Origin of the sequence: Bacillus sp. T17B1 (assembly GCF_026796395.1) — a bacterium.
Classification (GTDB): Bacteria; Bacillota; Bacilli; order Bacillales; family Bacillaceae; genus Bacillus; species Bacillus spizizenii_A.
In genome coordinates this window covers 1-94,292 of the sequence record NZ_JALAYA010000047.1, presented here as the reverse complement: position 1 = coordinate 94,292, position 94,292 = coordinate 1, and the positions used below count along the sequence as shown (strand labels likewise).

88 protein-coding genes, 4 tRNA genes and 7 pseudogenes are annotated in these 94,292 nt (G+C 42.9%); 41 read left to right on the top strand and 58 right to left on the bottom strand.

Features of this window, described 5'->3' with window-relative positions; genetic code table 11:
• Positions 1-414: 414 nt before the first annotated feature.
• The 5 genes from MOF34_RS18885 (at position 415) to MOF34_RS18865 (ending at position 4,282) form a co-directional block, all read left to right on the top strand.
• Positions 415-1,065: a hypothetical protein gene (locus MOF34_RS18885; protein ID WP_268401324.1), complete on the top strand. Its 651-nt coding sequence runs from the start codon at positions 415-417 to the stop codon at positions 1,063-1,065.
• Positions 1,066-1,068: 3 nt separating this feature from the next.
• Positions 1,069-1,374, top strand: a complete 306-nt coding sequence (locus MOF34_RS18880; RefSeq protein ID WP_268401322.1) for a DUF2653 family protein — start codon at positions 1,069-1,071, stop codon at positions 1,372-1,374.
• Positions 1,375-1,588: 214 nt separating this feature from the next.
• On the top strand, positions 1,589-2,155 hold the full coding sequence (locus MOF34_RS18875; RefSeq protein ID WP_268401321.1) for a CGNR zinc finger domain-containing protein: 567 nt from the start codon (positions 1,589-1,591) through the stop codon (positions 2,153-2,155).
• Between the two features lie 112 nt (positions 2,156-2,267).
• Positions 2,268-2,780, top strand: a complete 513-nt coding sequence (locus tag MOF34_RS18870) for an HPP family protein (protein WP_268401320.1) — start codon at positions 2,268-2,270, stop codon at positions 2,778-2,780.
• 116 nt (positions 2,781-2,896) lie between these two features.
• The gene (locus tag MOF34_RS18865; protein WP_268401318.1) at positions 2,897-4,282 is read left to right on the top strand and encodes a sugar porter family MFS transporter; all 1,386 of its coding nucleotides are present in this window, start codon (positions 2,897-2,899) and stop codon (positions 4,280-4,282) included.
• A 40-nt stretch (positions 4,283-4,322) separates the two neighbouring features.
• On the opposite strand, the gene htpG is transcribed toward MOF34_RS18865, so the two are convergent.
• Together htpG and MOF34_RS18855 are read right to left on the bottom strand one after the other, a co-directional pair.
• Positions 4,323-6,203 carry a molecular chaperone HtpG gene (gene htpG / locus MOF34_RS18860; protein WP_268401317.1) on the bottom strand — a complete coding sequence of 627 codons (1,881 nt, stop codon included), beginning with the start codon at positions 6,201-6,203 and terminating at the stop codon, positions 4,323-4,325.
• A 181-nt stretch (positions 6,204-6,384) separates the two neighbouring features.
• The gene (locus MOF34_RS18855; RefSeq protein WP_268401316.1) at positions 6,385-6,636 is read right to left on the bottom strand and encodes a hypothetical protein; all 252 of its coding nucleotides are present in this window, start codon (positions 6,634-6,636) and stop codon (positions 6,385-6,387) included.
• A 117-nt stretch (positions 6,637-6,753) separates the two neighbouring features.
• Here MOF34_RS18855 and MOF34_RS18850 point away from each other — a divergent pair, with 117 nt between their 5' ends.
• Positions 6,754-7,572 (top strand): SDR family oxidoreductase, encoded by an 819-nt coding sequence (locus tag MOF34_RS18850; RefSeq protein WP_268401315.1) that lies wholly within the window; start codon positions 6,754-6,756, stop codon positions 7,570-7,572.
• Between the two features lie 703 nt (positions 7,573-8,275).
• On the opposite strand, the pseudogene MOF34_RS18845 reads toward MOF34_RS18850, so the two are convergent.
• Positions 8,276-9,419 (bottom strand): annotated as a pseudogene (locus MOF34_RS18845) (TetR/AcrR family transcriptional regulator).
• Between the two features lie 142 nt (positions 9,420-9,561).
• Here MOF34_RS18845 and MOF34_RS18840 point away from each other — a divergent pair.
• Positions 9,562-10,899 carry an aldehyde dehydrogenase family protein gene (locus tag MOF34_RS18840; protein WP_268401314.1) on the top strand — a complete coding sequence of 446 codons (1,338 nt, stop codon included), beginning with the start codon at positions 9,562-9,564 and terminating at the stop codon, positions 10,897-10,899.
• Between the two features lie 50 nt (positions 10,900-10,949).
• Here the strand turns inward: MOF34_RS18840 and MOF34_RS18835 are convergent, their stop codons facing one another.
• Positions 10,950-11,378 (bottom strand): DUF5391 family protein, encoded by a 429-nt coding sequence (locus MOF34_RS18835; protein ID WP_268401312.1) that lies wholly within the window; start codon positions 11,376-11,378, stop codon positions 10,950-10,952.
• 277 nt (positions 11,379-11,655) lie between these two features.
• Between MOF34_RS18835 and MOF34_RS18830 the strand changes: the two genes are divergently transcribed.
• Positions 11,656-12,087 carry an RDD family protein gene (locus tag MOF34_RS18830; protein ID WP_029317153.1) on the top strand — a complete coding sequence of 144 codons (432 nt, stop codon included), beginning with the start codon at positions 11,656-11,658 and terminating at the stop codon, positions 12,085-12,087.
• A 27-nt stretch (positions 12,088-12,114) separates the two neighbouring features.
• Here the strand turns inward: MOF34_RS18830 and MOF34_RS18825 are convergent, their stop codons facing one another.
• The 3 genes from MOF34_RS18825 to yxaF all read right to left on the bottom strand — a co-directional run bounded on the left by MOF34_RS18825 (position 12,115) and on the right by yxaF (position 15,110).
• The gene (locus tag MOF34_RS18825) at positions 12,115-13,323 is read right to left on the bottom strand and encodes a DUF418 domain-containing protein (RefSeq protein WP_268401311.1); all 1,209 of its coding nucleotides are present in this window, start codon (positions 13,321-13,323) and stop codon (positions 12,115-12,117) included.
• 106 nt (positions 13,324-13,429) lie between these two features.
• Positions 13,430-14,443 carry a quercetin 2,3-dioxygenase gene (locus tag MOF34_RS18820; protein ID WP_268401309.1) on the bottom strand — a complete coding sequence of 338 codons (1,014 nt, stop codon included), beginning with the start codon at positions 14,441-14,443 and terminating at the stop codon, positions 13,430-13,432.
• A 91-nt stretch (positions 14,444-14,534) separates the two neighbouring features.
• Complete coding sequence (yxaF, locus tag MOF34_RS18815) at positions 14,535-15,110, bottom strand: transcriptional regulator YxaF (protein ID WP_019716295.1); 576 nt, start codon at positions 15,108-15,110, stop codon at positions 14,535-14,537.
• Positions 15,111-15,239: 129 nt separating this feature from the next.
• On the opposite strand from yxaF, the gene MOF34_RS18810 reads away from it, so the two are divergent.
• Positions 15,240-16,310: an SDR family oxidoreductase gene (locus MOF34_RS18810; protein WP_268401308.1), complete on the top strand. Its 1,071-nt coding sequence runs from the start codon at positions 15,240-15,242 to the stop codon at positions 16,308-16,310.
• 56 nt (positions 16,311-16,366) lie between these two features.
• Here the strand turns inward: MOF34_RS18810 and MOF34_RS18805 are convergent, their stop codons facing one another.
• Entirely contained in the window at positions 16,367-16,798 is a 432-nt protein-coding gene (locus MOF34_RS18805) for a MarR family winged helix-turn-helix transcriptional regulator (protein WP_019716297.1), read from the bottom strand.
• 226 nt (positions 16,799-17,024) lie between these two features.
• On the opposite strand from MOF34_RS18805, the gene MOF34_RS18800 reads away from it, so the two are divergent.
• A complete protein-coding gene (locus MOF34_RS18800; protein WP_019716298.1) occupies positions 17,025-17,429 on the top strand; it encodes a CidA/LrgA family holin-like protein in 405 nt (134 codons plus the stop codon).
• Positions 17,399-18,091: an LrgB family protein gene (locus MOF34_RS18795; protein WP_268401306.1), complete on the top strand. Its 693-nt coding sequence runs from the start codon at positions 17,399-17,401 to the stop codon at positions 18,089-18,091. The genes MOF34_RS18800 and MOF34_RS18795 overlap by 31 nt, the downstream gene beginning before the upstream one ends.
• 71 nt (positions 18,092-18,162) lie before the next feature.
• On the opposite strand, the gene MOF34_RS18790 is transcribed toward MOF34_RS18795, so the two are convergent.
• A complete protein-coding gene (locus tag MOF34_RS18790; RefSeq protein ID WP_019716300.1) occupies positions 18,163-18,681 on the bottom strand; it encodes a DUF1433 domain-containing protein in 519 nt (172 codons plus the stop codon).
• A gap of 60 nt (positions 18,682-18,741) precedes the next feature.
• Here MOF34_RS18790 and MOF34_RS18785 point away from each other — a divergent pair, with 60 nt between their 5' ends.
• From MOF34_RS18785 to MOF34_RS18775, 3 genes are all read left to right on the top strand, one after another.
• On the top strand, positions 18,742-20,205 hold the full coding sequence (locus tag MOF34_RS18785) for a lipase (RefSeq protein WP_268401303.1): 1,464 nt from the start codon (positions 18,742-18,744) through the stop codon (positions 20,203-20,205).
• A gap of 15 nt (positions 20,206-20,220) precedes the next feature.
• Positions 20,221-20,631, top strand: coding sequence for a hypothetical protein (locus MOF34_RS18780; RefSeq protein ID WP_019716302.1), 411 nt, complete (start codon positions 20,221-20,223; stop codon positions 20,629-20,631).
• 141 nt (positions 20,632-20,772) lie between these two features.
• Complete coding sequence (locus MOF34_RS18775; RefSeq protein WP_268401301.1) at positions 20,773-22,350, top strand: Na+/H+ antiporter; 1,578 nt, start codon at positions 20,773-20,775, stop codon at positions 22,348-22,350.
• 40 nt (positions 22,351-22,390) lie between these two features.
• Here the strand turns inward: MOF34_RS18775 and MOF34_RS18770 are convergent, their stop codons facing one another.
• Positions 22,391-23,422, bottom strand: a complete 1,032-nt coding sequence (locus MOF34_RS18770; RefSeq protein WP_268401299.1) for a polysaccharide pyruvyl transferase family protein — start codon at positions 23,420-23,422, stop codon at positions 22,391-22,393.
• A gap of 91 nt (positions 23,423-23,513) precedes the next feature.
• A complete protein-coding gene (locus tag MOF34_RS18765) occupies positions 23,514-24,662 on the bottom strand; it encodes a glycerate kinase (protein WP_268401298.1) in 1,149 nt (382 codons plus the stop codon).
• Between the two features lie 194 nt (positions 24,663-24,856).
• Here MOF34_RS18765 and gntR point away from each other — a divergent pair, with 194 nt between their 5' ends.
• From gntR to ahpF, 6 genes are all read left to right on the top strand, one after another.
• A complete protein-coding gene (gene gntR, locus MOF34_RS18760) occupies positions 24,857-25,588 on the top strand; it encodes a gluconate operon transcriptional repressor GntR (RefSeq protein WP_019716307.1) in 732 nt (243 codons plus the stop codon).
• The gene (gene gntK / locus MOF34_RS18755) at positions 25,581-27,116 is read left to right on the top strand and encodes a gluconokinase (protein WP_268401297.1); all 1,536 of its coding nucleotides are present in this window, start codon (positions 25,581-25,583) and stop codon (positions 27,114-27,116) included. The genes gntR and gntK overlap by 8 nt, the downstream gene beginning before the upstream one ends.
• A 28-nt stretch (positions 27,117-27,144) precedes the next feature.
• Complete coding sequence (gene gntP, locus MOF34_RS18750; protein WP_268401295.1) at positions 27,145-28,491, top strand: gluconate permease GntP; 1,347 nt, start codon at positions 27,145-27,147, stop codon at positions 28,489-28,491.
• 23 nt (positions 28,492-28,514) lie between these two features.
• Positions 28,515-29,921 (top strand): decarboxylating NADP(+)-dependent phosphogluconate dehydrogenase, encoded by a 1,407-nt coding sequence (gene gnd / locus MOF34_RS18745; RefSeq protein ID WP_268401294.1) that lies wholly within the window; start codon positions 28,515-28,517, stop codon positions 29,919-29,921.
• A gap of 537 nt (positions 29,922-30,458) precedes the next feature.
• On the top strand, positions 30,459-31,022 hold the full coding sequence (gene ahpC / locus MOF34_RS18740; RefSeq protein ID WP_019716311.1) for an alkyl hydroperoxide reductase subunit C: 564 nt from the start codon (positions 30,459-30,461) through the stop codon (positions 31,020-31,022).
• Between the two features lie 13 nt (positions 31,023-31,035).
• Positions 31,036-32,565: an alkyl hydroperoxide reductase subunit F gene (gene ahpF, locus MOF34_RS18735; protein WP_268401292.1), complete on the top strand. Its 1,530-nt coding sequence runs from the start codon at positions 31,036-31,038 to the stop codon at positions 32,563-32,565.
• Positions 32,566-32,668: 103 nt separating this feature from the next.
• On the opposite strand, the gene bglA is transcribed toward ahpF, so the two are convergent.
• Together bglA and MOF34_RS18725 are read right to left on the bottom strand one after the other, a co-directional pair.
• The gene (gene bglA / locus MOF34_RS18730; RefSeq protein WP_268401291.1) at positions 32,669-34,108 is read right to left on the bottom strand and encodes a 6-phospho-beta-glucosidase BglA; all 1,440 of its coding nucleotides are present in this window, start codon (positions 34,106-34,108) and stop codon (positions 32,669-32,671) included.
• A 13-nt stretch (positions 34,109-34,121) separates the two neighbouring features.
• Positions 34,122-35,990, bottom strand: coding sequence for a beta-glucoside-specific PTS transporter subunit IIABC (locus tag MOF34_RS18725; RefSeq protein ID WP_268401289.1), 1,869 nt, complete (start codon positions 35,988-35,990; stop codon positions 34,122-34,124).
• 157 nt (positions 35,991-36,147) lie between these two features.
• On the opposite strand from MOF34_RS18725, the gene MOF34_RS18720 reads away from it, so the two are divergent.
• The 3 genes from MOF34_RS18720 (at position 36,148) to MOF34_RS18710 (ending at position 37,886) form a co-directional block, all read left to right on the top strand.
• Entirely contained in the window at positions 36,148-36,858 is a 711-nt protein-coding gene (locus tag MOF34_RS18720) for a GntR family transcriptional regulator (protein ID WP_268401287.1), read from the top strand.
• Between the two features lie 268 nt (positions 36,859-37,126).
• Complete coding sequence (locus MOF34_RS18715; protein WP_268401286.1) at positions 37,127-37,678, top strand: Pathogenicity island protein; 552 nt, start codon at positions 37,127-37,129, stop codon at positions 37,676-37,678.
• Between the two features lie 46 nt (positions 37,679-37,724).
• Positions 37,725-37,886, top strand: a complete 162-nt coding sequence (locus tag MOF34_RS18710; RefSeq protein ID WP_268401285.1) for a hypothetical protein — start codon at positions 37,725-37,727, stop codon at positions 37,884-37,886.
• Between the two features lie 117 nt (positions 37,887-38,003).
• On the opposite strand, the gene MOF34_RS18705 is transcribed toward MOF34_RS18710, so the two are convergent.
• Positions 38,004-38,726, bottom strand: a complete 723-nt coding sequence (locus tag MOF34_RS18705) for a peptide ABC transporter permease (protein WP_268401284.1) — start codon at positions 38,724-38,726, stop codon at positions 38,004-38,006.
• A gap of 20 nt (positions 38,727-38,746) precedes the next feature.
• Positions 38,747-39,376: an ATP-binding cassette domain-containing protein gene (locus MOF34_RS18700; RefSeq protein WP_268401282.1), complete on the bottom strand. Its 630-nt coding sequence runs from the start codon at positions 39,374-39,376 to the stop codon at positions 38,747-38,749.
• 416 nt (positions 39,377-39,792) lie between these two features.
• On the opposite strand from MOF34_RS18700, the gene fbp reads away from it, so the two are divergent.
• Complete coding sequence (gene fbp, locus MOF34_RS18695; protein ID WP_268401280.1) at positions 39,793-41,718, top strand: fructose-1,6-bisphosphatase; 1,926 nt, start codon at positions 39,793-39,795, stop codon at positions 41,716-41,718.
• Positions 41,719-42,732: 1,014 nt separating this feature from the next.
• Here fbp and MOF34_RS18690 read toward each other — a convergent pair.
• From MOF34_RS18690 to MOF34_RS18675, 4 genes are all read right to left on the bottom strand, one after another.
• Positions 42,733-43,593: a DNA adenine methylase gene (locus MOF34_RS18690; protein WP_268401278.1), complete on the bottom strand. Its 861-nt coding sequence runs from the start codon at positions 43,591-43,593 to the stop codon at positions 42,733-42,735.
• A 29-nt stretch (positions 43,594-43,622) separates the two neighbouring features.
• A complete protein-coding gene (locus tag MOF34_RS18685; RefSeq protein WP_268401276.1) occupies positions 43,623-45,416 on the bottom strand; it encodes a hypothetical protein in 1,794 nt (597 codons plus the stop codon).
• A gap of 119 nt (positions 45,417-45,535) precedes the next feature.
• A complete protein-coding gene (gene rlmH / locus MOF34_RS18680; RefSeq protein ID WP_268401273.1) occupies positions 45,536-46,015 on the bottom strand; it encodes a 23S rRNA (pseudouridine(1915)-N(3))-methyltransferase RlmH in 480 nt (159 codons plus the stop codon).
• An 80-nt stretch (positions 46,016-46,095) separates the two neighbouring features.
• Positions 46,096-46,266, bottom strand: a complete 171-nt coding sequence (locus tag MOF34_RS18675) for a CxxH/CxxC protein (RefSeq protein ID WP_003236479.1) — start codon at positions 46,264-46,266, stop codon at positions 46,096-46,098.
• Between the two features lie 184 nt (positions 46,267-46,450).
• Here MOF34_RS18675 and MOF34_RS18670 point away from each other — a divergent pair.
• Positions 46,451-46,863 (top strand): annotated as a pseudogene (locus tag MOF34_RS18670) (hypothetical protein).
• 32 nt (positions 46,864-46,895) lie between these two features.
• On the opposite strand, the gene fdhA reads toward MOF34_RS18670, so the two are convergent.
• The 6 genes and pseudogenes from fdhA to MOF34_RS18640 form a co-directional block, all read right to left on the bottom strand.
• Positions 46,896-48,122 (bottom strand): formaldehyde dehydrogenase, glutathione-independent, encoded by a 1,227-nt coding sequence (fdhA, locus tag MOF34_RS18665; protein WP_268401271.1) that lies wholly within the window; start codon positions 48,120-48,122, stop codon positions 46,896-46,898.
• Positions 48,123-48,184: 62 nt separating this feature from the next.
• Positions 48,185-48,355 (bottom strand): hypothetical protein, encoded by a 171-nt coding sequence (locus tag MOF34_RS18660; protein WP_019716326.1) that lies wholly within the window; start codon positions 48,353-48,355, stop codon positions 48,185-48,187.
• Positions 48,356-48,480: 125 nt separating this feature from the next.
• Positions 48,481-48,698, bottom strand: a pseudogene (locus MOF34_RS18655) (DUF2651 family protein).
• 36 nt (positions 48,699-48,734) lie between these two features.
• Entirely contained in the window at positions 48,735-49,898 is a 1,164-nt protein-coding gene (locus MOF34_RS18650) for a hypothetical protein (protein WP_268401269.1), read from the bottom strand.
• Positions 49,899-49,908: 10 nt separating this feature from the next.
• Positions 49,909-50,646 carry a YiiX/YebB-like N1pC/P60 family cysteine hydrolase gene (locus MOF34_RS18645; RefSeq protein WP_268401268.1) on the bottom strand — a complete coding sequence of 246 codons (738 nt, stop codon included), beginning with the start codon at positions 50,644-50,646 and terminating at the stop codon, positions 49,909-49,911.
• A gap of 152 nt (positions 50,647-50,798) precedes the next feature.
• Entirely contained in the window at positions 50,799-51,269 is a 471-nt protein-coding gene (locus MOF34_RS18640; protein WP_268401267.1) for a GNAT family N-acetyltransferase, read from the bottom strand.
• 110 nt (positions 51,270-51,379) lie between these two features.
• Here MOF34_RS18640 and rapG point away from each other — a divergent pair, with 110 nt between their 5' ends.
• A complete protein-coding gene (gene rapG / locus MOF34_RS18635; RefSeq protein ID WP_268401266.1) occupies positions 51,380-52,477 on the top strand; it encodes a response regulator aspartate phosphatase RapG in 1,098 nt (365 codons plus the stop codon).
• Positions 52,478-52,594 (top strand): Phr family secreted Rap phosphatase inhibitor, encoded by a 117-nt coding sequence (locus MOF34_RS18630; protein WP_268401265.1) that lies wholly within the window; start codon positions 52,478-52,480, stop codon positions 52,592-52,594. It abuts the gene before it with no gap.
• Between the two features lie 35 nt (positions 52,595-52,629).
• On the opposite strand, the gene rocF is transcribed toward MOF34_RS18630, so the two are convergent.
• From rocF to rocD, 3 genes are all read right to left on the bottom strand, one after another.
• Positions 52,630-53,520, bottom strand: a complete 891-nt coding sequence (gene rocF, locus MOF34_RS18625) for an arginase (protein ID WP_268401264.1) — start codon at positions 53,518-53,520, stop codon at positions 52,630-52,632.
• A gap of 73 nt (positions 53,521-53,593) precedes the next feature.
• A complete protein-coding gene (locus MOF34_RS18620) occupies positions 53,594-54,997 on the bottom strand; it encodes an amino acid permease (protein WP_019716333.1) in 1,404 nt (467 codons plus the stop codon).
• Between the two features lie 224 nt (positions 54,998-55,221).
• A complete protein-coding gene (rocD, locus tag MOF34_RS18615; protein ID WP_268401263.1) occupies positions 55,222-56,427 on the bottom strand; it encodes an ornithine aminotransferase in 1,206 nt (401 codons plus the stop codon).
• Positions 56,428-56,667: 240 nt separating this feature from the next.
• On the opposite strand from rocD, the gene rocR reads away from it, so the two are divergent.
• Positions 56,668-58,053 (top strand): arginine utilization regulatory protein RocR, encoded by a 1,386-nt coding sequence (gene rocR / locus MOF34_RS18610; protein WP_268401262.1) that lies wholly within the window; start codon positions 56,668-56,670, stop codon positions 58,051-58,053.
• A 5-nt stretch (positions 58,054-58,058) separates the two neighbouring features.
• Here the strand turns inward: rocR and MOF34_RS18605 are convergent, their stop codons facing one another.
• Together MOF34_RS18605 and MOF34_RS18600 are read right to left on the bottom strand one after the other, a co-directional pair.
• The gene (locus MOF34_RS18605) at positions 58,059-59,510 is read right to left on the bottom strand and encodes a HAMP domain-containing sensor histidine kinase (RefSeq protein WP_268401261.1); all 1,452 of its coding nucleotides are present in this window, start codon (positions 59,508-59,510) and stop codon (positions 58,059-58,061) included.
• Positions 59,507-60,190, bottom strand: a complete 684-nt coding sequence (locus MOF34_RS18600; RefSeq protein WP_019716337.1) for a response regulator transcription factor — start codon at positions 60,188-60,190, stop codon at positions 59,507-59,509. The genes MOF34_RS18605 and MOF34_RS18600 overlap by 4 nt, the downstream gene beginning before the upstream one ends.
• 216 nt (positions 60,191-60,406) lie before the next feature.
• Here MOF34_RS18600 and MOF34_RS18595 point away from each other — a divergent pair, with 216 nt between their 5' ends.
• Together MOF34_RS18595 and MOF34_RS18590 are read left to right on the top strand one after the other, a co-directional pair.
• Positions 60,407-61,306: a PepSY domain-containing protein gene (locus tag MOF34_RS18595; RefSeq protein WP_268401260.1), complete on the top strand. Its 900-nt coding sequence runs from the start codon at positions 60,407-60,409 to the stop codon at positions 61,304-61,306.
• 173 nt (positions 61,307-61,479) lie between these two features.
• Positions 61,480-61,980 (top strand): PepSY domain-containing protein, encoded by a 501-nt coding sequence (locus MOF34_RS18590; protein ID WP_019716339.1) that lies wholly within the window; start codon positions 61,480-61,482, stop codon positions 61,978-61,980.
• On the opposite strand, the pseudogene MOF34_RS18585 reads toward MOF34_RS18590, so the two are convergent.
• From MOF34_RS18585 to dnaB, 14 genes and pseudogenes are all read right to left on the bottom strand, one after another.
• Positions 61,977-62,106, bottom strand: a pseudogene (locus MOF34_RS18585) (hypothetical protein). The gene MOF34_RS18590 and the pseudogene MOF34_RS18585 overlap by 4 nt on opposite strands.
• Before the next feature lie 19 nt (positions 62,107-62,125).
• Positions 62,126-63,337, bottom strand: a complete 1,212-nt coding sequence (gene htrC / locus MOF34_RS18580) for a serine protease HtrC (protein ID WP_268401259.1) — start codon at positions 63,335-63,337, stop codon at positions 62,126-62,128.
• 81 nt (positions 63,338-63,418) lie between these two features.
• Complete coding sequence (locus tag MOF34_RS18575; protein WP_268388252.1) at positions 63,419-64,213, bottom strand: MBL fold metallo-hydrolase; 795 nt, start codon at positions 64,211-64,213, stop codon at positions 63,419-63,421.
• 22 nt (positions 64,214-64,235) lie between these two features.
• Positions 64,236-65,078: a two-component system regulatory protein YycI gene (locus MOF34_RS18570; protein WP_268401258.1), complete on the bottom strand. Its 843-nt coding sequence runs from the start codon at positions 65,076-65,078 to the stop codon at positions 64,236-64,238.
• Positions 65,065-66,432, bottom strand: a complete 1,368-nt coding sequence (walH, locus tag MOF34_RS18565; protein ID WP_268401257.1) for a WalRK two-component regulatory system regulator WalH — start codon at positions 66,430-66,432, stop codon at positions 65,065-65,067. The genes MOF34_RS18570 and walH overlap by 14 nt, the downstream gene beginning before the upstream one ends.
• Complete coding sequence (gene walK / locus MOF34_RS18560; RefSeq protein WP_268401256.1) at positions 66,422-68,257, bottom strand: cell wall metabolism sensor histidine kinase WalK; 1,836 nt, start codon at positions 68,255-68,257, stop codon at positions 66,422-66,424. The genes walH and walK overlap by 11 nt, the downstream gene beginning before the upstream one ends.
• Before the next feature lie 7 nt (positions 68,258-68,264).
• Positions 68,265-68,972 carry a cell wall metabolism DNA-binding response regulator WalR gene (walR, locus tag MOF34_RS18555; protein ID WP_003244363.1) on the bottom strand — a complete coding sequence of 236 codons (708 nt, stop codon included), beginning with the start codon at positions 68,970-68,972 and terminating at the stop codon, positions 68,265-68,267.
• A 385-nt stretch (positions 68,973-69,357) separates the two neighbouring features.
• Positions 69,358-69,430, bottom strand: a tRNA-Phe gene (locus MOF34_RS18550).
• A gap of 35 nt (positions 69,431-69,465) precedes the next feature.
• Positions 69,466-69,542 (bottom strand) — tRNA-Asp (locus MOF34_RS18545).
• A gap of 81 nt (positions 69,543-69,623) precedes the next feature.
• Positions 69,624-69,695: transfer RNA gene (locus MOF34_RS18540), tRNA-Glu, on the bottom strand.
• 9 nt (positions 69,696-69,704) lie between these two features.
• A tRNA-Lys gene (locus MOF34_RS18535) sits at positions 69,705-69,780 on the bottom strand.
• Between the two features lie 221 nt (positions 69,781-70,001).
• Positions 70,002-71,294, bottom strand: a complete 1,293-nt coding sequence (gene purA / locus MOF34_RS18530; protein WP_019716345.1) for an adenylosuccinate synthase — start codon at positions 71,292-71,294, stop codon at positions 70,002-70,004.
• Positions 71,295-71,499: 205 nt separating this feature from the next.
• Positions 71,500-71,919, bottom strand: a complete 420-nt coding sequence (locus MOF34_RS18525; RefSeq protein WP_268401255.1) for a VOC family protein — start codon at positions 71,917-71,919, stop codon at positions 71,500-71,502.
• A 120-nt stretch (positions 71,920-72,039) separates the two neighbouring features.
• On the bottom strand, positions 72,040-73,404 hold the full coding sequence (gene dnaB / locus MOF34_RS18520; RefSeq protein ID WP_003219149.1) for a replicative DNA helicase: 1,365 nt from the start codon (positions 73,402-73,404) through the stop codon (positions 72,040-72,042).
• A 169-nt stretch (positions 73,405-73,573) separates the two neighbouring features.
• Here dnaB and MOF34_RS18515 point away from each other — a divergent pair, with 169 nt between their 5' ends.
• A complete protein-coding gene (locus tag MOF34_RS18515; protein ID WP_019716347.1) occupies positions 73,574-73,774 on the top strand; it encodes a DUF2188 domain-containing protein in 201 nt (66 codons plus the stop codon).
• A gap of 46 nt (positions 73,775-73,820) precedes the next feature.
• Here the strand turns inward: MOF34_RS18515 and MOF34_RS18510 are convergent, their stop codons facing one another.
• A complete protein-coding gene (locus MOF34_RS18510) occupies positions 73,821-74,024 on the bottom strand; it encodes a hypothetical protein (protein ID WP_268401254.1) in 204 nt (67 codons plus the stop codon).
• A 120-nt stretch (positions 74,025-74,144) separates the two neighbouring features.
• On the opposite strand from MOF34_RS18510, the gene MOF34_RS18505 reads away from it, so the two are divergent.
• The 3 genes from MOF34_RS18505 to MOF34_RS18495 all read left to right on the top strand — a co-directional run bounded on the left by MOF34_RS18505 (position 74,145) and on the right by MOF34_RS18495 (position 77,757).
• Complete coding sequence (locus tag MOF34_RS18505; RefSeq protein ID WP_019716349.1) at positions 74,145-74,288, top strand: YycC family protein; 144 nt, start codon at positions 74,145-74,147, stop codon at positions 74,286-74,288.
• 72 nt (positions 74,289-74,360) lie between these two features.
• Complete coding sequence (locus MOF34_RS18500; RefSeq protein WP_268401252.1) at positions 74,361-75,569, top strand: CynX/NimT family MFS transporter; 1,209 nt, start codon at positions 74,361-74,363, stop codon at positions 75,567-75,569.
• A gap of 115 nt (positions 75,570-75,684) precedes the next feature.
• Entirely contained in the window at positions 75,685-77,757 is a 2,073-nt protein-coding gene (locus tag MOF34_RS18495; protein WP_268401251.1) for an ArnT family glycosyltransferase, read from the top strand.
• A 36-nt stretch (positions 77,758-77,793) separates the two neighbouring features.
• Here the strand turns inward: MOF34_RS18495 and rplI are convergent, their stop codons facing one another.
• From rplI to MOF34_RS18475, 4 genes are all read right to left on the bottom strand, one after another.
• A complete protein-coding gene (rplI, locus tag MOF34_RS18490; RefSeq protein WP_003219165.1) occupies positions 77,794-78,243 on the bottom strand; it encodes a 50S ribosomal protein L9 in 450 nt (149 codons plus the stop codon).
• The gene (gene gdpP / locus MOF34_RS18485) at positions 78,240-80,219 is read right to left on the bottom strand and encodes a cyclic-di-AMP phosphodiesterase GdpP (RefSeq protein ID WP_268401250.1); all 1,980 of its coding nucleotides are present in this window, start codon (positions 80,217-80,219) and stop codon (positions 78,240-78,242) included. Before gdpP ends, rplI begins: the two co-directional genes overlap by 4 nt.
• A 36-nt stretch (positions 80,220-80,255) precedes the next feature.
• Positions 80,256-81,185, bottom strand: coding sequence for a YybS family protein (locus MOF34_RS18480; protein WP_268401249.1), 930 nt, complete (start codon positions 81,183-81,185; stop codon positions 80,256-80,258).
• Positions 81,186-81,412: 227 nt separating this feature from the next.
• Positions 81,413-81,562 (bottom strand): hypothetical protein, encoded by a 150-nt coding sequence (locus tag MOF34_RS18475; protein ID WP_014115856.1) that lies wholly within the window; start codon positions 81,560-81,562, stop codon positions 81,413-81,415.
• Between the two features lie 145 nt (positions 81,563-81,707).
• On the opposite strand from MOF34_RS18475, the gene cotF reads away from it, so the two are divergent.
• Positions 81,708-82,190, top strand: coding sequence for a spore coat protein CotF (cotF, locus tag MOF34_RS18470; protein WP_268401248.1), 483 nt, complete (start codon positions 81,708-81,710; stop codon positions 82,188-82,190).
• A 29-nt stretch (positions 82,191-82,219) separates the two neighbouring features.
• On the opposite strand, the gene hypR is transcribed toward cotF, so the two are convergent.
• On the bottom strand, positions 82,220-82,597 hold the full coding sequence (gene hypR / locus MOF34_RS18465; RefSeq protein WP_268401247.1) for a transcriptional regulator HypR: 378 nt from the start codon (positions 82,595-82,597) through the stop codon (positions 82,220-82,222).
• A gap of 205 nt (positions 82,598-82,802) precedes the next feature.
• Between hypR and MOF34_RS18460 the strand changes: the two genes are divergently transcribed.
• On the top strand, positions 82,803-83,732 hold the full coding sequence (locus MOF34_RS18460) for a manganese-dependent inorganic pyrophosphatase (RefSeq protein ID WP_268401246.1): 930 nt from the start codon (positions 82,803-82,805) through the stop codon (positions 83,730-83,732).
• 234 nt (positions 83,733-83,966) lie between these two features.
• Here the strand turns inward: MOF34_RS18460 and MOF34_RS18455 are convergent, their stop codons facing one another.
• Positions 83,967-84,413, bottom strand: a complete 447-nt coding sequence (locus MOF34_RS18455) for a DUF6376 family protein (protein ID WP_019716356.1) — start codon at positions 84,411-84,413, stop codon at positions 83,967-83,969.
• Between the two features lie 437 nt (positions 84,414-84,850).
• Between MOF34_RS18455 and MOF34_RS18450 the strand changes: the two genes are divergently transcribed.
• The gene (locus MOF34_RS18450) at positions 84,851-86,161 is read left to right on the top strand and encodes an MFS transporter (protein ID WP_268401245.1); all 1,311 of its coding nucleotides are present in this window, start codon (positions 84,851-84,853) and stop codon (positions 86,159-86,161) included.
• A 401-nt stretch (positions 86,162-86,562) separates the two neighbouring features.
• Here MOF34_RS18450 and MOF34_RS18445 read toward each other — a convergent pair whose 3' ends face one another.
• Positions 86,563-86,952, bottom strand: coding sequence for a YybH family protein (locus MOF34_RS18445; RefSeq protein ID WP_268401244.1), 390 nt, complete (start codon positions 86,950-86,952; stop codon positions 86,563-86,565).
• A gap of 143 nt (positions 86,953-87,095) precedes the next feature.
• Here MOF34_RS18445 and MOF34_RS18440 point away from each other — a divergent pair.
• Positions 87,096-87,173, top strand: a pseudogene (locus tag MOF34_RS18440) (hypothetical protein); the annotation flags it as partial.
• A 1-nt stretch (position 87,174) separates the two neighbouring features.
• Here the strand turns inward: MOF34_RS18440 and MOF34_RS18435 are convergent.
• Both MOF34_RS18435 and MOF34_RS18430 read right to left on the bottom strand, forming a co-directional pair.
• A pseudogene (locus tag MOF34_RS18435) lies at positions 87,175-87,306 on the bottom strand (pentapeptide repeat-containing protein); the annotation flags it as partial.
• Between the two features lie 354 nt (positions 87,307-87,660).
• Positions 87,661-88,323 (bottom strand): MBL fold metallo-hydrolase, encoded by a 663-nt coding sequence (locus MOF34_RS18430; protein WP_268401243.1) that lies wholly within the window; start codon positions 88,321-88,323, stop codon positions 87,661-87,663.
• A gap of 104 nt (positions 88,324-88,427) precedes the next feature.
• Here MOF34_RS18430 and MOF34_RS18425 point away from each other — a divergent pair.
• Positions 88,428-88,747, top strand: a pseudogene (locus MOF34_RS18425) (winged helix-turn-helix transcriptional regulator).
• A 176-nt stretch (positions 88,748-88,923) separates the two neighbouring features.
• Here the strand turns inward: MOF34_RS18425 and MOF34_RS18420 are convergent.
• Positions 88,924-89,376 (bottom strand): MarR family transcriptional regulator, encoded by a 453-nt coding sequence (locus MOF34_RS18420; RefSeq protein ID WP_268401242.1) that lies wholly within the window; start codon positions 89,374-89,376, stop codon positions 88,924-88,926.
• A gap of 118 nt (positions 89,377-89,494) precedes the next feature.
• Here MOF34_RS18420 and MOF34_RS18415 point away from each other — a divergent pair, with 118 nt between their 5' ends.
• Both MOF34_RS18415 and MOF34_RS18410 read left to right on the top strand, forming a co-directional pair.
• Positions 89,495-89,920, top strand: coding sequence for a GNAT family N-acetyltransferase (locus MOF34_RS18415; RefSeq protein ID WP_268401241.1), 426 nt, complete (start codon positions 89,495-89,497; stop codon positions 89,918-89,920).
• On the top strand, positions 89,917-90,507 hold the full coding sequence (locus tag MOF34_RS18410; RefSeq protein WP_268401240.1) for a YczE/YyaS/YitT family protein: 591 nt from the start codon (positions 89,917-89,919) through the stop codon (positions 90,505-90,507). The genes MOF34_RS18415 and MOF34_RS18410 overlap by 4 nt, the downstream gene beginning before the upstream one ends.
• A gap of 180 nt (positions 90,508-90,687) precedes the next feature.
• Here MOF34_RS18410 and MOF34_RS18405 read toward each other — a convergent pair whose 3' ends face one another.
• From MOF34_RS18405 to MOF34_RS18395, 3 genes are all read right to left on the bottom strand, one after another.
• A complete protein-coding gene (locus MOF34_RS18405) occupies positions 90,688-91,113 on the bottom strand; it encodes a MaoC family dehydratase (protein ID WP_268401239.1) in 426 nt (141 codons plus the stop codon).
• A gap of 1,397 nt (positions 91,114-92,510) precedes the next feature.
• Entirely contained in the window at positions 92,511-92,711 is a 201-nt protein-coding gene (locus MOF34_RS18400; protein WP_268401237.1) for a hypothetical protein, read from the bottom strand.
• Between the two features lie 156 nt (positions 92,712-92,867).
• The gene (locus MOF34_RS18395) at positions 92,868-93,425 is read right to left on the bottom strand and encodes an adenylate kinase (protein WP_268401236.1); all 558 of its coding nucleotides are present in this window, start codon (positions 93,423-93,425) and stop codon (positions 92,868-92,870) included.
• Positions 93,426-94,292: the final 867 nt, after the last annotated feature.

Here is a 94,292-nt window from a genome sequence, read left to right as displayed (position 1 = left end):
CGGGAGCTCTTTTTCTGTTTTTAAAATCAGCTGAATATCCAAAAAATCAGCGTATAACAAAAAAAGCTTGTAGAAAAACATCGTTTTCTCTACAAGCTGACAGCCTTCTCCAATGAGAAGGCTGTTTTTATTTGTGCAACATTCATCTATCATCCTATGATTGCATGATGAGAAAACATCGTAAGAGCTTCACTGAATTACTGATTTTGGAGCAAAAACTTACAAAAAGAGCCATAAATTCGATAAAATAAAGGTAAGTTACTTCAGAAAGAAAGTGATTGAAAAAGCAAAACAAGATATGAAACGTTAGTATCATCTAGAAATAATAGACTCATGTGTATAAAAAAATCTGGACAGCTACTTTTATTTGCTGTTCAGATTAATGGACCGTTTCGGGTCTATGGAGGAAAAAGAATGAAACTCACATATGTAAAAGCTTTTGTTGCAGTAACTGTTGCTTTAGGTGTACTGCTGCCATCAACCATTTCTCATGCAAAAAGTTTTAGTGGCCGCTCATCATCTAGTTACAGCAGCCGAAGTTCAAGCTCATCATACAGCGGAAGCTATAGATCCAGCCCAAAATCAAGCTACAGTTCAGGATCAAGCTCTTCAAGCAAAAATTACAAGACGTCTGACGATTCATCCTCATCAATTTCGCTGAAAAAGAAATCCTCGGAAACGTCCAGCTCATCAAGCGCTAAAAAATCATCAGGCACATTTTCCGGTGCCACTTCAAAAGTAAGCGGTAAGACATACAGCGGAAAAACGTCTAAAGCTTATGTTGACGGACGTTATGTTTCGGTCAACCATTACTACAATGCAGGATTCTCGCCATCGGGATGGTTTGGATATTATAGCGGATTTACAACGGGCATGTTCATGATCAGCATGATGCACCCTTGGGGTTACACCTATCATCCAGTTGGGGGTCCAGGCTATGTTTCTTACGGCGCTTCGCCCATTGCCTGGATCGTTGATATCATCGCTTTGATCATTATTTTACTCATTGTCATCGCACTGATTCGCGCATTCAAAACACCGAAGACGTACAGAAGGAGTTTTTAGGTAATGAAATTAGTCTTAAATGAGCAAGAAATTGTAGACGGGATTTGTGTGTTCATTTCTCATGAAGAAGATGTGTACCCTGAGGACGTTGAAGTAAAAGAGCTGTCTTACAACAAGCGGACAGGATTCTTCGCTGAAGCCTCATATGGCCTGCACCACAAGCAGCTAGTGTCAGATGACATTTCAGAAGGCATTATTCAGTTCTTAGAGGAATACCACAACTTCAATCCAGACGTTACAGCAGTAGAATTGCAATTTGATAAGAGAAAAGGATTTTCCGCCTTGGTTTTCGTCAACGAGGGAGAATAAAAATCAAAACCTTGCTCCTCCTTGTGAGTAAGGTTTTATTGACGTTTCCCCTCCGGCATATGAAATGCAGGTACAGAAACGGTCTGTTTTCCGGCAAACAGGAAGAGCACCGCCCTTCACATCAGCAGCCCGCCTGACAGATAAACCTCCATTACTCACATCCTTGCTGATAACGGCTTTCGTGCTTACAATGATATTGAAAGGAATGATTACAATGGCAAATGCTCAATTCCCTCTTATTACACAAAACCTTTCTCTCGATCTCGTGAATACTGAAATTATAAGCTATGATAAACGGCACGATCTCATCCAGTCAGACAAAGATCTGATGGCATGGTTAGAAATAATGGGAGAAACTGCTCCTTTTCTCAGTTCTTTTACGCTACAGCAAGTCCAAGAACAATTGCAACGGATTCATCAATTCCGAGCTGAGCTGAGAAAACACTTTGAGCGTATCGCCGAAGGCAGTGAACCCTCTCCAGCTTTTATTACATTCCTGCAAGATCAAATCGCCGCCGCTCCCTTTTCTTATCAAATCACAGATGACAAACTTGCACGCATTCCGAATGGAAAACTAGATGATTCCATTTTATCGCTTATCGCTTATGATGCGTTATGGCTGATTCATTCAAAAGAAATCCAACAGCTGAAACGGTGCGCAAATGAAAAGTGCATTTTGCTTTTCCTTGATAAAACAGGAAGGCGAAAATGGTGCTCCATGAAGATATGCGGCAACAGACATAAGGTCTCACGCCATCAGAAAAAAATGAATAAGGAATAAGAATCCGTTCCCCAGCGAACGGTTTTTTTATTGAATTAAAAAATTAACCTTTAAAAATATTCTTGACAGGTTAGTTTGCAGCTATTATTCTATACATACTGGAGGGATAAATATGGAAAAAAACTTCTTTTTGAAAATGAAAGGAACAGGAAAAACGCCTTTACAGGTAAACGGCAAAGACGCTGTTACAGGACTTATTGGAGGATTTATCACCATACTGACACTCGCTTCTTTAACCGCGTATACATCAACCTTATGGTTAATGGCACCTTTTGGGGCCAGCTGTGTTCTGGTTTTCAGCGCTTGGAATGCGCCATTATCACAGCCGAGAAATGTGATTGGCGGCCATTTTATCTCTGCACTTACAGGGATTGTTGTCCTTCACATATTCGGCGCCCACCCATGGACCTTTGCACTGGGGACAGGGCTTGCCATTTGCTTGATGATGCTCACCAAAACCATTCATCCTCCTGCCGGCGCAGACCCGATTGTCGTTATTCAAGGGGCATATGCTTGGAGTTATTTAGTATTTCCCGTACTCATTGGGTCTGTCATCATCGTACTCTTCGCTCTTATTATCAATAACTTGCGCAAAAATCGCCAATATCCTTCGTTTTGGCTTTAATGTTTTCTTCTTTTAAAAAACAAATGTTTCAAATCAGATAGGAAATGGGTACTACTCTATTAACTTTGTTAAACATAAGAAATACTCATTGGCCTAACAACTGAGGGGGAACATTTGTGAAGACAAACACAAGGAAATATATGATCTACTTTTTCGGCGCTTTAGGGGGACTGCTTTACGGTTATGATACGGGCGTCATCTCTGGAGCACTGCTTTTTATCAACAATGATATTCCTTTAACGACATTGACAGAAGGATTGGTTGTCAGCATGCTTCTCCTTGGTGCAATTTTCGGTTCTGCCTTAAGCGGCACATGCTCCGATCGCTGGGGCAGGAGAAAAGTTGTATTTGTCCTTTCCATCATTTTCATTGTCGGCGCGCTCGCTTGCGCGTTTTCTCAAACAGTCGGCATGCTGATTGCATCTCGGGTGATACTCGGCTTGGCCGTCGGTGGTTCAACGGCGCTTGTGCCCGTGTACCTGTCAGAAATGGCACCGACGAAAATCCGCGGGACACTCGGTACAATGAACAACTTAATGGTTGTTACCGGTATTTTATTAGCATATATCGTAAACTATCTGTTCACGCCGTTTGAAGCGTGGCGCTGGATGGTGGGACTGGCTGCGGTGCCTGCGGTGCTTTTATTAATCGGGATCGCATTTATGCCTGAATCACCAAGATGGCTCGTGAAGCGCGGGCGTGAAGATGAAGCGAAAAACATCATGAAAATCACTCATGGCCAAGAAAATATTGAACAAGAACTTGCGGATATGAAAGAAGCGGAAGCAGGAAAAAAAGAAACAACACTCGGTTTACTAAAAGCAAAATGGATTCGTCCCATGCTTCTGATTGGCATCGGCCTTGCCGTTTTCCAGCAGGCTGTCGGCATTAACACGGTCATCTACTACGCGCCGACCATTTTTACGAAGGCCGGTCTTGGCACATCGGCATCCGTACTCGGCACAATGGGTATCGGTGTCCTCAACGTCATCATGTGTATCACTGCTATGATCTTAATTGACCGCATCGGCCGCAAAAAACTGCTGATATGGGGAAGCGTCGGCATTACACTGAGCTTGGCCGCACTAGCAGCTGTGCTCCTGACACTGGGGCTCTCTACATCAACAGCATGGCTGACCGTCGTTTTTCTCGGAGTCTATATCGTATTTTACCAGGCAACATGGGGTCCGGTTGTATGGGTTCTGATGCCTGAGCTCTTCCCATCCAAAGTACGCGGAGCCGCAACAGGCTTTACTACTTTGGTATTATCAGCAACCAACCTGATTGTGTCGCTCGTCTTCCCGCTGATGCTCAGCACCCTGGGCATCGCATGGGTCTTTACCATTTTTTCAGTAATCTGCCTGCTTTCATTTTTCTTCGCCCTCTACATGGTTCCGGAAACCAAAGGGAAAAGCTTGGAGGAAATTGAAGCAAGCCTGAAAAAACAGTTTAAAAAGAAGAAAAGCAGCCAAAACCAAGTGCTGAATGAGCGTACATTATAAAAAAAGGAATCGTCTCCTCAAGGGACGATTCCTTTTTCTATTACACCATAACCTTGCAAATATTGTTGGTAAATTCAACAGGGTCCTGAATCGGCAAGCCTTCGATGAGAAGCGCCTGATTGTACAGAAGATTTGTGTACAGGCTCAGCTTCTCTTTATCTTGTTCAAATGCGTTCTGCAGTGTTTGGAATACCTCATGATTCGGGTTGATTTCCAGCACTTTTTCCGCTTTTACATGTTGGCTGTCCGGCATCGCGTTTAAGATTTTTTCCATCTCGATTGTCACTTCGCCGTCAGCGGCAAGGCAGACCGGATGTGATTTGAGTCGTTTTGAGATTCTGACGTTTTTCACTTTATCTGACAGAATGTTTTTCATTTCTTCAAACAGATCCTTGTACTTGCTTTCCTCTTCCTCGGACTGCTTTTGATCCTCATCCGTGTCTATGCCAAGGTCTCCGCTTGATACGGATTTAAACTCTTTTTCCTGATAAGATGCCAGCATCTTAATCGCAAACTCATCGATGTCCTCTGTAAAGTAGAGAATTTCATAGCCTTTGTCCGCTACCATTTCCGTTTGCGGCAGTTTCTCAATGCGATCGTATGAATCACCGGTCGCATAATAAATATATTTCTGATCTTCAGGCATCCTTGATACGTACTCATCTAAGCTGACCAGTTTTTTCTCTTTGGAAGAGTAGAATAATAAGAGGTCCTTCAATTGATCCTTATTCGCGCCAAAATCATTGTACACGCCGAATTTCAGCTGTCTGCCGAATGACTTGTAGAACGTCTCGTATTTCTCTCGGTCTTTTTTGAGCAGGCTTTCCAGCTCGCTTTTGATTTTTTTGCTGATATTTTTCGCGATCAGCTTCAGCTGGCGGTCATGCTGGAGCATTTCTCTGGAAATGTTCAATGACAGATCCTCAGAATCGACCATACCCTTCACGAAGCTGAAGTGGTCCGGAAGCAGATCCGCGCATTTGTTCATGATCAGAACGCCATTAGAATACAGCTCCAAGCCTTTCTCGTATTCCTTGGAATAATAGTCAAACGGCATGTTTTCAGGGACAAATAGAATCGCATTGTAGCGAACCGCTCCATCCACACTAATATGAACATGTGTCAGCGGTTTATCAAACCCGTAATGCTTTTCAGCATAGAATTTTTCATAATCCTCATCTGTCAGCTCGTTTTTGTTTTTTCTCCAGATCGGCACCATGCTGTTGACTGTCTGCTCTTCCTGTACCTCTTCAAATTCATTTTCGCTGCCTTCCTTCGGCTTATTAATGGTTGTATCCATTTTGATTGGGTAGCGAATGAAGTCGGAGTATTTTTTAATGATCGCTTTTAAACGATATTCCTCTAAGAACTCGTCATAGCTGTCGTCTTCAGTGTTCTCTTTGATTTTCAGGATAATGTCTGTACCGACAGAATCCTTTTCACACGGCTCAATCGTGTAGCCGTCAGCACCCGCAGACTCCCATTTATACGCCTCTTCGCTGCCGAGTGCCTTACTGATGACTGTCACGACATCGGCAACCATAAACGCCGCGTAAAAACCGACACCGAACTGCCCGATGATGTCATGTCCGTCTTTCAGCTCGTTTTCCTTTTTAAACGCAAGTGAACCGCTTTTTGCAATTGTGCCGAGATGCTGCTCAAGTTCATCCTTTGTCATCCCAATCCCCGTATCAGAGATCATTAATGTTCTCGCATCTTTGTCAGCTGCGACCTTTATATAGTAATTGTCTTTATTAAACGTAAGCGTATCGTCCGTCAGTGCTTTGTAATAGATCTTGTCAATCGCGTCACTCGAATTGGAGATTAACTCACGAAGGAAAATTTCTTTTTGGGTATAAATCGAGTTAATCATCATATCCAGCAAGCGTTTGGATTCTGCTTTAAACTCTTTTTTAGCCACTCTAGATCGCTCCTTTTTGATATATTGTTACGCTATGTAAACTCTTTTCAGCATCTATTTATCACATGTGGTGACAATTGTCAATTAGATTGATAGATGCATATATATGTAAATTTAACATTAGCTGGGTGAATTTTCACTCTTTTTTCTCAGTCGCTCCTGATAAAAAAGAGAGGCTTTATCATCCTCTCTTTTTTTCTGCGTCATTCCAGCGGCCAAACTCCCGCTTCATCCATATATGCACCGGGTAGAAAAACAAACCGAACGGGATCAGAAACAATAGATTATGCCATGAAGCATTTAAAACTGCGTTCACTGTAACCGGAAACGGAATCTCTTGAAATACGAAAGAAATGACTGTCAGCACAACAAACGCCGACGGAATCGTGACAAAGCAATAAAACGTGAGCTCCTTCTTATGCTGTACTTTCAAAACAAATAAACCTCCCAACAATTTCTAATCCATTTTAACATATACTGGCAGTTCTTTTCTCACATGTTTATCACTGCACATAGCGGGAAGACAAATAGAAAAAGGAGGACTCATGTCATGGGAAGACTTGAAAACAAAACCGCCGTCATCACAGGCGCCGCGACAGGCATTGGACAAGCGACGGCAGAGGTTTTTGCCAATGAAGGCGCGCGTGTGATGATCGGAGACATCAATGAAGACCAAATGAAAGAAACCGTTGAAGCGATCAGAAAAAATGGAGGACAGGCGGACGCCTTTCACCTCGATGTGTCAGATGAAAACAGTGTGAAAGCATTTGCTGATCAAATCAAGGATGCTTGCGGAACGATAGATATTTTGTTTAATAACGCCGGGGTTGATCATGAAGGCGGAAAAGTGCACGAATATCCGGTTGACCTGTTTGACCGCATTATCGCCGTCGATCTGCGCGGCACGTTCCTTTGCAGCAAATATCTGATTCCGCTCATGCTCGAAAAAGGAGGCTCCATCATCAACACCTCCTCCATGTCTGGCCGGGCCGCGGACCTCGACCGCTCCGGCTACAATGCCGCAAAAGGAGGAATCACGAATCTGACAAGAGCGATGGCGATCGACTACGCAAGAAACGGCATCCGCGTCAATTCTATTTCTCCGGGAACGATCGAAACCCCGCTGATTGACAAATTAGCAGGCACCAAGGAGCAGGAAATGGGCGATAAATTCCGCGAAGCCAACAAGATCACACCGCTCGGACGCCTCGGTAAGCCGAAGGAAATGGCAACAGTAGCGCTGTTCCTCGCGTCAGACGACAGCTCATACGTTACAGGCGAAGACATCACCGCAGACGGCGGCATCATGGCGTACACATGGCCTGGGAAGATGCTGATTGATGAGAAGTGGAAGGAAGAAACGAAATAAACATAGTCTGCGCATTATCAATGATCAAATATCAATCATAAAAGGGAGCTTTTCCTTAATCACTAGGATAAGCTCCCTCTTCATCATTCCTCAATTTTTTTCGCTCTCCTGCAGAAAAAAACAGACTGCATGACTCTATATATTTTACATATTGTCGATCCTATCCTACAATGGATTTAGAATTTATTGGGAGTTGTTAGAATGAAATTGCTATTTATCTATATCATTTTAGGAGGCTTCACTAGCATTTCTCTTTCTTGCCTTTTTGATTTAGGTATTTTTAATCTTGCTTTATATCTTATCTATTTTAACTTTGCACTTTTTTTATATAGACGAGCTAAAAGCCCCGAAACTTCAAATTAATACTAAAATAAAATCTTGCAGGATAAAATGTGAAGGCAGCTATTGAATGTTTAAAACCTCACATTCTCCATATAGAAAGGTACGTCATTTATGTCTGAGAACAAACTATTATTTTTCATTTTATCATTCTCTTCTATCCTTCACTCGCTCAATTCAATTTTAGACCCTACTGCAAGCTGGACATCTTGGTTGGTAAACATTGCTCTATTTCTTTTGGCCCTTCTCTTTTTAAAGTACACCTTAAAAGAAAAGAGAGAAACTCAAAAGACCAAGCCGAGTCACACAACGACACAGAGCCCGGACTGAGTATCCGGGCAAATGTATATCCAGTTCGGTTCGTTTACAGCAAGACCACCTTATACTTCTTCACATCCAAAAACTGCAAAAACTCCCTCGCCAGCACTTCCGGCGCATGCGTCTTCCCTTCATCCAGCCGATATAAAATCAGACCGATAATCATCGCGGATACATAATAAGCATAAAGCTTTTTTCCCGCTTGAATCTCAGTCTGCTGATGCAGATAAAATGTTTCCAGCGCTTTGATCATCTCGGGTATCACATGAGGAACACCCCAGTCCCGATTGAGAAAATGAACAATGGGCATGCGGTCCGATAAAGCAGAAAGCAGACTGGTGAGCGCTGTCTCTGCTTCTTCTAAGGAAAGCCCACTCGGACTGGAGGCAATCGTCAGGTGGTCTATGATCTCCGCGCATGATTGCTGAATCATAGTTTGCAGCAATTCCTCTTTACTGGCATAGTGATCATAAAAGGTTGCGCGGCGGAGGTTACTTTTACGGGCAATATCTGAAATCGTGATGGCTGCGTAATCTTTTTTCTCCGCCAATACGTCCAGCAAAGCCTTCTGCAGCGCCTCTCTCGTTCGAACCACCCGCCTGTCGATTTGTTTCTCCTTCTCTCGTTCTCCTGGCACAGCTTTTCCAAACAGCCAATAAAATCGCTTTTGAGAAACAAGCTCCCATACCTTCTGGCTGATGGCTTCAGGAGACGCGGCCGCATCTTCATTCAGCCAATACAGGATAATCGCGTACGTGTACAAGGCCCGATAATGTCCATAAATGTCCCGTTTTCGGCGTCAAATTCACATGGATCGGAGCCAGCAGGACATCCTGCTGAAACACATCCTTAAAAAAACGATGAAAATGTCCTCTGTTCATCATTACATAAAAAAACGATCGATGTTCGTGAACAAAGGATAGCGTCGGATGCACGGTTTGCCGTTTTTTGTTCAAATGGAGGGTATCCATATGCCTGAAGGCGTCAAAAAGCGCTTTGCCCAGTCCTTCCTTCATGTCTTCGATCACATCCTCAATGATTGAAAACTTGTCTTCATAATAAAGGTAGAGCGTCCCGCGGCTCACTTTGGCCTTCTCAGCAATTTCTTTCATTGTGATATGTTGAATATCCCTTTCTTCCAATAAGGCCAGCAGCGCCTGTTTTACTTGGGCTTCAGCAGATTCCGGCACAAAAGACACCTCCAATCATTAGACAGATGTTCGATATATGTACGGTAACGTATAGATGGTTCACCGTTGTCTTTCTTATAGAAAAGGTACCACTTTATAATAGGTCTGAGAAAAGAAGAAAGCAAATGAGGGGGATTTTACAATGGAACAGCAAGTAAAAGACGACATTCAGCGTGTCTTTCAGCTTCAGAAAAAACAGCAAAAAGCACTGCGCGCTTCAACAGCGGAACAGCGCATAGAGAAGCTTCAGCGCTTTTTAGATTCTGTCATTGCCCATGAAGAGGAAATCATCGCAGCGATCCGCAAAGACGTCCGCAAACCCTATCACGAGGTTAAAAAAGCGGAAATCGAAGGGACGAAAAAAGCGATTAGAGATACTATGAACAACTTGGAACAATGGATGACGCCTAAAGAAGTCGGTTCATCTTTAAGTCCTGACGCAAACGGCATTCTCATGTACGAGCCTAAAGGCGTAACGCTCATCCTCGGTCCGTGGAACTATCCGTTTATGCTGACGATGGCGCCGCTTGCCGCTTCTCTCGCAGCCGGAAACAGCGCGATTGTGAAGCTGTCTGATTTTACGATGAACACAAGCAACATTGCTGCAAAAGTGATTCGAGACGCTTTTGATGAAAAAGAAGTCGCGATTTTTGAAGGAGAGGTTGAGGTGGCAACCGAGCTTCTAGATCAGCCGTTTGACCACATTTTCTTCACTGGAAGCACAAATGTCGGAAAAATCGTCATGACAGCAGCGACCAAACATTTGGCATCTGTCACACTTGAGCTTGGCGGCAAGAGCCCAACGATCATTGACAGTGAATATGATCTCATGGACGCAGCGAAAAAGATCGCAGTCGGGAAATTTGTAAATGCCGGCCAAACCTGCATCGCACCTGATTATCTGTTCATTAAAGAAGACGTTCAGGACAAGTTCGCGGGCATTTTACAAACGATCGTCAACGCAGGATTTATGGAGGATGATCATAACCCAGACCGCAGCAAATTTACGCAGATCGTCAATGACCGCAACTTCAACCGCGTCAAAGACCTGTTCGACGACGCCATCGAAAAAGGGGCGGAAGTCGTATTCGGAGGCGTGTTTGATGCCAGCGACCGCACGATTTCGCCAACCGTTTTGAAAAACGTCACACCTGACATGAAAATCATGCAGGAGGAAATTTTCGCACCGATCCTGCCGATGATGAACTATGAAACCATCGACGAGGTCATTGATTACGTAAATGATCGCGATAAACCGCTTGCGCTTTATATATTCAGCCACAACCAAGACCTGATTGACAACGTCCTTCAGCATACGACATCAGGCAACGCCGCCATCAATGATGTTGTCGTCCATTTCAGTGATGTCAACCTGCCATTTGGAGGCGTCAACACAAGCGGAATCGGCTCCTATCACGGGGTATATGGCTTTAAAGAGTTTTCTCATGAGAAGGGTGTATTTATTCAAGCCGCTAAATAATCATAATGGAGAGGATCTGCATCATTCTGCAGGTTCTCTTTTATTTTTCACTACACTCTGAAACTTCTTGTAACAGGTTTTTTTGATGCTGAACGAAAGGCTGCAAAAAACCAAATGATGTTTACAGCAGCCGCAGCGAGACAAACCCCTATCACAAGGATTACCTCAGAAAGCAGATGGTCACTGAACAAACTAAACATCAAGATAAAACCGGCCGAAGACAAATGAATCAAAAGCCCAAAGCCGCAAAGCACCGCCATGACATACCTCATTGCATCAACTCCAAGCATGTAAATGAGAAAAGGAATGAGATACAACACAAAGATCATTCCGATAGCTGCCCACATGCCGACTGAGTTAAACTGATTGGCCGCCCCTCCCGTTTCGGCCAGCGGTGAAAGTGAAGCAGCGGCAATCATGACGCAAAAAAGGAACGCAGAAATGATTGTTACGACCGCCACGCTTTTTTTTCTAGACATCAAATCCCTCCTTTAAATAGAAATATTAACCTTTTTATTATAATTAAGACAAATGGAAAATTCATCAATATCTAGAAAATCCCAGAACACATACGCAAACGATATGGTTCTTACTAGTATATTTATATAGTAAATAAAAAGGATAAAAGACTCATTTTTAAGGCTTATCAGGGTTTTATCACCATATTATATTGCACATGCTTTTTTTCAAAGTATACTATTCCAGATTCATTCAAAGGAGAGAGAAAAATACATGGAAAAACCAGCAGGATTTTGAATTCGCTTTTTAGCTTATTTTATTGATGGCATTATTGTATCTGTTCCTAGTTATATGATTTTATTTATTATCAATACGGTTTTTGTGGCTGGATCTGTGGCAGCAGACCCTTACATGACCCAAGAGGAGTATATGGTGACATACATGACGATTGCATTTTTGCCTACTATGCTGATCATGATCGTCATCAGTGTGTTATATTACGGACTGCTCACAGCTTCTAAAATGCAAGGCACACTCGGCAAAAAAATTCTGGGCTTAAAAGTGGTCAATGAACAAGGCGGACGGGTTTCTGTCGGACAGGCAATTGGCCGTTACTTTGCCTATATCTTATCTGGCATCATCTTTTATATCGGGTTTATCATGATCGCCTTTGGAGAGAAAAAAGGCCTGCATGACATCATTTGCAAAACACGTGTCGTGTATAAATAATAGAAAAAGTCTAGAGCCAATAGGCATCTAGACTTTTGTTTTCTTTACAATAGGCTGCCATGCCATATACGTAGCGCTTCTCCACAGCCACTCAAACGGCCCCATCCGAAAAACACGAAGCCAAAGGTGGCTGAAGACCATTTGAATAGCACAAACGGCAATCGTAATAAGCACGCCGGCGGCAGGGTGCACTTTCCCATACAGTCCCAAGCCGTAATGATAGAAAATCCACGTACACACGATAGACTGCATCAGATAATTGGTAAATGCCATCCGCCCAACAGCAGAGAAGGATTCCAGCACTGTTCTCACTCTTGTTTTATGATAAAGATAGACAATCGTTGTGACATAGAAAAACATCAGGAAAGGCGCGCCAATCAGCAAGAATATTTGCTTATCTGTTACAGTGTACAGCACCTGGGCGGAGATGCCGATGATAAGCCCGGCCATCCACACTCGTTTCAATCCTTTGCGATGCTTTCCCGGTTCATGCAAGTACCGAGATTTCGCCGCAGCAGCTCCCAGCAAAAACATGCTGAAATAAGGAATGGATGCAAAGAAGAAGTTGAGCGGGTTATACGTAAGCATGCCATTCGAGGACATGTAAACAAGACGATCATGGATCCGCTGTTCCGCAATATCCTTCAAGCTGCCGCTTCCGTACACATGGAGCGCTTGCTTTGCTTGTTGTGTTACCGCTTGTGCCCATTCCTGCCCGTTTGATTGATCAAAGCTTGTAAACATGAACGGAATGGAAAACAGAAGATACAAAGAGACCGCCCATATCAGCAGTGTTTTCGGCTTTGTTTTTCGAAACAAGAGCAGGACGAATCCGAGCAGGGCATATTCCGTTAAAATATCCCCGTCCCAAATCAAAAAAGCATGAACCGTTCCAAACAAGAGAAGCGCCGTTAGCCTTCTCACGTATAGCGGAACAAACCGTTTTCCTCTGCTTGCTGCTCTCTCCATCATGACAACCATGCCAAATCCAAATAAAAAAGAAAACAATAAAATACATTTTGTTTGGATGAAGAATGTCATGATGGCTGTTGCTGCAAAATCTGCATCAGACCACTTTTCTGTAAAAAAGTTCTCTTTTCCAAGCATAGACAAATACATATCCGGATAACTGAAATGTGCCAGGTTGACAAATAAAATTCCAAAAATCGCTATTCCTCTTAGCACATCAAGCACGCCGAACCGCTCATCTGTCAAAGTCGGCTGCAATGAAGACATAGCCATCACGCTCCTTTTTTCTGTACCTTAAGGATATGAAAAAAAGGAGCGCAGAAACATCGATTTAGGTGTCAGGCAGGCATGGCAACCTTACAATCTTGTCACCTTATGGTTTCATCACCTTTAAATCTAAGGATTCAATATTCTGCAAAACCCGATCAAAGCGCAGAGCCTGAGGCTCACTTGGGAAGATGTGGCCTTCATACGGCTCACCTAACGTCCGGAAAAACGGTTCAAATAAGCCTGGAACCAATACGCCCACCATCTTTGTATAATGGGAATCCAGACGATAGGAGTGAACAGTATTCGCAGGAACATGCAGAAAATCTCCCGGATTCAGCTGAATTTCTTGGCCATTGGCCCACATCGTCATCTGCCCCTCAAGGCAAAAAAATGTTTCTGTATGATGTTCATGGTAGTGATCAACGATTCGGTCGCCTTTAGGGCCGTCTGATACGACGACGATAAACTGGCCGTCTGTATTTTTTTGTGCAGCCACAATGCGGTGAAGCTGGTCTCCAGTTATTAGACGGTCGCCTTCTCCAGACTCAAGCACGTATGGAGCCGGTCCATCCGGAAGCTCTGCCAGTTCCGCTAATGTTGGCACACCGGCAGCCTTTTCTTCATCCAGAAATGTAATGTCAGCTACTGTAGCTGCTTCTGCAAATTGCTCGTTTGACACCTCTTCGCTTGCGTGCGGAGGGTGTTCAGCGTGATCATATGGATTCCCAATAACGGAATACATGTGGGCAACATTTCCTTTCATCGTGTAAGACACCAGTCTTGTTCTGTGGCTCTGCATCCGGTAGCTGTGCGGTGTTCCGGCCGGAATGTTCGCATAGTCCCCTGATATTAATAAATAGCGTTTCCCGTCAAGCGTCAGCTCAAGCTTCCCGTCCAAAACGAGAATCCCTTCATGTGTGTCCTTGTGGACGTGAAGCGGAAAGGCATCTCCTTTTCCCCCGGCAAGCAGCACGATCTCAAACAGATCGCCGGTGCTCTTTCCATTCGCCATCACCGTGGCAACCTGTCTGCCGAACAAATAGCGCTCACCTTCTCCGCTGCGGAGCAAATAAGGCATTTTTTCTTTAGGTAATGCATTTTCACATAATTTTTTCATATATCGTTCCTCCAATGTAGACCAGTCAGTATACTTTCATCTATCTGACTAGACCGTTCTATATAATTGTAGGAGAAAGGATAACAAATTGCTACCCTTTTTTTCTCACCAGCACTGGAATTTGTTCGGCAATGAGAAGAAGAGGCGTTTTGTCTTTATTCGTTAACGAAAGCATGATCCCGCCCTCAATCATCGAATTGATCAGTATTCCCAGCTGATTTGCTTCTTCTTCTGCAAAACCATTTTCCACTAATTTTTTGGCAAACACCGCTTCCCAGCTTTTAAACACCTTCATACAAACCGTCCGCAGCGGTTCACTGATTAATGCTGTCTCACTCGCCAGCAAACCGACTGGAATCCCTTTAATGCTTTCTGTGTTGTCAAATTGGCTGGCTGTTTTTTTGATAAATTGCTGAATCGCTTCTATTGGATCAGAGAATTCATCCATGCTTTGCTGTATCAGATGTTCAATCAATTTCCCTGTGTATGTAACCGCTTCAATTGCTAATTCTTCTTTGCCCTTCGGAAAAAAGTGATAAAGCGATCCCTTCGGAGCACCGCTTTCTTTCACAATCTGGTTCAAACCCGTCGCGTGATATCCTTGCAGCTGGAACAGACGTGACGCCGTGTGAAGGATTTTTTCACGTGAATCTCCTCTGCTAGTCATTAAAACATTCCCTCCTAGGTATGGTAGAGCGACTTATATAATATAAAAAAGAACCCTGTGATTGTCAAAATGGGTAAGACCCTCCCGGATGGGGTAAATGTAGAAAAACAGCATCTAGGAGGGATCTCAATGACAAACGATTATTCAGTCACGAATACAGAAAAGCTTGAACAACAGAAGTCGGGCATGAAAACGAAGATCAAACTGAAACAACTTAAGGATCAAGTGATCGTCATTACCGGCGCTACAAGCGGGATCGGACTTGTCACGGCACGAATGGCAGCTGAACAAGGCGCAAAGGTCGTCGCAGCAGCTCGAAATGAAGATGCGTTGAAGGAACTTGCTGATGAACTAAAGGAAAAAGGGCACGACGCCATATGGGTCAGAGCGGATGTCGGAAAAGAAGAAGACGTCAACCGCATTGCAGAAACCGCAATCAGCACATTTGGCCGCTTTGACACATGGGTCAACAATGCCGCCGTCTCGATCTTCGGACACGCTATGGACGTCACCGTTGAAGACATGAAGCGCATGTTTGACGCAAACTTCTGGGGGCCTGTTTACGGAACAAGAGCGGCCGTCAAACACTACACCAGCAGAGGCGTGCCGGGCGCACTAATCAATGTAGGCAGCCTGTTTGGCGACAGGGGAACTGTCATTCAATCCACATATGCGTCAGCCAAATTTGCGCTTCACGGCTGGACGGAAACCATCCGGATGGAGCTTGAGAAAGAACAAGCCCCCGTCTCGGTTACGCTCATTCACCCAGGCAGAATTGACACACCTTACAACGAACACGCGCACAGCTACCTAGACAAACAGCCGGCTCATTATCGCTCCATCATCTACCCTCCGGAAGCGGTCGCCGAAGCCATCCTGTTTGCCGCCGAACACCCGAAGCGTGACATGTACATCGGCTCACAGGCAAAAGCCATCGCCATGCTGGGCGCTCTTTTCCCCCGGCTGACCGACAGACTGATGGAGAAAATCATGTACCACAGCCAGCATGCTGAAAAACCGTCCAAACCGCGGGAAGAAAGCGCGCTTTATGAAGCCGGCTATGGCATGCATGACAGGGGCACAAACAAAGGATGGCTGCGCTCAAAAAGCTACTACACGAAAGCCACGAAACGCCCGATTGTATCAGCGGCTGTTGTTGCCGGACTGGTCGCTTTGGCTGCCGTCAAACGATACAAATAATCTCTGGCCATAGGAAAAACCCATGCTGTTCCATCGAACACATGGGTTTTTTAATGTTAGTCGATAAAGGCCTTGTTCATACGCTGCAGGAGCTCGCCGAACATCTCTTTTTCCTTTGTTGACCATTCTTTCAGCATCTGTTCATAACGTTCAAGACGCTTATGCTGATCGGCTTTTAATATTTGTTTGCCGAGTTTTGTAATGGTAAACAGGCTGACTCTCCCATCGGAAGGGTCTGAGAAGCGATAGATGAGCTCCTTCGCCTCTAATGCAGCTGCTTGTCTTGAAAGAGTAGAAATATCAAGCTTAAACGATTCAGCCAATTCCTTTACACGAGCAGGCCCAAACTCATCCAATTGTCTCAGCAATAAGTACGAAGATCTCTCCAAATTCCCTGTTCTTTTCTCAGATTGATCCAGATAAACGGCTCTCCTGATAAAAGTCGTCAGCTCATATTCAATTAATTCAACTGGGTGTTGTTTTTGCAATCGTTCTCGCTCCCCATTCCAATCTCCGACATTGACAACACCATATATACTTGTATAATACAAATGTATATTTCATGAATACATACAAGTCGTTATATGATCAATTAATTATTTTACTTGTATAGTACAATTATATAAAAAGAAAGTAAAGCGATTCCTCAGAACCATCCTAGAAGCCAGTCACCAGAAAGGAGGAAGCAGTTCTCATTGGAGAGCGGCACTTGATGTGAAAGTCATTCGAATTATGTTGCAAGTGTTGATATTATATGTATTTTTTATGATCGGGGAAGCCATTCAGCATCTGTTTCATTTACCGGTATCAGGCAGCATAGTCGGATTGGTATTACTGCTGATCAGTTTAGGTCTCCGTATTGTTCCCGTCTCCTTAATTCAAGACGGAGCAGGGTTTTTATTGTCCTTTCTTCCATTGTTGTTCATCCCGGCAATGACAGGAGTGATGAATTACCCGTCCCTCATTTCATTCAACGGCCTGATCCTGCTGATTACAATCGTTCTGAGCACCATCGTTACGATCATTGCGGCTGGATTCGCCAGCCAGCTATTAGAGAAAAAAACAAAAAAACGTGAGGAGAAAGAGAAATGCAGCAAGCAAGTATCGCAATCATTATAATTCTTTTAACAGTTGCCGCTTACTTAGCGATGGTCAAGCTTTATAAGCGATTCCCGCTTCCATTTCTGATCCCTGTTCTGACAACGACAATATTGATTGTCGCGGTTTTGGTTATGTTCCATGTTTCGTATGAAGGCTATATGATCGGGGGGAAATGGATCAATTCTTTGCTTGGGCCCGCTGTTGTAGCGCTAGCCTATCCGCTTTATAAACAATGGCATATCATTGTAAAACATTGTGTTCCCATCCTAGGCGGCGTCCTGGTGGGATTATGCATGGGAATGATCAGCGGGCTGATTTTCGCAGAAGCCTTCGGGATTGATCATGATCTCTTATTATCCATTCTGCCAAAGTCGATCACAACCCCTGTCGCCATTCAGATCGCCGCCGGTCTTGGCGGTGTTCCTTCTATGACGGTCGTATTTGTCATGATTGCCGGCTTCTCAGGCGTCATCCTCGGGCCGCTGGTCCTAAAATGTCTTCGCATACGCAGCTCACTTGGCCAAGGCATTGCATTAGGCAGCGCCTCCCATGCACTGGGCACCTCCAAAGCATTGGAATATGGGGAACTGGCCGTATCCATGAGTTCCGTCTCAATGACGCTTTGTGCGGTGCTTGGCTCATTCTTCGGCCCGCTCGTTGTCTGGCTGTTTCATATTTAAGAAAGAGAGACTGCCCCGCAGGAGGGCAGTCTTTTTTGAGATACGAATCGGCGAAAGGAATTCTTGGCCTCTTATTTTAGTTCCCCTATGTCTTTTAAATATTGTTCACGTTCTTTTTTATCTGGGTAAGCGGTTTTGATATATTTATCTTTTACCTCTTTGCTATATTCACTCCAATCTGTAAAACGATTACCTACATCCTCAGAGTAACTCATTCCGTCCACTTTATTGGAATCATAAATTAAATCTGCTGAGAAATAAAACTTATCTGGATTGTCATTTATATAGCCATTTACTATTATTCTTCCCATTGGGTTTATTTCAATCTTATCCTCAAATGCAATTGTTTTAATAAAATTGTGAATATCTTCTTTTTTAAGATGTTCTTTAATTTTTGGTTTCATCTTTTCTACATATTCTTCTGCTTTTTCTTTATCGCTTTTTTCTTCTTTTTTCACTACTTGTTTACCTCCAGTCTCTTCTGTTGTTTGATCCGATATATTCATTTTTTTTACTATTTCATAAGAAATACCTAATAGAATAGTCACTACGATCGAACCTATTATAAGTATTTTTTTGACAAACGACATGGTATTTCATCCTTTTTTAATTTATTATACAATATATACAAGTTTTTGGAGAGTGAAGATATGGCTAGAAAAAAGAATTCACTTACTGACGAAGATTATAATAAAGCATCCAGTGCTGCATACAATATAAGAAACTATCATATTGGTACTAATATTGAGATAAGTAATGGACAAAAGTTATATGTAGTTGATTATAAAAAAACTAATAAGGGGCTTGATGCCCTTACCTTAGTATCCGAAAAAGATTACAAAATTTCCAACCATGGAAAAGACAAAGAAAAAATCCAAAACGCCATCATCGCCTACCGAGGATCAGAACCCATCAGCCCGGGCCAATTACAAGACACAATAAAACCATACCGTGATGAGAGGGAACAGCTTATTAAAGAAGTAGAGAAAAAGGGAATCAACATTCCTAAAGATGAAGATGGTTCTTTCTATGACTACGTACAAGGGGTTCCTGAATATTCAAATGAGATTTTGCAGGATTGGATCCATATGGACACCAGTTATTTGGTTGGTAAAAAACCTTTTGATGACGGGACAGAAAACCAGGCCATTCAGGCAGATCAATATGCCAAAAGAATACATAGAGATTTTAAAAATGCTGACATTCAAGTAACAGGTCACTCATTAGGCGGTTCTAATGCAAGCTATGCAGTCGTGATGAATGACTTTATCAAACGCGGCGTTACTTTCGAAAATCCTAACATATATGAAAACCTGCCTGAGGATGCCAAAGCCCGAGCATTAAAAGGGGATTTCCGCAGCCGTTTAACAGAATATATTAATTTAAATGATGGCTTATCTTTGCTGAATCGGGATGCCGCTGAAGTAGGTAAAGTGAAAGTGATGTATGACGAGGCTTTATTAAGTGGTGTACAAAGTAATGGTCTCTCAGCTGTAGTGAAGAAAAAGCTGGGGCTTGCACTTCAACATTACAGCAATCCATCTCTTGATGTCACACTATTTGTTGAAGCCTTGATGGGAAGTCACGGTTTGGACCGATATAACTTCAATTCAGACGGCTCTGTCCAAACAGTTGATGATGTGTTAAAAAACAATCCTGATTTTGCATTAGCGATGCTTAAGCAAATGAAGTCAACCAATGTGAAAGCCAATACAGGGGTTTCAATCCTCATTAAGTCGCATGTATTGATGAATACAAGCACGCAGTTAAAACATATCGCAGAATCGGAATGGTCTAGAATTATTCGCCAGATTGAAAGAATTGATGACAAAGTAAAGGATTCTATTGAAGATGTCAGAAATATGCATACACGAATGGTTGGTTTTGGTACATATGATGAATTATCCGTTTCTGATGTCGATGATCTGATCAATAAACTGAAAATGAACAAACCGCATCACCTTTTTTACTCAAAAGAAAAATATGATCAGGCAGTAGATGCAGCGCTTCATTTACAGCACTTGCTTCAGATGGTTGCAGATGACCTTGGACATATGGGACACGCTTACCATGATGCAGATCTGGCCTTAGCAAGCCGGATGGGGATTTCATAAGGGAGAGAAAGAGACATGGATTTTATGAATAAAAAACCTACAGATGCAGACCGTTTTATGCAAAGAGTGACAAGCCAGCATTCAAACACTTCACTTCTTTCAAATGCCCATCTTGATACTTCTGAAATGACACCAGAACAATTGGCGGCGTACAAAGAGAAGAAAAGACAAGAACAAAAATTGGCGCTGATGAATTCAATCAAAAAACAACTAAGCTATGCTTTTCAGGAAGACCGCAAAAACCTGTCTTCAATCCTTGATCACATCACAGATACCGAGCAGGCAGTTAAGACAAAGCGGGACATTCTCGGCCATCATATGTCAGGTAAAGCAATTGACAGTGTCACTGATAAGATGAAGGATCATCTATCTTTTGATAACGTTCGTTCCCAAGTATCGAGTGTAGTCAATTCCATTGGCTTATAGAATAAAGAACCCAAAGCCGGCATTTTGCCTGCTTTTTTGCTTTTCCGCAGACTGGAAAAGGGCTGTTTTACATATGATATGATTACAAATGACAAAATGAGGGTAATGTTTTAGTTCTACAATTCACAAAAGGAGGTTCTAATGGAACACTTAGATTTGCATCATATTTTCGAACTAGGTTTTTTGCTGGTCATGATTGCAGCAGGGATCACTGCGATTGCCAAGAAGTGCAGGCAGCCTTATCCCATCGCGCTCGTGATTGTCGGAACGATCATTGGACTTGTACATATTCCGCTCTTTGAACCGCTGAAAGATTTTATCACTGAGGGCGAAGTCTTTAACTTCGTCATCATTACGCTGTTCTTGCCGGCTTTATTAGGAGAAGCTGCGCTGAAGCTGCCCTTTTCCCATTTGCGAGAAAATAAGCGGCCTGTTCTGGCACTGGCCTTCGGCGGTACGCTCATTTCGTTTTTGATCGTCGGCTTTTCTTCCATGTGGCTGATGCACTTGGCCATTCCGGCAGCGTTTGTCTTTGCCGCTCTGATGAGTGCAACAGATCCTGTTAGTGTGCTGTCCATTTTTAAAAGTGTAGGCGCACCGAAAAAGCTTTCGATCGTTGTTGAAGGAGAAAGCCTGTTCAATGACGGGCTGGCGGTTGTGCTGTTCAACATTTCCGCTTTTTACTTGATGACTTATTTGGATCTCGGCATCCAAGGCGCCGGTTTAGGCTTGTGGGAGTTTGTCAAAGTCATTTCTCTCGGCCTTATCATCGGAGGCGCTCTTGGATATGTCTTTTCCCAGCTCACCAAGTATTTTGATGATTATCCCTTAGAAATTATTTTTAGTATCATTCTGTTTTACAGTTCATTTCTTTTGGCAGAGATGGCAGGTGCCTCAGGGGTAATCGCCGTCGTTGTCGCAGCGCTTATTTTCGGCAATTATGGCGCCAAAATTGGCATGAGCCCGACGACAAAGCTGAATATCAATAACTTTTGGGATGTCGCCGCCTTGCTTGCGAACTCCCTTGTCTTTTTAATGGTCGGGCTCGAGATCACGAGAATTGACCTGACTGATAAATGGGGTTTGGCCATTATGGCAATTGTGATTGTGCTCATCGCCCGAAGTGCCGCCGTCTACATCAGTTTGGCCTTTATCAAAAAATTTCCGGTTACATGGAAGCATACCATCAATTGGGGCGGACTGAAGGGCTCTCTGTCCATTGCCCTTGTGCTGAGCCTGCCACGAGACTTCCCGGGACGTGAAGACATTCTGGTTTTCGCCTTCAGTGTCGTTTTATTTTCCCTTGTTGTTCAGGGGCTCACCATTAAGCCGCTTCTGGAACGGTTAGGCGTGAATCAAAAAGAAGAAGGCAATCAGGAATACGAGGAATTGCTCGCAAAAGGACATCGCTTAGAAACCGCCATCAAAGAAGTACAGCAAGTCAAAGACAATTTGCTTATACACGAAGCTGTCTCCAGTGAACTGACAGACCAGTACAAAAAAGAGGTCAGCCAGCTCCATCAACAAACAAACAAATTATTCGAAACATACCCGGAACTCAAAAACAAACAGCAAACCATCTTGAAAAAACATTCGTTATACGCCCAATACCAAGCGATCGAGAACTTATCAAAGGAAGATATCATCTCAAACGAAGTGGCTGAGCATGAGCAAGCGCAGATCATTGATGAAATCGTTCGTTTGGAAAACGATCATTAACACAAAAAAGCAGACTGTCATCAGTCTGCTTTTTCTTCTTTTATGATTTGAAAAAATCAACCAGCGGCTGAAAATCCTTTGATAAATCAACGTCATTCGGCTCGGCTTGAAGAAGGCGGTCAATCATGCGCTCCAGTTCCTTCATATCATTTTGATCTGTGTATTCAATGAAGTTTAAGCTTTCGAGCCAATCCCGATACGAATGTTTGGCTTTGCCATAGCTGTTTCCAAAGACGAGGCAAGGTGTTTTGGTGATAATCGAGAAAATCATTGCGTGCAAGCGGTCGGTAATGACCAATTTACTTGAACCGATGCGGTCAAGCATTTCCATAAAATGCTTTTCGCGATCGGCGTAATCAATCGTGTCGACCGTATCCAGCACCGTGTCAGTACGCTCCGTATAAGTTGTTTTTTCTGCCCATTTCCTCATGTGTGAAATAAAATCTTCATCGGTCACTTTCTCCTTATCCGCTCTTAAAATAAAGAGAACGCCGTCCCGCTCGAGCTCTCTCGGCACAATATCCAAGGAAAGCACCATGTCCGGTGTAAAGATCACATTGGAGTTGAAGGTTTTTTTTACAACATCCAGTGTCTGGGTCTCACGCGCAGCAATCGTTAAGTTTGGATTTTGATGGTACGCATCCTGTGTTTTTTTCTTTTCTTTATTTCCGTCCTCTGTATCTTCAAAATAAACGGATTGCGGCAGAGAAATCGATTTGTAGTCTTTAAACGCCGCGAAGACCTTTCTTCTGTCTTCCTCAATATCGAGATAGAGGTTTCCTAAATTTCCTCCGCCTGTAAAGCAGACAATATCGTCTTCACTGATAATCTCCTTCACCAGTTCAATGCCCTCATCCGTCGCATAATCCATAATCTCAATGTATTCATAGTAAGGAAAATGGTTTTTGATAAATTTCTCTTCCGCATACGCTATCGCTTGGTCACCAATGTTTGTGTAACTCGGGGAACCAAACAAAAATACTTTTCGTTTATCATTTAACAGGGCTTCTGGCTCTACATTTGGCGCAATGCCTTTTACGAGTTTTTTGCCTTTGATTTCTTGTACAGTCATGTCGTCGTCCTCCTTCTGGGATGAATGCCTCATTGTGTGGTTACCTGTATCTACCCAAAAAGGAGGCTGGCTATGCATTGGCGTGTGCGCGCTATATTAGAAACATCGTTTTCGCCAACTTGATAGACGCTGCGATGTCCCGCGCCGTTCTTTCCATATATTCCGCGGCATGTTCACATGCGTCTTCTAGAGACATAGCTCCGGGAATGATGCTGAAGAGCGCATCGATTCCGTGTTGATAGACGGCATCACTGTCTCGTGATATTGAACCAGCAATGCCAATGACAGGCACATCATATGATTTTGCCGCTTTGGCCACACCGATCGGCGTTTTTCCGTAAATCGTTTGGCTGTCAATCCGCCCCTCACCAGTAATCACAAGGTCTGCATCTAGAACTTCATTTTCAAAATCAAACGCTTCTAGGACAATATCAACGCCTCTTTTCAGATCAGCATGAAGAAAAGCCAACAGACTCCACCCCAGACCGCCCGCTGCGCCGGCGCCCTCTGTTTCTCTGCAGGCTGTTCCGAGCGCTTTTTCTGCCACATCCGCGAAATGGACCAAGTTCTGATCCAGCGCATCCACCATGTCGGCTGTCGCGCCTTTTTGCGGCCCGAAAACAGCCGAAGCTCCTCGTGGCCCAGTTAACGGATTGTCCACATCACAAGCGACCTCCAGTTTGACACTTTGCAATCTGGAATCAAGCCCCCTTACATCTATTGATGCGAGCTGAGATAACGCGCCGCCCCCGGGCCCAATCTCACGGCCTGATTCATCAAGAAGCCTTCCGCCCAATGCTTGAATCAGCCCGGCCCCTCCGTCGTTCGTGGCGCTTCCGCCGATCCCGATGATCAAACGCTCTGCGCCCGCATCAAGAGCCGCTCCGATTAATTCTCCCGTTCCCCTTGTTGTGGTGACGAGCGGATTTCGTTTATCAACGGGCACCAGATGCAGCCCTGAGGCGGCAGCCATTTCAATCACAGCTGTTTTCCCATCTCCCATCATGCCAAAAAACGCCTTCACCGATTCCCCTAGCGGACCCGTAACAACCTGTTCTTTGATCCATCCGTTTGTGGCATCAATCAGAGACTGAACCGTACCCTCGCCGCCGTCCGCCATTGGCAATTTTCTGTAATCAGCACCCGGAAAAACTGTTTTGAATCCTCTTTCTATCGCGTCAGCGGCCTCCAATGCTGATAAGCTTTCCTTAAAAGAATCAGGTGCAATGATGATTTTCATCCAAATCGCCTCTTTCAAACATGATTCACGCAACCTATTTATCTACAATGTACCACACCAGCGCTGGGAATACATACCATCATTTATGGTAGAAATTAAATTAAAAATTAGAAATGAAAGTGTTTGCATAAATAAAACATTCACGTTATCATACTTGTATACAAGTATACTCCTTGAGTGAGGAAGGTGAGTGTATGATAGACTCCAAGAACCTGTTGTATCCCGCAAAATGGCTCTCAAAAGCGTCAACTGGTGTTCGTGTTGCATACGAGCTGAGAATGCGGATTATTTCAGGCATGATTGAAAGCGGTACCATTTTATCAGAAAATACGATCGCCGCCGAGTTTTCAGTAAGCCGTTCACCGGTTCGCGAAGCGTTCAAAATACTCGCATCTGAAAAAATCATCCGCTTAGAACGAATGGGAGCGGTTGTTATTGGGTTAACTGAAAAGGAAATCGCAGAAATTTATGATGTACGTTTACTATTAGAAACTTTCGTCTTTGAACGGCTTGTCAAAATTGACCCTGAGCCATTAGTCAAGGATCTCAGCAAAATCCTTGAAATGATGAAAGTCTCCATCAAATACGAGGATGCTGACGAATTTTCATTTCAAGATGTGCTGTTTCATGAAACGATTATCCGGGCTATCGATCATTCATACATTCACATGATCTGGAACAATCTAAAACCCGTAATGGAAAGCTTTATTCTTTTATCAATGCGGGCACGATTAAAGGAAAAATATGAAGACTTCACAAGGATTTTAGATAACCATGAGCTTTATATACAGGCCATTAAAACAAAGGATAGGGCGCTGATGATTCAGTCCCTTCACCAAAATTTTGATGATGTGCAAGAAAAGGTAGAAGACCTGTGGCTCTCACAACAAATGCTGGCAAAAGGAGCTGAAGACAACAATGACTAGTTATATGTTAGGAATCGATATCGGCACGACAAGCACAAAAGCTGTGTTGTTCAGTGAAAATGGAGACGTAATACAGAAAGAAAGCATCGGCTATCCGCTCTATACACCGGACATTTCAACAGCTGAACAAAACCCGGAAGAGATTTTTCAGGCAGTCATCCAAACAACAGCGAGAATTACAAAACAGCATCCTGAAATCTCATTCATTTCGTTCAGCAGCGCCATGCACAGCGTCATCGCAATCGATGAAAAGGACCAGCCGCTGACGCCTTGCATCACATGGGCCGACAACCGGAGCGAAGGCTGGGCGCATAAGATCAAAGATGAATGGAACGGGCATGAGGTGTACAAACGGACAGGAACACCGATCCATCCGATGTCACCGTTAAGCAAAATTGCCTGGATCACGAACGAACGAAAAGAAATCGCTTCCAAAGCAAAAAAATATATTGGCATCAAAGAGTACATTTTTAAACAGCTGTTCAATGAGTATGTCATTGATTACTCATTGGCATCTGCAACAGGCATGATGAATCTGAAAAACTTGGATTGGGACGAAGAGGCACTGCGTATCGCAGGCATCACGCAGGATCACTTATCCAAACTCGTGCCGACAACCGAGATCTTTCAGCACTGCAGCCCGGAATTAGCGATACAGATGGGAATCGATCCGGAAACACCTTTTGTCATCGGCGCAAGCGACGGCGTACTGTCTAATCTCGGCGTCAACGCCATTAAAAAGGGCGAGATCGCTGTCACCATCGGGACAAGCGGTGCCATCCGCACGATTATTGACCAGCCGCAAACCGATGAAAAGGGACGGATATTCTGCTACGCCTTAACGGACAAGCATTGGGTCATTGGCGGGCCGGTAAACAATGGGGGCATCGTCCTTCGCTGGATCAGAGACGAGTTTGCCTCTTCCGAAATCGAGACAGCGACACGGTTGGGCATTGATCCATATGATGTGCTGACGAAAATTGCAGAACGTGTCAGACCTGGTTCTGACGGCCTGCTGTTCCACCCATACCTCGCCGGAGAACGCGCTCCGTTGTGGAATCCGGATGTACGCGGCTCATTTTTCGGCCTGACCATGTCGCATAAGAAAGAGCATATGATAAGGGCGTCATTAGAGGGCGTCATTTACAATCTGTACACAGTGTTCCTGGCGTTAACAGAATGCATGGAAGGACCGGTTACCCGCATCCAGGCGACAGGGGGATTTGCAAGGTCGGAGGTTTGGCGCCAAATGATGTCAGATATCTTCGAATCAGAGGTTGTCGTTCCGGAAAGCTACGAAAGCTCATGTCTTGGCGCCTGCATTTTAGGCCTGTATGCGACAGGAAAAATTGATTCATTCGATGCCGTGTCTGAAATGGTCGGCAGTATGCACAGACATACGCCGATTGAAGACTCAGCCAAAGAATACAGAAAATTAATACCGATTTTTATTAATCTCTCAAGATCATTAGAGAATCAATATACACAGATTGCGGATTATCAGAGAGGCTTAATCACACACAACTAGTCCATGACATGAAGGGGAGGACATTACCATGCCATTAATTATCGTTGCAATTGGGATCTTAGCATTACTGCTTTTGATAATGGGCTTAAAATTAAACACGTTTATTTCCTTACTGGTGGTATCGTTCGGCGTGGCATTGGCACTCGGGATGCCGTTCGATAAAGTTGTCACCTCTATTGAAGCAGGAATAGGGGGAACTCTTGGCCACATCGCGCTCATCTTCGGACTTGGTGCGATGCTGGGCAAGCTGATCGCCGATTCAGGAGGCGCACAGCGCATCGCGATGACACTCGTCAATAAATTCGGCGAGAAACACATTCAATGGGCCGTTGTCATTGCCTCATTCATCATTGGTATTGCATTATTTTTTGAAGTAGGATTGGTTCTATTAATTCCGATTGTATTTGCGATTTCAAGAGAATTGAAGATTTCTATTTTATATCTCGGGATTTCGATGGTCGCAGCGCTGTCCGTCACGCACGGGTTCCTGCCGCCGCATCCGGGACCTACAGCAATTGCCGGTGAGTACGGCGCAAACATTGGGGAAGTGCTGCTGTACGGCTTTATCGTTGCTGTTCCGACAGTGCTCATTGCAGGCCCTTTGTTTACAAAGCTCGCGAAAAGAATCGTTCCTGCCTCATTTGCGAAGTACGGCAATATTGCATCACTCGGTACGCAAAAATCTTTTAAGCTTGAAGAAACACCTGGCTTTGGAATCAGCGTCTTTACTGCAATGCTTCCAATTATCATCATGTCGGTCGCGACGATTATTGATCTGCTTCAAGAAACAATCGGATTTGCGGATAACGGCGTTTTAGCTTTTATCCGATTGATTGGAAACGCATCGACTGCTATGATTATTTCGTTATTGGTTGCAGTCTATACAATGGGCATCAAACGCAACATTCCAGTCAAAACCCTGATGGACTCTTGTTCAACAGCCATTTCACAAATTGGCATGATGCTTCTGATCATCGGAGGAGGCGGCGCCTTCAAACAAGTGCTGATCAACGGCGGTGTCGGCGATTACGTAGCAGACTTATTCAAAGGTACTGCATTATCGCCAATCGTCTTAGCATGGCTCATCGCGGCGATCCTGCGCATTTCTTTAGGATCAGCCACCGTTGCCGCGCTAAGCACAACAGGGCTCGTCATTCCATTATTGGGACATTCTGATGTCAACCTGGCATTAGTCGTGCTAGCAACAGGCGCAGGAAGTGTCATCGCTTCTCACGTCAATGACGCCGGCTTCTGGATGTTCAAGGAATACTTCGGATTAAGCATGAAAGAAACATTTGCCACATGGACGTTGCTGGAAACGATTATTTCCGTTGCTGGACTGGGATTCATATTATTGTTAAGTTTAGTTGTATGAAATTGATGAAGGAGCTGTAACACATGTTCAATACGATTGGTGTCATAGGCTTAGGCGTAATGGGAAGCAATATCGCCTTAAACATGGCAAACAAAGGTGAAAACGTCGCCGTCTATAATTACACCAGAGATCTAACGGACCACCTTGTTCAAAAGCTGGATGGACAATCTCTCAGCCCATATTACGAGCTTGAGGATTTTGTTCAATCGTTAGAGAAACCAAGAAAAATCTTTTTGATGGTCACAGCGGGAAAACCCGTAGATTCCGTCATCCAATCACTAATGCCTTTACTTGAAGAAGGCGACGTCATCATGGACGGAGGAAACTCCCATTATGAGGACACAGAAAGAAGATATGACGAGCTGAAAGAAAAAGGCATCGGTTACCTGGGAGTCGGCATTTCCGGCGGGGAAGTTGGCGCATTAACAGGGCCATCCATCATGCCGGGCGGGGATCGCGATGTCTATGAGAAAGTCGCTCCTATCCTGACCAAAATCGCAGCTCAGGTCGGAGATGATCCGTGCTGTGTTTACATCGGTCCCAAAGGGGCAGGGCACTTTACAAAAATGGTGCACAACGGCATTGAGTATGCCGACATGCAGCTAATTGCAGAAGCCTATACATTTCTGAGAGAAACGCTTCGTCTGCCGCTTGATGAAATTGCATCTATTTTTGAAACATGGAATCAAGGTGAGCTGAAAAGCTATCTAATAGAGATTACAGCTGAGATTTTACGCAAGAAAGACGAAAAAACAGGACAGCCTCTGATCGATGTCATCCTTGATAAAACAGGCCAAAAAGGCACCGGGAAATGGACGAGCATGCAGGCGATTGATAACGGCATCCCGTCCACAATCATCACAGAGTCCTTGTTCGCCCGCTACCTGTCATCCTTAAAAGAAGAACGGGTGGCAGCTCAAGACGTGTTAGCAGGCCCGGAAGCCGAAGAAAAACACTTTGATAAAGACACTTGGATTGAATACGTCAGACAGGCTCTTTATATGGGAAAAGTATGCGCCTACGCACAAGGCTTTGCCCAATATAAAATGTCTTCTGAGCTTTACGGATGGAACCTGCCGCTCAAAGACATCGCTTTGATTTTCCGAGGCGGCTGCATCATTCGCGCAGACTTCCTGAATGTGATCAGCGAAGCATTCAGCGAGCAGCCAAATCTGGCAAACCTTCTGATCGCGCCATATTTCACAGATAAGCTCCAAGCCTATCAAACAGGCCTGCGAAAAGTCGTTTGTGAGGGCATCAGCACAGGAATCTCATTCCCATGCTTAACCACAGCGCTCTCTTATTACGACGGCTATCGCACAGGGCGTTCCAATGCAAACCTATTGCAGGCGCAGCGCGATTACTTCGGCGCCCATACGTACGAACGGACAGATATGGACGGCGTTTTCCATACGAATTGGTCTGAATAACAGCCATCAAAAAACACGGTCAGTTCAACTGAACCGTGTTTTTTGATTTCTTCTTATTCTGAAAGAGAACCAGTACTATCACAATGATCCAAACAGCTAGAGACATAAGCAATATTATAAATATCATAAACAGTGATACAATAATAGCTAGAAACAATCCCCCAATTATTCGTGTGACAGCATGCTTGCTGTTCCGTTCTACTCAGCTTTTTTTATTGAGAGAAATGATCAAACGATTCACCCCTTGCTCACTCTGTCATAAAATGTTCAAATGCTCTAACAAGCCTGACCTTCTGATGGATAAAAGTCGCTGAAAACCTTGTCTAATTGAGAATCAACCCATTTTAACATTCTTATCTGCTATAAAAGAAATGCCTAAATCTTTCCTATCACACCTAACACAAGACGAAAAAAAGTAAGTTATTAATGGGTTTTGGCTTGACAAAAATTATATATTAATTATTAATTAATATATAATTAGAATTATTATTGAAAGCGAATATGCTTTCTAAAACATTTTTAGGAGGAATATACATTATGTCTTTAATCGGTAAAGAAGTACTTCCATTCGAAGCAAAAGCATTCAAAAACGGTGAATTCATCGATGTAACAAACGAAGATTTGAAAGGCCAATGGAGCGTATTCTGCTTCTATCCAGCAGATTTCTCTTTCGTATGCCCGACTGAGCTTGAAGATCTTCAAGAACAATACGCTGCACTTAAAGAATTAGGTGTTGAAGTATACTCTATCTCTACAGATACTCACTTCGTACACAAAGGCTGGCATGACAGCTCTGAAAAAATCGGCAAAATCACTTACGCAATGATCGGTGACCCATCTCAAACGATCTCTCGCAACTTCGATGTTCTTGACGAAGAAACTGGTCTTGCTGACCGCGGAACATTCATCATCGATCCAGATGGCGTCATCCAAACTGTAGAAATCAATGCAGGCGGAATTGGCCGTGACGCAAGCAACCTGATCAGCAAAGTAAAAGCAGCACAATACGTTCGTCAAAACCCAGGTGAAGTTTGCCCAGCTAAATGGGAAGAAGGCGGCGAAACTCTTACACCTAGCCTTGATCTAGTAGGTAAAATCTAAGGAGTGCATTCCATTGGTACTTGATGCAAATATCAAAGCACAATTAAATCAATACATGCAGCTAATTGAGAATGATATTGTTCTCAAAGTTAGCGCAGGCGAAGATGACACTTCTAAGGACATGCTGGCTCTCGTTGATGAGCTGGCTTCCATGTCATCTAAAATTTCAGTTGAAAAAGCTGAATTACACAGAACACCAAGCTTTAGTGTCAATCGTGTCGGAGAAGACACTGGCGTTACATTCGCCGGTATCCCTCTGGGCCACGAATTCACATCATTAGTCTTGGCGCTGCTCCAAGTGAGCGGCAGACCGCCTAAGGTAGACCAAAAAGTCATTGACCAGGTGAAAAAGATCAGCGGTGAATACCACTTTGAATCTTATATCAGCCTGACATGCCACAACTGTCCTGACGTTGTACAAGCTCTAAACATGATGAGCGTGCTGAACCCGAACATTACGCACACGATGATCGACGGTGCAGCATACAAATCAGAAGTTGAAAGCAAAAATATCATGGCAGTGCCGACCGTTTACCTGAATGGCGAATCCTTCGGAAGCGGCCGTATGACGCTTGAAGAAATTCTTGCAAAAATGGGCAGCGGCGCAGATGCATCTGAGTTTGCCGGCAAAGAGCCGTTTGACGTTCTTGTTGTCGGAGGCGGGCCTGCTGGCGCAAGTGCAGCCATCTACACTGCGCGTAAAGGCATCCGCACAGGTGTTGTCGCTGAACGCTTCGGCGGACAGGTTCTCGACACAATGAGCATCGAAAACTTCATCAGCGTCAAAGCGACGGAAGGTCCGAAGCTTGCTGCAAGTCTCGAAGAGCATGTGAAGGAATATGATATTGACGTCATGAACCTTCAGCGTGCCAAACGCCTTGAGAAGAAAGATCTGTTCGAACTTGAACTTGAAAACGGCGCTGTCCTGAAAAGTAAAACAGTGATCCTCTCAACAGGTGCCCGCTGGCGCAATGTCAACGTACCTGGTGAACAAGAGTTCAAAAACAAAGGTGTCGCTTACTGCCCGCACTGTGATGGACCATTGTTTGAGGGCAAAGACGTAGCGGTTATCGGCGGCGGAAACTCTGGTATCGAAGCAGCGATTGATCTTGCAGGTATTGTCAATCACGTCACTGTGCTAGAGTTCGCGCCGGAACTGAAAGCAGACGAAGTCTTGCAAAAACGTCTCTACAGCCTGCCAAATGTCACTGTCGTGAAAAATGCACAAACAAAAGAAATCACAGGTGACCAGAGCGTTAACGGCATCACATACGTGGACCGCGAAACAGGCGAAGAAAAACATGTTGAACTCCAAGGTGTATTCGTCCAAATCGGTCTCGTTCCAAACACAGAATGGTTAGAAGGAACGGTTGAACGCAATCGCATGGGCGAAATCATTGTCGATAAACACGGCGCAACAAGCGTACCAGGCTTATTTGCTGCCGGCGACTGCACAGACAGTGCGTACAATCAGATTATTATTTCGATGGGATCAGGTGCAACTGCCGCTCTCGGCGCGTTTGATTACCTTATCCGTAACTGATAAAAAACCGCTATTTTGCCAGATTGGCAGGATAGCGGTTTTTTTGTAAATAAATCACCCGAACCAAGCACTTCAGTAAAAGTACTCGATTCAGGCCAGCAGCTTATAATTCCTCGCCGTTCGTTTGAATGACGTTTTTGTACCACTCAAATGAATCTTTCTTATATCGTTTCATAGATCCGTTTCCTTTATTATCACGATCAACATAGATCATGCCGTAGCGTTTTTTCATTTCCCCTGTTGTAAAGGAGACAATATCAATAATCCCCCACGGCGTATAGCCGATTAAATCTACACCATCGTAAGTAACCGCTTTTTCCAATGCTTCAATATGTGATTTCAAATATTGAATTCGTTCCGGATCATGGATCTTGCCGTCTTCCTCCAGCGTATCCACCGCACCAAAGCCGTTTTCAACGATGAATAACGGGATTTGGTACCGATCATAAAAACGGTTTAACGTATATCTCAGCCCAGTTGGATCAATTGCCCAGCCCCAGTCACTCGATGTGATGTACGGATTTTCTACACCATTCGGCAAACCGCCGTTGACGATATCGCCCGTATTATCATTTTCCACATCACTTTTCACAGTTGTAGACATATAATAGCTGAAGCCTAAGTAATCAACGGTTCCATTTCTTAAAATCTCATCATCGCCGTCTTCAAATGTAATGTGATAGCCTTCTCTTTCAAATTCCTTCAACGCGTAGCTTGGGTAGTAACCGCGAACCTGCACATCCGGGAAGAAGTAGCGCTGTCTCATTTCTTCTTCAGCCAGCATCACATCTTCAGGATTGGAGGAGAAGGGATAAATCGGCACGTGTGACACCATGGCGCCAATTTGGAAGTCTGGGTTGATGTCCTTTCCTTTTGCCACTGCTAAAGCACTCGCTACTAACTCGTGGTGCGCCGTTTGATACATAACTTCCTTAGCGTTTTCGTTTTCGCCAACCAGAACACCTGAATTCGTCCATAGGAACAGCGGATTGTTCACGTCCATTTGATTGTTGATCTCGTTAAATGTCATCCAATACTTCACTTTATCTTTGTAACGGTTGAAGCAAGCCTCTGCAAAGTTGACGAAGAAGTCCACGACTTTCCGGTTTCTAAAGCCGCCGTATTCCCTGGCCAGGTGCAACGGCATTTCAAAGTGAGACAGCGTAATGACCGGCTCAATCCCATGCTTCAGCAATTCATCAAACACGTCATCATAGAACTGCAAACCCGCTTCGTTCGGTTCGGCCTCATCGCCTTTCGGAAAAATCCGGCTCCAACCGATGGATGTCCGCAAGCATTTTAATCCCAATTCCGCAAACAACGCGATATCTTCCTTATATCTGTGATAGAAATCAATGGCTTCATGGTTCGGATAAAACTCGTTCTCTTCAATGGTATCCGTGATTTTTCTCGGCACACCGTGTGCCCCCGCTGTCATGACATCGACGACGCTCGGCCCTTTACCGCCTTGATTCCATCCGCCTTCAAATTGATGGGCAGCTAAAGCGCCGCCCCATAAAAAATCCTTCGGCATGTTTCCCATGTTACATTCCTCCTTAGCTTACGACTGTAAATAATTTTTTGTCTAACGCACTTTCTTCAAGATCCTCGATGAGAATTTCTTGATACGCATGTGAATTCGTGATGATGACTGGGGTAATCGTTGTTAATCCTTTCTCTTCAATGAAAGCTTTATCAAATTCTACAAGCACTTCGCCTTTTTTGACTATATCGCCTTCTTTCACCTTCAAGGCAAAAGGAGTACCGTCTAATGTCACCGTATCCAGTCCGATGTGCACAAGCAATTCGACGCCAGACACCGAACGAAGGCCGAACGCATGCTTTGTAGGCGCCACCATGACGACGGTCCCGTCAAACGGGGCAAACAGTTTATTATCAGATGGCTCAATCGCCAAGCCTTGTCCCATTGCGCCTGAACTGAATACCTCATCAGGCACCTTAGAAAGCGGAATGACCTTGCCGCTAAATGGCGCATATACTGTTTCTTCATTCGCCTGTTCCGCTTGAAGATTGGCCTTTTCCGTCTGTGCAGCAGTATCTTCACCGTAGCCAAAGATCTGAATCAGTACAACAGGGAGAATCACCGCAATCGCAGCACCGATTAAAATGCCCCAAATGGATGTCGGGAATTGTTCATTGATGCCATTCACGATCGTCAGAGGTCCCGGAAGTCCCGCATAGGCAAAGTAATACGGCTGAAAAAAGCTTGCTACGACTGCGCCAACCGCTCCGGATATACAGCCAAAGATAAACGGCTTCTTAAATCTTAAGGTCACACCGTAGATCGCCGGCTCTGTAATGCCAAACAATCCTGTGACGCCAGCCGAAACGCTGACTTTTCTCGTTTCCTTGTTTCGCGCTTTCAGGATGACACCAAGCACGGCACCAACCTGCGCAACGACCGCTATTGTCTGATACGCCTGGAATGAATCCCGGCCGTATAAATCAAAGTTTGCCAATACCATCGGCGTGATGCCCCAGTGTACACCAAAGATGACAATGACCTGCCAGAATGCGCCGATGATCGCTCCAGCCAATACCGGCACGTTTTCCGCCAAGAAGTTGTAACCGTTTGCAATTCCGTTTGCGCCTAATGTTGTCACAGGGCCTATGAGGACTATCGTTAACGGCACCATGATGACCATACATAGAAACGGAACAAATAACGGTCTGACCACTTCGTTCATTCTCTTATGTAAGAATCGTTCAACATAAGACAAGATCCACACTAAAAATAATGGCGGCAGCACGGAAGACGTGTATGTCGTCTGCGATAAAGCAATCCCTAAGAAAGAAATGCTCTTTCCATCTGCGATTTGAGCTGCCATCTCCGCCCATGTCGGACTGACTAACGCGGCACAGCATGCTACAGCGATATACGTGTTGGTCTTAAAATGCTTTGATGCCGTAATCGCGATAAAAATAGGCAAAAACGTAAACGGTGCCCAAGAGATGAAACTAAAAACCTGATATACTCCTGTTTTCTCAAAACCGGAAAACAATAAGTTAATAATAATTAATGCGCCTTGCAAAATACCAGCAGCGGCCAGAATGTAGACAAACGGCGCAAACACCGCTGACATCGTCGCAATGATCCGGTTCAACATCGTTCCTTTATTCTCACTCTGTTCGCCGGAAAGATCAATATTGACCCACTTTGAAAATTCCTCGAAGACTTCCCCAACATGCTGTCCAATGACAATCTGGAATTGGCCGCTGTTCTCCACCACCGTAATGACGCCGGGCATCGACTTCACGATATCCTTCGCTTTAGGGTTAGACCGCTTTAGCACCAACCGAAGCCTGGTCGCGCAGCGAGAAGCTCCAATCACATTCTCTTCCCCGCCTACGGCCTCCAAAATGTCTTTCGCTAGTCTCGTATAATCTCTCACTTTCCCCGACATTTTCACCCACCCCTTTATTTTGGTTGCGCTTTCATTATAATTGTACCGGTATAATTTATCAATACCCTAACAAAACATTTTGACACTAACTATCATTGTAAGCGGTTTATGCTATAATTTTGGCAAGTGAAACTAAACGAATAAATGAGGAATGCGTATGTTAAAGTACCAGCAAATTGCAGCGGAAATTGAAACATATATAGAAGAACACCAGCTGAAGCAGGGAGACAAACTGCCAGTGCTAGAAACCCTCATGGCCCAGTTTGAAGTCAGCAAAAGCACAATCACAAAGTCCCTAGATCTATTAGAGCAAAAAGGCGCGATCTTTCAGCTCAGAGGAAGCGGCATCTTCGTCAGAAAGCATAAACGAAAAGGCTACATCAGCCTCCTGTCGAATCAAGGATTTAAAAAAGACCTCGAGGAGTTCAATGTCACCTCAAAGGTCATTGAACTAGACGTGAGGAAACCGACTCCGGAAGCGGCAGAAAACCTCAACATCGGAGTTGACGAGGACATCTACTATGTCAAAAGAGTCCGCTACATCAACGGCCAAACCCTATGCTACGAAGAATCCTACTACAATAAATCCATCGTGACGTATTTAAACAACGAAATCGTCTCCCACTCCATCTTCCATTACATCCGTGAAGGATTGGGATTGAAAATCGGTTTTTCTGATTTGTTTCTGCACGTGGGTCAGCTGAATGAGGAAGAAGCGGAGTATTTAGGGTTAGAGGCTGGACTGCCGAAGCTGTATATAGAGAGTATTTTTCATCTGACAAATGGGCAGCCGTTTGATTTCTCGAAAATCTCTTATCATTATGAGCAGTCACAGTTTGTGGTGCAGGCGAATAGTTTTTTGTTGTGAAACTGTTTTACTTTAACAACCCTTTGCCTATGTAATAGGACAACAAAGGTCATTTACCAATATTTAAATAGAAAAAATTTGGTTTTCGTAACTAGAAAGATATTAGTGATGATATTAGAATGAAAAACCTCTTCAATTATCTATAACTTTTGAAGTGGAAATGCAAATATGGGTAGTTCGATATGATGAAATTTCAGTCATTTCTTAATAAAGGGTTTAACAGGCGAAACGTCTCTGTTAGTATGGCAACCAAAGGAGGAAGATAATTATGCACATAATAAAGCTAACCAAAGTAAAACTTGCAGCCTTGGTATTCCTAGTAGGTGCCTTAGCCCTCCCGGTTTTACCTAATGCTGCAGATGCCGCAGAATCCCAAGCTACATATAAAGTTGAAAACCTCAACGATAGTGTGCTGAAGATGACGTTCGATCATGCAGATATTCATATTGACGCTGATGGAAATGCTACACTAAAAGATCACGTAGCGGGCGAAGAGCAAGTTCTCCCTAAAAACTCAACTGACAAAAATGGTGATCCTGTTACACTACAATACGAAAAAATCGATCATGGCGTTCTGGTCAAACTAGTAAGCCAAGAATCTGGACAAACCACCGGTACAGTCAGAACCCAATCGGTTGGAAAATGTATTCTAGGTACTGGCGGTGGTGCGATAACTGGTGGAGGTACTCTGGGTCTTGCTGGCGCTGCTGTAGGAACAGTCACGATACCCGGCATTGGAACTGTAGGTGCTGGTGCCGTTGGTGCAATTACTGGCGCTGTTGGCGGTGCAATGACAGGGGCTGCTGCATCTTGCTTTTAAAAGAGGGTCACTCCCTCATTTTTACTAACGATAGAAGGTGATCGAAATGTACAAAATCATCATTCCTTCAATACTAGCCATATTTGCCCTATGGATTTTATTACAGCTCTCACTCGATATGAGTATCTTTAAGAATCCAATGAATTACTTTATCGTATTCATTCTCTTCTTTCTCTTTATAAAGATGGTGAAAGAAAAACAACAATAGATTGGGGAAAGATGGTTGATGAAAGCTAAAAAACACCCCATATTAACATAACTCATCACAGCACGTCATCTTATCGCACAAAAAAAGCTACTTCAACGTGAAGTAGCTTCCTTTTTGTTAAATGCCCATTTTGACCCATCTCGTTTTAGAAAAGCGAAGTACAATTACGTTTATTATCATGATTGAAATTAAATATAATATAATATATAAAATATCATGATTACCAAGTGTCATATGATCAGACTGCAGCACGTTTTCTATTCGGTGATACATAGTGTTACCTGCCTCAAAAGGAGCAATAAAACCAAACGTTTTATTGCTTATTGCTACTAAAATAACTGAAGTAATCCAATAAACGATACTAACACCTATACTAGTTAATATATTCGAACATAACATACTTATAGTTCCAATAATTAAAATATACTGCAATATAACGGCAGAAAATAAAAAGAGCAATAATGCAAAATGGGAAAAATCATGGTACATCAACGAAATGATGAGCAGACCAATCGCGATAAACGCAAAACATTCCAAAAATAAGACAGCTATCTTCTTATAAAAGAAGGTATAGATGTTTTCCCCTATGAGTTTGTAAAAGAGAATATTTTTATTTGTATACTCTCTATTAATAAAGAAAGCGATAACAAATGAAAATAACATCAAACCAAACTGGGTCGCAACGGTATAGGAGCTAAAGAAAAACATCTCAGGTGTGACATGGCTGACTTTATCAATTCCTACCAGTAAAAAATAACCCAGTAAAAATAAAAACACGAACATAGATCCTAAAATAATGAAAACTTTGTTGCTTATACTCTTTTTAAACTCTAATTTCATCTTAAGCCCCCACTGTTTTATTACTCATTTATATACACTTCAATCAATTTATCCACTGAGTGATATTGTTGGATTTCTTGATGATTAAACATATAATAATCCCCTTCTATCGCCTTTAAATCAGACAAATCGTGTGTGATATTAATGATTATCTTCTCCGGGTTCTCTTTTATGTATTTTTTTAGGAAGCCATGAATTTCTATAACTGTTTTTTTGTCTAATGAATTCGTTATTTCATCTAAAATAATAATATTTTTATCCTCTAGTAAAAAGCTAAGCAATTTCAATTTTTGCTTTTGCCCATCACTCAAATTTTTGATAAGAACTTTACCGTCAATATTATTAAGATTAAGTAAATGTCCAATCCTATTTATCTTTTCTGAATCAAACTTTTCGCTTAAAAAGTTTATTAAAAAGTCCTTAGAAACATCATGAGGTATATTTGACGAGCTGGAAATTAAAGAAACATTTTGACGAATATCTCTATCAATTCGTTTACTAGTATTCAACAAAAAATCTTTAGCAAGCTGTGATTTACCGACTCCATTTTTTCCGACGATATGATTCATTTTTCCAGACGAAAAATGTAAGTCTGTATCCTGAAGTAACGTCTTACCTTTCACTTTTAACGTATAATTTGCTATGTTCATATGCATACTCCCTAAAAATATTGACATAAGTTCCGCTCTGGGTTTTTCATGTTTTGTATTTCGGCAACTCTTCTGATTAGCGATTTAGTCCATCGCAAGGAGGAATTCGGAGTCTTTTTCTCTATTTTACAATATATAGTATTCAAAGTTCAACGAAAGACTAATTCCCATTATGATTAATTAGCACTAACCAAATCTGCAAAACCTTCTTTTTGGCTCTTGCTTCCTTACACTTTCTCTCCTGTCTTCCGCTTACCTCTGCGCCTCTTTCCCTCTTTTCAATTGTCTCTAAAAGGAATTATGCGTTACTATCATATAAAGGTACAATGATGAAAAACAATGTCATACTTTTCATTTCAACTTATCATGCACATGCTCATAAATAGGGGTTTATTCTAAAAAGGGGATGGACGATTTTGGAAAGCAAGTATTTAGATCTACTCGCACAAAAATATGATTGTGAAGAAAAAGTGGTAACGGAAATTATCAATTTGAAAGCGATACTGAACCTGCCAAAGGGCACCGAGCATTTTGTCAGTGATTTGCACGGGGAGTATCAGGCATTCCAGCACGTGCTGCGAAATGGTTCAGGACGAGTCAAAGAGAAGATACGCGACATTTTCAGCGGTGTCATTTACGATAGAGAAATTGACGAATTAGCAGCATTGGTCTACTATCCGGAAGACAAACTGAAGTTAATCAAACATGATTTTGATGCGAAAGAAGCGTTAAACGAGTGGTATAAAGAAACGATTAACCGAATGATTAGGCTTGTTTCTTATTGCTCCTCGAAGTATACCCGCTCCAAATTGCGTAAAGCACTGCCTGCCCAGTTTGCTTATATTACGGAGGAGCTGCTATACAAAACAGAACAAGCTGGCAACAAGGAGCAATATTACTCCGAAATCATTGATCAGATCATTGAGCTTGGCCAAGCCGATAAGCTGATCATCGGTCTTGCTTACAGCATTCAGCGATTGGTGGTCGACCATCTGCATGTGGTCGGCGATATTTATGACCGCGGACCGCAGCCGGATCGGATTATGGAAGAACTGATCAACTATCATTCTGTCGATATTCAGTGGGGAAATCACGATGTCCTTTGGATTGGCGCCTATTCCGGTTCAAAAGTATGCCTGGCCAATATTATCCGTATCTGTGCCCGCTATGACAACCTGGATATTATTGAAGACGTGTACGGCATCAACCTGAGACCGCTGCTGAACCTGGCCGAAAAATATTATGACGATAATCCAGCATTCCGTCCAAAAGCAGCCGAAAACAGACCAGAGGCTGAGATTAAGCAAATCACAAAAATTCATCAAGCGATTGCGATGATCCAATTCAAGCTTGAGAGCCCGATTATCAAGAGACGGCCAAACTTTAATATGGAAGAGCGGCTGTTATTAGAGAAAATACATTACGACAAAAACGAAATCACGCTGCACGGAAAAACATATCAACTGGAAAACACCTGCTTTGCGACGATTAATCCAGAACAGCCGGATGAGCTATTAGAAGAAGAGGCAGAAGTCATAGACAAGCTGCTATTCTCTGTCCAGCATTCCGAAAAGCTGGGCCGCCATATGAATTTTATGATGAAAAAAGGCAGCCTTTATTTAAAATATAACGGCAACCTGTTGATTCACGGCTGTATTCCTGTCGATGAAAACGGCAATATGGAAACAATGATGATTGAGGATAAACCGTATGCGGGCCGTGAGCTACTCGATGTATTTGAACGGTTCTTACGGGAAGCGTTTGCCCACCCGGAAGAAACCGATGACCTGGCGACAGATATGGCTTGGTATTTATGGACAGGCGAGTACTCCTCCCTCTTCGGAAAACGCGCCATGACGACATTCGAGCGGTATTTCATTAAAGAGAAGGAAACGCATAAAGAAAAGAAAAACCCGTATTATTATTTACGCGAAGACGAGGCAACCTGCCGAAACATCCTGGCAGAATTCGGCCTCAATCCAGATCATGGCCATATCATCAACGGCCATACACCCGTAAAAGAAATCGAAGGAGAAGACCCAATCAAAGCAAACGGAAAAATGATCGTCATCGACGGCGGCTTCTCCAAAGCCTACCAATCTACAACAGGCATCGCCGGCTACACGCTGTTATACAACTCCTACGGCATGCAGCTCGTCGCCCATAAACACTTCAACTCCAAGGCAGAAGTCCTAAGCACCGGAACCGACGTCTTAACGGTGAAGCGGTTAGTGGACAAAGAGCTTGAGCGGAAAAAAGTGAAGGAAACGAATGTGGGTGAGGAATTGTTGCAGGAAGTGGCGATTTTGGAGAGTTTGCGGGAGTATCGGTATATGAAGTGAGGGATGTGGGGTTCAGAGGTGACTTTCTCTGGGCTCTTTTTTTCGGTTTTTAAGTATCTGTTTTACACTAGGCTATCTGCTCATTCACTAGTATGTAAATTTAAATACAGAGGACGTTAGTATCTAATAAAAACGCCCCTCTTCAATTGGAAGTTTGGTGGCATTATTTTATTTATTTTTGCTATCAATCTCTTTTCCTTCTTGATTTATTAAATGTTTTGGTTCCACTATTTTTTTCATCTTTTGAAACCCACTCTCCTTTCTTCAAAAGTTCTTCTCCAAATTGTTCAGTAGAGTCATTTTGATTTTTACCTCAAATATAATTCCAATATATCCCACAAAATACTTCTGATAAAAACTAAAATATTTCGAGGAGCTTTTATTCTTTCATTAGACATGCCATGTCCAAATATTCTTATAAACTCTTCTTCTGAATACTCTTTTCCCTTAATTCCTTCCTCAAACACCATAAAGTCTAGTAGTTGGGGCATATATAAATACATTTGAGGTCTTGCTGAAGCTCTCTCTACCAATCCAATAATACTATCAGCATATGGAGGGACTTCAATTCGACCAAAATCAACTTCCTTTGGTGCTACAGATTTTTGATGTATCTATATGTGGTATGTATAAAAAAACTAAATGTGAGGGCTATAATTTAATATGAAGTAAGTATAACCCTATTATTATCCCCAATTACTGTTAAATTCAATCTTAAATATTTACTAAATATATGAAATGGTAATGATTTTCTGACCTAGTTCAAATTGCACTCCTTCGATCCATAACTAAAGCGAGAGAATTATCTTTTTTCCTTATGTCAGTACCATTAACACCAGTATTTATTATTCTTTAATTGCTTACTATCTGGTTAATTTCTGTATTTAATGTTTTTGGATGAAATAATATTATATCATCTCTTAAATTTCGATTTTGATGTTATAATTTATTTCTAATGATTATCTATCTTAGAGAAATAAGATTAAAGGAATTATAAATAGTAATGTCACTGCTTTATAATTGTAAAAATTTATCAACATTAGATGATGAAACACTATGTGAATAAATAATCAATTCTTTTCCTTTTCCCGAATTAGCAAGACTATAGTTAAGGTAATAAGTATAGTATTCATACTCTGAATAAAGATCCTTTATATCTGCAGATAAATCATATGTCAAAATCCACTTCTTGTTTTTCATTGTCTTATTAATACTATTTCTTAGATCCACGTGATCAACATGTTCATAGAAATTAGTATATAGCTTTCTTCCCTTTTCATAATACGGTGGATCAAAGAATGTGAGTGAGTTTCTTGTCTTAGCAATATTGGTACTGATAAAGTCAAGAGCATCTTTGTTATATAAATTTATCTTAGAACCCAAACTTGAAATAATGTCTATTTTTCTTATTAATGCTTCTTTATTAAATCTACAATCCATCTTGTAATTGCCATCTTGTTTTTTACCGCCAATAGGTCCTGCATTAATTATACCGGACCTATTGGTTCTATTTAAAAATAATGTAGAGAAGCCAAGTTCAGTCATAGACGCATTTTCCTTTTTTTGCTGGATGTTCTTTTGTATAATCCACTCATCCATATTAAATCTAGCATTATATACTCTTTGTTTCATTTCTTCTGGATTGTTTAATATGGAATACCACAAAGAGTATATAGATTTATCATAATCATTTATCATAATTTTTTTCACATCTTGATTAATTAATAATTTTAATGCTATTGCCGCCCCGCCACAATAAGGTTCTATATAAGTACTAACACCGTTTTCTTTTACAATATACTTTAAATAAGAATATAATTTATTCTTGCCTCCTGGATACCTTAAAGGACTATAATTATCAATTTTTTTGTTCATCGTATTTATTCCTCTAACTAGCTGATATATTACAGCAAATTTATAATAGACTCTATAAACGGTTTATATTTCCTAAATATTCTAATGAAATCCTGGTTTGTAAGTATTGTCTTATAATCATGTACTATTCCATTAATTAACTCCAAGTCATCTTGATTCTTAATTGACTTTTTTTGTTCCAAGGTAAATGAAGAATGACTTTTATTATACATATCCTCACTTACTATTTTAATCTTATTCCCCAAGTTATCTGATCCATTATTCTTTTGCATTAACTCAGGATACCTATCTATATATGCTTTTGAGAGATATTCCAAAAGTGCCCGTATCAAGAAAGAAACAATTAATACATCGTGCATTCTTATTTTTGAAAGGTTTTTGTATAAAGATAGTGAATAAATTACGTCTCTTATCTTATGATAATCTATTTGTTCACCCAACTTTGATTCCATTCTAATACGCCATTCATCATCAAAAAGTAAATCCTGTTTAGGTCGTGGATTACTCTGTTCTGGTTCTATTATCAAATCAAATGTAACAATTTGTTTTTCATAGCTTGCATTAAATTTATATAGTTTAGGTTTTGAATTCTCAAGAACAAACTTTTCTTTAATTAGTATGTCATCACTCTCTTGAGTAGTGAACTTTATATTGTTGTATATAGAGCTCTTTTTTGTGATTTCGTTTGAAGATTCATCATATAAACAAATAGCATCCATAAGATTAAACAAAATCCCATTTTTAGGTTTTTGGACAATGTTCTTGTTCTTAATTACAAATAAACGATATTTCTTTTCTTGATTCACTCTAGGTTCATTAGGAATTGGTCCTTGATTAGATTTGTCCCCAGTTTTTCCCCCAGTTTTTTTAACCGAATTTTTATTATCATCATTAGATACATTATTTCTTTCTCCATTAGTTGACATTATGTTGGGCGGTTGGGCATCATGTAAATATTCTTCAATTAATAACTTTAGTCCTGGTATAAGTTGATTCTCATTTATTATTCTGTCCCAATCCTTTTGAACACTAAACGTCCTAGTATTTAACCTAATTTCATTATTTGTTTCCCAAGCAGCAGAGCCTATAGCTTGAAGAATACTTTTATATACGTCCTCTTTACCTTCTCTTGGTATTAATTCGAAATCCGAGTTCTCTTTTAAATTTAGTGTTCTTTTAATAGAAGAGTATACCCTGCTTGTTAATACATCATTATTCAAAAGAGTTAATGACTTAAGTGTAGGATCTTTAATCTTTACTTGTGCATGAATAGATGAAAGAAACTTATAAAATCGAATTGACTTTTTGATAACACTTTCTTTATCTGGGGTAGTATCTTTAATATAAGAAATTGACTGCGCCGTGTTCATTTGCTTTCGAAGTCTATTAAACATATTCTCATAGTAAACCTGTTTGTCAATTGGTTTCCAATCCTGAATACTTGCTATATGTTTAGCAGCTATCTTATAATCTGCTTCTTCTCTACTCTTTATTACATCTCCATCAACCCAAAAATTTTCAAGATTAAGAGTAGATACTTTTTTTCTATAACTTGCTTTCAGTAACCCCTGGTATATGAACATACTTTTTAATGCAGCAATTCTTCTGTTTCCCTCCAAGACTGTATAAGTTTTATTTTCCTCTAATAATATTAGTCTCTCACCTAAAGTGTTGTAACCGTGAATTACAAAAGAATCAATTAAAGAGTATAGGTTCTCATATTGGATTAAGTGTCGTATTACCTCCTCTTCATTACTAAAATTAAATAATGAGAGTCTTGGATTAATAGAATCTAATCTTATTTCTAGCGGATTTAGTTTCATTTTTCTCTTTAACACTCCTGATGAAAATTTTAATTATTTATATTGTATCAAAAATTAATAATGATAACTGTGGCAGTAACAATCTTTATCTATAATTGGATAATTAGATAAAAACTCATTCACTTATGATAAGGCTCCCCACGATTAATCCGAAAAGCCCGATAAATCTGCTCAACTAGTATGAGACGCATCAACTGATGAGGAAACGTCATTTTCGAAAACGACAGCTTTTCATCCGCTCGCTTCATCACCGCGTCACTCAATCCGAGTGATCCGCCGATGACGAAGGTGACTTTGCTTTTTCCATATGTAGCCAGCTTATCTATTGTATCGGCTAGTTCTTCGGATGTTTTCATTTTTCCTTCGATGGCGAGGGCGATGACGTGGGCGTCGGGGCTGATTTTTGATAGGATGCGGTCGCCTTCTTTGTCTTTTATGATTTTCATGTCCTGGTTGCTTAGGTTTTCCGGCGCTTTTTCGTCCGGGAGTTCGATGATGTCGATTTTTGCGTAGGCCGAAAGTCGTTTGGTGTATTCTTCAATGCCTTGCTTGAGGTATTTTTCTTTTAGTTTTCCGATTGTCACAATATTGATATTCACAGGTCATCCCCACTTTAAAAACAAGTTATTCATATACGTTGTCCACAATTGTGGATATCTTTTCTGTATTTTGTGTAAGATCATTCGTTCCCCACTATATATACTGCGGGGTCTCCACATAATTCACAGGCTGTGGATAAACTGTTAGTATGTTCGATTTTTCTGATTTCGGGCGGCAGCTCGTGGTCGTCTATGTACATATCCAGCACGGTTTCGATGTGTTCTTCACAGGAATAATACGTTTGTTTCATGTTCAAATCCTCCGATGGTTTCTTGCGTTTTTGTAAATGTTCTCTTCCCAATATAACCTATTTATTCACATGTTAGTAGTGCTTCGGGCTGAGTTTTATCCACAATTCGACAAACAAGCTGTTGATGACTCTATTTCGCTCGTGTGTTAGGTTGGATGTAACCGATGTTTGGGGAGGTCTCCATTTGCGCTCCAGATGGGTTTGGCTTTTTGTGATCATGTTGCTGCTTACTGGGCGTCAGTCGTCTTATTGGGTGTTAGAGAAGGATCGGATCGGTGAAGGCAGTTCCGAGCTAGAATTATACGCAAATTACCTTCAAACACATGATGACGTAAAATGTTTCAAGTCTTCACCATTTTAGAAGGCAGAAAGATGGTTATTGTGTCTCTCGGAAGCAGCGATAAGGATAAGAAGCTTGAGGTGTCAGACGTCAAATACTCACCTAAAGAAACGATTGTAACTGTGAAACGAAAGCCGTCTCCCGAGGAAAATGAGAAAAACCCTTATATTCTGATTGGACTGGACAAAATCGAAGGGGATTTAATCGTCCAAGACGAATCAGGAGATCGCTTTGAAGAAACCGATTATCAGCAATAAAGCCGGCGTTCGATTGAACGGCCGGCTTTTTTTTATTTCAATGTTCCATGCGGATCAATCACAAATTTCTTCGCCGCGCCTTTGTCAAAGTCGCTGTATCCGTTTGGCGCGTCATCCAGAGAAATGACGGTGGCGTTGACGGCTTTTGCGATTTGCGCTCTGCCGCTCAGGATCGCTTTCATCAAATTGCGGTTGTATGTCATGGCCGGTGTTTGTCCGGTGACGAAGGTGTGGGCTTTGGCCCAGCCGAGTCCAAAGCGGATTTTTAAAGAGCCTGTTTTGGCGTCCGCATCCTTTGCACCGGGGTCTTCGGTCACGTATAAGCCCGGAATGCCAAGGCTTCCGCCGACCTGGGTGACGTCCATGATCGAGTTCAGCACCGCGGCGGGAGCTTCCCCTTGATTGCCGTGTCCCGATGCTTCAAATCCAACGCAATCGACGGCGGCATCAACGGTCGGTTCGCCGAGTATCTGTTCAATTTGCTCACCGAGGCGGTCGTGTTTTTGCACGTTGACGGTTTCACAGCCAAAGCTTCTCGCCTGTGCCAGCCTATCTTCGTTCAAATCGCCGACAATGACTGTAGAAGCGCCGAGAAGCTGGGCGGAGTGCGCGGCGGCTAAGCCGACAGGTCCCGCTCCCGCGATATAGACTGTTGATCCGGTTTGGACACCCGCTGTATAAGCGCCGTGAAATCCGGTTGGGAAAATATCGGACAGCATCGTTAAATCGAGAATTTTCTCTAACGCCTGTTCTTTATCCGGGAATACCAAAAGCTGAAAATCGGCGTACGGCACCATGACGTATTCCGACTGTCCGCCGACCCATCCGCCCATATCAACGTAGCCGTAAGCCGATCCCGGCCGATCCGGATTTACGTTGAGGCAGACATGCGTTTTCTGCGTCTTGCACATGACACATCGGCCGCAGGCAATATTGAAAGGAACGGATACGATGTCGCCTTTTTTGATAAATTCAACATCCCGGCCGGCTTCGATAACCTCACCGGTGATTTCATGCCCGAGCACTAAGCCTTCCGGCGCTGTCGTCCGTCCTCTCACCATGTGCTGATCGCTTCCGCAGATGTTGGTGGTGATGACCTTCAGGATCACGCCGTGCTCACATTTTCGATTGACATTTGCTTTCGGAACGCCGGGCCCGTCCTTCAAGATTAACTCCGGATAGCCGATATCCTCCACCGCCACGTTTCCTTTGCCTTTGTACACAACCGCTTTGTTTCCTGTCAACGCCATTCCTCCCATTCATGTTTTTGGACTTTGCGTCCTTGCACATGACTTCGGTTCAGCATGACCCTTTCCCTGTTTTACGATTGTTTTTTCTGCATTCTAACGACAATAAAGATGCCAAGCCAGCACCCGACAATGGTTCCGACGATGTCCAACCAGCCCGCTTTTCCTCCGTTTAACAGGAACACGGTAACCGCCGAGGTGAGGCCGATGATGATTGCCTGAAGAATAACTTGTTTATTGCGCATGTAATTCCTCCTTTACATTCGTTTCCTATACCTTACCCGCAGTTAATTGCAGGGCTCGTACATATATATGTATCAAAGAAAAAGAGACTTCACCAGTCTCTTTTTAAGCAGCGCTAGTTAAAAAATCATTTCCTGAGAAATAATGTGGCAACACTGGTGACTAACGCAATTGCCGTATAGAGTACAACCCAAAACATGAAAAAACTGTTGCCCGAAGCTAACGTAAACAACAATATCAAACTCATGATAAGGACAATGAGCGGCGCCACCCAAAATCTCTTAAATAAAAATGACCTGCTATACCAAATACGCCTGCAATGATTGGAAACCAAAAACGATAAATTAAACGGCGATAGCTCCCATACAAACCTCCTTGCCCTTAAAACCCCTTCATCACCTCAAAATCATATAGCTTCAAATGACTCTTCGGCGTCACGACATCCTTTACCTTCCTAATCTCTTTTTCTTTTACTTTCTTTCCGGTTTTCAGGCTGTACTGTTCAATGATTGCAGGCTGGTTATAGGTGTATGTGAAGAAATAGAGGCTGCCGCCTTTTTGGGTGATTTCTTTAAAATCGGCTTTCATTTTTTCTGGCGAAAGAGTGAAGGCGATGCTTGTTTTTCCTGTCTTTGCATTGATTTTGTATACCTTTCCGAAGCCGTCAATGAAGTACAAGTATCCATCATGAGAGAAGAAGCTTTTTTTAAAGCTGAAGGGCATGGAGCTGTATATCGTTTGTTCGTCGTTTTTGTATTCGGCGATGTCATGAAGCTCTACTTTTCCGCTTTTCTTGTTGAATTTGACCATTTGATAAAGATTGCGCGCCTTTTGGCCGCGAATCATAACATAAACCGCTTGGTCGTCCACAGCAAGCTGAGATTCGATTGAGGCTCCTTCCCGATACTGCCATTCCGTTATCGTGTGATAGGTGAGCTTCTGTTGATCCGCTTGAATCTGGAGGAGCTGATAGCCTTTTTCGTCAGTTGTCGGGACGAGTGCGTAAATGGTACCGTCATGTGAACCGGAGGCTCGGATGTAGTAGGGGATGACGTCTTTTTTCCACTCCCCGTCCAACTGGCGGTACAGCTCTGAGCGGTATCCGTCTCCCTTTTTGTCGTAGCCGGAGTTGTATAGGGTGTAAAAGCCGTTCGTATTTTGCAGAAAACCCGCGCTGTCGCCTGTATGCTGATAGGCTCTTTTATGGGAGTGCAGGCCGTCTTTAATCGTATAAATCGTGTTTTTGTCCTCCAGCATCACACTGTCGCCGTGAACCTTGGCTGAGCCTAACTCAAGACCCTTCATCTTAAATGAAGACAGCGACCCGTCCTCGCTGCTAAACAAAGCGTAGCTTTTCCCGCCGCCAAATGCATCTTGATCCGCAGAGGTTGAGAAATACAGCAGGACTTCTTTGTCATCAAGAAAACTGGGGTCTCCGAGATCCTGCTGACTTACGGCTTTTTGGTTTTTGAGAGGAGAAATAAAGACAAATAGTGCGATTCCTGCGAGAACAAGCATAGCAATGGTGATCATCCACTTTTTCATATCCTTCTCCTTAGTTAATGGTCATGATGGTTGTCGTGTAGGAAGAACTTGTGATGTCGCGCGGATATACGCCTAAGCCTCCGTTACTGTCTATATCAATGTTTGCTTTCAGTAAAAAGGCAGACCATAGGAGCTTTGAACAGTTTTTAGCGCCGTCATGGCCGGTATTTCTGTTATTGACGAAGTTAAATGAGTATGGGTCTCCGACTCTTGATACCGCCCAGTCGGCAGCAGATGTTTTCTGTGAAGAGGTGACATTGACTGTCTGTACGATGGAGTTATCTTCCACGTCTCTGGCATTATAAGCGATCTGCCTGACGCCGTCGCTCGGAACAGATTCAACAATCTTGTCAGCGGCAGAGTACATGCCGACGTGGCCGTGATTGTAGTAGGCTGTGTAGGAGTTAGTGTAATAGATATTGCCTTTCGCGCTTGTCGGGAGTTTTTTCGTGCCTGACGAGCCGCCCATAATCGACATGCCGCTTTCCTTCGCGAGCCTGTCGCCTTCTGCTTTATCAGCTGTGATTTCTTTATAGAACTGTTTTAGAATAACGTCTTGCTTTACGTGCTGCTGTTTGGCAATCTGGCTGGCGGACTTCATGATTTCCTCTGGTGTTGTGCCTGGCTGCAGTGCGGCGATTTCTTCAGCATAGTTTGTGGTCTTTACAGCTTTGACGGGAGAAACAAACAGGCCGCAGCACATTGTGAGCGCTACCAGAAACAATGAAACCCGTTTCTTCAACTTCATTACATCTCCTCTTTTCTTGTAAATGTAGGAAAGGTGATTTCCTCACCCACATTATATTAGGAAAATAAGGAAAGTAACTAGGTGATTTACAGAATTTTTAGAATTCATTTACAGAAGGCTGTCTATGAAAAAAAGCCTTTACCAGGTTTTTGTTAAAGTTTCTTACTCATCACCACATCCGTTTCTTGAAATCCCGTCCGCTTATATAGCTTCCGTGCTGTGTGATTATGGGCAAAGACGTGGAGGGACAGCTTTCGGATTCCCATGCTTCTTGCCATCTGTTCTAAAGCTGTTAATGCTTGCTTTGCATAGCCCTTGCCTCGGTATGGTTCATATAACCCAAAGTCGTAAATAAACGCTTCCTGCTGCGGATGCTCCGGCTCAGTATGGATCCAGAGCCAGCCAACGCTTTCCTTTTCATTCAGCGTAAGGCTCCATACATGGTGATGAGGTGTTTCAAGACCTTTCGGAAGAAGATTAGAAAAGGTCTGCTTAGACAGAAGCAATGCATCTTCAGGCTGCCATGTTCCCGCTTTTACCTTTTCTTCGGCGTAATGCTTGGCCGTATACGTGAGATAAGACCGAAATTCTTCTGTCTGCATCGGGGTCAGCATGATTGTCATCTCATCGCTCCTTTATATATTGACTAGAGGATTTTACTTAAAATAGAAAGAGGTGTTACTATCAGAATAAGCAACTAAGATTGATAAGTCACTAGAGAAAGGAGTTTCGAATGAATAAAATTGCACCCGCAGAAATCGCTAACATTCTCAACGATTGGTACCTTGCGATCAAGAAACATGAAGTTGAAGAGTCCACCCGTTTGTTTGAAGAAGTGAAGCCTTTATTGGATGACATGGAAGAGGATCAGGAGGTGCTTGCCTACTTCTCTTTATTGGAACTGCGCCACAAGGTTTTGCTTCACGAGGCGAGAGGCCAGGGTTTTCAGCATGAGGAGCCTTCTCATATGAATGCTACGTCAGACATGCTGAAATATTACTTTTTTCTGTTTGAAGGCATGTATGAGGCCTATAAAAATAATTACGATATTGCTATTGGGCTTTATAAAGATGCCGAGCAGTATCTCGACAACATCCCCGATCCGATTGAGAAAGCCGAATTTCACCTGAAGGTCGGAAAGCTTTATTATAAGCTGGGACAAAATATTGTGTCCCTCAATCATACACGGCAAGCGGTCAAAACGTTTAGGGAAGAGACAGACTATAAAAAGAAACTAGCTTCAGCCCTGATCACCATGTCAGGCAATTTTACTGAGATGGGGCAGTTTGAAGAAGCTCAAACGTATTTGGACGAAGCGATTCGAATTACGAGAGAATTAGAGGATCATTTTTTTGAAGCACAGCTTTTGCATAACTTTGGACTTCTCCATGCGCAAAGCGGCAAGCCAGAAGAAGCGGTCTCCAAATTAGAAGAGGCCCTTCAAAATGAAGAATATGCCCGCTCGGCCTATTACTATCATTCTGCCTACTTGCTCATACGAGAGCTGTTTAAGATCAAAAAGAAACATTATGCCTTATCTTATTACCACGATGTGAAGGAAAAATTGGCTGCTAAGCCGAATAGAATATGTGAAGCAAAAATAGACATCTTATATGCCATTTATGCAGAAGGGGGTCATGCGGAAACGTTTCACTTATGCAAACAACATATGGACGACTTATTGTCCGAGAAAGAGTATGACAGTGTAAGAGAACTTTCCATTTTGGCTGGCGAACGGTATAGGGAACTTGAGCTTTACAAAGAAGCTACCCACTTTTTTTATGAAGCATTACAAATTGAAGAATTGATTAAACGAACGGAGGTTATATAAATGAAAAAGTTTCTGATTGGTGCAGGTGTCGCAGCGGTAATTTTATCAGGATGGTTTATTGCGGATCATCAAACCGATTCACAGGAGATGAAAGTCGCTGAGAAAATGATTGGATAAATGAAAAACCCCCGCGGGATGCGGGGGTTTTCTTATTACAGCAACTTCTTCCCTAGCAGGGATTCTACGAGCTCTACTGCTGTTTGCCCAGTCTTGTTTTTGTGATCAAGAATCGGGTTGACCTCCACGAATTCAGCTGAGATGATGATGCCTGCGTCATACAGCATTTCCATAGCCAGGTGGCTCTCCCGGTAGCTGATGCCGCCGACGACAGGGGTTCCGACACCCGGTGCGTCGTTTGGATCAAGTCCGTCCAGATCAAGGCTGAGATGGACGCCGTCACATGCTGATAAATAATCAAGGGTTTCTTCGATCACCTTAGTCATGCCGAGACGGTCGATTTCGTGCATCGTGTACACCTTCATACCGCTTTCCTTAATATACTGGCGCTCTCCTTCATCAAGTGACCGGGCACCGATGATGACGACGTTTTCCGGTTTGATTTTAGGTGCGTAGCCTTCAAGGTTAACCAGTGACTCGTGGCCGATGCCGAGGCTGACGGCAAGCGGCATGCCGTGAATATTGCCTGAAGGTGATGTTTCAAGTGTATTCAGGTCGCCGTGCGCGTCATACCAGATGACGCCGAGATTATTGTAATGCTTCGCTGTGCCTGCCAGCGTGCCGATCGCAATACTGTGGTCGCCGCCCAGGATTAGCGGGAATTTTTTCTCTTCGATGACTTTGTTGACCTTTTGAGCGAGCTTTTCATTTCCCGCCAAAACCGAATTCAGGTTCTTCAGTTCCTCGTCATTGTTGATCTTTTCGCGGTTGATCGGAATGTCACCGAGATCTTCAACCGTATAGCCCATGTCTGACAGCCTCTCGATCAGATGAGCGTACCGGATGGCACTCGGGCCCATGTCCACTCCGCGTCGTGCTTGTCCTAAATCCATTGGCATTCCAATAACCGAAATCGTTTTATCCATCTGTGATTCCACCTCAACATATAAGATAATGTCCTATGCGGGTTATAACAAAGATGACTTGAGGACAACGTTTTTAAAGCTCTAGCTGACGATTTGCCTGCTGGCGTTTTTTAATGACGACATGATAAATGATGTAGCAAATGACCATAAACGGTACGCCGCAATACAGCGCGATACGCTGCTCCGGATCAAATGCTAGGCTGATGAGAACGACCGTATTTAACGTCAGGCCGAGAATCGGCAGCACCGGATATAGCGGTGTTTTAAATTTCAAATCTTCTACCTTGCCGCCTTCACGGATATATTTGCGTCTAAACATGATTTGGGAAAGCGAAATCGTAATCCAGCCGACCTGTGCGCTCATGCCCGCCAATGATAACAGCACCATATATACGGTTTCAGCCTGCGCAAATTTTGTCAGAAGTGACAGGCAGGCCACAGCCATCGTTACGATTAACGAGTACATCGGCACACCTCGTTGATTTGTTTTGCCCAGCGCTTTGAAGGCCTGTCCTTCATTCGCCATCGCGTACAGGATACGTGTCGATGCGTATAAACCTGAATTCGCAACAGATAAGAGCGCAATCAATATAACAAAGTTCATGATATCTGCTGCATACGGAATTCCAATTTGCTCAAATACGACAACAAACGGACTTTCCACGACTCCAGCCTGCTTCCACGGAATCATGCCGGCAATGACAATGATGGAAAGAACAAAGAAGACAAGCGTTCTCCATACTGTCTGTCTAATCGACCGCGGAATTGTTTTTTCAGGGTTTTCACTTTCTCCTGCAGCAACCCCGATCAGCTCAGTCCCCTGAAACGCAAAGTTCACGGTAATCATCGTAATCAGCATTGCCTTTATGCCGTTCGGAAAAAATCCGTCTTCATAGAAATGTGTCAGAAACGGTGCCTGCTCTCCGCCTTTCAGGTCAATCAGGCCAAACATGGCAGCTCCGCCGAGTATAATAAATAAAAGGATAATCAAGATTTTAATCCCGGAAAACCAAAATTCAGATTCTGCAAAGGCTTTCGCGGTTATCGCATTTAGTAAAAACATCAGTGCCGCAAACACCAGACACCAAATCCAGACCTCCACATGCGGAAACCAACGCTGCATCAACTGTCCCGCTGATAAGAATTCAATAGCACATGTAACCGCCCAGCCGAGCCAGTACAGCCAGCCGAACGCAAACCCGAAGGCCGGGCTGATAAATTTTGTCGCATAGGTCTGGAAGGACCCCGACACAGGAAAGGCGACCGCCAGCTCCCCTAAGCAAAGCATGGTCAAAAACATGATAAAGCCGCCCACTAAATAGGACAGAACCGCGCCGAGCGGTCCCGCCTGGTTAATGGTAAATCCGGTTCCAAGGAAGAAACCGGTTCCGATCACTCCGCCCAATGAAATCATGAACAAGTGACGAGATTTCATTGTCCGCTGGAGCTGATTTCCGTTATCTTGGTTCGTATTCACATTCTGCACCCCTTCAGCAACTTGTATTGGATCTAAGCTGGAACATCTATCATGGTGCATATCCCAGTTTGCTGTCCAAAGAGTCTCTATCTATTTAATATAAAATTCACTTCTTCTCATAAAGATACATTATACTAAAATACTGTAGCTGAGCAAATAGGGAGTGCTGATTTTTCTGTTGTAAATTTATACAAACGAAGTGAATATCCCGCCATGGTGCGGATTTATGCGTTTTGCAGCACGCGCTTAATTTTTTCTATCGCCCAATCCAAATCCTTTTTGGAAATGATTAATGGCGGTGCAAAACGAATGACAGTATCATGCGTTTCCTTGCATAAAAGCCCTTCTTCCTTCAAACGCTCACAATAAGGGCGTGCGGCTTCCGTCAATTCCACACCGATAAACAGCCCTCTGCCGCGGACTTCTTTAATGACAGGGTTGTCAATGCTCTCAAGCTCGCTTTTAAAGTATTCACCAAGCTCAAGAGAACGATCCGCCAGCTTTTCATCCTCCAGCACTTCCAATGAGGCGATAGACACCGCACAGGCAAGCGGGTTTCCGCCAAATGTGGAGCCATGTGAACCAGGGTTAAACACGCCTAAGATCTCGCGGTCCGCCGCAATACAGGAGATTGGGAACACACCGCCGCCAAGCGCTTTACCCAGGATGTACATATCCGGAACAATGCCGTCCCAGTCACTTGCAAACGTTTTGCCTGTACGGCCGAGACCAGTCTGAATTTCATCCGCAATAAACAGGACATTCTCTTCCTTACAAATCGCCGCCGCTTCCTGTAAAAACCCTTCAGGCGGAATGACGATGCCCGCTTCCCCTTGAATTGGTTCGAACAAGAATGCCGCTGTATTCGGCGTAATCGCCTGACGCAGCGCTTCCGCATCTCCGTATGGAATTAATTTGATTCCAGGAAGCATCGGGCCGAATCCTCTTTTATATTCCTCTTCAGAAGACAGAGATACCGCCAGCATTGTCCGGCCGTGGAAGTTCCCGACACATGCGATCATTTCCGCTTGATTGTCGGCTACGCCTTTCACTTCATAAGCCCAGCGTCTTGCCGCTTTCACGGCAGATTCAACCGCTTCAGCTCCTGTATTCATCGGCAAAATCATCTCTTTGCCCGTCAGCTTAGCTGTTTTTTCGTAAAAAGGCCCCAGCTGATCGTTGTGAAACGCGCGTGATGTGAGGGTGATTTTATCAGCCTGATCCTTCAATGCCTGAATAATTTTCGGGTGTCTGTGTCCTTGGTTTACCGCAGAATAAGCACTCAGCATATCCATATATTCATTGCCTTCCGGGTCCTTTACCCAAGCACCCAGCGCTTCAGAAATGACAATTGGGAGCGGATGGTAATTGTTGGCTCCATAATGAGACGTCTGATCAATAATTTCTTTGGATTTAGATAAAGCTGGCATATTTGAATTCCCCCTTGTTTTCTGTTTCAACATGTTATCCTGCTTTCCCTTTTTATAAATGCAAGTTCTGTGCCAAATCAAGATTTCGTGTGTTTTCTACAAATTTCGTGGAAAAGGTGCAAAAACTTTCAGATATTTCGAGCAAAAATTTCTGCTAGTGCAAAATTCTTTTGCATATCCTCCTCATTCTTTTATAAAATAGAAGCAATATTAAGAAAATAATTGAGGGAGGTTTATACAGTGGTCAAAGACAGCGAATTCCTCACGTTAATGTTTCAGAGCATTTTGGATGAAATCGATGTTGGCTTGCACGTGGTAGACGAGCACGGAAACACAATCGTTTATAATAATAAAATGATGCAAATTGAAGATATGGAGAAGCATGACGTCCTGAATAAAAACCTGATGGATGTGTTTATGTTTTCAAAGCAGCAGGACAGCACACTTGTACAGGCCCTTCAGGAAGGCAAAACGATTAAAAACGTCAAACAGAGCTACTTCAATAATAAAGGGCAGGAAATCACGACGATCAATCATACATATCCCATCGTCAAGGACGGCAAAATTAGGGGAGCAGTCGAAATTGCGAAGGATGTGACAAAGCTTGAACGGCTGATCAGGGAGAATATGAACAAAAAGGGCAACACAACCTATACATTTGACAGCATTCTCGGCACCAGCCCGGCCATTCAAGACGTCATCGAAAACGCCAAGCGGGCAACGCGGACGTCATCATCTGTCCTTCTCGCAGGCGAAACCGGCACGGGAAAAGAGCTGTTCGCCCAAAGTATCCATAATGGCAGCGACCGTTCAGGCGGCCCGTTTATTTCACAAAACTGCGCGGCACTGCCAGACAGCCTTGTGGAAAGCATTTTGTTTGGGACGAAAAAAGGGGCATTTACCGGCGCTGTCGATCAGCCCGGCCTGTTTGAGCAAGCCCATGGCGGCACGCTGCTGTTAGATGAAATTAACTCGCTGAATCTCAGCCTTCAGGCGAAGCTGCTGCGCGCCCTTCAAGAACGGAAAATCAGGCGCATCGGTTCGACAAAGGACACGCCGATTGACGTGCGTATTATTGCCACAATGAACGAAGACCCGATTGATGCGATTGCGGGAGAACGAATGCGGAAGGACTTGTATTACAGGCTGAGCGTCGTGACGCTGATCATCCCGCCTCTTCGGGAACGGAAAGAAGACATTTTGCTTCTTGCGTCTGAATTTATCCAGAAAAACAACCATCTGTTCCAAATGAATGTCGAACACATTAGCGAAGATGTGAAGCAATTTTTCCTATCCTACGACTGGCCGGGAAATATTCGTGAGCTTGAGCATATGATCGAAGGCGCAATGAATTTCATGACGGACGAGCAAACCATTACGGCTTCCCATCTGCCCTATCAATACCGCATGAAAATCAAGCCAGCTGATATCCCAGAGCCTGAAACACCAAGACACCAACCAGCCGCGGACTTAAAGGAAAAAATGGAGAGCTTCGAAAAATATGTGATTGAGAACGTGTTAAGAAAACACGGCCATAACATCTCGCAAGCTGCCCAGGAGCTTGGCATCAGCAGACAAAGCCTACAATACAGGCTGAAGAAATTTTCTCAACCGCCTGCCGAGTAACAGCATTATTCCGGCGCAGGAAGCCTGATCAGAAAAACAGTGCCTCTGCCGATCTCACTTTTCACGTCAATCGTCCCATTATGGCTGTCGATAATCGATTTCGTAATGGCAAGCCCCAGTCCCGAGCCTCCATACTTTCGGGAGCGGGATGGGTCTGCCCTGTAAAACCGGTCAAATAAATGCGGCAAATGCTCCGGCGCGATGCCTGTGCCGTTGTCCGCTATCATCAGCATAACGCCGTCATGGTCTTTTTGCAGCGAGATGGTGATGGCGCCGGTTTTTTCATCTGTATACTGCACCGCGTTGTAAACCACATTTAGAATGACCTGTTTCATTTTATCCCGGTCAAACACCGCTTCAGCGTGATCCTCCAGCAGCAGCTGCAGTTTTCTTTCTTTCGCAAGCAGACTGAGCTGCGGCTCCATTTCCCTTATGAGCAAATTGAGATCGCTTTTCTTCATTTCAAAGCTTGGCACCCGGTCGATTTTTGCCAGAAACAGCAGATCCTCTATCAGCCGAGTGGCTCTCTTCGATTCTTCATACATACTATTCAGCGCTCTATCTCTCTGCTCCGGCTGAACCGCGGCGCCCCGCAGCAGCACTTCGATAAAGCCGTGTATGGACGTTAATGGCGTTCTCAGCTCATGCGAGGCGTCTGATACAAACTTCCGGATCCGCTCCTTCGCTTCTTTTTCAGCTTTGAATGATGTTTCAATCCGCTCCAGCATGCGATTAAACGAGATAGCAAGCGTATCAATCTCCATTTGCTTTCGATAAACGGGAAGCCTTTTATTCAAATTTCCAACATTGATATGCCCCATCATATGCACCATGTGTGATAACGGTTTAAGTGTATGTCTGACAACAGGCAGGAATGTAAAAAGCCCGAGCAGGAGCGCGACAAGCGAGAGCGTGGAGTAAATGCTGATTTGCCGGAGCAGCACGTCCTTCAACGGTGATGTTAAGGCACTCATTTGGATCACGCCTGCTTCTTTCCCATCAATAGAAATAGCCTGAAACACAACCAGAACTTCTTCACCGGATTCATTTTTCGTCATTCTGTAATGCAAGGCCATCGTATCTTTCAATGCCTCATTATATACACTTTTTTTAAATGTCGGTGGCGCTCCTGCATATGGGTCCGTCGACAATACCGTGCGGTCTTTTGTTTTTTTATCAATAAAGACGATTGTTACACCTGGATAAAAAAAGGCCGGACGGACAGCGCCATCTGGCTTGTCCGAGCTGTCGGGATGGCTTTTGTATCCTTTAATGTTTTTCCATATGGTCGGCTCCGTCGAGTTGATATAACTCTGAATGCTGACAGCGCGGTTTTCATATAAGAGGCGTTTTCCAAATACATATTGCATGGCGCCGACAAAAAACAATAGTAGAACGAGAATGCATAACGAACGGAATAAAAGTTGAAAACGGAGCGTTTTGAATCGTTTTTTCATTCAATATCCACCCGATAGCCCGCACCGCGTACAGTGCGGATCACTTCATGCGTTTTGTCATTCAATTTTTCCCGCAAGGAACGGATGTACACTTCGACAATATTTTCTTCCCCGTAAAAGTCATAGCCCCATACTTTATCTAAAATCCTAGCTTTACTGAGCACAAGGCCGTGATTCAGCACCAACAATTTCAGCAGCTCGTATTCCGTTGCCGAAAGCTTCAGCACCTCTTCCTGATAGCGGATTTCTCTGCGCCGGTCATCAATCCGAAACGGGCCGAGTGTCACTTCTTCGAAAAGGTTAGGGAAGTGATCCCGAATTCTTGCATAAATACGTGCCAGCAGCTCTTCAAAGCTGAATGGTTTGATCATATAGTCATCAGCACCCTCTGTCAGGGCTTTTACCCGAACTCCCACCTCATCCTTTGCCGTAAGCATAATAACGGCGGTATGGCCGGTTTTTTTCATCATTTTCGATACTTCCAGCCCGTCCATACCGGGCATCATCACATCCAGGATAGCCACATGCGGCTGAAATGTTTTTGCGATGTTCATCGCTGTCAATCCGTCAGCCGCTGTCTTAATCTTGAAGCCTTCATTTTCAAGACCCATTGTCAAAAAATCTAATATCGCCGGTTCATCGTCCACGAGCAAAATCTTGATGCCTTTCATCTTATTCATGCTGTGCTCTCTCCTTAGTTGGCATAAACCTCTGATTAGTTTTTTCCCTTCCCTTCCCTTCCTATTATTCGTTTTTATCTGAAAACCAACTGAATCTTCTCTAAAAATCAGCTGAATTCAGCAAGTTTTCAGCCGGCCCTCATTTGATTTTCAGCTTCGGCCTATACAATAGCCTTAGTTGGTTCAGCCAACAATGAAATAAAGGAGGAACATCATATGAATATCACTAAAGTTTTATCAGGAGCCGCGCTGGGAACGATACTCTCAATCAGTTCTTTAACTTCCGCCCATGCTGCTGTCATTCAAAAGGATGACACATCAGCGAAGGTTGAGACGAAGCAGCAGGCTTCCATCACAATAGCAAAAGCAAAACAAGTTGCTTTGAACAAATGCAAGGGTACTGTTCAATCTGCCCAAATGAAGAAAGTGAACGGCACATACGTATATGTTGTGAAAGTTCTCGGTGAGGACGGCAAACAACATACGATGAACGTCAACTGCGACAGCGGCAAGGTTGTGAAACACGACGTTCAAAACAAACAAAGCTATATCAGCAAGTCAAAAGCTCAATCGATCGCACTGAAAAACTGCAAAGGTGCGGTTCAATCTTCTAAGCTGAAGAAAGAAAACGGTGTTTACGTTTATGTCGTGAAAGTAATGGGTGAAGACGGAAGCCTTCACACGTTCCATATCAATGGAGACAACGGCAAAGTCGCAAAACACGAGCAAAAGAAACAAGCACATATCTCAAAGACAAAAGCGCATCAAATCGCACTGAACAAATACAAAGGCGCAGTTCAATCTTCTGAACTGAAGAAAGAAAACGGCGTTTACATCTATGTTGTAAAAGTGCTGGGCGAAGATGGCAGCACACATACAATCCATGTCAACTGTGACAGCGGTAAAATTGTAAAACAACAAGTGCAAAAGAAAAACGCAGCCATTACGAAAACAAAAGCGCATCAAATCGCACTAAACAAATGCAAAGGCACAGTCAAATCTTCTGCTTTGAAGAAAGAAAACGGTAAATACGTTTACGTGATTAAAATCACTGCCCAAAACCACACTGAGCAAACAGTGAAAGTGAATGCTGAAAACGGAAGCATTTGCAAATAAAAATTGATACTTGCCAGCAGTGAAACAACTGCCCATTTCAACGTGTAACACCAGTCTTGTTTTAACACGAAGTTCTAAGTTCATGTCTACCTTTTTCTAAATACTCATTTAAACTGAACGTGTGTGACCCGCGTTCAGTTCTTTTTACATTATCTCACTAAGGAGGAATACTAATGAATGTAAAAATATTATCTGCAGCTGCTTTAGGCACTGTCATCTCAATCAGTTCTTTATCATCCGCACACGCGGCTGTTCTTCATAAAGAGTACACAGCTAAAGTCCAAACAAAGCAGCAGGCTTCTATTACGTTTTCTAAAGCGAAAACGATTGCATTACACAACTGTAACGGCGCGGTTCAATCGGCTCAAATGAAGAAAGTAAACGGGGTTTATGTCTATGTCATTAAAGTGCTCGGTGAAGACGGAAAAGTTCACACCTTCAACGTCAACTGCAGCAGCGGAAAAGTCGTCAAGCATCACGTTGACAACAAACAAGCAGCAGTCACAAAAGCAAAAGCACAAAGCATTGCGCTGAACAAATGCAACGGCACCGTAACATCTTCAACATTGAAGAAAGAAAATGGCGTCTATGTGTACATCATTAAAATCACAGCTAGCAACCATAAGGCGCAAACCATTAAAGTCAATGCTGAAAACGGAAGGATTTGCAGCTAACAGGCATTGCCTGCTGTTTCACGTGTAACACCCATCTTGTATTTTTCTTCATATTCGATATATCCTTTTTCAACTGAACGGGCGTGACCCTCGTTCAGTTTTTTGCATAAAAAAACAATCTGGCAACGGTGCCAGATTGTTTTGATTAACTGCCTAATTGGTCTGCGGAGGACAGCTTGATGTCTACAGATTTTTCTTTTCCGCCGCGGTAAAACTTCACCTTCACCCGGTCACCGACTTTTTTCTGATAAAGTCGTTTTCTCAGATCAACAATGTCATTTACTTTGTATCCGTCAAATTCCGTAATGACATCCAGTTCCTTCAGCCCTGCTTTTCCGGCAGGTGAGAAGGAATCTACACCCATCACAACCGCTCCATTGGTGACATCCTTAGGAAGCTTCAATGTTTCATCCCAATGATAGCTTGCGATGTCGCTTAGCGATTTCATTTCAATGCCAAGGAACGGGCGTTTGACTTTGCCGTATTTCTCTAAATCCTCGATCACAGGGATCACAAGCTTAGACGGAATCGACAGGCCAATCCCTTCAACCGCCGATTCGGCAATTTTCATTGAATTGATGCCAATGACTTTCCCATCCATGTTTAACAAAGCGCCGCCGCTATTCCCAGGGTTAATGGCCGCATCTGTTTGCAGGACTTCTGCGTTCCAGTCAGGCTGTCCGTCATCGTTTGAATCAACAGGAATTGCCCTCTCCGTACCCGAGATAACACCCTGAGTGACGGAGCCTGCAAACTCAAGGCCTAACGGATTCCCGATTGCGATAACCGGCTCACCAGATTTAACTTTATCTGAATTTCCGAAATTGGCGACAGCTTTGATTTTGTCGCTTTTCACCCGTAAAACAGCAAGGTCCATCAGCTGGTCGCTGCCGACAAGTTCAGCCGATACACGTGAGCCGTCTTTTAAGCTGATTTCAATTTGGGAAGCGCCCTCGATGACATGATGGTTGGTCACGACATAAGCGGAGTTGTCATTTTTCTTATAAATAACGCCGGATCCGCTCCCAGCCTCACCGCTTTCTCCCCAAATATCTGATTTTTGGATGTTCACAACACCGACAACGGCAGGTGACACATTGCTGACAATCTTGGTGACTGCATTGTTGACACTGACATTCACCGTTCTGATTGATTCCCGGCCATTGTTGTTCTGCTGCTGCTGATCTAAGGCACCCGTACCCGTATCTAACCCTTCATTTGAAAAGTACGGCATGAGAAACGCCATTAATACGGCACCGACAATCACGCCAATCAGACTAGAAAGAAAATATCCTTTTTTGCTTCTCTTTGGCTGTTCAGGAGTAGTATGTTCTTCCTCACGATCGTAATCCACCATATTCCATCCTTTCCAAGAACGTTAATATGGTTATATTGTGGGTTAGAAGCTCCTATAATAGTCATGATTTACATAGAAAAATTATACAGCACAAAGCGGAGTGGCCTTCTTCGGATCGGTATCATACAAATCAAATGTCTCACCCGTCAAGAATCCTTTTGAAGCCAATGTCTGCTGCACAGACATTCTCGCCAGCTCCTTCATGTTGTTGTCCTGGCTCAAATGCGCCAGGTATATACGAGACGTCTCGTCGCCAATGACATCAGTCATCGCCAAGGCAGCATCTTCATTTGAAACGTGCCCGACGTCACTTAGAATCCGCCGCTTAATGCTCCATGGGTATCTTCCCATTTGCAGCATCCCAACATCGTGGTTGCTTTCAAATACAAACACATTCGCTGAGCGGATGATGCCTTTCATCCGGTCGCTGACATATCCCGTATCTGTCATTAATGCGAGTTTCCGGCCGTTATAATGGAACACATAAAACATCGGTTCCGCCGCGTCGTGGGAGACGCCAAACGATTCGACATCAAGTCCGCCGAACGATTTCACCGTCTCCATCGGAAACACAAACTTTTGATCGGTGTCTATTTTGCCGATCTGGTTCTCCATCGCTTTCCATGTCTTCTCATTCGCATAGATCGGAAGCTTGTACTTTCTCGCAACCACGCCGAGGCCCTTAATATGGTCACTATGCTCATGCGTCACAAAAATGCCGTCTACATCATCCAGCTTACGCCCGATTTGCGCCATTAGCCCATCCATGGCTTTCCCGCTCAAACCGGCGTCCACCAAAAATGCGTGATCCTCTGTTTCGAGATAAAACGCATTTCCCGTACTCCCGCTCGCAAGTACGCTAAATTGCAAGCTCATGTTTGTCTCACTCCATTATTTTTCATTGATCTGTATCTAAAATCGTACTCTCCAAAGCATTCACAGTAAAATACTCTTGTACTGTCTTTTTCTCGCCGTTCACTTTTTTATCGTACTCGACCGTAATTCTCCATACCGGTGCCAGCACCTGCGTACTTGTCAGCGGATATTGTGCAACGTAGCCGAATTTACAGCTCTTCACAGTGCTGTATTCTTTTAATTGATTTTGATAGTACAATAGCTCAACCGCATCCATTTCAGTAATTAAGCTTTCTTTCTGAATTTGCTTGAACGTCTCAAGCGTAGTCTGGTCATATGACACAACCTCGTTTTTAGCGTTTAAGTGCAGGACCACTTGCCCGATCATATTAGAAGAATTGTCGGTCTGCTGGTAAATATAATCGCCTTCATACGTTTGGAAGAAAATAATTTCTTTCTTTGATTTGTCAACCTTCCAAAGTTTATATTTTTCACCATCTTGGATCTTCGAAGAAACAAGTGCTTGAGCATCGTTCTCGATATTTTTCTTTGATAGGCCGATCGGACTCGTAAACTTCATTTTCAAGGTCGTTACTTTACGATCATCACTTGGCATGTCCATCAAAGGCTTTTGATCCTTGAGTGCCTCAATTTCCTCCTTGGTGAAGGCCTTTTGATTTGCTGTGATCCGGTAGCCTTCTATTGCTCCCTTATTCAGGCCTTCATACGTGATATGGTCGGCTTTCATGTCATGCTCGACATCATTTTTGATGACCTCATATTCTTTGCTGGTAGCCTGCCATTTCTGGAAAAACTGATAGCCTAAGAATATATCTAAAATGAGGAAGGCAACGATGAAGATTGATTTTGTCTTATTCCACTCCACTGTTTGCCCCCTCCTTCGTCAACAAATCCTTTGTAATTGGCACCATTTTTCCGTTTATTTTCATCGCCCAAACCGGTTCAAGCTCAACAAGAGGGTCATCATTGGTTGAGGTTGATACCAATTGATAAGCAAGGAAGATCTGATCAATTTTGTCAATATCATATTTGGTTTGTTTAGAAAGCAGCATCTTCACTTCGCTGCCGCTCATCAGCTCTGTCTCGCTTGTTTTGATCGGATTCGTTCCAAGACTGTAGTTCGGCCGCTTATAGCTGAGAATATCATCGTTCGCCCATTGCAACGTAATCGCCGATGTCGCTCCGAACGGTTTGGCAATGCTGTTAATGACCGGCATCTGATCCATAAAGATATAGAAGCTCAGCTGCTGGCTGTCATTGATATTGAAAAACTGATAGTGATCCGTCCAGCTTCCCGTATCCTCAAGGTATTTTTGGCTTTTTTTGATTAACTCACCTGTTTGATAAGATGTGCTCTGGACTAAATTGCGTTGCTGGAATTGCACCTGGCGCTGGCTTAAATTCACATCTAAACGGCTGATCCCATCTGTCAGCACATTTCTGTTGTTGTAATTCGAATCTTCCCTTACAATGCTCGGATCGCTGAACAAGGCCTGCTTAAAGGTATTTGTTTTAATCGACTCTGTGACAAATTCTTTTTTGTCCATCGTAAGCGTTTTGTTCGGCAGCAAGAATTCTTTCTTGGAACCGATTGAGAACAAACTGTACGCCGGCATGTTTGATTGCCTGTTTTTCAAGTCGCTCATAATGTTCCGGTAGTTTGCTGACTCAACGGTCACTTCCAGAATGAGCTGTTTGCTGTAAGACACCAAATAAATCTTCTTGTTTGCTTTTGATTCATTGAACGGAATCAGAATATGATCAAACGAACTGTATTCAAACGACTGATTAGACCATCTAAACAGCGTTTGGAAAATATCAATCGGAATCGTGTCAGTGAATTGCAAGTCAAGCTTTGCTTCATATCCGCCTATTCCATAAAACCAGCTCTTGAATCCAACCTTATCATACTGATCCGAGATATCTTTAATTCCTTTTACATCCCAATGCGGCAAGTCAGACCATACTTCTTCATAGAGGGCTTCATCACCCACTTTGTAATGAGCGCCGTCATCATAGATAAACATGTCCCTCGGCCTTACCGTTTCAGACAACTTTTGGGTGTTTTTTTCAATTTTATGTTTCTCACGCACAGTAGACTCCGTTGATGAAGAGCCTTCAGAAAAGTTTGGCTGGAACGTCCATATCCCCCATGTAAACACAAGACTGATGATGACGAGTACCGTAAGTAATATCGTTTTTATATTTTCACGTTTCATCCCAATCATCCTCTTGTTCCTCTTTATATGGAAGAGTAAATGTAATCGTCGTGCCTTTTCCTTCTATGCTGTCCGCCCAAATATCTCCGCCGTGCGCCTGAACCATTTCTCTGGCAATCGCCAGCCCCAGACCGGTGCCCCCGAGCTTTCTCGTTCTCGCTTTATCAACCCTGTAGAAGCGGTCAAAGACTTTTTCGACATCCTTTTTCGGAATTCCGATCCCTTCATCCTTGACGCTGATATAGAGGAGTTCTTCCTCTTCATTTACATCTATTGAGAATGTGACATGTCCGCCTTCCGGTGAGTATTTTAAAGCGTTGGAAATAATATTATCGAGCACCTGCGTAATTTTATCCTGATCAATCTCGACGTACAGATTTCTGTCCGGCAGATTTCGGATAAATTCCACATGCTGTTCTTTTGTCATTTCAAAACGGTCAATAATAAGTGAGATAAACCGGACAATCTGAATCCATTCCCGGTTAAATTGATAATCCTTACTGTCAAACTTCGAAAGCTGAAGCAGATCATTGACAAGCCGGATCATACGCTCTGTCTCATTTTGCGTCACCATTAGGAAACGCGGAGCAATGTCCTTATTTTCCCACGCTCCTTCAGCTAATGCCTCTAAATAACTACGCATTGTCGTGAGCGGCGTCCGTAACTCATGTGATACATTTGCAACGAATTCTCTGCGTTCCTGATCCATTTTCTCTTGCTCGGTAACATCATAAATGACAGCGATTAAGCCATCGATTTTGCCATGTTCCCTTTGAATCACAGAGAAATTCACACGAAGCACCGTTAATTCATCATCCCGTTCAATTTCAAGCAGCATAGAATCCTGCTGCTCCACTAAATCTTCAAATGTATAATTCTCTTGAATCCCAAGCAAGTTCGTAATCGGCATTTCTAAGGCTGTTTCACGTGAAACGTTCAGCAGCTCCAGCGCCGGGCTGTTTAAGAGAATAATTGCTCCGTTTCGGTTTGTGGCGATAACGCCGTCTGTCATATAGGCAATAACAGAGGCAAGCTTTCTGCGTTCTCCTTCTGTCATCGCCTGGGCATCTTCAAGCTCTCTCGTTAAGTGATTAAACGTAGTGGCAAGCTGTCCAATTTCATCATGCCCGTACTTTTTAACCTTCCTCGAGAAATTCCCTTTCGCAAGCTCCATTGCCTGCTTTCTCATATCCGAAAGCGGATGGGTAATGGTTCTTGCAAGAAAAATACCGAGAAGAGCCGTCAAAACAAGTGCCAAACCTGTGCCGGATGCCAGTATCGTGTTGATCGTCTTCATTTGGTTAAAGACATCTTCCATACTCGCGACAACATAGATCGCGCCGACAACCTCTTGGTTCTCAGTCATGACGGGCTTCGCGGAAATGAGAACTCTGATTTTGCTTTTCGGGTCATAGTACTTTCTTAAATACGATTGTTTAGTAGAAAAAATTCTTTTAAAGATCAGATCGGTCGTTTGTTTCCCCGCTACTTCCTCACCATACGGTTTTGAAGAACCGACCACTTCATAGCTTTTATCGACAAAACTAATCTCCCGGACCTCATCACTTTTCGTGAAGTCATTCAAAATACGGCTAACGTCATCTTTAATGACGGTGCTGTCGTTATCGCTTTTATATTCTTGTTCAATATAGTAAGAAAGGTTGTCGATTCGCTGGTTCAGCGATTGTTCATACGAGCTGATCAGCGATTTCTCTACCTGATTAACAAAATACACACCAATGATTTGCATGGCAATAATAATCAAAAGCACATAAATCAAGGTAATCTTAAATTGGATCGACCGGAAAAAACCAACCTTATTCATAGGGGCATTAGTCCTGTTCTGGGTTTCTCAAGTAATAACCTACGCCGCGGCGTGTGACAATCCAATTTGGATGACTCGGGTTGTCCTCGATTTTTTCACGAAGCCGGCGGACTGTTACGTCAACCGTTCTGACATCGCCAAAGTAATCATAGCCCCAAACGGTTTGAAGCAAATGTTCACGGGTCATCACTTGTCCGATATGTTTTGCTAAATAATGAAGCAATTCGAACTCACGATGAGTCAATTCGATTGTTTCATCTCGTTTTGATACGACATACGCATCAGGGAAGATGACGAGAGAGCCGATATGAATCTCGTTAGAGGACGGCTCTTCCTCCGCAGGCGCTGTTGTCAGCTGGCGACGCAAGTTCGCTTTTACACGTGCCAGGAGCTCGCGTGTGCTGAATGGTTTTGTGACATAGTCATCAGCACCGATTTCAAGCCCAATGACCTTGTCAATTTCCGAATCCTTTGCCGTCAGCATAATGATCGGCATATCGTATTTCTTTCTGACTTCACGGCATACTTCAACACCGTCTTTATTAGGAAGCATAATATCTAAAAGAATTAAATCAGGCTGAAGCTCTTCTACCATTTCAACAGCTTCGTTTCCGTCGTGGGCACAGTGCACCTCATAGCCTTCTTTTCTTAAGTTAAATTCCAATATATCTGCAATCGGTTTTTCATCATCTACTACAAGGATCTTTTTATCCATCATTTTGATTTTCCTCCTGCCGAATGACTTCATTTCATCTATATAACATTCGTTTCATCACTTATGGCCCGTGTAAACATAGGGTCCTTGTCTATTATAACGGTTTAAGGTCAAAAGATAAAAAAAAATAAAGGTTTGGAAAAAAACACATATTTCACCTTTATCCGCTCATTGTTTATTTTTTGTCATACTAGTCAACTTTTTTTAAAATTAGCTAACTTTACTGAAACCTCTCCTCACCGGAGTGCGTCTTTATCATTGACGTCTTCTTCTTTGAACCGGCCGCAGGGCCGGTTCTCCCTTTTTCTTCTATTATAACACTCCTCATGTTTACCTTTTTCCTATAAGAAAAAACGCACCTACGATTGCAGATGCGTTTGGTAAGTGGCTCGGGACGGAATCGAACCGCCGACACACGGATTTTCAGTCCGTTGCTCTACCAACTGAGCTACCGAGCCAAATGTTTTATTTTTCTCTACTAAGTAAAGTAAAATGGCGGTCCGGACGGGACTCGAACCCGCGACCTCCTGCGTGACAGGCAGGCATTCTAACCAACTGAACTACCGGACCTTACAGTAATTTGCCGCGAGAGCTGTCGTGTCAGCCCTCGCAGACAAATAAGGAATTAGCAATAACGCTAAAGTAAATCAATGACCCGTACGGGATTCGAACCCGTGTTACCGCCGTGAAAGGGCGGTGTCTTAACCGCTTGACCAACGGGCCTTCACGAAATGGTGAGCCATGAAGGACTCGAACCTTCGACCCTCTGATTAAAAGTCAGATGCTCTACCAACTGAGCTAATGGCTCTTAAGATGTCGGAATTTCCATAGAGCAAACGACTTGGATCAAGTTCTATCTTGTACTCTATTGAAGCAGTTTCCGTAACAACGAGATTTATAATATCACGAACAAATAGAAGTGGCAATAACTTTTTTGGTTTTTTTTCATATTTTTTTCTCAGACCAACTTATATGCGGCTTTCAAACAAAAAAAAGCCCCTGAATTAGGGGCTTTTAAACAAAATCTATTTAGTTCGCACGGTACACGCTGCGAAGGACATTTGTCTGTGAACGGTCTGGGCCGACAGAGAAAATAGAAAGTGGAATGCCTGTCAACTGAGACACGCGCTCAAGATAGTGACGCGCATTTTCCGGAAGCTCGCTCAAGCTTTTCGCTCCTGTGATATCCTCAGTCCATCCTGGCATTTCTTCATATACCGGCTCACATTCAGCAAGTGCTTTAAGGCTTGCTGGGAATTCTTCAATGATTTCGCCTTTGTAGCGGTACGCCACACAGATTTTCAGTGTTTCAATTCCTGTTAAAACGTCGATTGAGTTCAAAGAAAGATCTGTAATTCCGCTCACACGGCGGGCGTGGCGGACAACAACGCTGTCAAACCAGCCGACACGGCGCGGACGGCCTGTTGTTGTTCCATACTCGCGGCCGACTTCACGGATTTGATCGCCGATTTCATCTTTCAGCTCAGTCGGGAAAGGACCGTCGCCGACACGAGTCGTATATGCTTTTGATACACCGACAACGTGCTGGATTTTGGTCGGACCGACACCGGAACCGATCGTAACACCGCCGGCAACAGGGTTAGATGATGTAACAAACGGGTATGTTCCTTGGTCGATATCGAGCATAACCCCTTGCGCGCCTTCAAACAATACACGGCGCCCTTCATCAAGAGCATCATTTAAGACAACAGATGTGTCGCAGACATATTTTTTAATCTGCTGGCCGTATTCATAATATTCGTCTAAGATATCCTCAATTTTAAACCCTTCTGTCTCGTACATTTTCTCAAGCAGACGGTTTTTTTCTTCAAGATTACGTTCAAGCTTCTCCTTAAACGCGTCACGGTCTAACAGATCTGCGATGCGAATCCCGATGCGGGCCGCTTTGTCCATATAAGCAGGGCCGATTCCTTTTTTCGTTGTCCCAATCTTGTTAGCCCCTTTACGCTCTTCTTCCACTTCATCCAATTTCAAATGATACGGTAGAATGACGTGAGCTCTGTTACTGATTCTCAGGTTATCTGTACTAACGTTGCGTTCATGAAGATACGCAAGCTCTGTGACTAATGCTTTCGGATCTACAACCATTCCATTTCCGATCACACACGTCTTATCCTTGTAGAAAATTCCAGACGGAATTAAGTGAAGCTTGTATGTGACTCCGTCAAACTTGATTGTATGTCCTGCGTTATTTCCGCCTTGATAACGGGCGATCACTTCTGCATTTTCTGAAAGGAAATCTGTAATTTTGCCTTTTCCTTCATCGCCCCATTGCGTACCTACTACAACTACTGAAGACATGTCCGTGCACCTCCGTTAACCTTTCAAAACGATTCTATTCAAACAAATCAAGTTTATCAGTGAAGCAACAGAAAGTCAATTGTAAATCCGAACATTAAATTAATGTAAATCAATATTCGTTCGCTTCCATTCGTTTTATAAGCGTTTTCTCATCGTATTGACCTAAAATTCTCGTGAAACTTTTGTCCTTTAGCACAGAAAAGAGTTACTTGCCTGATATCCCTTTTGTATTCATAAAAACGACTCGCCAGCCGTCCGGATCCTCTATCGTCACGCCTCCATGGCTCCAGTACGGGTTCTCAGATTCAACCTCTTGATAGCCCATGTGTTTTAGCTTTGAAGTGATCGCTGTCAGTTCATCTGCATTCGGCACATAAAAAACGAGGAGACTGTCGGGATGGGGAACGGGAGCAGTACTTTCCCCCTCATATTGTGTGAATTCCAAATGATAATCGGCATGAGGAAGGCCGAACATGACACCGTCATACCCGTTATGCTGCGAAAATTCTCCAATCCGTTTCAGGCCCAGTCCCTCTTCGTAAAACCGAATGATTTCATTGAGCTGGCTCGTAGGCCGCGCAATCCTGATTTGCGCCGCGTGAAAGTGTAAAAAAGAGTTTCCCATGGTTACCATCTCCTTTTTACTCCATTTTATTAAAACGCTTTCAAATTTACATCCGCTGAGCGTACGGTATTCCTACCATCTTTCGTATGAAAAAAAACCCCAAGATCAGCTCTTGAGGGTTTATGCTCCGGGCGGAACACCTGCGTCATCAAAACGCCGTTCCAGGTTGACGAATTTGTTGTATTCTTTTACGAACGCAAGTGACACGGTTCCTACCGGGCCGTTACGCTGTTTGGCAATAATGATTTCAATAATATTTTTATTCTCGGTTTCTTTGTCATAGTAGTCATCACGATAAAGGAACGCGACAATATCCGCGTCCTGCTCGATACTTCCTGATTCCCGGATATCAGACATCATCGGGCGTTTATCCTGACGCTGCTCAACGCCCCGGGAAAGCTGAGAAAGCGCGATAACAGGGACTTGCAGCTCCCTCGCGATCGCTTTCAGTTCACGTGAAATTTCTGATACTTCTTGCTGACGGTTATCCTTTGAGCGTCCGCTTCCCTGAATCAATTGCAGGTAGTCGATCAAAATCATGCCGAGTCCGCTTTCCTGCTTTAAGCGGCGGCACTTGGCGCGGATTTCACTCACACGGATACCCGGTGTATCATCGATGTAGATTCCGCTGTTTGACAGGCTTCCCATTGCCATCGTCAGCTTGCCCCAATCCTCTTCGGTCAGGTTGCCGGTACGGAGATTCTGGGCATTGATATTTCCCTCGGCACAGAGCATACGCATAACGAGCTGCTCTGCACCCATCTCAAGACTGAAAATTGCTACGCTTTCGTCGGTCTTGGTCGCCACGTTTTGTGCAATGTTCAGGGCAAAGGCCGTTTTCCCCACTGACGGACGGGCAGCCACAATGATCAAGTCGTTGCGCTGGAAACCGGCCGTCATCCGGTCAAGCTCTGTAAACCCTGTCGGAATTCCTGTAATATCGCCTTTTCGATTGTGGAGCTGTTCGATATTGTCATAGGTTTGGACAAGGACGTCCTTAATATTTTGGAAGGCACTCGTGTTTTTGCGTTGCGCCACTTCCATAATCGTTTTTTCAGCTTCACTGAGTAAATCCTCGACCTCATCCTCACGGGTATACCCGTCTTGAGCGATGGTTGTCGCTGTTCTGATTAATCGGCGAAGAATTGATTTTTCTTCAACGATCTTCGCGTAATATTCTATGTTAGCCGCTGTCGGCACCGAGTTTGCGATATCTGTCAGATACGAAATACCACCCACTTCTTCCAGCAGGTCTGTATTCGCAAGCTCTGACGTTACCGTCACTAGATCAACCGGTTCACCGCGGTCACCGAGCACCAGCATCGCATTATAGATTTTTTGGTGGGACATTCTATAGAAATCATCTGGAATCAATACTTCTGAAGCCAGCGTTAAAGCAGACGGCTGTAGAAAAATTGCGCCTAACACGGCTTGTTCGGCTTCTATATTTTGCGGAGGAAGCCGATCATTCAGAAGGTCTGTCATGCTAAGCACCGTCCTCTCATTAAAAAATCTCCAAACTCCATTCTACCATTTCTGCAGAAAAAAAATAGAAAAATTGTCTATTTCCTGTTTTTCTCAGCTAGCCGATTGGATCGTTTCGGACAGTAACAAGGCGGGAAAAATGCAATAAAACTTGTGGGAGGAATGATTGATGATGAAAAAATATGCGGTTACACCTAATGTTGATGCGGACGGCTGGTTTATTAAGGTGGAGAATGTGGCGCCGACAGCTTTGTATACATCTAAAGACGCCGCAATTGAAAAAGCCAAACAGATGGCAAAAGAAAACAGTCCAGCAACTCTTGTGATTTATGACCAGTTCAAAAATGTGGAAGAAGAATACTCATTTTGATGAATGGAACCCCTTCGCTGCAGCGGGGGTTTTTTCGTGAATCAGCTTATTTCATCCATTGGAAGCCTGTATGCATCATCAGATCTGCCGCTTGTTGATACAGATCCCACTCCTCGAATGAAGCAAATTTCCCCATCAGCTCCTGAAGTTTCCGCCTCATAGCCATATATTCTTCAAAGGTGACAGCCTTCTCAGTATCTATCTGATGCTCAGTCAGCATTTGTTTTAAAAATGACAACGGTGCTTGCATAAGAACCCTCCTTCCCTCTTTTATAACGGGCATTTACGGATTGTTCCATTCCTTTGTGACATCTTATTACATTTCACATCTGATTCTTGTACAATGGACAGAAGAGAGGAGGGATCTTTTGTGAGACCTTTGCAAATTTCTGCTGAAACTGCCCAAAAGCTTGCAGAGTCCTTACATCTGCCGCTTGAACAGATCATGCATATGCCTCAGCATATACTGCTTGCCAAAATGGCTGAAATACAGAAAGAAGAAAAACAATCGTAGCATTCGTTGGCATACTTGCTTTCATCTTACGGAATGATATTTAGTATATGTTAGAAAGAAGGAGTAACTGCTTTGCCACATCCACAAAATAAAAAAATCCAATCGTTTTGGCTGATTGCCGGCATTATCTTTATCGCGTTTAACTTACGGCCCGCGATCACTTCAGTCGGTCCGGTCATCAGCTCTATTCGGGCAGAGCTGCACATGTCCAATGGGGCAGCCGGGTTTTTGACAGCACTGCCGCTGCTTTCGTTTGCAGTTCTTTCTCCGCTTGCGCCTAAGCTCGGACAGCGCCTCGGAAATGAGCGAACCTTATGGCTTGGTCTCCTGGTCCTGTTTATCGGCGTTTTGATTCGTTCTGCCGGCTACACTGCCGCTTTGTTTTTCGGAACGGCACTCATTGGAGTCGGAATTGCAATCGGGAATGTTCTTTTGCCAAGCTTAATCAAACATAAATACCCTGGAAAGTCAGGGATCATGATCAGCCTGTATACGACATCAATGAATATATTCGCTGCTTTGGCATCAGGTGTCACCGTACCCCTGGCGGCACAAATGGAAGGCGGATGGAAGCAAGCCTTTCTCTTATGGGGCGGGCTGGCGTTCCTTGCATTGCTGATCTGGATACCTCAGCTGCGCCACCGGGATACAGCAAATAAAGCGGTTAAGCTTCAAACCAGTTCCGTTTGGGCTTCCAGAATGGCATGGTTTGTCACCATCTTTATGGGACTGCAATCATTTTTATTTTACAGCAGCATCGCTTGGTTTCCTGAAATTCTCCGTTCACACGGGATTGATACATCAACAGCTGGATGGATGGTGTCACTCATGCAATTTGCAAGTCTGCCTTCCACTTTTCTGACACCGGTTTTAGCCGACCGTGTGAAACAGCAGCGCGGTATCGTTGCGGCGCTGGCCGCAGTCTATCTGATCGGCCTATGCGGATTATTAGCGGGCGGCAGCCATACAACGCTTGCTATCTGGATGGTGATTATCGGTATCGGACAAGGCTCCAGCATTAGTTTGGCACTCGCTCTTATCGGTCTCCGCAGTGAAAATGCACAGCAGGCCGCTGCGCTGTCAGGTATGTCTCAGTCATTCGGCTACCTGCTTGCAGCTGTCGGTCCAATCTTTGTCGGCTATCTCTTTGACCAGACACATTCATGGACAATGCCGATTGTGCTTCTTATTGCTGCCCTGATCGTAATGGGAGCAGCCGGACTGGGAGCCGGACGAGACCGATACATTCTTCAGTCAGCGAAGCAAAGAAATTCAGCATAAAAAGTGGGGAAGATATCTCCGCTTTTTCCTTTGACATTCTTCGAATATTTATGGTTTATTCATAAGTTTTTCATATTTGTTTTTTACAATAAACACCATAAAGAGGTGAAAAACGATGAAAACCAAACGATTCGACGTGGCCCTTATTCTCATCTTGCTTACAGCGGCTTTTCTTAATGCGTATAACATTTGGCAGGATGACACAGCGAACCAATACTATTTGGCGGCTGTGAAAAGCATGACGCAAAGCTTCCACAATTTCTTTTATGCCTCATTTGACCCTACTGGATTTGTGACAGTAGATAAACCGCCTGTTGTGTTATGGATTCAAACGATTTTCGCACTGATTTTTGGCGTTCACACATGGAGTGTAATCATTCCCCAAGCTCTCGCCGGAGTTGGATCTGTATTCCTTCTATACAGAATGATCAAACCGACTTTTGGAATTGGAGCTGCCCGCATTGCCGCACTTGTCATGGCACTGACGCCTATCGCAGTAGCCGTCAGCCGGACAAACAATATTGACAGCATGCTTGTCTTTACCTTATTGCTCGGTTCATCATGCCTGATTCGATCCGTCAAACAAAGCAAGCTGGTTTGGCTCCTGGCAGCATTTGCCCTGATTGGGCTCGCCTTTAATATGAAGATGATGCAAGCGTTTATGGTATTGCCTGCATTTGTGTTACTCTACCTGATTGCATCTCGGATTTCTCTGAAGAAAAAAATCGGGTCTCTGATACTGTCTCTCGTCCTTCTGACAGGCGTTTCGCTCTCATGGGCGGTTGTAGTAGATTCAACCACAACGTCCAGCCGGCCCTATGTAGGAAGCAGCCAGACCAATTCAGTGTTAGAACTGGCCTTTGGTTACAACGGCACAGAGCGGCTGCTTGGACAAACCACCGGCCTTGCAAGGAGTGATATGAATACTGCTGACGGCCGTAACATGCAGAATAATAGCACCATGCAACCGCCAAACAGCAACGGATCATCTTTTTCGGGAAACAGCAAGTCTGACGAAAGTACCGCCAATCAATCATTCGGACACAATTCACAGGGGCCTCAGCCGCCTAGCGGTCAAAATGGCGTTCCCAATGGCGGAGGCACACCTCCAACAGGCGGCAACGGCCCTGGAAACGGCGGACCTGGCGGTGGAAAAAGCACGAATATGTTCGGCACTGGCGATGCAGGACCGCTCCGTCTCTTCCAATCGGCACTATCCGGCCAAATCAGCTGGATGCTTCCATTCGCATTGATCGGATTGCTGGGCGGATTCATCAACTGGTACCGTAATCGCCGGGGTCAAGCTACTGAAGTGAAAGAATCGATATTCTGGGCGGCTTGGCTCGTTCCTGTAGCCGGTTTCTTCAGCGTTGCAGGTTTTTTCCACCAGTACTATTTAATTATGCTGGCACCTCCGATTGCCGCACTTTCCGGTATTGGATGGCATACGATGTACCGTTTATACAATAACAATAAAGACTGGGCCAGCTATCTTCTGCCGGCAGCCGTTCTGATCACAGCCGCTTTCCAGGTTTATATTCTAAGCGCTTATACAAGCCAAATCGGCAGTGCATGGATGTACGTGCTGGGACTCTTAGGACTAGGCATCACCCTTGCGCTTCTGGTGATTAAACGCAGCCATCCGTTCAGCAAGCAGCTAGCAATCATCAGCTTATGTGTTCTGCTGCTCACGCCAATCTACTGGTCAGCAACGCCGCTTCTATACGGAGGCAACAGCGTTCTTCCTGAATCCGGCCCGCAGCTCAAAAGCTCAGCAAACGGCGGGAACATGTTCTCCTCAGAGGTTGACACCGGACTCTTGTCCTATCTGAGAAAGCATAATACCGGCGAAGAGTATCTATTTGCTACTTTGACAACTGTAACGGCTGCGCCATACATCATTCATGAAAATGAATCTGTTATGGCAATGGGCGGATTTAACGGCACAGATCCAATACTGACTGTGTCCGAGCTAAAAAAATGGGTCAAAGAAGGGAAAGTGAAATACTTCCTTCTATCAGGAAATAACTCAGGAAACAGCGAACTTGTTTCTTGGATTAAGAAAAGTGGAAAAGAAATATCATCTGACGAGTACCGCAGTTCCTCTAGCAGCTCAAACAGCAACCAGCAAGGCTTGCGAAGAGGACCAGGCGAAAAAAGCCAGCAAACTCTTTATCTCGTGGAATAAAAAAAGAGGCTTGGATTGCTCCAAGCCTCTTTTCTTTTAAACTTCTTCTTTCACATGTACCTTTAACACAGCCTGAACCTCAGGATGCAGCTTCACAGGCACATTTGTATATCCTAATGCACGAATGCCGTCCGGCAGTTCAAGCTTCCGTTTATCTACTTTAATTTTATGGTCTTTTTGGAGCTGTTCAGTAATTTGCTTGCTTGTCACAGAACCAAATAAACGGCCGCCTTCACCTGATTTCGCGCTGAGCTCAACTGTCAGTTTTTCTAATGTTTCTTTTAAGCTCTTTGCTTGCTCAAGCTCGGCAATGGCTTCTTTTTTCTCTTTTTGTTTCTGTCCGTTCAGCGCGCTGATGTTTGACGCGTTTGCTTCAACCGCGAGGCCTTTTTTAATCAGAAAGTTATGCGCATAACCGTCTGCTACGTTTTTGACTTCGCCTTTTTTTCCTTTTCCTTTTACATCTTGTAAGAAAATAACCTTCATCTCTGTACGCCTCCCTCAAAATACTCATCTATGGCGTGCTTCAGCCGTTCCAGCGCTTCAGAAACTGAAATGCCGGACAACTGAGTCGCCGCATTTGTTAAATGCCCTCCGCCTTCCAGCGCCTCCATGATGATCTGTACATTGACCTCGCCAAGTGACCGCGCACTGATACAAACAGTTTGCTCATCCCGTCTCGCCACCGCAAATGAAGCCTCTACCTCACTCATCGACAGCAGCGAATCGGCCGCCTGCGCAATCAGCACTTGGTCGAAGTATTCCTCCTCATTTTCAGGAAGAGAAGCAATCGCAATGTTCTCTTTATAGAGGGCTGTATGCTGGATCAGCTTCGCCCGTTTAATATAGGAATCAACGGTCTCTTTCAGGAACTTCTGCACAAGCACCGTGTCGGCGCCTTTTGCCCTTAAATAAGAAGCCGCATCAAAAGTCCGCGAACCAGTGCGGAGAGAAAAGCTCTTTGTATCCACTATTATACCAGCTAATAGGGCTGTTGCTTCAATCATATTGATTTTTAAGCGCTTCGGCTGATATTCAAGCAACTCTGTCACCAATTCCGCTGTCGATGAAGCGTACGGCTCCATATAAACGAGCAGCGGATCTCTGATAAACTCCTCACCCCTGCGGTGATGGTCGATGACAACGACATGTTCAATTTTATTGACCAGCCGTTCCTCCATGACAAGTGACGGCTTATGTGTATCAACGATCACAAGCAGCGTGTCATCATTGGAGATTTCCATCGCTTCTTCAGGCGTAATAAACCTTGACCACAACTCTTCATATTTTTTGATTTCCTCAATCAAACGCTGCACACTAGATCCGATTTGATTTGGATCAATGACGATAAAACCATCTTTATTATTTGCCTGAGCCACCTTTAAAATCCCGATCGCTGCGCCGATAGAATCCATGTCAGGGAATTTATGCCCCATGATAATCACATTGCTGCTTTCAGAGACAATTTCCTTTAAGGCATGAGAAATGACGCGGGCCCGCACCCTTGTTCGTTTCTCCATCGGGTTGGTTTTACCTCCGTAAAACTTCACCTTGCCGTTCGGCAGCTTAATGGCTACTTGGTCTCCGCCGCGCCCCAGCGCTAAGTCCAAGCTGGATTGCGCCAAATCGCCAAGTTCTTTCAGCGAGGAGACTGAAGCCCCGACTCCGACGCTTAACGTCAGTGCTACACCGTCAAATGAGGTTTTTTCCCGAACCTCATCTAGAATTGAAAACTTCGAATTTTCGAGTTCAGTTAAGATATGTTCATTAAGTACAGCAATAAAGCGTTCTGAAGACGTCCTTTTCAGGAAAATCCCGTACTCCTGCGCCCAAGCGTTCAGCAAAGATGTGACCTGGCTGTTCATCGTGCTTCTCGTCTGGTCATCTAATCCTTGGGTCACATCATCATAGTTATCAAGGAAAATATACGCTAGCACAGTTCTTTCGTTTTCATATTGCTTTTCAATCTGAACTTGTTCCGTTACATCAAAGAAGTAAAGCAGGCGCTCATCCCGTTTGATGACAACCTTAAACTTGCGGTCATTCAATGTAACCGTTTCCGATTCCACCTCTTGTTTGATGAGCGGCACAACCGACTCACAAGTATCGTAAAGGGATCTCCCCACTAATGTGCTTTCATTAAAGCAAGAAGAAAGAAACGGATTTGCCCATTCTATATAATATTGGTCATTAAAAAGCATGATGCCGATCGGCATTTCCATCAATGCCTCTTCACCGACTTTTTTTAATCTGTAGGATAACGTAGAAATATAAGCATCAATCTCTTGTCGAATAAGAGAATCAGCACGTTTAATAAAAAACAAAATAACTGCCAGCAGCAGTACTTCGACGGTTCCTAATATCCAGTTAAAATAAAAGCTGATGAGGATTGTAATGATTGACAAAGCAATCAATGCATAGATGGGATACCGAAACAACGGTTTTTCATAAAAGCTTGGCACTTCTATCACTCCCCACCACGTGAGTAAAACTCATGTTCACTTCACCTTATTCCTTATATTAAAGCCCATATCTATAACGCCTAAAATGCGAATGGCTGCCATAAAAATTGGATGCATCAATCCAAGAATTACTGCAATGACAGCCGCAGCCTTCGGATATTGTTTCTTATGGCAATAGAAAAAGATAAATGATAAACCTTGGATAAAAATCAGAAACCCGAGTATAAACTCCCCATTTAAAGCGATAGAGTACAGCATTTGCCCTTTTTCTAAAGGAAAAAATGAAAGTATGACAATCATTAAATACAGCACTACAACACTTTGCGGAAACTTCAACTCTCTAAAAGGCTTTAGATTAGGAATATCGGGGGAGAATCGCCTTAAGAGCGGCCTAGCGATAAGGTAACTGAGGAAAGAAAAAATAGCTCCTACCATCACAATAGCTGTTGGAAAAAGATATTGAACGATACCCAATTGTTCTTCCATCAGTTTCAATTGCTTCTCAAGCTGTTCAGCATTGCCCGACTGTTTCAATACAGTTTCTACAATATCAAGAGATTGCCGGTATTGTGTCATCGCTTCATCAATGATATTGATACCCAAAAACTGAATGCTTATCACAAAATAGAAGACCATACAAAGCATATAAATAAGAGCGCCCGAAATAATGGCGTGCCCGGGTTCTTTTTTTTTGAAATAGTGCCCCATGGCAATGCCTGCGCAAGCTGACATAAATGCTACAATAAGTCCATTAATGGACCCGACAATAAAAACAACCGGAAGACTGACAACGCCCATCCATATTCCTAACTTCAATCCATGTCTAATCGTATACACGATCATGGGCAGCGGCAGTGCAAATAAGAGAATTGCTCCAATCACGGGAACATAAACGACCAAAAGCGTGATGATCGCAAACAGACTGATTAAAATAGCACCTTCCATTAATGCTCTCGTTTGTTTCACTTAGTCACCTCGTATCATCCTGAACATACGAATAGAAAAGAGCAGCATAAACGACTGCTCTTCTTTCTTCGCTGCAACATGCTTTGCACCGAATGTTTTTATATTATCTCTACATTTTACTTTTATATTTTAACATAAGTCCAAATCGCAAGTAAAATGACGCCAATGTTTCATGTGAAACATTGCAAATGAAAAGACATTCTTTGAAAAGAATGCCCATCACACAGTTAATGTTTATCATCCATAAAGCCAGAAGATTCCTTGTTTTTCTTTTTCGTTTTTCTGACATACATAAAAATTAAGATCACCAGTAAAAGGGTTGTTGCTTGCAGAACGCCGCTGCTAAACAAGAAAAAGTTCTTTATCATCTCCCACATCGCGTTTCACCTCTTTTTGCATGTTCTCAACCCGTATCCTATATAAAATGAATTTCCCTTTTTAAAAACTTCAAAACATCATGAACAACATTGAGCGTTGGGCATATGCTGATATGGAATCTGATTGATAAAGGAGACTTATTACATGGATGAACGCAGAACATTGGCTTGGCATGAAACATTAGAAATGCACGAGCTGGTTGCTTTTCAATCAAATGGACTCATTAGGCTGAAGAAAATGATTAGAGAAGTAAAAGACCCTCAGCTCAGACAGCTTTATAGTGTATCCATTCAGGCTGTTGAGCAAAACCTAAAAGAGCTTCTCCCATTCTTTCCGCAGGCGCCACACAGAGAGGATGAGGAAGAAGAACGAGCGGATAACCCATTTTACAGCGGTGATCTTCTCGGGTTTGCCAAAACGTCTGTCCGCAGCTATGCCATCGCGATTACAGAAACAGCTACACCTCAATTAAGAAACGTACTGGTCAAGCAACTGAATGCTGCCATACAGTTGCATGCGCAAGTTTACCGATACATGTATCAGCGTGGATACTATCCGTCTTACAACCTTTCTGAACTGTTAAAAAATGACGTCAGAAATGCCAACAGAGCCCTTTCAATGAAATAAAACAAGCAGCAAAGGAGTTCCCTTTGCTGCTATTTCTGCTGATTCTTCAGCAATCCGTTCGAACGGTAAGATTCCAGCGTCTCTCTGTTGGATTCTCCCCATTCTTTCATTTGCAAAACAATCGGTTCAAGCGTTCGACCAAATTCCGTCAGAGAGTATTCAACCTTGGGAGGCACCTGATGGTAAACCTCACGATGGACGATGCCGTCCGCTTCCAGCTCCCGAAGCTGAAGGGTAAGCATTCTTTGGGTGATACTCGGACAGATTCGACGAAACTCATTAAACCGTTTCTTGCCATCTATCATGTGATAAAGAAGGATTCCTTTCCACTTTCCACCAATCACATCTAATGTAAATTCAACTGGACAGCCTTCTTTGTTCGGGTATATATTCTTTTTTTCACTCATACTTAACCCTCCAATAGTACCTTTTTTGATACTACATCACATTTCGCAACTAAGCTACCCAGTATTTTACACACCTTTTCTTTTCAGCTCAAAGAAAATGCTTCTTATTCACATCAATTTTTACGGGTTTGTATGATTACACCTGCAGCAAGACGTGTTAAACTATATAAAGATTACACTACTTAAAAAAGGATAAGGAGCTATCATGGAAAAGATACTTATTTTCGGACACCAAAACCCAGACACAGATACGATTTGTTCTGCGATTGCTTATGCTGATTTGAAAAACAAACTCGGCTTTAATGCTGAGCCAGTCCGTCTTGGACAAGTCAACGGCGAAACACAATACGCACTTGACTATTTCAAACAAGAAAGCCCGCGTCTTATTGAAACAGCTGCAAACGAAGTCAACGGCGTTATCTTGGTTGACCATAACGAACGCCAACAAAGCATCAAGGACATTGAAGATGTTCAGGTTCTAGAAGTGATCGACCACCACCGCATCGCTAACTTTGAAACAGCTGAGCCGCTTTACTATCGTGCTGAGCCTGTAGGCTGTACGGCTACAATTTTAAACAAAATGTACAAAGAAAATAACGTAAAAATTGAGAAAGAAATTGCCGGCCTTATGCTCTCTGCGATCATTTCTGACTCACTGTTATTCAAATCTCCAACTTGCACAGACCAAGACGTAGCGGCAGCAAAAGAGCTTGCGGAAATCGCTGGCGTAGATGCTGAAGAATACGGCTTGAACATGCTGAAAGCTGGCGCTGATTTAAGCAAAAAAACAGTGGAAGAGCTGATTTCTCTTGATGCGAAAGAATTTACACTCGGCAGCAAAAAAGTCGAAATCGCACAAGTGAACACAGTAGACATTGAAGATGTGAAAAAACGCCAAGCTGAATTAGAAGCAGTGATTTCAAAGGTTGTGGCTGAGAAGAACCTTGACCTGTTCCTTCTTGTCATCACAGACATCTTAGAAAATGATTCACTTGCCCTTGCGATCGGTAACGAAGCAGCGAAAGTAGAAAAAGCGTTCAACGTTACATTAGAAAACAACACAGCCCTTCTTAAAGGCGTTGTTTCTCGTAAAAAACAAGTCGTTCCTGTCTTAACTGACGCAATGGCTGAATAATAAAAAAAAGCATCCCGCCGTCGGGATGCTTCATATTACTGACAAAATCCTAAGACGGTTTATCGTTTTAGGATTTTGTCATCTTCTGCGTGATTGAAAACCCTTGAAGACTAGGAAGGACGAGCATCGGAGCACAGCGAATGTTGGAATTCGTGAGCACCGAAGCGCAGGCCTGACAACAAATGCGAGGGTTTGTCGACACGCTGAAGCATCCCGCCTTCGGGATGCTTTTTCTTATTCGCCAAGCTTTTCAATCTGGCCCATCACGTCAGTAATTTGCTTTGCATTTTGGACAAGGTCTGACTGCTCCAATTCTTCAAGCGATACCTTGCCTTCCTCCACTTGTTTCAACAGAGCTTCAGCACTTTTCTGCAAGGTTTCGTTATGCTCCTGAACCGTTTGATGAATCTCCGCCGCGGCATCAGGCGGTGTTAATTCATTAAAATCAGCGGCAGCCTGCTGAATCGACTCAAGCTGTGCTTTAAGTTTTTCTTTCGCCTCACTGTCATGTACAGCTTGCTCAGCCAATTCAGGCGCCTCCTCTGCAAATGTCTTCACCTTCTCCACATAGCCGGCAGCTTCACTTGTATAATTCAATCCGTCATTCACCTGATCAAGCATGCCACATCCGCCTGCACTCAAAAGCCCCACTCCGGCAAGAACAGTCAAAATGATTTTCATCGTTAGCCTCCTCATCGCTTCTTCTTCATTTTTTCTTTTAAGATCGGGATCAATTTCTCTTTTGCTAACGGCAGCCCTTTCCTCACCAATTCTCGCTTCAGCCACTTTTTCAGCTTAGACATCCTGACGCTCCTCTCCCTTTTTGATAAAAATGAAAAAAACTCCACCGATTTGGTGAAGTTCCGAAACAAAAAGACCTTCACCAAATCAGATTTGGCAAAGGTCTCGCTAACAAATAAGATTGCCAGCAAAGCCGAGGACATCTTGCCCCGTAATGACGACTTTACTGTGAAAGCTACTCCCCTTTGGAGTGTTCATTTTTATTACTTTCATTCTAAAGCACCGGGCTTTTCCAGTCAAATTCCTGCTGTCTGTTTACGCAAAAGTACACTGTGGTATTTAAAATTTGAATGGTATTTCCATCAGGAGATCATGCTATGACAGAGGAGGTTTTCATCATGAATCAAGAGCGAGTGAAACGGCCTGGACATACCAGATGGTACATATCTTCGTTGCTCAGCGGCATTATTATTCTTAATTATTTTGACCGAGTGGCCATCTCTGTAGCGGCCCCTGCGATACAAGATTCGTTTCATCTTACAGCAACCGAACTCGGCATCGTGTTTTCCATTTACACTTATTCCTATACACTGATGCAGCTGCCCGTCGGAAGTTTATTAGACCGGTTTGGTGTGGCATGGGTCACGAGGGTTGGAATGACAATATGGAGCTTTTTAACGATCCTTCTTGCTTTTTTGCAAGGAAAATTGCTGTTATATTTGTTCCGTTTTCTCATTGGGCTGACGAGCGCATCTGCGTTCCCTGCCGCCTCCAAGGCAACCGCTCAATGGTTTCCTCCAAGTGAGCGGGGATTGGCAAACTCACTGTTTGATTCGGCCGCGAAGTTTTCAAACGTGATCGGCGCTCCATTGGTTGCCTTTCTTGTTACTACTTTTGACTGGCGTGTCGCTTTTTTGACGATTGGTTGCATAAACGTGTTGTTTACGATCTTTTTCTGGCAGTATTATGAGCAGCCTGAACGGCACAAACGCATTTCCAAAAGTGAGCTCAACTATATTCAAAGACACAATTCAATTACAACAGAGCAAATCCCTTACAAAACGGGTCCGCTTTTAAAAAAGCTTTTCTCCAACCGGAAAGTATGGGGCTTAATGATCGGATTTACAGGGTACGGCTATACATTCAACCTGCTGCTCACCTGGCTTCCGACTTTCTTTAAACACACATACGGAATGGATCTCATGTCGTCCGGTTTATTTACAGCCGTACCATGGCTGATCTCAACCATTTCCGGAATTGTGGTCGGGGGCTGGCTCGTCGATTACTTTATTAAGAAAGGTTATTCTAACACCAAGGTGTACCGAACCGTGATCATTGTCGGAATGAGCTTCGGCTTTTTCTTTTTAGGCTCGATTCTGACGAACAATATCACAATCGCGATAATCTGTATTTCAATCGGCCTTGCCGGTATTTCTGCCACCGCTCCAGTCGGCTGGTCCATCTCCGCAGAGCTGGCGCCGATCGGTTCCGTGTCCATGCTAAGCTCCATGGTGAACCTGGCAAACAACCTGTTTGGAGGCATTATCGCTGCTTCACTGACAGGGTATTTGGTTGATGTGACAGGTTCCTTTACGCTCAGCTTTCTGGTTGCCGGCTTTGTATTGCTGCTCGGGCTGATTTTTTACGTGTTTGTGTTAGGGGATGTAAAAAGGATTAAGTTGGAGTAAAGAGTGCTTGTGTGCAAGCACTCTTTTCATTGATCATTAAAAAAAGAGCCGTCAGCTTTGAAACGGCTTCTCAGGATTCTATTCAGACTATATCCCATTCTCTCCGTGTTAAAATAACATCATTTTTATCCTTGACTCCAACCAAAGGTAAGGCCTCATAGTGAAAGAAGAAAGAAGGAATTGGATTGTGAAATTAACAGTAAAAGAACTTTCCCAGATTGCGAAGGAGACATACTCCCGAATTACGTATGGATGTGGAACTAGTACTTTGTGTCTCCCAGCATTAAACCGATAAGGACATATTCTGATGTCGTCATACAGATTCATCGGAGTCACCTTCCCTAGGTCAGCTGAATGAATTATTATATGCAGGAATGGCACACCGAAGACATATCTGGACGCTAAACACCAATTAAATCCGTACCATATGAATTATCGATTGCACAAAGCCACTCGCCTTGCGCATTCTTCTTAAACACATAGGTCGCCCTTCTTTCCATCGCATATTCGGAATTCGTTTTTTCCGAATCAAGCAGTGTCTGAGAAAGAACGAGTACAATGTCGCCTGCTTCCAACATGATCATATCCCCTTGTGTCGGGACCATATGATGATTGAAATAGTCCGCGATCGCCATAAACGCCTTTTTGATTTCTTCTTTGCCTCGTGCGATCATGCCGGGCTTCACAACTAAAATGGCATCTTCCGTGTAGTAATTCATTAGTGTATCAAAATCTTCATTTTTGATTGCCAAATCACATGCAGAGATGATGTCTTTCACTCGCTGTTCCAAAAGGATCCCCCCAATCATTCATGATTGGATATATTATACATCGTTTGACCCGCTAGAACCGTGAAAAAATGAAAATTATCCCTATTTCCTGTATAATCAAATAGAATATCTAACAAAGTTCCCAAGTGAAGGGGTGGACGATATTGACTGCGGAAATAACGTTGCATGAAAGTATACATTATGATTTAAGCGTGGATTGCCAGCATTGCTTTGGCCTATGCTAGCAGAACAGCCTCGAAACCCCTTTTCTCGGAGGTCTTTATGTATAGAACATTGATAGTTTGATTGTAAGTTGAGGCAAGGCGTGCCCCCGTCTTTATCAAAAGCAAAATCAGCTGATTTCGCATAAGGCAAGTCGTTTGATTAACATATAGAATAAAGCGGATCAAAGGTTTCAGCCTGTATGGTTTTTCCCCCGCCGCAACCTATGTCCAACATAATCAGATTCTTTTCTAATGGTAACTTCTCAAAAGCCCATTGATTCATTCCAGTATGGGCCGTATTCATCATCCGTAACATAAGTGAACCTACACAGCCACTCGGTTTTTTGGCTTGTTCTATCAATCTGTTTAAGATTCTCAACTTTCCACGTCCCATCTCAAAAAAAGAATTTCTGTAAAAACAGCTTTAGTATCACAATTGTGTTATATTACATATTTTGTTTTTTCTTTTATTCCTTATTTCACCTTTTACTCTATCATAATTCCTTTACCCCCTATATTTTAACACATAGCTTTTATACAATTTTTCGTTATAAAGAATTTCTCCGCCATGTGAAGAGCATATGAGCGTTGGTTTGATTTCATCTATGATTGCACCGCTGTCGATGTTCTCATTCATATCAACACTGAATCTTCTGATAGGCGGGTGCAGGTTTTCCTTACTTGTGATAAAAAGATCACCTGATAATAGAACATGATCGACTTCATGATGGTACGCAACATGCCCCGGGGAATGTCCTGGTGTTAGATAGGATTTCAGTGGCAAGTGAGCAAGCGTTTGCTCCGTCAGTGGCTGGACTCTATAAGCTACCCTTGTATTCTCCAGTTCATTATTGTTCGGATAAGGCGCTTCCCCATTGATATACTTGAGTTCTTTCTGATGGGCATAAATCGGAATATTAAATCTCTCTAACCATTTTGATGCACCTTGAATATGATCGCTGTGACCGTGGGTAAGCAAAATGGCTTTAGGGTTGCCAAGCGCTAGAGCTGCCCTGATTTGAGAATCAGCAAAACGTTCTATTCCCGTATCAATGATATAAATATCATCACCATCTTTTATAAACCAAATATGAACCGGAATACGAAGAGGCACATCAAGCTCAAATTCACATTGAAAGACATGTTCTGACAGTTGTCTCAAGTTCATGCAAACCACTTCCTTTGAAAATTTTTGATACCATTACTCTAATACAAGTAAATCGAATATATAATGACGCACATTTTTGTAACTTACATTCTGAAGTGACAAATATCAGAAACTGGTTATTTGGCGCTTGCAATGCAAAAGTAAAAAAGGCTTGTCCCGTGGAAATGACGCTGCATATTATCGGCGACAATGGAAAGGAATTTTCATCGATATCCTGTCTCACACATCACTCAGATTTAATGAGCTGAAACGATTCATACCACGCATTACACAAAGAATGCTGACGCTGCAGCTAAGAGAACTGGAAGCAAATGGCGTTGTGAAGAGAAATGTAGAGAATACTGTCCCCAAGAAGGTGGAGTATTCTCTGACAGAACTAGGTGAAAAGCTTTCTCCAATTATTGCATCCATGAGGAGATGGTGAAATGAATTTATGAGTAAAAATGAATGAAAATAACTTTATAGATTTTACAGAAACAGAGGAATTTCCTTTTAAGTGAACGGAACATTTTCAAGGTTAATTATCTTGAAAATGTTCCCACAATTCATGAATCAGAAGCCGGTTCTCGCCGACTCGGCTCGATATACTAATGTTGTCCATTAATAATCCCTTTTGTTCCCCTTCTTCACATATTGCCAATCCCGCTCTATGTTTTTCCTAACTCTATGAAGGAGTACAGAAATTGTTTCCTTTTCCTCAGCAGTAAAACCAGACAAAGCTACTTCCGTGGAATGTTCTCCTTCTCTTCTTAACAATGGATACACCTCTTTCCCTTTCTCAGTCGGGAACAACTTTTTTATTTTTTTATTTTGCTCATCCGGCAGTTTTTGTATAAATCCCTGCATTTCCAGCTTCTTAATGGCCCGCGCAGCTGTTGTTCGGTCCACTTTTATCATTTCCGCCAATTTTTCTTGAATAATTCCCGGATTTTCGTATATACGTACGAGATAGAGATACTGCCCTCTTGTTAAGTCCAAATCTTTAAATTCAATATTGCTTATGGAATCTAACGCTCTTGCTATCATGCCGATCTCACGCAAAATGTCATTCATTCCTAAAACCCCTCACATATTTTTGTTGTAAGTACAACAAAAGTGTTTTAACCTTACTAATATAAGACCACATGCATGCTGTACAGTCCAGACTAATATCAGAAAGGATTGATCAATGATGAATATAAAAAGAATAACAACAGAAACTGATTTACATGTTGCTCTAGATAGGAGAAGAATGGTATTCGTTGAGGAGCAGCATGTATCTGAATCGGATGAGTTCAATGAATGTGATACGATCCAAGAACAATGCCGGCATGTCTTGGTATATCATGAAAATCAGCCCGTTGGCACAGGCCGTGTGCGCATCGTTGACCATACAGCAAAGCTGGAAAGAATCTGCATTCTAAAACCTTACCGTAAGTACGAATTGGGAAAAGTCATTAGTGGAGAGCTAGAAAAAATCATGAAAGAAAAAGGAATAATTAAAATTAAGCTGCATGGACAGACACAAGCAGCAGGCTTTTATAAAAAACCTGAATTTATGGAAGACGGCATCCCGCACATTTTGATGACAAAAGAAATATCGCGGAATATAACATGAAATATAGTTATTACGGATTAGGCATTCTCATATTAAGTTTGGGCATTTCTTTAACGATACAATCAGGACTGGGCACATCCCCCTTCGATGCCCTGTTGGTTGGTCTTTCAGAAGAAGTCGGTCTTACCGTGGGAAGCTGGGAGGTCCTTATTTCTGTGATCCTCTTAATCTGTAACTCTATCTTAACGAGAAAAAAGCCTATGTTGCTGGGGTTAGTTACAGCATTCATTACTGGGGTAGGCATTGACCTATGGTTGTATGTTGTTAAAAACACCATTTACCTTAACGGATTGTTTAGCAGACTGATTTGTTTCGGAATTGGTTTGGTGTTCATCGGTCTTGGAACAGCCTTCTATCTTCAGACAACATTTGCATCAACACCTATTGATCATTTAACACTCATTATTCAAGATCTCTCCAAAAGAACAATTTTATTCTCAAGAACATTGGTATATGCTCTTTTCCTAGTATTAGCTATTATATGTAAAGGCCCTATTGGCATCGGAACCCTTTTAACTGTTTGTTTAGGAGGCATGATCCTTCACTTTTTTATGCCTTTAGTTGAACGGCGTTTTTATAAAATATAGATTGCTTTTAATAAAAAAAGAGGTTCACTAAAAGACCTCTTTTTTTCTATATTTGCTATATTAGTCAAACAGAAAGTGACCAGTGGCTGAATTGTCTAAAAGTATTATTAAGACTATTTCAAATGACTTACCATAGGATCATAAGTAAATGAAGCAGCATATCATCATCTCGAAAGTGTTTTATCGTTTAATGAGTACTGATAACTCGCCTTCAAATACTTTTTCCTCTTTTTGATTATAGGTAGCTAACAATACAGTAAGTATCCCTGTTTGACTTTTATTTGGTTTTTTATCAATAACCTCGACTCTAGCTCTCAGTTTATCATTTGGATAAACGGGTGCTAAGAATTTTATATTATTCATGCCTGTTCCAGCAATAATATCGTCTTCATGACATCCTTCTTCAATCCAGAGCTTAAAAGTAATGGCTAGTGTTTGTATTCCAGAAGCAATGATCCCATTAAACCTGCCCTTTTTGGCTTTCTCTTCATTCACATGCATGTATTGAGGGTCATATTCTTCTGCAAAATTCATGACATTCTCTTTTGTTACTTCGAAAGATTTAGTTTGAAAAACCTGTCCAATAGTAAATTCATCTAACTTCACAGCTACACCCCCTAATTTGTTATTCTAATTTATTGTTCATCACTTTACCCATTAATATTCTAACATATCCGAGACCTCGCGGAGATAATCCCCTTTGCAAGGCTGGCGTAAAGTCTCCATAACCTATAATTACAGGTGAACATTCCATGTTGAGGGCTGAAATCGTTACCACCAATTTTTGAATTTACTGATCTTCGGAATTCTCGGGCTTAACTTAAAGGAGAATAATGAAACTTTCTAAGACAAAAAAAGGACAACATATCGCTGTCTTTTTCATTACAAATTTCTTTTATAATATTTGTTCTATTATCTATACTGACTAGCCTCGGTTATCCTATTCACATTGGTGGCAAGTATCTTAGATTCTATCTAATGCAAGGTAAAATTAAATTAACAAAAAAGACAGTTCAGGACTTTGTAAAACAGGTTTTATTCCCAAGTTTAAGGAAAGCGATAAAAGTGAGTTTAAAGAGAGTTTCAAGAAGAACAATGGTTCCAATTCAGAGAAAGAAAGAGGATATGAATGAGTGCCTACAGATAATTTAAAATTGCGGTTATAACTTTAACCCTCACTGCCGGCATTAACATTAAGAAAAGGTATGTAGACTTAGGGCATCTATATTTTTGTTATATAACTACATAAATTAGTGTGAGTGCACTTAACTGTAACAATACTAAAATCACAGCAATAGATGGTAGATTTTTGCTTGTTTTATGAGGATAAACTTTATAAGCAATCCAATTACTAATCATCATAAATAAAAAAAGAAATATAAAAATAATATGTTTAGACATAAAAATTCATTTTCCTTTCTATAATATTGAACATTTGCCTAGTAAAAGTCTCTATAAAAACACTAAGCTATAAATGAATGTTGTTTAACAACACTTATTGCCAAAACAAATCAAGTGATTAATTATAATGTCAAATGCAATAGATGCCTCGTAAACGTTAAGTATTCACCTTGATAAATCACACGGCGATTACTTAATTTTTTCTGTTTGTATTTTTTGGTTTCTCATTGTTAAAATTGAGGCACAGATAACAAATATGATCTGTAAGGTGATTCCGATTACCAATGAATAGTTAAGACATTTTCTAGTGCAAAACCTGCTATAAAAGACCCTTCAGATAACATAATGAACAAGACTACATAGTTCATCCTCCACTTCATAATTTACAGCACCTTTCTTTCCATTATTGTACTACTGATCGCAATCAACTTAAAAATAACTAAAGAACAAAAATTAGAATAGTCTTTTAAAAGTTTGTAGCAGCTTTAAATTGAACGAATGATGTATAGTAATGATAATCAACCTTTACTATCTTTTTACTCAACATATATGCCTTTATAATTTTATTAAGTCAACTCTATCGGTATCATTATCTGTCTCTCCTACTTATTTTTAATATCATGATACACTCTCTCAAAAGTCTCGATTGGCAACGAAAACTTAGTTGTTTTCTCGTTACGATAATTGATCATTATATCAATTTGATTACCTATTTGCTCAAACTCAATAAGTGCATTTTCCCATTTATCTCTAATTGATATTATGCGATTTCCATTTTTCTTTTCCTTATAAATGTAATCCATTTTAACTCTCCCTTCATAATCAATAACAAAATTTTATGTTTTACTAAAAGGCTACGTTATCAATCGACAAAAGGTTTCAAAATAAGGTAATTATATCTAGTGTTTGGTTTATGTTCGTATAGTTACACTAAACGTGCTAATGTATTTGCTACATCATCATGCAATAAGATAAGCTATTATTGCCTCTATAGTTTTATTAAAGTTTAAAGAGCTTTCGAAGTATTGAAGTTTATACTTTTGGCATTCCTCCTTTATTCGGATACTATCTGTTTTCATCCTCTCTAATTCTGACTTGATCTGAACATGATCTAGATTTCTCAATCCGTCATTCTCTGTCATGCTAGAGTGAAACTTCATCTTTTCCACACTATTTTCTATATCTACTTCTGCTATTCCTATAAAACAGGTTTTAACATGCCCAGAATAGCGTTGCTCAAACTTTGTTACGTGACTAGGTATTAACTGTACACCTTCTATTATGTAATCTATTTTGTTCTCAACCATAGCTGTCATCAAAGGGTTGATTATCTTCCAGAGCCGCTGCCCATTAGTAAAATCACCATTAGTCGGGTGAATTCCCAATTCTGGTACCCCATTCGCGATCCCCATCATTAAATAGTCTAATGAGAAATAAGGAATTCCTGTTTCTGCTAACATTCTTTTTGCTGTAGTTGTCTTCCCACTCCTTGAAGAACCACCTATAAGATATAACATATTTCATCTCTCCTAAATGAATATGACAAGTTCGTATAGCTTTATCATGACGTATTATAATACATAAAGGAACAATGAGGTATAATGTTAAAAACAAGACCAAGCGATTAGCCATTTATTTAAGAAGGTCTCAAGACAATGATGCTTAGTAAATCCGACGAGTCTTTAAACCTCAAATAAATAAGTTAAAGAGAGACGAATTAATTTCACTACCTGTTAGTGAACCTATGCCCACTAACAATAAGCCCAATAGATTAATTATGAGAAGAGTAGAAGTCTCCATACCTACTCCGACACGCCCACAACTGGTACCTCTGCCTTCGAAATGCGAAACGCGAAAACAAGCAGTCTTGTCAGCAATGGTGGCTATTCGATATGCCATTGGTGGCAAGTTCGTATAGCTACACACAACGTGCTAGTGTTTCCATTCAGTTAATTCTCTTTGCTACATCTACTTTAAGAGATTATTGTTTCTATAGTTTTTAACAATTAAGGAGCTTTGTTTTTGCATTACTCTTACAATAAAACCATCTAAGCTTTGATTGTTCGATAAGAGTACCATTGAATCACCTAGCAAAACTACAATTGTACTGCGACTGTAGAATTTCCAGTTGCACTTCCTCTGCTTGCTCCCTTCAATCCTACATCTATACAAAAGCTATAATATTGCCTTGACAGTAGACAATTATAGTAAGTTAAAACAAAAAAGGATAACTATTTTTGTTATCCTTCCAGACTGTTGACAAAATAGTCGGATCTTTATGATCCGACCTATTTTTGTCCAATTTATTCTGTTTTTCGGTCGAATAGGCTGGCGAGTTGGTCCTTTCCAAGTCCAATTCGCCAGTTTTTTTAGATTCATGGCAG

Bases quoted from the DNA above. Each gene is read 5' to 3' on its own strand.
- MOF34_RS18710 (WP_268401285.1), top strand. From the start codon at position 37,725: ATGTACAAAATCATCATTCCTTCAATACTAGCCATATTTGCCCTATGG.
- MOF34_RS18765 (WP_268401298.1), bottom strand. From the start codon at position 24,662: ATGAAAATCATCATTGCACCTGATTCTTTTAAGGAAAGCTTATCAGCA.
- MOF34_RS18795 (WP_268401306.1), top strand. From the start codon at position 17,399: ATGCAGCAAGCAAGTATCGCAATCATTATAATTCTTTTAACAGTTGCC.
- gnd (WP_268401294.1), top strand. From the start codon at position 28,515: ATGTTCAATACGATTGGTGTCATAGGCTTAGGCGTAATGGGAAGCAAT.
- MOF34_RS18690 (WP_268401278.1), bottom strand. From the start codon at position 43,593: ATGAACAAAAAAATTGATAATTATAGTCCTTTAAGGTATCCAGGAGGC.
- MOF34_RS18825 (WP_268401311.1), bottom strand. From the start codon at position 13,323: ATGTCTTCATTGCAGCCGACTTTGACAGATGAGCGGTTCGGCGTGCTT.
- cotF (WP_268401248.1), top strand. From the start codon at position 81,708: ATGGATGAACGCAGAACATTGGCTTGGCATGAAACATTAGAAATGCAC.
- MOF34_RS18395 (WP_268401236.1), bottom strand. From the start codon at position 93,425: ATGTTATATCTTATAGGTGGTTCTTCAAGGAGTGGGAAGACAACTACA.
- MOF34_RS18785 (WP_268401303.1), top strand. From the start codon at position 18,742: ATGGCTAGAAAAAAGAATTCACTTACTGACGAAGATTATAATAAAGCA.
- ahpC (WP_019716311.1), top strand. From the start codon at position 30,459: ATGTCTTTAATCGGTAAAGAAGTACTTCCATTCGAAGCAAAAGCATTC.
- rocD (WP_268401263.1), bottom strand. From the start codon at position 56,427: ATGCCAGCTTTATCTAAATCCAAAGAAATTATTGATCAGACGTCTCAT.
- MOF34_RS18590 (WP_019716339.1), top strand. From the start codon at position 61,480: ATGAATGTAAAAATATTATCTGCAGCTGCTTTAGGCACTGTCATCTCA.
- gntR (WP_019716307.1), top strand. From the start codon at position 24,857: ATGATAGACTCCAAGAACCTGTTGTATCCCGCAAAATGGCTCTCAAAA.
- MOF34_RS18630 (WP_268401265.1), top strand. From the start codon at position 52,478: ATGAAAAAGTTTCTGATTGGTGCAGGTGTCGCAGCGGTAATTTTATCA.
- walH (WP_268401257.1), bottom strand. From the start codon at position 66,432: ATGAAACGTGAAAATATAAAAACGATATTACTTACGGTACTCGTCATC.
- MOF34_RS18775 (WP_268401301.1), top strand. From the start codon at position 20,773: ATGGAACACTTAGATTTGCATCATATTTTCGAACTAGGTTTTTTGCTG.
- MOF34_RS18430 (WP_268401243.1), bottom strand. From the start codon at position 88,323: ATGAACTTGAGACAACTGTCAGAACATGTCTTTCAATGTGAATTTGAG.
- MOF34_RS18725 (WP_268401289.1), bottom strand. From the start codon at position 35,990: ATGTCGGGGAAAGTGAGAGATTATACGAGACTAGCGAAAGACATTTTG.
- rocF (WP_268401264.1), bottom strand. From the start codon at position 53,520: ATGGATAAAACGATTTCGGTTATTGGAATGCCAATGGATTTAGGACAA.
- MOF34_RS18720 (WP_268401287.1), top strand. From the start codon at position 36,148: ATGTTAAAGTACCAGCAAATTGCAGCGGAAATTGAAACATATATAGAA.
- MOF34_RS18455 (WP_019716356.1), bottom strand. From the start codon at position 84,413: ATGAAAATCATTTTGACTGTTCTTGCCGGAGTGGGGCTTTTGAGTGCA.
- MOF34_RS18885 (WP_268401324.1), top strand. From the start codon at position 415: ATGAAACTCACATATGTAAAAGCTTTTGTTGCAGTAACTGTTGCTTTA.
- rplI (WP_003219165.1), bottom strand. From the start codon at position 78,243: ATGAAGGTTATTTTCTTACAAGATGTAAAAGGAAAAGGAAAAAAAGGC.
- MOF34_RS18450 (WP_268401245.1), top strand. From the start codon at position 84,851: ATGACAGAGGAGGTTTTCATCATGAATCAAGAGCGAGTGAAACGGCCT.
- MOF34_RS18820 (WP_268401309.1), bottom strand. From the start codon at position 14,443: ATGAAAAAATTATGTGAAAATGCATTACCTAAAGAAAAAATGCCTTAT.
- walK (WP_268401256.1), bottom strand. From the start codon at position 68,257: ATGAATAAGGTTGGTTTTTTCCGGTCGATCCAATTTAAGATTACCTTG.
- purA (WP_019716345.1), bottom strand. From the start codon at position 71,294: ATGTCTTCAGTAGTTGTAGTAGGTACGCAATGGGGCGATGAAGGAAAA.
- bglA (WP_268401291.1), bottom strand. From the start codon at position 34,108: ATGGGAAACATGCCGAAGGATTTTTTATGGGGCGGCGCTTTAGCTGCC.
- MOF34_RS18575 (WP_268388252.1), bottom strand. From the start codon at position 64,213: ATGAGCTTGCAATTTAGCGTACTTGCGAGCGGGAGTACGGGAAATGCG.
- dnaB (WP_003219149.1), bottom strand. From the start codon at position 73,404: ATGACAGACCTTCTGAATGATCGGCTTCCTCCGCAAAATATAGAAGCC.
- MOF34_RS18840 (WP_268401314.1), top strand. From the start codon at position 9,562: ATGGAACAGCAAGTAAAAGACGACATTCAGCGTGTCTTTCAGCTTCAG.
- MOF34_RS18700 (WP_268401282.1), bottom strand. From the start codon at position 39,376: ATGAACATAGCAAATTATACGTTAAAAGTGAAAGGTAAGACGTTACTT.
- MOF34_RS18640 (WP_268401267.1), bottom strand. From the start codon at position 51,269: ATGACAATCATGCTGACCCCGATGCAGACAGAAGAATTTCGGTCTTAT.
- MOF34_RS18605 (WP_268401261.1), bottom strand. From the start codon at position 59,510: ATGAAAAAACGATTCAAAACGCTCCGTTTTCAACTTTTATTCCGTTCG.
- MOF34_RS18685 (WP_268401276.1), bottom strand. From the start codon at position 45,416: ATGAAACTAAATCCGCTAGAAATAAGATTAGATTCTATTAATCCAAGA.
- MOF34_RS18880 (WP_268401322.1), top strand. From the start codon at position 1,069: ATGAAATTAGTCTTAAATGAGCAAGAAATTGTAGACGGGATTTGTGTG.
- MOF34_RS18675 (WP_003236479.1), bottom strand. From the start codon at position 46,266: ATGAAACAAACGTATTATTCCTGTGAAGAACACATCGAAACCGTGCTG.
- MOF34_RS18850 (WP_268401315.1), top strand. From the start codon at position 6,754: ATGGGAAGACTTGAAAACAAAACCGCCGTCATCACAGGCGCCGCGACA.
- MOF34_RS18715 (WP_268401286.1), top strand. From the start codon at position 37,127: ATGCACATAATAAAGCTAACCAAAGTAAAACTTGCAGCCTTGGTATTC.
- MOF34_RS18790 (WP_019716300.1), bottom strand. From the start codon at position 18,681: ATGTCGTTTGTCAAAAAAATACTTATAATAGGTTCGATCGTAGTGACT.
- hypR (WP_268401247.1), bottom strand. From the start codon at position 82,597: ATGAGTGAAAAAAAGAATATATACCCGAACAAAGAAGGCTGTCCAGTT.
- MOF34_RS18510 (WP_268401254.1), bottom strand. From the start codon at position 74,024: ATGCAAGCACCGTTGTCATTTTTAAAACAAATGCTGACTGAGCATCAG.
- gntK (WP_268401297.1), top strand. From the start codon at position 25,581: ATGACTAGTTATATGTTAGGAATCGATATCGGCACGACAAGCACAAAA.
- MOF34_RS18650 (WP_268401269.1), bottom strand. From the start codon at position 49,898: ATGAAAAAGTGGATGATCACCATTGCTATGCTTGTTCTCGCAGGAATC.
- walR (WP_003244363.1), bottom strand. From the start codon at position 68,972: ATGGATAAAAAGATCCTTGTAGTAGATGATGAAAAACCGATTGCAGAT.
- MOF34_RS18835 (WP_268401312.1), bottom strand. From the start codon at position 11,378: ATGTCTAGAAAAAAAAGCGTGGCGGTCGTAACAATCATTTCTGCGTTC.
- MOF34_RS18525 (WP_268401255.1), bottom strand. From the start codon at position 71,919: ATGGGAAACTCTTTTTTACACTTTCACGCGGCGCAAATCAGGATTGCG.
- MOF34_RS18875 (WP_268401321.1), top strand. From the start codon at position 1,589: ATGGCAAATGCTCAATTCCCTCTTATTACACAAAACCTTTCTCTCGAT.
- MOF34_RS18810 (WP_268401308.1), top strand. From the start codon at position 15,240: ATGACAAACGATTATTCAGTCACGAATACAGAAAAGCTTGAACAACAG.
- MOF34_RS18770 (WP_268401299.1), bottom strand. From the start codon at position 23,422: ATGACTGTACAAGAAATCAAAGGCAAAAAACTCGTAAAAGGCATTGCG.
- MOF34_RS18600 (WP_019716337.1), bottom strand. From the start codon at position 60,190: ATGAATAAGATGAAAGGCATCAAGATTTTGCTCGTGGACGATGAACCG.
- MOF34_RS18780 (WP_019716302.1), top strand. From the start codon at position 20,221: ATGGATTTTATGAATAAAAAACCTACAGATGCAGACCGTTTTATGCAA.
- MOF34_RS18415 (WP_268401241.1), top strand. From the start codon at position 89,495: ATGAATATAAAAAGAATAACAACAGAAACTGATTTACATGTTGCTCTA.
- gntP (WP_268401295.1), top strand. From the start codon at position 27,145: ATGCCATTAATTATCGTTGCAATTGGGATCTTAGCATTACTGCTTTTG.
- MOF34_RS18645 (WP_268401268.1), bottom strand. From the start codon at position 50,646: ATGAAGTTGAAGAAACGGGTTTCATTGTTTCTGGTAGCGCTCACAATG.
- MOF34_RS18870 (WP_268401320.1), top strand. From the start codon at position 2,268: ATGGAAAAAAACTTCTTTTTGAAAATGAAAGGAACAGGAAAAACGCCT.
- yxaF (WP_019716295.1), bottom strand. From the start codon at position 15,110: ATGACTAGCAGAGGAGATTCACGTGAAAAAATCCTTCACACGGCGTCA.
- MOF34_RS18705 (WP_268401284.1), bottom strand. From the start codon at position 38,726: ATGAAATTAGAGTTTAAAAAGAGTATAAGCAACAAAGTTTTCATTATT.
- MOF34_RS18660 (WP_019716326.1), bottom strand. From the start codon at position 48,355: ATGCGCAATAAACAAGTTATTCTTCAGGCAATCATCATCGGCCTCACC.
- MOF34_RS18495 (WP_268401251.1), top strand. From the start codon at position 75,685: ATGAAAACCAAACGATTCGACGTGGCCCTTATTCTCATCTTGCTTACA.
- fdhA (WP_268401271.1), bottom strand. From the start codon at position 48,122: ATGGGAGGAATGGCGTTGACAGGAAACAAAGCGGTTGTGTACAAAGGC.
- MOF34_RS18410 (WP_268401240.1), top strand. From the start codon at position 89,917: ATGAAATATAGTTATTACGGATTAGGCATTCTCATATTAAGTTTGGGC.
- rapG (WP_268401266.1), top strand. From the start codon at position 51,380: ATGAATAAAATTGCACCCGCAGAAATCGCTAACATTCTCAACGATTGG.
- MOF34_RS18400 (WP_268401237.1), bottom strand. From the start codon at position 92,711: ATGGATTACATTTATAAGGAAAAGAAAAATGGAAATCGCATAATATCA.
- MOF34_RS18515 (WP_019716347.1), top strand. From the start codon at position 73,574: ATGATGAAAAAATATGCGGTTACACCTAATGTTGATGCGGACGGCTGG.
- MOF34_RS18420 (WP_268401242.1), bottom strand. From the start codon at position 89,376: ATGAATGACATTTTGCGTGAGATCGGCATGATAGCAAGAGCGTTAGAT.
- htrC (WP_268401259.1), bottom strand. From the start codon at position 63,337: ATGGTGGATTACGATCGTGAGGAAGAACATACTACTCCTGAACAGCCA.
- MOF34_RS18595 (WP_268401260.1), top strand. From the start codon at position 60,407: ATGAATATCACTAAAGTTTTATCAGGAGCCGCGCTGGGAACGATACTC.
- MOF34_RS18460 (WP_268401246.1), top strand. From the start codon at position 82,803: ATGGAAAAGATACTTATTTTCGGACACCAAAACCCAGACACAGATACG.
- MOF34_RS18475 (WP_014115856.1), bottom strand. From the start codon at position 81,562: ATGTGGGAGATGATAAAGAACTTTTTCTTGTTTAGCAGCGGCGTTCTG.